At 64.5% G+C, this 109532-nt stretch carries 120 protein-coding genes and 1 tRNA gene (2 of these 121 cut by a window edge); 58 read left to right on the top strand and 63 right to left on the bottom strand.

Annotation, left to right across the window (positions count from 1 at the left end; translation table 11 throughout):
- The 4 genes in view from E4S61_RS13795 to E4S61_RS13780 are tightly spaced (each overlapping or abutting the next) and all read left to right on the top strand, a layout consistent with a single transcriptional unit that may run on beyond the window.
- Positions 1-415: the 3' portion of a 30S ribosomal protein S15 gene (locus E4S61_RS13795; protein WP_135304508.1), read on the top strand. 56 nt of this gene lie to the left of the window's left edge; the window shows 415 of its 471 coding nt (coding positions 57-471); the start codon falls outside the window, past its left edge; the stop codon is at positions 413-415.
- Positions 415-1533 carry a hypothetical protein gene (locus E4S61_RS13790; protein ID WP_135304507.1) on the top strand — a complete coding sequence of 373 codons (1119 nt, stop codon included), beginning with the start codon at positions 415-417 and terminating at the stop codon, positions 1531-1533. The genes E4S61_RS13795 and E4S61_RS13790 overlap by 1 nt, the downstream gene beginning before the upstream one ends.
- Entirely contained in the window at positions 1530-1775 is a 246-nt protein-coding gene (locus E4S61_RS13785) for a KEOPS complex subunit Pcc1 (protein WP_135304506.1), read from the top strand. The genes E4S61_RS13790 and E4S61_RS13785 overlap by 4 nt, the downstream gene beginning before the upstream one ends.
- Entirely contained in the window at positions 1768-2412 is a 645-nt protein-coding gene (locus E4S61_RS13780; protein ID WP_135304505.1) for a 30S ribosomal protein S3ae, read from the top strand. Before E4S61_RS13785 ends, E4S61_RS13780 begins: the two co-directional genes overlap by 8 nt.
- 29 nt (positions 2413-2441) lie before the next feature.
- Here E4S61_RS13780 and E4S61_RS13775 read toward each other — a convergent pair whose 3' ends face one another.
- The 3 genes from E4S61_RS13775 to E4S61_RS13765 form a co-directional block, all read right to left on the bottom strand.
- Entirely contained in the window at positions 2442-2876 is a 435-nt protein-coding gene (locus E4S61_RS13775; RefSeq protein ID WP_135304504.1) for a plastocyanin/azurin family copper-binding protein, read from the bottom strand.
- Positions 2877-2927: 51 nt separating this feature from the next.
- The gene (locus tag E4S61_RS13770) at positions 2928-4079 is read right to left on the bottom strand and encodes a 5-(carboxyamino)imidazole ribonucleotide synthase (RefSeq protein WP_135304503.1); all 1152 of its coding nucleotides are present in this window, start codon (positions 4077-4079) and stop codon (positions 2928-2930) included.
- Between the two features lie 87 nt (positions 4080-4166).
- Entirely contained in the window at positions 4167-6104 is a 1938-nt protein-coding gene (locus tag E4S61_RS13765) for a flippase activity-associated protein Agl23 (protein WP_135304502.1), read from the bottom strand.
- A gap of 90 nt (positions 6105-6194) precedes the next feature.
- Between E4S61_RS13765 and ribH the strand changes: the two genes are divergently transcribed.
- From ribH to E4S61_RS26540, 3 genes are read left to right on the top strand one after another with little or no spacing between them, the layout of a single operon-like run.
- On the top strand, positions 6195-6599 hold the full coding sequence (ribH, locus tag E4S61_RS13760) for a 6,7-dimethyl-8-ribityllumazine synthase (protein ID WP_135304501.1): 405 nt from the start codon (positions 6195-6197) through the stop codon (positions 6597-6599).
- Positions 6596-7756, top strand: coding sequence for a pyridoxal phosphate-dependent aminotransferase (locus E4S61_RS13755; RefSeq protein WP_135304500.1), 1161 nt, complete (start codon positions 6596-6598; stop codon positions 7754-7756). The genes ribH and E4S61_RS13755 overlap by 4 nt, the downstream gene beginning before the upstream one ends.
- A gap of 27 nt (positions 7757-7783) precedes the next feature.
- A complete protein-coding gene (locus tag E4S61_RS26540) occupies positions 7784-7906 on the top strand; it encodes a hypothetical protein (RefSeq protein WP_280663809.1) in 123 nt (40 codons plus the stop codon).
- Here E4S61_RS26540 and E4S61_RS25470 read toward each other — a convergent pair.
- The 4 genes from E4S61_RS25470 to E4S61_RS13740 all read right to left on the bottom strand — a co-directional run bounded on the left by E4S61_RS25470 (position 7891) and on the right by E4S61_RS13740 (position 10517).
- Positions 7891-8040, bottom strand: coding sequence for a hypothetical protein (locus tag E4S61_RS25470; RefSeq protein WP_167768500.1), 150 nt, complete (start codon positions 8038-8040; stop codon positions 7891-7893). The two genes, E4S61_RS26540 and E4S61_RS25470, sit on opposite strands and share 16 nt — an antisense overlap.
- Positions 8041-8589: 549 nt before the next feature.
- Positions 8590-9264: a hypothetical protein gene (locus tag E4S61_RS13750; protein ID WP_135304499.1), complete on the bottom strand. Its 675-nt coding sequence runs from the start codon at positions 9262-9264 to the stop codon at positions 8590-8592.
- Positions 9265-9597: 333 nt separating this feature from the next.
- Positions 9598-10023 carry an adenylyltransferase/cytidyltransferase family protein gene (locus E4S61_RS13745; protein WP_135304498.1) on the bottom strand — a complete coding sequence of 142 codons (426 nt, stop codon included), beginning with the start codon at positions 10021-10023 and terminating at the stop codon, positions 9598-9600.
- Positions 10020-10517 (bottom strand): Mov34/MPN/PAD-1 family protein, encoded by a 498-nt coding sequence (locus E4S61_RS13740; protein ID WP_135304497.1) that lies wholly within the window; start codon positions 10515-10517, stop codon positions 10020-10022. Before E4S61_RS13740 ends, E4S61_RS13745 begins: the two co-directional genes overlap by 4 nt.
- 251 nt (positions 10518-10768) lie before the next feature.
- Between E4S61_RS13740 and E4S61_RS13735 the strand changes: the two genes are divergently transcribed.
- Positions 10769-12682, top strand: coding sequence for a DHH family phosphoesterase (locus tag E4S61_RS13735; protein WP_135304496.1), 1914 nt, complete (start codon positions 10769-10771; stop codon positions 12680-12682).
- Positions 12683-12726: 44 nt separating this feature from the next.
- Here E4S61_RS13735 and E4S61_RS13730 read toward each other — a convergent pair whose 3' ends face one another.
- Together E4S61_RS13730 and E4S61_RS13725 are read right to left on the bottom strand one after the other, a co-directional pair.
- Positions 12727-14379 carry a phospholipase D-like domain-containing protein gene (locus E4S61_RS13730; protein WP_135304495.1) on the bottom strand — a complete coding sequence of 551 codons (1653 nt, stop codon included), beginning with the start codon at positions 14377-14379 and terminating at the stop codon, positions 12727-12729.
- A 47-nt stretch (positions 14380-14426) separates the two neighbouring features.
- Positions 14427-15902: a HEAT repeat domain-containing protein gene (locus E4S61_RS13725; protein WP_135304494.1), complete on the bottom strand. Its 1476-nt coding sequence runs from the start codon at positions 15900-15902 to the stop codon at positions 14427-14429.
- Positions 15903-16034: 132 nt separating this feature from the next.
- On the opposite strand from E4S61_RS13725, the gene E4S61_RS13720 reads away from it, so the two are divergent.
- The 14 genes from E4S61_RS13720 to E4S61_RS13655 all read left to right on the top strand — a co-directional run bounded on the left by E4S61_RS13720 (position 16035) and on the right by E4S61_RS13655 (position 29840).
- A complete protein-coding gene (locus tag E4S61_RS13720; RefSeq protein ID WP_135304493.1) occupies positions 16035-17681 on the top strand; it encodes a uracil-xanthine permease family protein in 1647 nt (548 codons plus the stop codon).
- Positions 17682-17687: 6 nt separating this feature from the next.
- On the top strand, positions 17688-18080 hold the full coding sequence (locus tag E4S61_RS13715; protein ID WP_135304492.1) for a hypothetical protein: 393 nt from the start codon (positions 17688-17690) through the stop codon (positions 18078-18080).
- A 49-nt stretch (positions 18081-18129) separates the two neighbouring features.
- A complete protein-coding gene (gene purE / locus E4S61_RS13710; RefSeq protein WP_135304491.1) occupies positions 18130-18777 on the top strand; it encodes a 5-(carboxyamino)imidazole ribonucleotide mutase in 648 nt (215 codons plus the stop codon).
- A gap of 365 nt (positions 18778-19142) precedes the next feature.
- Positions 19143-19556, top strand: coding sequence for an NADH-quinone oxidoreductase subunit A (locus tag E4S61_RS13705; RefSeq protein WP_135304490.1), 414 nt, complete (start codon positions 19143-19145; stop codon positions 19554-19556).
- Positions 19549-20241 carry an NADH-quinone oxidoreductase subunit B gene (locus E4S61_RS13700; protein WP_135304489.1) on the top strand — a complete coding sequence of 231 codons (693 nt, stop codon included), beginning with the start codon at positions 19549-19551 and terminating at the stop codon, positions 20239-20241. The genes E4S61_RS13705 and E4S61_RS13700 overlap by 8 nt, the downstream gene beginning before the upstream one ends.
- Positions 20238-21920, top strand: coding sequence for an NADH-quinone oxidoreductase subunit D (locus E4S61_RS13695; RefSeq protein WP_135304488.1), 1683 nt, complete (start codon positions 20238-20240; stop codon positions 21918-21920). The genes E4S61_RS13700 and E4S61_RS13695 overlap by 4 nt, the downstream gene beginning before the upstream one ends.
- Positions 21920-22966: a complex I subunit 1/NuoH family protein gene (locus tag E4S61_RS13690; protein ID WP_135304487.1), complete on the top strand. Its 1047-nt coding sequence runs from the start codon at positions 21920-21922 to the stop codon at positions 22964-22966. The genes E4S61_RS13695 and E4S61_RS13690 overlap by 1 nt, the downstream gene beginning before the upstream one ends.
- A 43-nt stretch (positions 22967-23009) precedes the next feature.
- Positions 23010-23471, top strand: coding sequence for a NuoI/complex I 23 kDa subunit family protein (locus tag E4S61_RS13685; RefSeq protein WP_135304486.1), 462 nt, complete (start codon positions 23010-23012; stop codon positions 23469-23471).
- 161 nt (positions 23472-23632) lie between these two features.
- Positions 23633-23902: an NADH-quinone oxidoreductase subunit J gene (locus E4S61_RS13680; RefSeq protein ID WP_135304485.1), complete on the top strand. Its 270-nt coding sequence runs from the start codon at positions 23633-23635 to the stop codon at positions 23900-23902.
- A complete protein-coding gene (locus E4S61_RS13675; RefSeq protein ID WP_135304484.1) occupies positions 23899-24357 on the top strand; it encodes an NADH-quinone oxidoreductase subunit J family protein in 459 nt (152 codons plus the stop codon). Before E4S61_RS13680 ends, E4S61_RS13675 begins: the two co-directional genes overlap by 4 nt.
- Complete coding sequence (gene nuoK, locus E4S61_RS13670) at positions 24354-24656, top strand: NADH-quinone oxidoreductase subunit NuoK (protein WP_135304483.1); 303 nt, start codon at positions 24354-24356, stop codon at positions 24654-24656. Before E4S61_RS13675 ends, nuoK begins: the two co-directional genes overlap by 4 nt.
- Before the next feature lie 3 nt (positions 24657-24659).
- Positions 24660-26753, top strand: a complete 2094-nt coding sequence (nuoL, locus tag E4S61_RS13665; protein WP_135304482.1) for an NADH-quinone oxidoreductase subunit L — start codon at positions 24660-24662, stop codon at positions 26751-26753.
- Positions 26754-28283 carry a complex I subunit 4 family protein gene (locus tag E4S61_RS13660; RefSeq protein WP_135304481.1) on the top strand — a complete coding sequence of 510 codons (1530 nt, stop codon included), beginning with the start codon at positions 26754-26756 and terminating at the stop codon, positions 28281-28283.
- A complete protein-coding gene (locus E4S61_RS13655) occupies positions 28284-29840 on the top strand; it encodes an NADH-quinone oxidoreductase subunit N (RefSeq protein ID WP_135304480.1) in 1557 nt (518 codons plus the stop codon).
- Here the strand turns inward: E4S61_RS13655 and E4S61_RS13650 are convergent.
- On the bottom strand, positions 29832-30782 hold the full coding sequence (locus tag E4S61_RS13650) for an MBL fold metallo-hydrolase (protein WP_135304479.1): 951 nt from the start codon (positions 30780-30782) through the stop codon (positions 29832-29834). The two genes, E4S61_RS13655 and E4S61_RS13650, sit on opposite strands and share 9 nt — an antisense overlap.
- Before the next feature lie 89 nt (positions 30783-30871).
- Here E4S61_RS13650 and E4S61_RS13645 point away from each other — a divergent pair, with 89 nt between their 5' ends.
- From E4S61_RS13645 to E4S61_RS13635, 3 genes are all read left to right on the top strand, one after another.
- Entirely contained in the window at positions 30872-31141 is a 270-nt protein-coding gene (locus E4S61_RS13645) for a DUF7553 family protein (RefSeq protein WP_135304478.1), read from the top strand.
- Positions 31142-31189: 48 nt separating this feature from the next.
- A tRNA-Val gene (locus tag E4S61_RS13640) sits at positions 31190-31264 on the top strand.
- Positions 31265-31607: 343 nt separating this feature from the next.
- On the top strand, positions 31608-32141 hold the full coding sequence (locus E4S61_RS13635) for a DsrE family protein (protein WP_209309487.1): 534 nt from the start codon (positions 31608-31610) through the stop codon (positions 32139-32141).
- Positions 32142-32186: 45 nt separating this feature from the next.
- Here E4S61_RS13635 and E4S61_RS13630 read toward each other — a convergent pair whose 3' ends face one another.
- Together E4S61_RS13630 and E4S61_RS13625 are read right to left on the bottom strand one after the other, a co-directional pair.
- On the bottom strand, positions 32187-32558 hold the full coding sequence (locus E4S61_RS13630; RefSeq protein WP_135304477.1) for a hypothetical protein: 372 nt from the start codon (positions 32556-32558) through the stop codon (positions 32187-32189).
- Positions 32559-32645: 87 nt separating this feature from the next.
- On the bottom strand, positions 32646-33692 hold the full coding sequence (locus E4S61_RS13625; protein WP_209309486.1) for a phytoene/squalene synthase family protein: 1047 nt from the start codon (positions 33690-33692) through the stop codon (positions 32646-32648).
- Positions 33693-33857: 165 nt separating this feature from the next.
- Here E4S61_RS13625 and E4S61_RS13620 point away from each other — a divergent pair, with 165 nt between their 5' ends.
- Positions 33858-34094, top strand: a complete 237-nt coding sequence (locus E4S61_RS13620) for a hypothetical protein (protein ID WP_135304475.1) — start codon at positions 33858-33860, stop codon at positions 34092-34094.
- Positions 34095-34199: 105 nt separating this feature from the next.
- Positions 34200-35531, top strand: a complete 1332-nt coding sequence (locus E4S61_RS13615; protein ID WP_135304474.1) for a glycoside hydrolase family 68 protein — start codon at positions 34200-34202, stop codon at positions 35529-35531.
- A gap of 35 nt (positions 35532-35566) precedes the next feature.
- Here the strand turns inward: E4S61_RS13615 and E4S61_RS13610 are convergent, their stop codons facing one another.
- From E4S61_RS13610 to E4S61_RS13605, 3 genes are all read right to left on the bottom strand, one after another.
- A complete protein-coding gene (locus tag E4S61_RS13610; RefSeq protein ID WP_135304473.1) occupies positions 35567-37699 on the bottom strand; it encodes a glycoside hydrolase family 32 protein in 2133 nt (710 codons plus the stop codon).
- A 126-nt stretch (positions 37700-37825) separates the two neighbouring features.
- The gene (locus E4S61_RS26535) at positions 37826-37960 is read right to left on the bottom strand and encodes a hypothetical protein (RefSeq protein ID WP_268899418.1); all 135 of its coding nucleotides are present in this window, start codon (positions 37958-37960) and stop codon (positions 37826-37828) included.
- Positions 37961-37983: 23 nt separating this feature from the next.
- The gene (locus E4S61_RS13605) at positions 37984-39882 is read right to left on the bottom strand and encodes a restriction endonuclease (RefSeq protein WP_167768499.1); all 1899 of its coding nucleotides are present in this window, start codon (positions 39880-39882) and stop codon (positions 37984-37986) included.
- 206 nt (positions 39883-40088) lie between these two features.
- Between E4S61_RS13605 and E4S61_RS25465 the strand changes: the two genes are divergently transcribed.
- Positions 40089-40265 carry a hypothetical protein gene (locus E4S61_RS25465; protein ID WP_167768498.1) on the top strand — a complete coding sequence of 59 codons (177 nt, stop codon included), beginning with the start codon at positions 40089-40091 and terminating at the stop codon, positions 40263-40265.
- On the opposite strand, the gene E4S61_RS13600 is transcribed toward E4S61_RS25465, so the two are convergent.
- The gene (locus tag E4S61_RS13600; RefSeq protein WP_135304471.1) at positions 40262-41329 is read right to left on the bottom strand and encodes an acetate and sugar kinases/Hsc70/actin family protein; all 1068 of its coding nucleotides are present in this window, start codon (positions 41327-41329) and stop codon (positions 40262-40264) included. The genes E4S61_RS25465 and E4S61_RS13600 overlap by 4 nt on opposite strands.
- A 78-nt stretch (positions 41330-41407) precedes the next feature.
- Complete coding sequence (locus E4S61_RS13595; protein WP_135304470.1) at positions 41408-41908, bottom strand: FlaD/FlaE family flagellar protein; 501 nt, start codon at positions 41906-41908, stop codon at positions 41408-41410.
- Between the two features lie 172 nt (positions 41909-42080).
- On the opposite strand from E4S61_RS13595, the gene E4S61_RS13590 reads away from it, so the two are divergent.
- Positions 42081-42974: a ParA family protein gene (locus E4S61_RS13590; RefSeq protein ID WP_135304469.1), complete on the top strand. Its 894-nt coding sequence runs from the start codon at positions 42081-42083 to the stop codon at positions 42972-42974.
- Positions 42971-43987, top strand: a complete 1017-nt coding sequence (locus E4S61_RS13585) for a chemotaxis protein CheW (RefSeq protein WP_135304468.1) — start codon at positions 42971-42973, stop codon at positions 43985-43987. Before E4S61_RS13590 ends, E4S61_RS13585 begins: the two co-directional genes overlap by 4 nt.
- 18 nt (positions 43988-44005) lie before the next feature.
- On the opposite strand, the gene E4S61_RS26160 is transcribed toward E4S61_RS13585, so the two are convergent.
- From E4S61_RS26160 to msrA, 9 genes are all read right to left on the bottom strand, one after another.
- A complete protein-coding gene (locus E4S61_RS26160; protein WP_245180728.1) occupies positions 44006-44197 on the bottom strand; it encodes a hypothetical protein in 192 nt (63 codons plus the stop codon).
- Between the two features lie 15 nt (positions 44198-44212).
- The gene (locus tag E4S61_RS13580) at positions 44213-44740 is read right to left on the bottom strand and encodes a ZIP family metal transporter (RefSeq protein WP_245180726.1); all 528 of its coding nucleotides are present in this window, start codon (positions 44738-44740) and stop codon (positions 44213-44215) included.
- A gap of 6 nt (positions 44741-44746) precedes the next feature.
- On the bottom strand, positions 44747-45982 hold the full coding sequence (locus E4S61_RS13575; protein ID WP_135304467.1) for an NAD(P)/FAD-dependent oxidoreductase: 1236 nt from the start codon (positions 45980-45982) through the stop codon (positions 44747-44749).
- Between the two features lie 62 nt (positions 45983-46044).
- Positions 46045-47019 (bottom strand): phosphomevalonate decarboxylase MvaD, encoded by a 975-nt coding sequence (mvaD, locus tag E4S61_RS13570; RefSeq protein WP_135304466.1) that lies wholly within the window; start codon positions 47017-47019, stop codon positions 46045-46047.
- Between the two features lie 59 nt (positions 47020-47078).
- Entirely contained in the window at positions 47079-47258 is a 180-nt protein-coding gene (locus tag E4S61_RS13565; protein WP_135304465.1) for an HVO_2922 family protein, read from the bottom strand.
- Positions 47259-47327: 69 nt separating this feature from the next.
- A complete protein-coding gene (locus E4S61_RS13560) occupies positions 47328-47957 on the bottom strand; it encodes a VOC family protein (protein WP_135304464.1) in 630 nt (209 codons plus the stop codon).
- A gap of 41 nt (positions 47958-47998) precedes the next feature.
- Complete coding sequence (locus E4S61_RS13555; protein ID WP_135304463.1) at positions 47999-48853, bottom strand: M14 family metallopeptidase; 855 nt, start codon at positions 48851-48853, stop codon at positions 47999-48001.
- A gap of 47 nt (positions 48854-48900) precedes the next feature.
- Positions 48901-49437 carry a cob(I)yrinic acid a,c-diamide adenosyltransferase gene (locus E4S61_RS13550; protein ID WP_135304462.1) on the bottom strand — a complete coding sequence of 179 codons (537 nt, stop codon included), beginning with the start codon at positions 49435-49437 and terminating at the stop codon, positions 48901-48903.
- A 56-nt stretch (positions 49438-49493) separates the two neighbouring features.
- A complete protein-coding gene (gene msrA / locus E4S61_RS13545; RefSeq protein ID WP_135304461.1) occupies positions 49494-50153 on the bottom strand; it encodes a peptide-methionine (S)-S-oxide reductase MsrA in 660 nt (219 codons plus the stop codon).
- 92 nt (positions 50154-50245) lie between these two features.
- On the opposite strand from msrA, the gene E4S61_RS25460 reads away from it, so the two are divergent.
- The 3 genes from E4S61_RS25460 (at position 50246) to E4S61_RS13535 (ending at position 51184) form a co-directional block, all read left to right on the top strand.
- Positions 50246-50416 carry a DUF7838 family putative zinc beta-ribbon protein gene (locus E4S61_RS25460; protein ID WP_167768497.1) on the top strand — a complete coding sequence of 57 codons (171 nt, stop codon included), beginning with the start codon at positions 50246-50248 and terminating at the stop codon, positions 50414-50416.
- 136 nt (positions 50417-50552) lie between these two features.
- A complete protein-coding gene (locus E4S61_RS13540) occupies positions 50553-50777 on the top strand; it encodes a DUF7511 domain-containing protein (RefSeq protein WP_245180724.1) in 225 nt (74 codons plus the stop codon).
- Positions 50778-50815: 38 nt separating this feature from the next.
- On the top strand, positions 50816-51184 hold the full coding sequence (locus E4S61_RS13535; protein WP_135304460.1) for a response regulator: 369 nt from the start codon (positions 50816-50818) through the stop codon (positions 51182-51184).
- On the opposite strand, the gene E4S61_RS13530 is transcribed toward E4S61_RS13535, so the two are convergent.
- The 6 genes from E4S61_RS13530 to E4S61_RS13505 form a co-directional block, all read right to left on the bottom strand.
- On the bottom strand, positions 51181-54639 hold the full coding sequence (locus E4S61_RS13530; RefSeq protein WP_135304459.1) for a PAS domain S-box protein: 3459 nt from the start codon (positions 54637-54639) through the stop codon (positions 51181-51183). The two genes, E4S61_RS13535 and E4S61_RS13530, sit on opposite strands and share 4 nt — an antisense overlap.
- Positions 54640-54730: 91 nt before the next feature.
- On the bottom strand, positions 54731-56146 hold the full coding sequence (gene gcvPB / locus E4S61_RS13525; RefSeq protein ID WP_135304458.1) for an aminomethyl-transferring glycine dehydrogenase subunit GcvPB: 1416 nt from the start codon (positions 56144-56146) through the stop codon (positions 54731-54733).
- Positions 56143-57486, bottom strand: a complete 1344-nt coding sequence (gene gcvPA / locus E4S61_RS13520; RefSeq protein ID WP_135304457.1) for an aminomethyl-transferring glycine dehydrogenase subunit GcvPA — start codon at positions 57484-57486, stop codon at positions 56143-56145. The genes gcvPB and gcvPA overlap by 4 nt, the downstream gene beginning before the upstream one ends.
- A 124-nt stretch (positions 57487-57610) precedes the next feature.
- On the bottom strand, positions 57611-57994 hold the full coding sequence (gene gcvH / locus E4S61_RS13515) for a glycine cleavage system protein GcvH (protein ID WP_135304456.1): 384 nt from the start codon (positions 57992-57994) through the stop codon (positions 57611-57613).
- Positions 57991-59082, bottom strand: a complete 1092-nt coding sequence (gcvT, locus tag E4S61_RS13510; protein ID WP_135304455.1) for a glycine cleavage system aminomethyltransferase GcvT — start codon at positions 59080-59082, stop codon at positions 57991-57993. Before gcvT ends, gcvH begins: the two co-directional genes overlap by 4 nt.
- A gap of 492 nt (positions 59083-59574) precedes the next feature.
- Positions 59575-60000, bottom strand: a complete 426-nt coding sequence (locus E4S61_RS13505) for a hypothetical protein (protein WP_135304454.1) — start codon at positions 59998-60000, stop codon at positions 59575-59577.
- 360 nt (positions 60001-60360) lie between these two features.
- On the opposite strand from E4S61_RS13505, the gene E4S61_RS13500 reads away from it, so the two are divergent.
- Entirely contained in the window at positions 60361-60825 is a 465-nt protein-coding gene (locus E4S61_RS13500) for an NYN domain-containing protein (protein WP_135304453.1), read from the top strand.
- A gap of 52 nt (positions 60826-60877) precedes the next feature.
- Complete coding sequence (locus tag E4S61_RS13495; protein WP_135304452.1) at positions 60878-61723, top strand: TatD family hydrolase; 846 nt, start codon at positions 60878-60880, stop codon at positions 61721-61723.
- A gap of 39 nt (positions 61724-61762) precedes the next feature.
- Here the strand turns inward: E4S61_RS13495 and pstB are convergent, their stop codons facing one another.
- The 4 genes from pstB to E4S61_RS13475 all read right to left on the bottom strand — a co-directional run bounded on the left by pstB (position 61763) and on the right by E4S61_RS13475 (position 66421).
- Complete coding sequence (gene pstB / locus E4S61_RS13490; protein ID WP_135304451.1) at positions 61763-62644, bottom strand: phosphate ABC transporter ATP-binding protein PstB; 882 nt, start codon at positions 62642-62644, stop codon at positions 61763-61765.
- Positions 62644-64290 (bottom strand): phosphate ABC transporter permease PstA, encoded by a 1647-nt coding sequence (pstA, locus tag E4S61_RS13485; RefSeq protein ID WP_135304450.1) that lies wholly within the window; start codon positions 64288-64290, stop codon positions 62644-62646. The genes pstB and pstA overlap by 1 nt, the downstream gene beginning before the upstream one ends.
- Complete coding sequence (gene pstC, locus E4S61_RS13480) at positions 64290-65294, bottom strand: phosphate ABC transporter permease subunit PstC (RefSeq protein ID WP_135304449.1); 1005 nt, start codon at positions 65292-65294, stop codon at positions 64290-64292. Before pstC ends, pstA begins: the two co-directional genes overlap by 1 nt.
- Positions 65295-65386: 92 nt before the next feature.
- Positions 65387-66421 (bottom strand): phosphate ABC transporter substrate-binding protein PstS family protein, encoded by a 1035-nt coding sequence (locus E4S61_RS13475; protein WP_209309485.1) that lies wholly within the window; start codon positions 66419-66421, stop codon positions 65387-65389.
- Between the two features lie 332 nt (positions 66422-66753).
- Here E4S61_RS13475 and E4S61_RS13470 point away from each other — a divergent pair, with 332 nt between their 5' ends.
- Positions 66754-67752 carry a phosphate signaling complex PhoU family protein gene (locus E4S61_RS13470; RefSeq protein ID WP_135304447.1) on the top strand — a complete coding sequence of 333 codons (999 nt, stop codon included), beginning with the start codon at positions 66754-66756 and terminating at the stop codon, positions 67750-67752.
- Here E4S61_RS13470 and E4S61_RS25860 read toward each other — a convergent pair.
- Both E4S61_RS25860 and E4S61_RS13460 read right to left on the bottom strand, forming a co-directional pair.
- Positions 67749-68090 (bottom strand): hypothetical protein, encoded by a 342-nt coding sequence (locus E4S61_RS25860; RefSeq protein WP_209309484.1) that lies wholly within the window; start codon positions 68088-68090, stop codon positions 67749-67751. The genes E4S61_RS13470 and E4S61_RS25860 overlap by 4 nt on opposite strands.
- Before the next feature lie 477 nt (positions 68091-68567).
- Positions 68568-68939 (bottom strand): 30S ribosomal protein S8e, encoded by a 372-nt coding sequence (locus E4S61_RS13460; RefSeq protein WP_135304446.1) that lies wholly within the window; start codon positions 68937-68939, stop codon positions 68568-68570.
- Positions 68940-69067: 128 nt separating this feature from the next.
- Between E4S61_RS13460 and E4S61_RS13455 the strand changes: the two genes are divergently transcribed.
- Together E4S61_RS13455 and E4S61_RS13450 are read left to right on the top strand one after the other, a co-directional pair.
- Positions 69068-70645 (top strand): succinic semialdehyde dehydrogenase, encoded by a 1578-nt coding sequence (locus tag E4S61_RS13455; RefSeq protein ID WP_135304445.1) that lies wholly within the window; start codon positions 69068-69070, stop codon positions 70643-70645.
- Complete coding sequence (locus tag E4S61_RS13450) at positions 70642-71016, top strand: SDR family oxidoreductase (protein ID WP_135304444.1); 375 nt, start codon at positions 70642-70644, stop codon at positions 71014-71016. The genes E4S61_RS13455 and E4S61_RS13450 overlap by 4 nt, the downstream gene beginning before the upstream one ends.
- Positions 71017-71043: 27 nt before the next feature.
- On the opposite strand, the gene thrC is transcribed toward E4S61_RS13450, so the two are convergent.
- The 7 genes from thrC to E4S61_RS13415 form a co-directional block, all read right to left on the bottom strand.
- Complete coding sequence (gene thrC, locus E4S61_RS13445) at positions 71044-72234, bottom strand: threonine synthase (protein ID WP_135304443.1); 1191 nt, start codon at positions 72232-72234, stop codon at positions 71044-71046.
- A gap of 33 nt (positions 72235-72267) precedes the next feature.
- Entirely contained in the window at positions 72268-72828 is a 561-nt protein-coding gene (locus tag E4S61_RS13440; protein WP_135304442.1) for a transcription elongation protein SprT, read from the bottom strand.
- The gene (locus E4S61_RS13435) at positions 72828-73595 is read right to left on the bottom strand and encodes a Nif3-like dinuclear metal center hexameric protein (protein ID WP_135304441.1); all 768 of its coding nucleotides are present in this window, start codon (positions 73593-73595) and stop codon (positions 72828-72830) included. Before E4S61_RS13435 ends, E4S61_RS13440 begins: the two co-directional genes overlap by 1 nt.
- A gap of 32 nt (positions 73596-73627) precedes the next feature.
- Positions 73628-74422 (bottom strand): hypothetical protein, encoded by a 795-nt coding sequence (locus tag E4S61_RS13430; protein ID WP_135304440.1) that lies wholly within the window; start codon positions 74420-74422, stop codon positions 73628-73630.
- Between the two features lie 77 nt (positions 74423-74499).
- A complete protein-coding gene (locus tag E4S61_RS13425; RefSeq protein WP_135304439.1) occupies positions 74500-75255 on the bottom strand; it encodes a LolA-like protein in 756 nt (251 codons plus the stop codon).
- Between the two features lie 87 nt (positions 75256-75342).
- Complete coding sequence (gene speB / locus E4S61_RS13420; RefSeq protein WP_135304438.1) at positions 75343-76140, bottom strand: agmatinase; 798 nt, start codon at positions 76138-76140, stop codon at positions 75343-75345.
- 2 nt (positions 76141-76142) lie between these two features.
- Positions 76143-76523 carry a translation initiation factor IF-5A gene (locus tag E4S61_RS13415; RefSeq protein ID WP_135304437.1) on the bottom strand — a complete coding sequence of 127 codons (381 nt, stop codon included), beginning with the start codon at positions 76521-76523 and terminating at the stop codon, positions 76143-76145.
- A 195-nt stretch (positions 76524-76718) separates the two neighbouring features.
- Here E4S61_RS13415 and E4S61_RS13410 point away from each other — a divergent pair, with 195 nt between their 5' ends.
- The 3 genes from E4S61_RS13410 to E4S61_RS13400 are packed head-to-tail and all read left to right on the top strand — an operon-like array spanning position 76719 to position 79394.
- The gene (locus E4S61_RS13410) at positions 76719-77495 is read left to right on the top strand and encodes a phytanoyl-CoA dioxygenase family protein (protein ID WP_135304436.1); all 777 of its coding nucleotides are present in this window, start codon (positions 76719-76721) and stop codon (positions 77493-77495) included.
- A gap of 1 nt (position 77496) precedes the next feature.
- Complete coding sequence (locus tag E4S61_RS13405) at positions 77497-78837, top strand: NRAMP family divalent metal transporter (RefSeq protein ID WP_209309483.1); 1341 nt, start codon at positions 77497-77499, stop codon at positions 78835-78837.
- Complete coding sequence (locus E4S61_RS13400) at positions 78837-79394, top strand: hypothetical protein (protein WP_135304435.1); 558 nt, start codon at positions 78837-78839, stop codon at positions 79392-79394. Before E4S61_RS13405 ends, E4S61_RS13400 begins: the two co-directional genes overlap by 1 nt.
- On the opposite strand, the gene E4S61_RS13395 is transcribed toward E4S61_RS13400, so the two are convergent.
- The 3 genes from E4S61_RS13395 to E4S61_RS13385 form a co-directional block, all read right to left on the bottom strand.
- On the bottom strand, positions 79391-81112 hold the full coding sequence (locus E4S61_RS13395) for an ABC1 kinase family protein (protein ID WP_135304434.1): 1722 nt from the start codon (positions 81110-81112) through the stop codon (positions 79391-79393). The genes E4S61_RS13400 and E4S61_RS13395 overlap by 4 nt on opposite strands.
- Positions 81113-81130: 18 nt before the next feature.
- Positions 81131-81487: an Hsp20/alpha crystallin family protein gene (locus tag E4S61_RS13390; protein ID WP_135304433.1), complete on the bottom strand. Its 357-nt coding sequence runs from the start codon at positions 81485-81487 to the stop codon at positions 81131-81133.
- 74 nt (positions 81488-81561) lie between these two features.
- Complete coding sequence (locus E4S61_RS13385) at positions 81562-82335, bottom strand: GIDE domain-containing protein (protein ID WP_135304432.1); 774 nt, start codon at positions 82333-82335, stop codon at positions 81562-81564.
- Between the two features lie 120 nt (positions 82336-82455).
- On the opposite strand from E4S61_RS13385, the gene E4S61_RS13380 reads away from it, so the two are divergent.
- Positions 82456-83385 carry a molybdopterin-binding protein gene (locus tag E4S61_RS13380; RefSeq protein ID WP_135304431.1) on the top strand — a complete coding sequence of 310 codons (930 nt, stop codon included), beginning with the start codon at positions 82456-82458 and terminating at the stop codon, positions 83383-83385.
- A 5-nt stretch (positions 83386-83390) separates the two neighbouring features.
- On the opposite strand, the gene E4S61_RS13375 is transcribed toward E4S61_RS13380, so the two are convergent.
- From E4S61_RS13375 to ahbB, 7 genes are all read right to left on the bottom strand, one after another.
- Entirely contained in the window at positions 83391-84020 is a 630-nt protein-coding gene (locus E4S61_RS13375) for an HAD family hydrolase (protein ID WP_135304430.1), read from the bottom strand.
- A gap of 96 nt (positions 84021-84116) precedes the next feature.
- Positions 84117-84512 carry an LWR-salt protein gene (gene lwrS / locus E4S61_RS13370; protein ID WP_167768496.1) on the bottom strand — a complete coding sequence of 132 codons (396 nt, stop codon included), beginning with the start codon at positions 84510-84512 and terminating at the stop codon, positions 84117-84119.
- A gap of 87 nt (positions 84513-84599) precedes the next feature.
- Positions 84600-84878, bottom strand: coding sequence for a 4a-hydroxytetrahydrobiopterin dehydratase (locus E4S61_RS13365; protein WP_135304429.1), 279 nt, complete (start codon positions 84876-84878; stop codon positions 84600-84602).
- A gap of 136 nt (positions 84879-85014) precedes the next feature.
- Positions 85015-85305, bottom strand: coding sequence for a hypothetical protein (locus E4S61_RS13360; protein ID WP_135304428.1), 291 nt, complete (start codon positions 85303-85305; stop codon positions 85015-85017).
- Positions 85306-85309: 4 nt separating this feature from the next.
- Positions 85310-86653 carry a glutamyl-tRNA reductase gene (hemA, locus tag E4S61_RS13355; RefSeq protein WP_135304427.1) on the bottom strand — a complete coding sequence of 448 codons (1344 nt, stop codon included), beginning with the start codon at positions 86651-86653 and terminating at the stop codon, positions 85310-85312.
- A complete protein-coding gene (locus E4S61_RS13350) occupies positions 86650-87300 on the bottom strand; it encodes a precorrin-2 dehydrogenase/sirohydrochlorin ferrochelatase family protein (protein WP_135304426.1) in 651 nt (216 codons plus the stop codon). The genes hemA and E4S61_RS13350 overlap by 4 nt, the downstream gene beginning before the upstream one ends.
- Positions 87301-87319: 19 nt before the next feature.
- Complete coding sequence (gene ahbB / locus E4S61_RS13345) at positions 87320-88375, bottom strand: siroheme decarboxylase subunit beta (RefSeq protein WP_135304425.1); 1056 nt, start codon at positions 88373-88375, stop codon at positions 87320-87322.
- 113 nt (positions 88376-88488) lie between these two features.
- Between ahbB and E4S61_RS13340 the strand changes: the two genes are divergently transcribed.
- Complete coding sequence (locus E4S61_RS13340) at positions 88489-88773, top strand: DUF7577 domain-containing protein (protein ID WP_135304424.1); 285 nt, start codon at positions 88489-88491, stop codon at positions 88771-88773.
- Positions 88774-88825: 52 nt separating this feature from the next.
- On the opposite strand, the gene E4S61_RS13335 is transcribed toward E4S61_RS13340, so the two are convergent.
- Entirely contained in the window at positions 88826-89236 is a 411-nt protein-coding gene (locus tag E4S61_RS13335) for a DUF5778 family protein (protein ID WP_135304423.1), read from the bottom strand.
- Positions 89237-89338: 102 nt separating this feature from the next.
- Positions 89339-89533 carry a cold-shock protein gene (locus E4S61_RS13330; protein WP_135304422.1) on the bottom strand — a complete coding sequence of 65 codons (195 nt, stop codon included), beginning with the start codon at positions 89531-89533 and terminating at the stop codon, positions 89339-89341.
- Positions 89534-89636: 103 nt separating this feature from the next.
- Here E4S61_RS13330 and uppS point away from each other — a divergent pair, with 103 nt between their 5' ends.
- The gene (gene uppS / locus E4S61_RS13325; protein ID WP_394346444.1) at positions 89637-90548 is read left to right on the top strand and encodes a polyprenyl diphosphate synthase; all 912 of its coding nucleotides are present in this window, start codon (positions 89637-89639) and stop codon (positions 90546-90548) included.
- Positions 90549-90604: 56 nt separating this feature from the next.
- The gene (locus E4S61_RS13320; protein WP_135304420.1) at positions 90605-90913 is read left to right on the top strand and encodes a DUF5789 family protein; all 309 of its coding nucleotides are present in this window, start codon (positions 90605-90607) and stop codon (positions 90911-90913) included.
- Positions 90914-90973: 60 nt separating this feature from the next.
- Here the strand turns inward: E4S61_RS13320 and E4S61_RS13315 are convergent, their stop codons facing one another.
- Complete coding sequence (locus E4S61_RS13315) at positions 90974-91873, bottom strand: acyl-CoA thioester hydrolase/BAAT C-terminal domain-containing protein (protein WP_135304419.1); 900 nt, start codon at positions 91871-91873, stop codon at positions 90974-90976.
- A 114-nt stretch (positions 91874-91987) separates the two neighbouring features.
- Between E4S61_RS13315 and E4S61_RS13310 the strand changes: the two genes are divergently transcribed.
- Positions 91988-92239, top strand: coding sequence for a hypothetical protein (locus tag E4S61_RS13310; RefSeq protein WP_135304418.1), 252 nt, complete (start codon positions 91988-91990; stop codon positions 92237-92239).
- A gap of 105 nt (positions 92240-92344) precedes the next feature.
- Here the strand turns inward: E4S61_RS13310 and E4S61_RS13305 are convergent, their stop codons facing one another.
- The gene (locus E4S61_RS13305; RefSeq protein WP_135304417.1) at positions 92345-92953 is read right to left on the bottom strand and encodes an undecaprenyl diphosphate synthase family protein; all 609 of its coding nucleotides are present in this window, start codon (positions 92951-92953) and stop codon (positions 92345-92347) included.
- Between the two features lie 135 nt (positions 92954-93088).
- On the opposite strand from E4S61_RS13305, the gene E4S61_RS13300 reads away from it, so the two are divergent.
- Positions 93089-94432, top strand: coding sequence for a DUF92 domain-containing protein (locus E4S61_RS13300; RefSeq protein ID WP_135304416.1), 1344 nt, complete (start codon positions 93089-93091; stop codon positions 94430-94432).
- A complete protein-coding gene (locus tag E4S61_RS13295) occupies positions 94429-94845 on the top strand; it encodes a GNAT family N-acetyltransferase (protein ID WP_135304415.1) in 417 nt (138 codons plus the stop codon). The genes E4S61_RS13300 and E4S61_RS13295 overlap by 4 nt, the downstream gene beginning before the upstream one ends.
- Here the strand turns inward: E4S61_RS13295 and dnaG are convergent.
- A complete protein-coding gene (gene dnaG, locus E4S61_RS13290) occupies positions 94842-96167 on the bottom strand; it encodes a DNA primase DnaG (RefSeq protein WP_135304414.1) in 1326 nt (441 codons plus the stop codon). The genes E4S61_RS13295 and dnaG overlap by 4 nt on opposite strands.
- A gap of 143 nt (positions 96168-96310) precedes the next feature.
- Complete coding sequence (locus E4S61_RS13285) at positions 96311-97027, bottom strand: sugar phosphate isomerase/epimerase family protein (protein ID WP_135304413.1); 717 nt, start codon at positions 97025-97027, stop codon at positions 96311-96313.
- A gap of 52 nt (positions 97028-97079) precedes the next feature.
- On the opposite strand from E4S61_RS13285, the gene E4S61_RS13280 reads away from it, so the two are divergent.
- The 8 genes from E4S61_RS13280 (at position 97080) to E4S61_RS25455 (ending at position 104771) form a co-directional block, all read left to right on the top strand.
- The gene (locus E4S61_RS13280) at positions 97080-97424 is read left to right on the top strand and encodes a tRNA-binding protein (protein WP_135304412.1); all 345 of its coding nucleotides are present in this window, start codon (positions 97080-97082) and stop codon (positions 97422-97424) included.
- A 75-nt stretch (positions 97425-97499) separates the two neighbouring features.
- Positions 97500-97709, top strand: a complete 210-nt coding sequence (locus E4S61_RS13275; protein WP_135304411.1) for a DUF3311 domain-containing protein — start codon at positions 97500-97502, stop codon at positions 97707-97709.
- Positions 97709-99232, top strand: a complete 1524-nt coding sequence (locus E4S61_RS13270; RefSeq protein ID WP_135304410.1) for a sodium:solute symporter family protein — start codon at positions 97709-97711, stop codon at positions 99230-99232. The genes E4S61_RS13275 and E4S61_RS13270 overlap by 1 nt, the downstream gene beginning before the upstream one ends.
- A gap of 100 nt (positions 99233-99332) precedes the next feature.
- A complete protein-coding gene (locus E4S61_RS13265; protein WP_135304409.1) occupies positions 99333-99815 on the top strand; it encodes a peroxiredoxin family protein in 483 nt (160 codons plus the stop codon).
- 106 nt (positions 99816-99921) lie between these two features.
- Positions 99922-100338, top strand: a complete 417-nt coding sequence (locus E4S61_RS13260; RefSeq protein ID WP_135304408.1) for a YgaP family membrane protein — start codon at positions 99922-99924, stop codon at positions 100336-100338.
- A gap of 117 nt (positions 100339-100455) precedes the next feature.
- Positions 100456-101364 (top strand): HFX_2341 family transcriptional regulator, encoded by a 909-nt coding sequence (locus tag E4S61_RS13255; RefSeq protein ID WP_135304407.1) that lies wholly within the window; start codon positions 100456-100458, stop codon positions 101362-101364.
- Between the two features lie 407 nt (positions 101365-101771).
- Complete coding sequence (locus tag E4S61_RS13250) at positions 101772-104504, top strand: valine--tRNA ligase (RefSeq protein WP_135304406.1); 2733 nt, start codon at positions 101772-101774, stop codon at positions 104502-104504.
- A 90-nt stretch (positions 104505-104594) separates the two neighbouring features.
- Positions 104595-104771: a hypothetical protein gene (locus tag E4S61_RS25455; protein ID WP_167768495.1), complete on the top strand. Its 177-nt coding sequence runs from the start codon at positions 104595-104597 to the stop codon at positions 104769-104771.
- A 58-nt stretch (positions 104772-104829) separates the two neighbouring features.
- On the opposite strand, the gene E4S61_RS13245 is transcribed toward E4S61_RS25455, so the two are convergent.
- Both E4S61_RS13245 and E4S61_RS13240 read right to left on the bottom strand, forming a co-directional pair.
- Positions 104830-105603 carry a DUF1405 domain-containing protein gene (locus E4S61_RS13245; protein ID WP_135304405.1) on the bottom strand — a complete coding sequence of 258 codons (774 nt, stop codon included), beginning with the start codon at positions 105601-105603 and terminating at the stop codon, positions 104830-104832.
- 47 nt (positions 105604-105650) lie between these two features.
- On the bottom strand, positions 105651-107132 hold the full coding sequence (locus E4S61_RS13240; protein ID WP_167768494.1) for an ATP-binding response regulator: 1482 nt from the start codon (positions 107130-107132) through the stop codon (positions 105651-105653).
- A gap of 172 nt (positions 107133-107304) precedes the next feature.
- Here E4S61_RS13240 and pdxS point away from each other — a divergent pair, with 172 nt between their 5' ends.
- Both pdxS and E4S61_RS13230 read left to right on the top strand, forming a co-directional pair.
- The gene (pdxS, locus tag E4S61_RS13235; protein WP_135304403.1) at positions 107305-108213 is read left to right on the top strand and encodes a pyridoxal 5'-phosphate synthase lyase subunit PdxS; all 909 of its coding nucleotides are present in this window, start codon (positions 107305-107307) and stop codon (positions 108211-108213) included.
- A gap of 119 nt (positions 108214-108332) precedes the next feature.
- Positions 108333-109532: the 5' portion of a mechanosensitive ion channel family protein gene (locus E4S61_RS13230; RefSeq protein ID WP_135304402.1), read on the top strand. The gene runs 48 nt beyond the window's last position; only the first 1200 of its 1248 coding nucleotides appear in the window; it begins with the start codon at positions 108333-108335; its stop codon lies beyond the right edge, outside the window.

Here is a 109532-nt window from a genome sequence, read left to right as displayed (position 1 = left end):
AGACGAACCCCCGGAGTGGAGCGACGTCGACGCCGACGCCGTCGAAGAGCGCGTCGTCGAACTCGCCGAGCAGGGCCACTCGCCCAGCGAGATTGGTCTGAAACTGCGCGACGAAGGTGTCCAGGGCACGCCCGTCCCGGACATCAAGCTCGCCACCGGCAACAAAGTCACCGAGATTCTGGAGGACAACGACGCCAAGTCCGACGTCCCGGAGGATCTCCGCAACCTGATGGAGCGTGCAGTTCGCCTGCGCGACCACATGGACGAGAACCCCGGCGACCACCAGAACAAGCGTGCGCTCCAGAACACGCAGTCGAAGATCCGTCGCCTCATCGATTACTACCGCGGTGACGAAGTCGACGAGGACTTCACCTACAGCTACGAGAAGGCCGTCGCGCTGTTGAACGACGAATAATGTCGGCCACCGGTCGGGAACAGCAGCCAGCCGCCGTCCCCAACGATGTCGCCGCGACGCTCTCCGAGGCCGCCTTCGTGCGCCTCGTCAGCGACGCGACCGGCGACGCACTCGCCGGGACCGGCGTACTGGCACGGGCACTCGACGCCGTCGGAACGCCGTTTCAGGCGAGCGTCGTCGCACCCTTCGCTGATCCCGACCGGACGACGGAAGCCGACGTGACCGTCGCCGTCGGCCGCTCGCCTTCGAGTGCCGACCACACGCTATCGGCCAATCCGGCCGCGACGGCCTTCGAGATTGCCCGCGAACTCGGGACCGCGACCGCCTCGCCGCTCGCACTCGCCGGCACCATCGCCAGCGGCGAGCTGGACGGGTCAGTCGCCGAAGCCGCCGAGCAAGCCGGGCTGGAGCGCCGCCCCGGTCTGTCGATTCCGACGGCGGACCTCGCCGACGGCCTGGCCCACTCGACGCTCTTCCGCGCGCCGTTCTCCGGCGACGAGGAGGGCACACGGGCGACGCTCGCGGAACTGGACCTCCCCGCCGAGCTGACCGACGACGACCACCGGCGCGTCGCGTCGCTGGTCGCGCTCGCGGTCACCGGCGCGGACGCCGCGCCGCCGCGGGCGGCCGATGCGGTCCAGCGCGGCCTCCGCCCGTACGTGGGCGGTCCCTTCGAGACGGTCGGCGGCTACGCCGACGTCTTAGACGCCGTCGCCCGGGAGCGCCCCGGCGTCGGTATCGCGCTCGCGCTCGGCCACGACGGCGTCCGCGAGGACGCACTCGCGGCGTGGCGAACGCACGCCCGCCGGGCACACACGGCCGTCACCGAGGCGACGACCGGTCGGTACGATGGCCTGTTCGTCGCGCGCGGCGACGCGATGCCCGTCGGCACTGTCGCCCGCCTCGTGGCTGACTTCCGCGCGCCCGAACCCGTGACACTCGTCGTCACAGACGGGGAAGCGGCCGCTCGCGCCACCGACGGTCGGGACCTGACCGCGGCGATGCGGGCCGCAGCCGACGCCGTCGACGGCGAAGCGGTCGAGCAAGGTGACTGCGTCCGCGCGCGGTTCGACGTGCCGACCGCGGACCTCATCGAAGCGTTCCGGGAGGCACTATGACCGGGAAACGAGCCGAGATTCGTACGACGCACGGCTCACCCGTCCGCGCCGCGCACGTCGCGGCCGCAGTGTCGCCGGACAACACCGACGAGATGACCACTCGCGTCGAAGACGACGCCGTGGTCACCACCGTCGAGCGCGATTCGACGGGCGGCTTGCAGTCGACGGTCGACGACTACGTCGTCAATCTTCGGGTCGCAGCACAGCTAGCAGACCAACCCACACAATCCAACCATGAGTGAACGAAGCGTCTCCAAGCGCAAGCAACAGAAGCGGTGGTACACCGTCCAGGCTCCCGAGCAGTTCGACCGGGAAGTCCTCGGTGAGACACCCGCAGACGAACCGGACAAGGTGCTCGGTCGCACCATCGAAACCACGCTGGGCGAACTCAAAAACGACGCCAGCGAGAACAACACGAAGCTGACCTTCAAGATCAACGAGGTCGCCTCCGACTCCGCGTACACGGAGTTCACCAAGCACGAGCTGACGCGGGACTACCTGCGCTCGCTCGTCCGCCGCGGCTCCTCGAAGGTCGAAGCCTTCGTCACCGTGCTGACGACGGACGACTACCGCGTCCAGATTCAGCCCGTCTCGGTCACGACGAAGAAGGCCGACGCCTCCCAGGAGAAGGCCATCCGCCGCACGATGATCGACCTCGTCGAGGAGACCGCAGCAGAGCGGACCTTCGAAGAGGTCATCGACAGCGTCGTCGAAGGCCGCCTCTCCTCGGCGATCTACGGCGAGGCCAAAGAGATCTACCCGCTGCGCCGCGTCGAGATCCAGAAAGCGACCCTCGAAGCGCGTCCCGAGGAAGTCGCCGCAGAAGAGGAAGCGACCGTCGACGTCGACGAGGAAGACGTCGAAGTCGAAGACGCGTAAGCGCGCACCTCGCGCTGCTCGAAACCTCGCTATTCTTCGGTCGCCGGGTCGTCAGTGACGACGATAGTCCCGACCATCCCCATGCTCTCGTGCGGGATACAAAGGTACGGATACTCGCCGCGCACCTCGAAGGTGTGTTCGTACTGCTGGCCCTCGAAGATGGTTCCGTCGGACCCGCTTCCCCACGCCTCGCGGGCGGCCTCCTCGCTGTCGAAGCCGCCCGAGGCGAAGTACTCGGCTCCATCGGGGAGGCTCGCCTCGTAGGCGGTGACGGAGTGGCCCTGCTTGTTCGTGTTGAGCCACGTCACGGTCGTCCCCGGCGTGACTTCGAGGCGCTCCGGTCGGAACACCTTCGCGCCCATGCCGATATCGTAGTCGGTGTTCGGCCTGCTACTGCCGATACATCCCGCGAGTCCGACGACCGACGCCGACCCGACCGCCCGGAGGAAGGCCCGTCGCTCCATACGTCGGCGTCAGGACCGGACGGACATAGACGACTCGGTTCGGAGCGGACCTCACTCGTCGAAGGTCAGTCCGTCTTGCAACTCTCGAACGTCGGTCAGTAGCTCCTCGACATCGCGCTCGCCGGTCAGCGTGACGTGACCCATCTTCCGGAGGTCGTACACTTCGTGTTTGCCGTACCAGTGGAGATGCGCGCGGTCGGTGGCAAACACCGCTTCGTCGCCGTACAGTGCTGCGGACTGGCGCTCGGCGACATCACCGAGGATGTTCGTCGAGACGGTGGGAAATCGCTGTTCGGTCGATCCCAGCGGGAGGCCCATCACGGCGCGGACGTGCTGTTCGAACTGCGAGGTGTGACAGCCCTCGATGGTCCAGTGACCGGAGTTGTGCGGTCGCGGGGCGATCTCGTTGAGCAAGATGTCGCCGTCACGGGTTTCGAACAGTTCGATACCGAAGACGCCGCGGCCGTCCATCACGTCCAGCACGTCGAGTGCCACTTCGCGGGCGCGCTCCTGGACGGTCTCGCTCGCGCGCGCGGGCGAGACGCTCTCACGCAGGATCTCTTCTTCGTGGATGGTCTCGGTCAGCGGAAAGGCGTCGCGTTCGTCGTCGCCGCGACAGCCCATGACGGCGAGTTCCCGCTCGAAGTCGATCATCTCCTCGACCATCGCCGGCCCGGCCACGGCGTCGATGGCCGCCTCGACGTCTTCGGGACCGGCGACGGGAACGTTCCCGCGGCCGTCGTAGCCGCCGGTTCGAGCCTTGAGCATCGCTGGGTATCCCAATTCCTCGCAGGCCTCGCGCAACTCCTCGACCGTCTCGACGGCGCGGAACTCGGGGACCGGGACGCCGGCCTCGGCGAGACGGCGCTTCTGGACGAGTTTGTCCTGTATCGTTCGGAGCGTCTCGGGCTTGGGGTGGACCGGCGTTCCCGTTTCTTCCGCGACCCGTTCGAGGACGTCCGGGTCGGCGAGTTCTATCTCGAAGGTGAGGACGTCCGCTCGTTCTGCGAGGTCACGGAAGGTCTCCTCGTCCTCGAACCCGCCGACCAGTTGGTCGCGGACGACCGGACTGGCCGGGCAGTCCGGCGTCGGGTCCGCGACGACGAGTTCGACGCCGAGCGGCGCTGCTGCTTCGCCCATCATACGGCCGAGTTGACCCCCACCGACCACGCCGAGGGTCGGGCCGGGAGACGTGCGTGTCATGTGGCGCGCTTTCGGAGGAGCGTGCTTAAGCGTTGATTTCTGTAACGAGGTGAGCAGGGCGAGCGGTGAGAGAACGAGAACCGCGCGCTAGCTCGCCGTCTCGTTGCGGACGTACTCCTCGTGGGTCCAGACCGTGAAGACGTTCTTGTAACCGCTGGTCCGCATCGAGTACGTTTCGTTTTCGTAGCCGGCCGCTTGCAGGCGGTCGCGGGGGGCCGTCGAATCGAACTCCTGCGTGATGACGATCGGCGGCTGGTTCTGCTGAAGTCGCGTCCCGAGCGCGGTCGCGCCGTTCTCGCAGGCCACCTGTGCGTCGCTCGACGCGAAGTACCACGGCATCGGGAGCATGTTGTACCACTTGATACACGTCGGTTGCGTGTTCCACCACGATTCGTTCCAGTCCTCGCGGTTCTGTTTGACGTAGGCGTTCCCACCATCGTAGTCATCGCCCGACTCGCCGTGATAGACGACGACATCGGGACCACTGTCGTGGGCCTGCGAGATGCGATGCATCTCGGTCAGTTCCTCGCGGAGCGGTTGCTCCGGTTGGGCGTACTGGACGAGCGGGTTCCCGTCGGTGGTCGAGTTCGTGTAGACCTGCGTCACGGCGGCGTTGGTGACGAACAGTATCACCAGGAAGAAGGCGATGGCGGTGATGCCGACGCCCTCTACATCGTCCGATGAAAGCGCGTTCAGCCCCCAGCGGAAAATCGCCGCGAGGCCGACCGCCGCGGGCAGCGCGAACGGGACGGCGGTGTGAACGGCGAGCCACGGCGCGCCGATGTCGGTCCCCAGTGGGTAGCCGAAGATGGAGACGAACCCCGCATAGAAGAGAAACGGGACGAGGTGACGCGGCGCGGTGTAACCCAGACGGTCGAGCACGTAGCCCACGCCAGCGAGGAGCGCCAGCGCCGCTGACCCGAAGCCGAGCGCCTGCAGGTACACCTTGAAGTGACTCACGTAGCCGTCCTGTGTCTTCTCGGAGGCGGGTTCGAGCCACTCGCCCCACTGGTCGGCGACCCGGTCGACGGTCACCTGCAACAGGTCGCCGAACAGCGCCGGGTTGGTTATCCCCTCCCAGAAGCCGACCGTCCCTTCGGTAATCGGAGCCGGCGGGTGTTCGATGCCGGGGACGCCCGCGCCGCGGGGCGCGTAGAAGAACAGCGAGACGAACCCGAACAGCAAGACGGCGAGAACGAGGTGACCGGCGTACGCGCCGACCACTCGGGCGGCGCTGTCGTGGCGCGTCCGGAACGAGCGAATCGCCCCGCGACCGGCGGCTATTCGGGCCTTCGCCCCGCCGACGACCCGAGCCCGAATCTCTCCGGAGGAGGGCGTCTCGGTGCTGAAGAGAATCGCGTCGCGGTAGCCGTTGGGCAGGAAGATGACCTTCGCCAAGAGCAGGCCGCTCGCGCCGAGCCACGTCACGACGTAGACGAGCGCGTTCTCCTTCGAGGCGAAGCCGAAGGCCACGAACACCGACGCGGCGTAGAGGTAGCGAGGGAGCCGCGTGTCGTAGAACCGGACGAACAGGCCGAAGGCGACGAACATGAACGCCGCGACGAGCACGTCGCTGCGCATGAACCGCGAGTAGTAGAGCAACAGGGGATTGATGGCGAGCAACAGCGCCATCGCGACGGTCTCGCTCCGGCGGAGGTGCCGGCGGAACAGGAGCGCCGAGAGCGGGAGGAGCCCGCCGACGACGGCAACGGGCAGGCGCATCGCGAAGTCGCTGGTCCCGATGAGCGCGAACATCCAGCGGTCGACGTGTTGGATGAACGGTCCGTGGATGATGTAACGGTAGGCGAAGGAGCCGCTCTCGCTGTAGTGCCACGCCCAGTAAGCGACCCGCCCCTCGTCGAAGTGAGCGACGCGCTGACCGAGGAAAGCGAGTCGCAAGACGAGTGCGAGCAGCGTGATCCCGGCGACGAGTTTCAGCGTCGCGTGGTCGTCGTCTCTCGTCCACGCGCCGACCTTTCGGCGAACATCTTGGAGGGGCGACAGCACACCGCTCGACGAAGCCATACCGGCAGAAAGCACAGCGGGGCTTAGAATCCTTCTGGTTTCCCGGCTTGGAACGGTAGGTCTTTAGGGGCAACAGCCGCCCACACAGGTATGGTGCAGCTCGGACTGATCGTCGCCCAGTACGACAAACACGGGGCGGTCATCGAGGCGATGAGACAGTCGGCCAACGCGGCCGCGGCCGACCACGACGCTGACATCGTCGAAACGGTCACCGTTCCGGGAGCCTACGATACGCCGCTCGCGGCCGACCGGCTGGCGCGTCGGGAGGACGTAGACGCCGTCGCGGTGCTCGGCGTCATCATCGAAGGCGACACCGACCACGATCAGGTCATCGCCGACGCCGCCGCACAGGGCCTGACCGACGTCTCCCTACAGCGAGACACCCCCGTTACGCTGGGTATCATCGGGCCGGGCATGAGCAAGGACGAAGCCGAGGCACGGACGGACAAGGGTGGCTCGGCCGTCACGAGCGCCATCGAACTCGCAAACCTATGACTATGGACTTCGCATCCCGCGTCGAACGTGTAGAGCCGAGCGCGACGCTCGCGATCAGCAACAAGGCCGCCGAACTCGAAGCCGAGGGCAAGGACGTCGTCGACCTCTCGGTCGGCGAACCGGACTTCGACACGCCCGAGAACATCAAGGACGCGGCGAAGGCCGCCCTCGATGCGGGCCACACCGGCTACACTCCCTCGAACGGTATTCCCGAACTCAAAGAAGCCCTCGTCGAGAAGCTCCACGACGATGGGCTCACTCAGTACGAAAAGGACAACCTCATCGTCACGCCCGGTGGCAAGCAGGCGCTGTACGAGATCTTTCAGACCATCATCGACGACGGAGACGAGGTTGCCTTACTCGACCCCGCATGGGTCTCCTACGAGGCGATGGCGAAACTCGCCGGCGGCACGCTGACCCGCGTCGATACGGCCGCCCACGACTTCCAACTCGAAGGCGCGCTCGACGACCTCGCCGACGCCGTCTCGGACGACACCCAACTCCTGGTCGTCAACTCGCCGGGCAACCCCCACGGAGCCGTCTACTCCGACGAGGCGCTCGAAGGCGTCCGCGATCTCGCCGTCGAACACGATATAACCGTCATCTCCGACGAAATTTACAAGGAGATTACCTACGACGGCGTCGAGGCGACGAGTCTGGGAACCCTCGACGGGATGGAAGACCGCACCGTGACGCTCAACGGCTTCTCGAAGGCCTACTCGATGACCGGCTGGCGACTGGGCTACTTCGCCGGCCCGGAAGAACTCGTCTCACAGGCCGGGAAGGTCCACTCGCACTCGGTCTCCTGTGCGGTCAACTTCGTCCAGCACGCGGGCGTCGAGGCCCTCACCAACACCGACGAAGCCGTCGAGGAGATGGTCGAGGCGTTCGCCGACCGGCGGGAGTTCCTCATCGAACTGTTCGAAGAGCACGGCGTCCACGTCCCCGAACCCCAGGGCGCGTTCTACATGATGCCCGAAGTCGCCCCTGACGGCGACGATACGGAGTGGTGTGACCAGGCTATCTCGGACGCGCAGGTCGCCACCGTCCCCGGCAGCGCGTTCGGGACGCCCGGCTATGCGCGTATCTCGTATGCCAACAGCAAGGAGCGACTCGAAGAAGCAGTCGAGCGTCTCGACGACGCCGGCTTGCTGTAACGCACAGCGATCACTGCCCCACCTCCGATGCTCGCCCTCCCTCCGATCGACACCGAGTTCGTCGCAGCGCTCGCCCTCGTCGCACTCATCACCAAGAGCTTCGAGTTCGCCGTCGAACGCTGGGGCCTCCAGCGCTACGTCCCGTCCTGATCGGACTCGCCGCCATCGCCTTCGCCGCCGTCCCACAGTTCTTCGAGGACGCCACGTGGTGGGGCCGGCCGTTCTTCGTCGCCATCGGTGTCGGCGCTATCGCGCTCTGGGCGTACCGGCGACTGGACGGTCAATATATGCCAGCAAAATCGAACTGACAGCTACCCCCGTTCTTCCAGAATCTTCCCACGATCCGACCAGAGGAAAGCAGTTCGTCATCGCGGGCTTCACGCGGCCCGGTACGCCGAACGTCACAGTCGAGCCCGTGCTTCACCAGCGCTGCCTCGATCCCTCCGACCTCGTGGTATCTGAGCAGAAAGACACGAAGGCTACAGTATATAAAATAGCATCTGAACTGAGAACAGTATTACCGCAATCAAAAGAGAAAGGATTATGATATATATCGGTACGCTGTACTGTTCTACTGGAGGGTCTTGAATAGACTGGATCAAGAATGAAACCCCAGTGACGGTAATTAATACACCCAAAGCTATGTCTGTTATCGTACTGTTGCTAGTGAAAATCGACTGTTCTATAGTCATCAGAGAACCAACCAAAATGAATAAGACGCCGATGACACCAGATGGATTCATTTGGCAGTTTATTGTCACTGTTGCTTTCGGTTTAACACCTTTCATTCAGTTCACAACAATCGGGTCGGATACAGGATATATTACACCAATTTACCCACAGATTACATCACTATCTGGATGTGTTTCTGGTATACACCGGTTAGTCGTATCTTCACGGCCTAGGCAACTGGGACTATCATACTGGGTTAGAATCGTCCCTATACCTGCAGAACAAGCTAGTCCTTTTGTTACAGGTTCTGGGTCAAGATAACACGCACCACATGCACCGGTAGCTAAAGCAAAGGCGCCGGCAATGTCCGCTAGACATGACAAGCTCGGTGCACAGTCAGTCGCAACCTGTTTATGACAGACACAATCGTCATCTCCGGGAAGATTACTAATTTCAATCGAATTTGTGCTATCGTCTCCTGAATGGACCGTTACTTCACCCTCATCAACGGGATACATATCAACACTAGACCAGTCGATAGATACATTCGCTTGGACCTCAATTTCTGGAGATTGGATCGAGTGGTATCCAATCACGGTCGGGATATCTTCGTCCAATTCGGTTTTCGCATCCTCTGACAGAGAGTCCAGTCCATTATACTGTATAAATACTTCTTCGTCGTCCTCTCTGATTGTATACGGAACAGAGACTACATAACGAGCCTCACCGTTATGTTCAATTATTTTATGAATGGAGGAGTCGTTGATTTGTCTTCTGGCTCCGAGTTCCTCCACCAACTCATACTCGATCTGTGCAAAATCCTCACGATTGACCATACTTACCAACGGTTGCATCCCATCCGACAGGGAAAGTTCAGTAACTTCCGTTGGAGAAGAGGCAGATACACGACCAGAGAGATTAGTGGCCCCGAAAACAGTCGCTCCGCTAGCACCCATTGTTTGAAGTACTTTTCTTCGGCTATGTCCGGCACCGTTCTCAGACAGCAACATATATATTTTTCCTCACCGCTGTTAAAGTTTACTACAAAATCCCAATATTGTGCTTTTGATATTGCAGGCAGGTGTTTTGATCCGCTTTTCGTCGCTTTCGGGAGAAATTACATTCGCCATTCGGTATTCCTGAAACAACCACCAGAGGTACCGACCCGCTCACCCCCGTTCTTCTAGAATCTTCCCGATGATCCGACCGGATGAGAGCAGTTCGTCCTCACGGGCCTCTCGCGGCCCGGCGCGCCGAACGTCACACTCCAACCCACGCTCGGAAAGCGCCGCCTCGATGCCCCCAACCTCGTGGTGCTGGTCGTACCCCAGCGCGATGACGTCGGGTCGGATGCGCTCGATGGGGACGAAGATGTCCTCCGGGTGCCCGAGGTGTGCCTCGTCGACGGGCTTGAGCGCACTGACCATCTGTCGACGCTGTTCGTCCGGCACGATCGGCGGTTCCTTGTGTGTGACGTTGACCGAGCGCGCGACGATGACGTGGAGTTCGTCGCCCATCGCCTTCGCGTCCTGTAGATAGTGGACGTGACCGGGATGGAGGATATCGAAGGTGCCCTGCGCGACGACGCGGGTCACGAGTCGAACTCCTCCTCGCGCAACTCGGCGTCGATGTCGGACTGGTCGAAATCGAAGAACGCCTCCTCGGGCGGTTCGACGTCGAGCACCGGCAATTCGACGGGTTCGCCCTCGTTGTCGAAGGCCTGCCAGTCGTCCGGGCCGTACGGGTAGCCGACGATAATGTGGACGTCGCCGCGGCCGAACGTCTGCAAGTCGGCGTCACTCGGTTTGAGAACGCCGTTGGGGTGAGAGTGAATCGACCCCGCCGCGCGCATGTCGTTCGGTACCATGCTCGTCTTGACCGTCGCGCTCACCGGGTTCGACTCCGTCCCGGGGATGACGAGGACGTCGGTGAGAACGGTGCCGTCCTCGTCGATACCGACTTTCTCCGCGTCGTCGCCCCTGAGCAGCCCCATGTACTCGTTCGGGTGGGATTCCTCGGACGCGGCGCGTGCGAAATCCAGCGCCGATCTGGCGATGCCGACGATGCCGCCCGAGCGAAACAGCCCCATGCGAGGAAGTGGGGCCGGCGGCGTTCTAAGGGTTCCGCTCTCTGGATGGCACCTAGTCGGGGAACTGAATAGCGGTTTTGCCGCGAACAGCTAGAGACTCCAATCGTGTCAGTTGACTAGCCAGCTATTAGGCGGGGCTTTCTGACTCTACAGCACTACAGCACTACAGCACTGACCCCGATACCAGCAACGCGTTTTCCTAGCCAGCGATTTCGAAGGGTACAAACCGGGGAGTGACGAAGAGACGCCAAATGTCTTCGCCAACTGGCACCGACGACGGTGCCGAGGCTCCCGACGGGGGAGCCACCGTCTACGATCTCGCTGCGGAGTGTACCGCAGAGGACGTCGAACAGGGGAAACGCTACCACGCCACGGTCAACGGCGTGGTCGACTACGGCGTCTTCGTCGACCTCTCGGAGGAAGTGTCCGGGCTGGTCCACGACTCGAACCTACTGGGCCGCTACGACGTGGGCGACGAGTTCGTCGTCGAACTCGGCGAGGTCCGTCCCGACGGCGACCTGAGCTTCGAGGAAGTCCAGCTGTCCGACTACGCGACCGAACACGTCCCTCACGGGACGACGGCCGCCGTCACCGATCTCGACGACGCGACGGGCGACACCGTCGTCGTCGAGGGCCAGGTCGTCCAGATAAAGCAGACCGGCGGTCCGACCGTATTTCAAGTCCGCGACGGCACCGGCATCGTCCCGTGTGCCGCCTTCGAAGAGGCCGGGGTCCGCGCTCATCCCGGCATCGAGATGGACGACATCGTTCGCGTCTCGGGCACCGCCGAGGACCGAAACGGCGGCGTCCAGGTCGAGGTGGACTCGCTGTCGGTTCTCGAAGGCGACGACGCCGCCGACGTACAGGCCGACCTCGACGACGCGCTCGCGAACGCCGCCGAACCAGCCGACATCGACCCGCTGGTCGAGTGGGACGCCTTCGAGAAGCTGTGGGACGACCTCCGCGAGGTCGCCACGGAACTGCGAAAGACCGTCCTCTCCGGCCGCCCGATTCGGATGCGCCATCACGCCGACGGCGACGGCCTCTGTGCCAGCGTCCCGCTACAGGTCGCCCTCGAACGATTCATCGCCGACCACTACGAGGACAGCGACGCGCCCCAGCATCTCCTCAAGCGCCTGCCGAGCAAGGCCCCCTACTACGAGATGGAGGACGTGACTCGGGACCTCAACTTCGCGCTGGAAGACCGCACTCGCCACGGGCAGAAGCTCCCGATGGTACTGATGCTTGACAACGGTTCGACGGAGGAAGACACGCCGGCCTACCGTAACCTCCGACACTACGACATTCCCGTCGTCGTCGTCGACCACCATCACCCCGACCCCGAAGCCGTCGAACCCCTCATCGAACAACACGTCAACCCCTACCTCCACGACGAGGACTACCGTATCACCACGGGGATGCTCTGTGTCGAACTCGCCCGGATGATCGACCCGGACCTCACCGAGGACCTCAAGCACGTCCCCGCCGTCGCCGGTCTCTCCGACCGCTCGGAGAGCGAAGCGATGGGCGACTACCTCGATCTCGCCGCCGAGAAGGGCTACGACGAGGACGACCTGCGCGACATCGGTGAGGCGCTCGACTACGCAACCCACTGGCTCCGCTACAGTTCCGGTGAGCGCCTCATCACCGACGCGCTCAACGTCAGCTGCGACGACCGCGAGCGGCACGCAGAACTGGTCGACTTCCTCGCCGACCGCGCCGAGCGCGACGTACAGGACCAACTCGACGCCGCAATGAGCCACGTCGAACACGAGCGACTCGACAACGGCGCACATCTCTACCGCATCGACGTCGAGAACCATGCTCACCGCTTTACCTACCCCGCGCCGGGGAAGACAACGGGGAAGATTCACGACGAGAAGGTCGCAGAGACCGGCGACCCGGTCATCACCATCGGCTATGGCCCGGACTTCGCCGTCCTCCGGAGTGACGGCGTCCGACTCGACATCCCGCGGATGGTCACCGAACTGACCGAAGAAGTGAACGGCGGCGGCGTCTCCGGCGGCGGCCACCTCGTCGTCGGCTCCATCAAATTCGTCTCGGGCATGCGCGAGGAGGTCATCGACGCTCTCGTCGAGAAAATGGCCGAGGCCGAGATCGACGAGGAACTCGGCAGTTCGACGGCGCTCCCAGAGGAAGTCTGAACCACCGGCGACCGGCAGTCTCGTCCGGCAGTCCGCGTTCTGCGTTACGATGCGAATCGAACCCGTCGAGCGGCGAGACCGGCGACGACGACGATTCCGAGGACGGCACAGCCGAGCGCCAGCGGAACCGTCGGCTTCCCGCCCGACCAGTCGGCGTCGAACACCCGACCGAAGTAGGTCGCTGCCTCCGACCCGTGGAGTACTAACACGACCTCACGGTTCGTCGTCGCGGCCTGTTCGTTCCAGTTCAGGCTCCCGACGATGACACGGTTGCGGTCGACGACCGCGCCCTTCGCGTGTATCTTCGTGAACCGACCGCTCGGCTCGGCGAGGCGAGCCGACAGCGGCGCGTCGGTTCGCTCGGCCCACGCCTCGAATCGGTCGACGGTCCGCTGGTTCGCCTCCCGTGAGTACCACGCGCTACTCAACAGCAGTCGCACTTCGATGCCGCGGCTGGCGGCGCGACGGAGCGCACGCAGAAGCGGTTCGTCCCAATCACCGACCGTCGGCTGGATCACCGCAATCGAGTCGTTCGCGGCGTCGAGTTCGGCGACCAGCGCTCGCTGTGCGTTATCCGGCGTGACGAGCAGCTCGGTTCGTTCGACGGCCACCGTCTTCGGTTCGAACGCCCTCGGATAGGTCGCGTCGGCACGCTCGCCTCGTTCGAAGGTTCGACCGCGCCGGTACTCGCGCCATCGGACGGCGTCGCGCCACCCGGCGTCGGCTTCGAACGTCGCTACCAGTCCGTCGACAACCCGGGGCTGGCTTGTCGCGACACCCCATCCACGGCTGCTGTTACCGCCGACGCCGGCTGGTTTCCAGTTCTCGGTGAGGACGACTGCTCGCTCATCCGCGACGACGTACTTCGCGTGATGGTAGTTATAGCGGGCGTACGGGCCGTCGATGACGCGGACCTCGACGCCGGCGTCGCTGAGACGGTCGAGCGTTCTGGCTTCGGTTCGAGTTCGACCGCCGATCGGCCCCCCCTCTAGCAGGACGCGAACCATTGTCCCTCGCCGCTGAGCGGCGACGAGTGCGTCGGCGACGCGCGCGGACGAGAGCGTGTAGCCGGCGAGGAGGACTCTGTCGTCGGCAGCGCGGATAGGTGCGAGCGGAGCGTTCGGTGCGTCCGGGAGCGTGAACGCGCGCACCTCGCTCGCGCGGCCGCTGACGACCGGACGCGCCGTCGCGCCGAGCGGTCGCCAGCGAATCGCCGATCCATTCACGACGCCCAGCTCGCCCTCCGAGGCGTCGCGGTAGCGAACTGTGGAAACGACGGTTCCGTTCCGCTGCAATTGGACAGTGTCACCCCCGTTGGCGAGTGAGGGGGCGGTTTCCAGCCCGTAGACGGGAGCATCGGTCAGATTGCGAACGGGGACGGGAGCGTCGGTAAGTACGACGTTCCCGCTCACAGTCCGGTTCGGCAGTTCGGCCGTAGTGTGGCCGTCCGTGAGCGAGAATCGGCCGAGCACCGTCGAATCGGGAACGGAGAGAACGACGAACTCGCCGCGGTCACCGGCGGCTATCGGGTCCGGATAGACGGCGTGAATCGTCGGCGTCGCGGCGATTTGAGCGGGCGGCGGCGTCCCGGGTTCGGTCTCGGCCACGGAGGTATCGAGTGCCGGGATAGCGATGGCGGTCGGGCCGGCGCTGACGAGGAGGACGACGAGTACGAGAGCGACGGTAGGCGACCGCATAGGGCGGGGTGGTCGCCCGTTGGTACAAAAAGGCTCGTCTCAGGGAGTCAGTAGCCGGTGGCCTTCTCGGCTTCGGCCTGCACGAGGTAGGCGCGGTCGTCAGCGTACTTGGCCGCTTCGTCGAAGGCCTCCTCGGTGCCGATCTGGCGGAGCGCCCACGCGGCCGAGGCGCGGACTTCGTCGCTCTCGTCGCTTTCGAGAACGTCCGAAAGTGGGTCGATAGCGCGGGTGTCACCGAGGAGTCCGAGCGAGCGGGCTGCAGAGGAACGAATCTCTGAGTTGTCGGCGTCGAGTCGGTTGGCGACGGGTTGGACGGACTCGGGACTGCCGATCGCGCCGAGTGAACGGAGCGTCACCTTCTGGAGAGCGGCGTCGCCGTCTCCGTCGATGAAGTCGTGGAGCGTCTCTATCGCGCGGTCGTCGCCGATTTTCCCGAGGACTTTGATCGGGCCTTTGTCGCGCTTCTGTGCGCGCTGGTGCATCACGTCGAAGGCGGGTTCGGCGTCGCTTCCGAGGTTGTAGAGGATGTCGATGATGTACTCCTCCATGAATTCCGAGCCGACCTTCTCCAGTGCGAAAACCACCATTTCGACGTTCCCTTCGGCGGCGTGAATCTTCGCGGCGTTCCACTCCGCTGGGAAGTCCTTGCGGTTCTCGTTGGTCAGCACGTCGTAGAACCCCTTGTAGTCGAGTTGCTCCTGGACGGTGAGGTCGTCCCACACCTCGGCGGCTTCGAGGTCGTCTTCGAGTGTTTCGGCGGCTTCGAGCAGCCCCTCGATGGTCTCGGCGTCGTCGTCGGCGTCAAGGTCCGCGCTCTCGACGGCGTCGGCGACAGTGCCGAGCGCGTCGGCCGCAGCATCGAGGTCATCACCGGCGTCGGCGTCGTGACCGACGTACTCCTCGCTCGCATCGAGGAACGTGACGACGGCCGCGTGGGCCTCTTCCTCGCCCGAGTCGGTCCACTCGCTCTCTTCGACCGTGGTCTGGGCGTTCTCGACGGTGCCGACGACGTCTTCGGCGTAGGGACCACGCTGGGCTTCGACGTCCTCGCGAATGGTCGAGATGCGGTCTTCGAGGTCTGCTCGCGGGTCTTCGGCGTCCTCGTCCTCGTCGCCGTCGTCGGGTTCAGGAAAGTCTACGGTTTCGAGATCGCTCTCGGTCTCGTCGAGCGAGCGGTCGATCTCGTCGAGGTCGGCCTCCGTCTCGGCGTTTTCGAGGTCACTTTCGGTCTCGTCGAGACGCGCGTTGAGGTCGTCGGCAGTGGCCCCGTCCTCTTCGGCTTCCGCCTCGTCTGCGTCCGCCGCTTCGGTTTCGTCGTCGGACTCGTCGTCTCCGGCCTGCTCTCCGTCTTCGGCCGTATCCGGCGCAGTAACGTTCGCTTCGTCCGACTCCGGGGCCGCGTCGGTCGCCGCTTCCTCGCTCTCTGCGTCGTTTTCCGCCTCGGTATCGACTGGCTCGTCCGCGGGCTCCTCGTCGGTGGACTCCCCGTTCGAGGCCGCCGTCTCGTCGTCCCCGTTGCTCATGTACGGACGTGTGTCGGTACGGGCTAAGAGCGTTTTCCTTTCCAAATGGGGACACGAGCCGTCGGATAGCCCGAGCGAGTCCAACTGGCAAGAGATTTGTGGCACCGTGGCTACGTCCTGTGTAGTTAGCCAATGAGATCTGACGACAGAGACGACTTTGAGGAGGTGGAGAAGAACGTTGCGCCGGAGGGACCGGACGTCGGGGACGAGCCGTCAGCCGCCGGGTTCGTTGAGTACGGCATCGAAGACAGACCGCCGCGAGGCGAGTCGATACTGCTTGGCGTTCAACACTACCTGACCATGATCGGTGCGTCCGTCGCGATTCCGCTGGGTCTCGCGGGCGCGATGGGAATGTTCGAGGCAGCGCCGGGGCAGGTCGGCCGTCTCATCGGGACGTTCTTCGTCGTCTCCGGCATTGCGACGCTGGCTCAGACGACCATCGGGAACCGCTACCCAATCGTGCAGGGCGGGACGTTCTCGATGCTCGCACCGGGACTGGCCATCGTCGGCGTGTTGGCCCAGCAGGGTGCCGACTGGCAGACGATGCTCGTCGAGTTACAGGGCGCGGTCATCGTCGCCGGCCTCGTCGAGATGCTCATCGGCTACACCGGCGTGATGGGGAAGCTCAAGCGGTACATGGGACCTGTCGTCATTGCGCCCGTCATCGCACTCATCGGCCTCGCGCTGTTCAACGTCCCGCAGATTGCGAACCCGAACTTCGCCGCGCCCGGAACGGGACAGAACTGGTGGCTCCTCGGTCTCACGATGCTCGCCATCGTCGTCTTCTCACAGTACCTCGATCGGCGTCACCGGGCGTTTAAGCTGTTCCCTGTGCTGCTCGGCATCGCCTTCGCGTGGGGCGTCGCCGCCGTGCTCTCGGTGACCGGTGTCTTCGCCGAGGGGTCGGTGAGTTACGTCGCGCTCGGGAGCGTGACGAGCGCCCCCTTGCTCCAGCCGATCTACCCTTTCCAGTGGGGGCTTCCGCAGTTCACGCCCGGGTTCATCGTCGGGATGTTCGCCGGGATGCTCGCCTCTGTCGTCGAGAGCTTCGGCGACTATCACTCGGTCGCCCGCATCGCCGGGAGGGGCGCACCGAGCGCGAAGCGCATCGACCACGGTATCGGCATGGAAGGTATCGGCAACGTCTTCGCCGGCATCATGGGTACCGGCAACGGCTGTACGTCCTACACGGAGAACGTCGGCGCAATTGCCATCACTGGCGTCGCTTCCCGATACGTCGTCCAGATCGGTGCCGCAGTGATGATTCTCGTCGGCTACTTCGGCCCGATGGGCGAGCTGTTCGCGACGATCCCCGCGCCGATCATCGGGGGACTCTATATGGTCATGTTCGGCCAGATAGCTGCCGTCGGTCTCTCACAGTTGAAATACGTCGATTTAGACGCCAACCGCAACGTCTTCATCGTCGGGTTCGCCCTCTTTGCCGGTCTCGCCGTCCCGGAGTACATGAGCCAGGTCGGACAGGGACTGGATGCCTCCGGGGCGACGGCGCTCCAGCAAGGTCTCGCCGGCGTCCCGGTACTCGGTGCGGTACTGGGAACCGATGTCGTGGCGACGACGCTGTTCGTCGTCGGCGGCACCGGGATGGTCGTCGGCGGCCTCGTCGCGTTCGTCCTCGACAACACCATCCCCGGGACCCGCGAGGAGCGCGGCCTCAGCGCGTGGGCGGAGCTCACAGAAGACGACGACGAGTTCGTCTCGGCGCTTGACCGGCTGCGCGGCCGCGGCGGCGACCGACCGTCCGTCTCCGGCGACGGCTGACCCGCGATGCCCGACGAAAGCGAGACGGTGTACGAGGGTGTCCTGCGAAGCGGCGGCCGAATAACCATCAGGGACGACCGGGTTCTGGTCGATCGGCCGGACGAGGAATCCGTCGCCGTCCCCCTCTCGGGCGTCGTCGACGTGACGCTGCAGGACGTGGATTGGTTCCTCGTGGTCATGAGTCTCGGTCTCGTCGGGTTCGGTCTCGCGTCGGTCGGGCGGAGTCTCCCGCTCGCGGCATTCTTCGTCGCCGCCGGCCTTCTCAGTACTGCGCTCACCTACCGAAAGCGCGGCGCGCTCAGAATCAGCGTCTCGGGTGAGACACAGCCACTCAAGCTATTTCCCGCCGATCCACAGGCGTGTTACGACGCGCTCGAATCGATGCTGGGCGACGACTGACGAAGTGAAATCGCCCACACTTACAGCACCGCCGGTCGGACCCTCTTACATGACCGCAGAGAACGTCCAGTCGCTTATCGACCAACTGCACGAGGAAGCGGAGATGGACCGACCCAACGACCAGACGCCAGACGTGAGTATCGTGATGGGGTCCGATTCGGACCTCCCGACGATGGCCGGCGGCAAGGGCAAGCGTCCCGGAGCCTATGCCGCCCTCGCAGACGAACTGGGCTTTGAGGAACAGACCGACTTCACCGACGCCCCGGACGCCCGCTTTACATTCGAGACGTTCGTCGTCTCCGCTCACCGGACGCCGGACCTGATGTACGCCTACGCCGAGACGGCAGAAGCCCGCGGTCTCGATGTCATCATCGCCGGGGCCGGTGGAAAGTCAGCGGACCTCCCAAACATGACTGCGAGCATCGCCTACCCGCTCCCGGTCGTCGGCGTCCCCGTCCAGGAGAAGTCCGTCGATTCGGTCATCGGAATGCCACAGGGTGCGCCCATCACCGCCGTCGACGCCGGCAAGTCGTTCAACGCCGCGCTCACCGCGGCGCAAATTCTCTCGCGGCAACACGAAGAGTTGCGCGGCCGTCTGGTCGAGTACCACGAGGGGCTACAGGAGGAGGTCGGCGACGCATCTCGGGACTTACACGAACTTGGGACGCCAGGATTCAAAGACGAATATTGGGAGTAGCGAGGTTCCGAACGGAGTGCGGAACCTCGAAGCGAAACGACGAACGTAGTGAGTCGTGAAGCAGTAACGAGGGATGCGCGACTGAAAGGAGCGCGGCCCTCGGAGAAGCGCAGCGGAGAGGGGGAGGCCACGCTAGCGGCCTCGATGAGTCGAACAGGCGACGCCCACGAGACAGCAGTCCACACGATAAAGCGATGCTCGGTTCGATCGACAGTGGCCGCTGAGCGCCTGCAGTTCGCGGGGGAGAACACCACATGCGTCGTGTTGGTCTCAGAAGGTCCGAACCCCTCGAATTCCGCCGCCGTGACGGTTATCAACCCTTATATGCGAGTACACCTAACCGTCGGACGATAGGAGATTCCGGAATGAGTAATCCATGGATCGCCATCGGGGCACTCGCGGTCGTGGCGCTCGCTATACCCATCGGGATGATGATGGTATCGAGCCTCCTCCGTCCGCGCGTTCCCGAACAAGGCAAAACAGCCACCTACGAGTCCGGCGAGGTGCCGACGGGCAGCAGCCAGCAGATCAAGTTCAATATTCAGTACTACATGGTCGCGCTGCTGTTCGTCGTCTTCGACATCGAGACCGTCCTCATCTTCCCGTGGACGGTCATCTACCGCGACGCCGTCAGCGCGGTCGGCATGTCGAAGGTTCTGCTGCCGATGGTCGCGTTCATCGGCGTGCTCGTCGTCGGTCTCGGTTGGGCGTGGCGAAACGGCGCAGTTCAGTGGGTGCGCAGTCCGCACGCCACCAAGGGGGCAGACACATATGAGTAGTGACCAGACACCACCGGCGGTTGAGGACGTATCGACACAGGAAGCCCGAATGGGAGAGGGCGTAGACGACCGATTCAACTCGACGCTACGCGAGGCGTTCGGGTCGACGCCGTTCATCCTGACCAAGTTCGACAAGTTCATGAACTGGGTCCGGGGCTCCTCGATGTTCATGCTGCAGTTCGGGATTGCCTGTTGCAGCATCGAGATGATCAGCACCTACGCTATCAAACACGACCTCGACCGCTTCCACGCGGGTGTCCCGCGCGCGTCGCCGCGACAGGCCGACGTCATCGTCGTCCCGGGGACCATCGTCTCGAAGTTCGCCCCGCGGATGAAGCGCGTCTACGACCAGATGCCCGAACCGAAGTTCGTCGTCTCGATGGGTTCGTGTACCATCTCGGGCGGCCCGTTCCAGGAAGGCTACAACGTCATCAAGGGCGCTGAGGAAGTTATCCCGGTCGACATCCACGTTCCTGGGTGCCCGCCCCGCCCCGAGGCGCTTATCTACGGCATCGCCAAACTCCAAGAACGTATCGCGAACGGCGAGTCCTCGCCCGTGACGGTCAAGCCCTACGAACTCGAACAGTTCGGTGACCTCGAACAGGACGAACTCGTTCAGAAACTCGCCGACGATATCGACGAGGACGACCTCGTGATGCGGTACAACTGGGACAACTCGCCATGAGTCTGGAGAAACCCACACCCGGCACGACGAGCGAAGTCGGCGTTACCGACGAGGGGCTCGACTACGACGCGCTGGCCGACTTACTCGGCGGCCACGTACTCGACCGCGAGACCCACGTCAACGCCGAAGGATTCGTCATCCGACCCGACGAGGTACAGGAGGTTCTCTCGAAGCTGAAGACCGAAGCCGGTTTCGACCACTGTGCCTGCGTCACGGCACAGGAGTACGACGACCGCTACGAGTCCATCTATCACCTCCGGAAGTTCGACGACCCCACGCAGGAACTGTCGATCGTCGTTCCCTCACCGAAGGACGATCCCCACAACGAGTCGGCCGCTCGTGTCTACTCGACGGCCGACTGGCACGAACGTGAGGCGTACGACCTCGTCGGTATCAACTACGACGACCACCCGGACCTGCGGCGCATCCTCTTGCCCGAGACGTGGCAGGGCCACCCGCTCTCGAAGGACTACAACCAGGACCAGCCACAGATCGTCACGCTGCGCGAGAACGCCAACCCACTGCAGGACGACCACCGTAGCGCGGACGACCCGGACACGATGTTCGTCAACATCGGTCCACACCACCCGGCGACCCACGGTGTCCTGCACGTGAAGACGGTACTCGACGGCGAGCAGATTGCTGACATCGAATCTGATATCGGCTACCTCCACCGCTGTGAGGAGCAGATGTGTCAGAACGGGACCTATCGGCACCAGATCATGCCCTACCCCGACCGGTGGGACTACGTCTCCGCCGGTATCCTTAACGAGTGGGCGTACGCGCGTGCGGCCGAGGACCTCGCCGACATCGAGGTGCCCGAGTACGCACAGGTCATCCGGACGATGTCCGCCGAGCTGTGCCGTATCGCGGCACACATGCTCGCGCTCGGGACGTTCGCGCTGGACGTCTTCGGCGACTTCACCGCCACCTTCCAGTACGCGTTCCGCGACCGCGAAGTCATTCAGAACATCCTCGAAGACCTCACCGGGCAGCGCCTGATGTTCAACTACATGCGCCTCGGCGGGGTCGCGTGGGACCTGCCGGAGCCGCGCGAGGAGTTCTTCGAGAAGACCCGAGACTTCCTCGACGGCCTGCCGCACAAGCTGGAGGAGTACCACGACCTCATCACGGGCAACGAAATCTTCCAGATGCGGTGTGTCGATACCGGCGTCCTCTCTCCCGAGGAGGTCAAGCAATATGGCGCAACTGGTCCCGTCGCACGCGGGTCGGGCGTCGACTACGACCTGCGCCGCGACGACCCCTACGGCTACTACGACGAACTCGACTGGAACGTCGTCACCGAGGAGGGCGGCGACAACTTCAGCCGTGTCCTCGTCCGCATGCGGGAAGTCGAGGAGTCGGCGCGCATCATCGAACAGTGTGTGGACCTCCTCGAACAGTGGCCCGAAGACGAACGCGAGATTCAGGCCAACGTTCCCCGGACGCTGCGTCCGGACCCGGACCGGGAGATCTACCGCGCCGTCGAAGGTGCGAAGGGCGAACTCGGCATCTACATCCGCTCGGACGGCACGGACAAGCCCGCTCGTTTCAAGATTCGCAGTCCGTGCTTCTCGAACCTCCAGACGCTACCGGAGATGTCCCAGGGCGAGTATATCCCGGACATGATCGCCTCACTCGGTAGCCTCGACATCGTGCTCGGGGAGGTCGACCGCTGATGCAGTCAGCCCCGCTTCCGGAGACGCTGGCGGAACTCGTCGGGCTCGACCCGAACAGCACGCCGGTAATGATACTGATGAGCCTCGTGGGAGCGGCCCTTATCGGGACGCTGATGATGACGAACACGGCGCTGGCCGGCCCGTGGGCGAAGCGAAAGATTACCGCCGCGTTCACCGACCGCATCGCCGTCAACCGTATCGGCCCGTTCGGTCTGGGAACCATCCCGGCTGACGCGGTTCGCCTGCTCTCGAAGGAACTCATCGTTCCCGACGGCGTCGACCGTCCTGCGTGGGACATCGCACCGCTCCTCATCGCCAGCTCCGCGTTGCTCGGCTTTGCTGTCATCCCGATGGGAAGCGGTATCCACCTCGCAGACCCCGAAGTCGGTCTGGCCTACGTGTTCGCGACGGCTTCTATCGCCTCGGTCGGGTTGATTATGGCCGGCTACGCGTCGAACAACAAGTACTCCTTCCTCGGCGGGCTGCGCGCCGTCGCACAGAACGTCGCCTACGAGATTCCGCTTATCCTCACCGGTGCCTCGGTGGTCCTCTTCGCCGGGTCGCTCCAGATGAGCGAAATCGTCGCGGCCCAGACCCAGCCGCTCATCGGGCCGCTGCCCTCGTGGTACGCGTTCGTTAACCCCTTCGCGTTCGTGCTGTTCATGATCGCGAACCTCGCGGAGGTCGGCCGGAACCCCTTCGACATTCCGGAAGCCCCGACCGAAATCGTCGCCGGGTATCAGACGGAGTACTCCTCGGTATACTTCGTGCTCATCTACCTCGGGGAGTTCATCCACATCTTCCTCGGCGGCGCGATCATCGCCACCATCTTCCTCGGCGGCCCGGCCGGGCCGGGACCGGCGAGTCTCGGATTTATCTGGTTCATGATCAAGATCTGGGGAGTCTTCCTGTTCACGCAGTGGGCGCGCTCGGCGATTCCCCGCGTGCGAATCGACCAACTCATCGAGATTGGCTGGAAGGGAATGTTGGTTCTCTCGCTCGCGAACCTGCTACTGACCGCGGTCATCGTCGGGGTGATCGTCTGATGGCGACCTGCGCACCGACGACTACATTCGGAGGTAACTGACTATGATCGGCATCCTGAAATCCATGGCAACGACGATGAAACACGCCCTCGACGGGGAGACGTTCACGGTGGAGTACCCGGAAGTCGCCCCCGAGGTAAGTCCCCGCTTCCGCGGCGTCCACAAGTGGAGCCAAGAGCGGTGTATCTGGTGTCGGCAGTGCGAGAACGTCTGTCCGAACAACACCATCCAGATTGTGATGGACGACCAGCGAAACGGCGAGGAGTATAACCTCCACATCGGCCAGTGTATCTACTGTCGCCTCTGTGAGGAGGTCTGCCCGACCGACGCCATCCTGCTGACCCAGAACTTCGAGTTCACCGCGGACACGAAAGACGAGTTCGCCTACGACAAGGAGCAGCTCAAGAACGTCCCGTGGTACAAGGACATCGATCCTCTCGAATCCCGCGAACCCGACCGGGGCGCGTGGATCGGTGAGGGCGAAGGCGAAATCGACTATCAGTAATCGACCCGTATCGGCGACTCGTTTTCGGTTCTCGCGGCATTTTCATAACCTACCTGTCAATAGCTTGCCGACAGGCCACCGTCTAGGGCGGTTCGACCCCTCCCGATTCCGAGACGAAAGAGGAATCTTCAAAGGGACGCCGCAAAGAGTCTCAAGATAAGATGGGACTGTACGAGTCAATCGCGTTCGCACTGTTCGCCATGGTGACGGTGGGCAGTGCGGCAGGCGTCGTGTTAGTTCGGGACGTCTGGCATTCGGCGCTGTTACTTGGTGTGTCACTGGTCAGCGTCGCCGTGTTCTACGTCCTGAACCAAGCGGCGTTCGTCGCAACGATGCAAATTCTGGTGTACGTCGGGGGCGTCCTCATCCTCATCACCTTCGCGGTGATGTTGACCCGCGAGGACGAGTCCGTCATCGAGGTGGCACGATGACGAACCGACCGGAACTCAACACCGAAGGGAACTTCGTCGCGGGACTGGCCGCAGTCGCACTGTTCGTCGTCCTCGGAGCCGTCTTCATCGGCGTCTCCTTCCCGGCACCGGCCGGGTTCGGCGAAGGTGCCGCCATCACGAAGAGTCTGGGCGCGGCGATGTTCGATATCGCGCCCGGCGTGCTGATGGGCGAGGGCGAGTCGGCCGTGCCAAGCGAAGGGTTCCTCATCGCCTTCGAGATAATCGACGTCGTCCTCGTCGCCGCGCTGGTCGGTTCGGTCATGCTGGCCCGCCGCGAGGAAGCCGGCGCGATCGTCGGTCTCGGCGTCGGTAGCGAGGCGGACGAAACCACCGTCGCCACGGACGGTGGTGAGCAGTCCGATGGACTGCGAGGTACGTCGGGCCAGCGATCCGACGGTGGCGAGGCGGTCGAGACGGGGGGTGACGACGCGTGATTCCCGCACAGGCGTACCTGTTGCTCTCTGCGGCCGTGTTCTGTATCGGCCTCTTCGGTATCCTCACTCGGCGGAACGCGCTGATCTTCCTGATGTCCGTCGAGCTGATGTTGAACGCGGCGAACATCAACTTCGTCGCGTTCTCGCTCCAGCACGGCAACCTCACTGGACAGGTATTTAGCCTGTTCACGATGGCGCTTGCCGCCGCCGAAGTGGCGGTCGGGATCGGTATCATCCTCGTGCTGTACCGCAACTTCACAGACGTAGACGTGACGAAGGCGACGACGATGAGGTGGTAACAGATGGCTGCATTCACATACGCTCCAGCGATCGTGCTGCTCCCGTTCGTATCGTTCCTCGTCGCGCTGTTTGCCGGCGACCGCATGCCGAAAGGCGGCGCGCTCGCGGGCATCGCCGCGACGGGTGGGTCCCTACTGCTCTCTATCTGGGTCGCGCTGACCGTCGCCGGCGGCAGCGTCCACAACGAGTTTATCTACACGTGGGTCGCCGGCGTGGAGTCGCTTCAGCTTCGCTTCGGACTCTTGCTCGACCCGCTCTCGGCGCTGATGTTGCTCATCGTCTGTCTCATCGCCTTCCTCGTCCACGTCTTCTCACTTGGCTACATGAACGACGAAGGCGAGACCGGCCTCCCGCGCTACTACGCCGGACTCGGCCTGTTCACCGCGAGCATGCTCGGGTTCGTCGTCGCCAACAACCTGCTGATGGCGTTCATGTTCTTCGAGCTCGTGGGCCTGTGTTCGTACCTGCTCATCGGCTTCTGGTTCCGCGAGGATGGCCCGCCGAGCGCCGCGAAGAAGGCGTTCCTCGTCACCCGCTTCGGTGACTACTTCTTCCTCATCGGCGTCGTCGGCATCTTTGCGACCTTCGGTACCGGCCTCTTCGCGCCCGTCACGCAGGGCGGTGAAGTGGTCGCCGAGAGCTTCCCGGTACTGGCCGAACACGCCATCGTCGACGGCGAGACGGAGGCCATCGGGATGCTCGACACGGTCGGTCTCGGTCCGCAAGCGTGGTTCACCGTGCTCGGGCTGCTCGTGCTCGGCGGCGTCATCGGGAAGTCCGCGCAGTTCCCGCTTCACACCTGGCTCCCCGACGCGATGGAGGGTCCGACGCCCGTTTCCGCGCTCATCCACGCGGCGACGATGGTCGCGGCCGGCGTCTACCTCGTCGCACGCATGTACGGGTTCTACGCGATCTCCCCGACAGCGCTGGCCGTCATCGCGCTCGTCGGTGGCTTCACGGCCCTGTTCGCGGCGACGATGGGCCTCGTCAAACAGGAGATCAAGCAGGTGCTCGCGTACTCCACCATCTCTCAGTACGGCTATATGATGCTCGCGCTGGGGTCCGGCGGCTACGTCGCCGCCGTCTTCCACCTGACCACCCACGCCGTCTTCAAGGCGCTGCTGTTCCTCGGTGCCGGCTCGGTCATCATCGCCATGCACCACAACGAGAACATGTGGGACATGGGTGGCCTGAAAGACAAGATGCCGGTGACCTACTACGCGTTCCTCTCCGGGTCGCTGGCGCTCGCCGGTATCGTTCCCTTCGCCGGGTTCTGGTCGAAGGACGAAGTGCTCTACGAGGCACTCATCCACGGATTCGGCAGCGAAGGCGGTCTCGGGACGGCGTATCTCCTCGCGTACGCGATGGGACTACTGGCCGTCTTCTTCACCGGCTTCTACACCTTCCGGATGGTGTTCCTCACCTTCCACGGGAACGCTCGGACGGACACCGCGCGCAACCCCCACGGCGTTCGCTGGAACGTCAAGGGGCCGCTCGCGGTGCTCGGCGTGCTGGCGGCGACGGTCGGGTTCATCAACATGAAACCGGTCGTCGAACTCACGGGTTCACACATCGACTTCCTGCACGCATGGCTCCTCGGCCCCGAAGAGGGCGGTTGGCCCGCGGCGCTCAACACCGGGCTTCACCACTACGAGACGCTCCTACACGACGTGGCCCACGTCAGTGCGGGCTATCCGCTGGGCGAGACGCCGACGCTGCTCGCCTCGGCGGCCGTTTCGCTCGGACTGGCGCTGGCTGGTGCCGGTGCCGCGACGGCGCTGTACCGCGGTCCCAGCCCGACCGAGCACACGGACAAACTGGGCGGTCTGAAGACGCTACTCATGCACAACTACTATCAAGACGAGTATCAGGTGTGGCTCGCGACGGGTGCCACCTACCCACTCTCGCGCGCGATGGATAAGTTCGATCAGGGCGTCGTCGACGGCGTCGTCAACGGCGTCTCCAGTGTGAGTCTGTTCGGCGGCAGTCGGATGCGTCGCATCCAGTCGGGTGTCGTCAACAACTACGCGATGTTGCTGACGCTCGGACTCGTGCTTCTGTTGGCCGTCTTCGGCTTCGCCGGGGGGTGGTTCTGAATGTGGATCGCTGCACTCCTCGCAGTAACACTCCTCGGTAGCGTCGGCGTTATGCTGACGCCAAACCGCCTGGCCGGGAAAGTCTCCGCGGCCGTCAGCGCCGTGCCCGCGCTGGCGAGTATCTACATGTACTACGTCTTCCTGACCCAGAACGGCGGGGCGGGCAACGCCCTGCTGTCGCCGGAAGGCGTCGCGTTCGGTCAGCAGATTCCGTGGATCGACCTCGCCGGCTACAGCATCTCCTACTACGTCGGGCTAGACGGCGTCAGCATGCCGCTGCTCACGCTGACGACCATCCTGACCACGCTGGCGATCGTCTCGGCGTGGACGCCCATCTCCGAGCGCCAGTCCCAGTTCTACGGCCTGATGCTCCTGATGGAGGTGAGCCTCATCGGCGTCTTCGCGGCGCTGGATTTCTTCCTCTGGTTCGTCTTCTGGGAGGGTGTGCTCATCCCGATGTACTTCCTCATCGGCGTCTGGGGCGGTCCTCGGCGGAAGTACGCCGCTATCAAGTTCTTCGTCTACACGAACGTGGCCTCGCTGGTCATGTTCGCGGGCCTGTTCGCGCTGGTGTTCAGCACGGACCTCACGTCGCTTTCGCTACCAGCGATGACCGAAGCGTTCCGGAACGCCTCCGGACTACCTGAAATCGCAGGCATCGGACTTGCGACGATTTCCTTCGTCCTGATGTTCGTCGGCTTCGCGGTGAAGGTGCCCGTCTTCCCGCTGCACACGTGGCTGCCCGACGCCCACGTCGAGGCCCCGACGCCGGTGTCGGTCATGCTGGCCGGCGTCCTCCTGAAGATGGGGACCTACGCGTTGCTCCGGTTCAACTTCACGATGCTCGCCGAGACGGCGCGGGCGCTCGCCATCCCGCTCGCCATCGTCGGCGTCGTCAGCGTCATCTACGGTGCGATGCTGGCACTGGCCCAACGCGACCTCAAACGCATCGTCGCGTACTCCTCCATCTCGTCGATGGGGTACGTCATCCTCGGCCTCGTCGCCTTCACGCCCCACGGCATGGGCGGGGCGACGTTCCAGATGGTCGCACACGGCCTCATCTCGGGACTGATGTTCATGACCGTCGGCGTCATCTACAACACGACGCACACGCGGATGGTTGGTGACATGTCCGGCCTCGCAGACCGGATGCCGTGGACGGTCGGCATCTTCGTCGCGGCGGCCTTCGGCTACATGGGCCTGCCGCTGATGGCCGGCTTCGCCGCCGAGTTCCTCATCTTCCAGGGCGCGTTCGACGCAGCGACGCTCGGTAGTGCCGCACCGCTACTGACCTCACTCGCCATGTTCGGTATCGTCATCGTCGCCGGCTACCTGCTGTGGGCGATGCAACGCACGCTCTTCGGTGGCTTCCACCTGGAAACGGACTACGAGGTCGGTCCTGCGGCGTTCCACGATGTCGCGCCGCTGGCCGTCCTCCTCCTGCTGGTCATCGCACTCGGTGTGGCCCCCGACCTCTCCTACGACATGATTCAACACGCGATCGCGCCGCTCACCGGAGGTGGTGCATAGATGGTGCAGCTACCCACGTGGGCGGCACTCGCCCCGGCACTCGCGCTCGGTGTGACGGCGCTCGCCTTGCTGTTAATCGACAGCATCGATCCCGATACGACCAACACGAGTCTGCTCGGCGGCGTCTCCGTCGTCGGGTCGCTGGCCTCGCTGGCCTTCGCCGTCTGGTTCATCTTCGGCGGCACCGGGATCCCCCAGTCAGAGGGCGGTCAGGGAGTCGCCACGCTGTTCAACGGCCAGCTGGTCGTCGACCAGATGGCGCTGTTCTTCATGATCATCGTGGCGAGCGTCACCGCGCTCGTGACGCTCGCGAGTACGGACTACATTAGAGAACACGCCTACCAGGCCGAGTTCTACGCGCTCGTGCTGCTATCGGCGTCGGGGATGTCCATCCTCAGCGCCGCGAACAGTCTGGCGACGGCGTTCGTCGCGTTCGAACTCGTCTCGCTGCCGTCGTACGCGCTCGTCGCGATTCTCAAGAACAACCGCGGAAGCGTCGAGGCGGGCCTGAAGTACTTCCTCATCGGCGCAGTGTCCTCGGCCGTCTTCGCCTACGGCATCTCGCTGGTGTACGCAGCGACGGGCGTCCTCCGGTTCGACGCCGTCGCCGCGGCCATCGACAGCGGTACCGTCCAGGCGGTCGTCGATGGTTCCATCCAGGCGCAGTCGGCCCAGGTGCCAGCGTCGATACTCGGCGTCGGTATCCTGCTGGTCATCGGCGGAATCGCCTTCAAGATGGCCGCCGTTCCGTTCCATTTCTGGGCACCGGAAGCATACGAGGGCGCGCCCGCACCTGTCTCGGCGTTCCTCTCGTCGGCGTCGAAAGCCGCCGGGTTCGTGCTGGCGTTTCGCGCCTTCGCCGTCGCGTTCCCCATCGGCGCGCTTACGTCGAGTGGTGACGTCATCAGCTGGTTCGTCGTCTTCCAGATCCTGGCGATCGTGACGATGTTCGTCGGGAACTTCGCCGCGGCCACCCAGGAGAAGGTCAAGCGGATGATGGCGTATTCCAGCGTCGGTCACGCGGGCTACGTCCTCATCGGGCTGGCCGCGCTGTCGGCCTCCGGCGACGGGATGGCCTTCAGCATGAGCGCCGGGATGGCCCATCTGCTGGTCTATGGCTTCATGAACACCGGCGCGTTCCTGTTCATCGCGCTGGCGGAGTACTGGGGTGTCGGTCGCCGCTTCGAGGACTACAACGGTCTCGGGCGACAGGCTCCGCTGGCCTGTGCCGCGATGACCATCTTCCTCTTCAGCCTCGCCGGCCTGCCAATCGGTGGTGGGTTCTTCTCGAAGTTCTACCTCTTCTCGGCGACGCTGAACGTCGGCGCGTGGACGCTCGCTGCCTCGCTGGTCATCAACAGCGCACTGTCGCTGTTCTACTACTCGCGAGTCGTCAAGGCGATGTGGGTCGAAGAGCCGACTGGTGACCGCTCTATCGACTCGTATCCGACCGGTCTCTACACTGCAATCGTCGCCGCGGCCGTCGTGACGGTGCTCCTGATCCCCGGCTTCGGCACCGTCTCGGACCTCGCGATGCGCGCAGCCGAACTACTGTAAGCCGTAGACGAAGACGCCGCCGCTCGCTCGTTTTTCCACGCGACCGTTCGCTTCGAGCACGTCCAAGTGACCGACAGCCTCGCTCATCCCCGAGAAATACTCCGTCGCCGGCAGGTCGCCGAACAACGCCGTCATCACGTCGGCCGGTGTCGTTGTGCCCTCACTCACGATATCGGCGACCTCCTCGGTCCGTTGGTCGTGTTCTTCTAAGATGACATCGATGCGTTCGGCCGGCGATTCGACCGGTTCGCGGTGGCCGGTGAGAAATCTGTCGTGGCCCTGTTCGCGGAGCCAGCGGAGCGAGTCGTTGAACGCCGGGAGGACGCGAGGTCGCTGACCGCCGCGGTCCGGCGGTGGCTGGAGAAACGGATTGGGCGTGATATCACCGAGAACGTTGTCGCCGACGATGGCCTCTCGGCGGCCGTCGGTGTCGTACGAGAAGATGCACTCACCGACGGCGTGACCAGTGACCTCGTCGACGGTGAGCGGTTCGTCGTCTACCGTCACCGTATCATCGCTTTCGACCGTTCTATCCGTAGCAACGCTTTGGGCGTAGGCGAGAAACGCCTCCGGAAGCTGTGTAACCGCCTCTGCGGTCTCTCTAGAGATACCACACCGCTCGAAGAAGTCCGCGAAGTACGACTGTTCGTACCGCAGCCGCGCGCCGAAATCCTCCATGATGTCGGCGGCGTCCGGGGTGGCGATGACGCGTGCGCCTTCGCTTCGAAACCGCGCTGCCAGGCCGAAGTGGTCCGGATGGGGATGCGTAACGAGCACCTGCGTGACATCCTCAGGTACGAGCTCTCTGGCTTCCAGAGCTTCGAGCAGTCGTGACCACGCCTCTTCGCTGTCTGGCCCCGGGTCGACGACGGTACGGCCCGCGACGTAGGCGTTGACCGCACCGACCTGGAACGGCGTCGGAATCGACACCCGTGTGAACATACCACGACGTATCGCCCGGCGACGCAAAACAGTTCGTACACACTCGACTGAGCGTAACTGGTTTATTCGTCCTCTGCGAAAGAACAGATATGAACAGGCACTTCGAAGACACCCGATACTACCTCAAGCGCGCCAGCCAGACTGCCAGGAAGGGTCTCAGGACGGAACTCGAACCCATCGAGATGCGGGTCCGGGAGCTGATGGGCACGGAGAAAGAGCCCGAACCGGGCCGGGTAGAGAGAGTCAAGAGCGACCTTACCGACCTCCAGATGAAAGCCGGTGAGAAGAGCGAACGGACGATCGGCAACGTTCGAGAGAAGGTCGGGGTCTACCGCCAGAAAGGCCAGACCGAAGCGTAGTCGGAACGCAATTCTTAATGTAGCCGGTCGAATAGCCACAGGTGTACCGGGTTGGTGATCTAGTCCGGTTATGATACCTCCTTCACACGGAGGAAGTCGGCGGTTCAACTCCGCCCCAACCCATTTCTGACGCCGGCTGTGACGAACAGCGTGAGGAATCAGCGGCGTCTATATCGGTCGTCGGAGTTGAGCCCCAGAAGACGAGCAAAGCGAGTCTTCAGTCGGTTCAACTCTGCCCCAACCCACTCTATTCTGTGACGAGCGAACGTGAGGAGGAATCGTGCGTTGGGCGGATTGAACCCTGTCACGAGCGAGCGTAGCGAGTGAAGTGACTCCGGTTCAACTCCGCCCCCAACCCACTCATTTCTACCTCCAAACGGCTCTACGATGGAGACTGTGATGTTTCACAGAAGAGGACCAGTTTAGCAACGTCGTAGTAAGGGATATCGGGACCAAAACTCTTCTCGTGGCAGACGAACACCCCAGACGAACGGTCCTCCGGTGGGCGGGTGGTCTCGCTGCAGTCGGCGTCGCCGGTTGTTCGGGCGATGGCGATACCGGCGATGGCGGGATGCCAGCCGACAACACCGACACAGAGACAGCAGAACCGACCGAAACCGAGACGGAAACCGAAACCACGACCCCAGAGCCAACGATGAGTACTGTCTTTCATTTCGCTTCAGACACCGACAAGCAGAAACACGCGCTCAACAACGTGGCGAACTTACTCGCCGACGACTCGACGGAGGTGGAAAACACCGTCCTCGTCGCCAACGGCGCGGGTATCAAACTACTGGCAGAGTCGACGGCGGAACAGCCCGACCGCGTGCGGTCGCTCATCGAAGACGGCGTCTCGTTTCGCGCGTGTCAGAACTCGATGGACGGGTTCAGCATCAGCGAGTCCGAGCTGATCGACGGCGTCGAGACGGTGCCCGCGGGCGTCGGCGAACTCACGAAACTGCAGGCCCGCGAGAACTACGCGTACATCGAGACGCCCTGAGAAGCGCACGCGATAGCCGCCGGAAGCCGAGCTACTTCTCTCGCATTAGAGTCCGAGTCTGTCCCGGAGACCGCCGCCGGATTCGGACTCGCTGTCTGGCTCCCACTCGGTCGGTAGCTCCGCGGCCAGTTGCGCGACCTCCTCGTCGTCGAAACGCGGGTCGTCGCTGGCGTCGTCGAGCCAGCCGGCCCATTCCTCGGCCGTCAGCAGTCCTCTCGAATCGGACTCCCACTGGTCGACCAGCGCTTCGCGGTCGGGGAAGGGGACGTCCATCCCGCTGTCGCCCCAGTACAACGGCGAGAGTTCGAAGGCGTGGTCCCCGTCGCACCAGACGAGGCGATAGGGGTAGTCGTTGTAGAGGAACACGTCCTCGGGCGAGACGGTGTCACCGTTGGGTAGTTCGAGCGTCTCTGTCATAGCTCCGCCTAAGCGCGTGTGACGTTTCAGGATTGCGCGGTCCGGCAGCAAAAATGGTCGGAACGGTCGAACCGGCCGGTCGCGGTCTCAGTACTCGTGGAGCGGGCGCTGTCGGATCTTCTGCCGGAGGTCGCCAAGTGCGGGTTCGCCGTCGCCGACGAACTGCTGGCAGACTGCGTGGACCTCCTCGCGGGAAATCTTGACGTTGCCCTCCTCGATGACGTCGGCGGGGCGCTGACGGAGTTCTCGGATGGTGCCGACGGCGAGCAAGAACGGAATGGCCCACGCCGAGAGTTTGTTGCCCCGGGTTTCGGGCATTGCCTTGAGCCACGTCTGTGCACCGTCTAAGTAGCCCTCGGCACGATCAGTGACCTGTTCGATGACCGGGACGAGCGAGTCGGTATGGGCCGGGTCGCCAACGTCGTCGTGGTCCAGTCCCTGCTCTTCTAAGAGTTCGAGCGGGAGATAGACGTTGTTCTCCTGCTCTAAGTCGGTCGCGGCGTCCTTGGCGACGTTGACCAACTGGAGGAGGAGGGCGAACGCGCGGGCGTTCTCCTCCATCTGTGTGACCTGTTCGTCGGATGCCTCGTGGGAGACGAGTCCAGTGACGAGCGTGCCGACGGTTCCGGCGGCGTACCAGCAGTACTCCTCTAGCTCGTCGAGCGTCTGGATGCGGAGGCCGCCCTCCTCGGCGTAGCGATCGACGAACATCGCCATTCCGTCGACGAGTTCACGAACCGGATTTCTGATGGTTTCGAGCGAGGAGCGTTCGAGCGAGCGGAAGACGCCGACCGCGCGGGAGGCGTTGTCGACGACTTCCCAGTCGGCGGTCATCGTCCCCGGTAGCCACTGTGCGGCGGCGTCGTCGAACGCTCGAATCGAGGCATCGGCGGCTGGATCGAGCGTTCTGCTGTAGAGTCGGAGGAGTTCGGCTTGCGCCGCCGGGGGGATGTGTCCGGCGTCCTCGATGGTATCGGCGACTCGGCAGAGGAGATATCCGACGCAGATGTCGCGTGCCATCGGCTCGTCGAGTTCCGAAATCGTGAGGCTAAACGTCCGCGACACTCGGTGGACGGCGTCGTAGCACCACGCAATATCTTCTTGTGACGACCGGCCAGTATGGTTCTGAGACATTCCCGTCATCCGGCGTAGGGCGTACTGCGATAAAAATGGGGTGGCTACGGCGGGACGAGAACGACGGTCTCGTCGCTGTCTCTCGCGGGCGGGAAACGCCACGCCTAAACCACTCAGCGCCGTACTGTTCGGTATGACCGCCCGCCGTGCGGTGGTGAGAGGCCGATGAATCGCAACGACACGATCGCGCTGGCGGGGACGATCGCCGCCATTGTCATCGTGCCCGGTCTCGCCAACGGCTTTCTCTCTCAACTGGGCTACCCGTGGGTCGGTAGCGCCGTCTGGGCGCTGGGCTACGGTCTCGGCGTCCTGTTTATCTGGTATCAATGGATTCGGCCGCTGAATATCCACGCACCCGAAGGCGTCGGCCGCGCCGACGGCGACGAGTCGGCCGAGGAGTGACCCCCGGCTGTCACCGACGGTAACTCCCGTCGGACGCAAATTTAGATACAACAGCCGTTGTAGTCGTCCGGAAAGTCTATCCCGGTCGTGGACGCAGACGAAGCTATGACCGACGACTCATTCAATGGCGGCTCACCGGGCTTTCGCGCTCGTTCAGGTTGGACGCGAGCGCAGGCGAGCGGCATCGAACGCACGGACGAGACGGTCGCACCGATATTCTATCCGCCCGAGAACGATCAGATACCGGACGTCCATATCTGGGATACGTGGTTTCTCCGCAACCGTGACGGGACGCTCGCGGAGGTCGACGGCTATCGCGTCTGCTTCTCGCTGACCGCGCCTGCCGACCTCCTGCCGGGTAAGCGCCACGACGTAGCGACCATCCGCTGTTTCTACTCGTCGGATGGCCGGAACTGGCACGACGCCGGGCCGGTCTTCGAGGAGGCGCTGGGCCAGCGCCAGTGGGCGGGGTCGGCGCTGTACGACGACGACGAGTCGGTCTACGTCTTCTATACGGCCGCGGGCGAGGACGACGCCGAAGAACTCACCTACGCCCAGCGCATCGTGGGCGCGAGCGGCGGCACTATCGACACTGACGACGGATTCACGCTCAGCGGGCCGTGGACTCATCACGAGCTGCTGTCCCCGGACGGCGAGCGCTACGAGCGCGAGGACCAGTCCCGCGGGATGATATACACCTTCCGCGACCCGTGGTTCTTCGAGGACCCCGAGACGGGCGAGACGTGGCTCCTCTTCGAGGCGAACTCCCCCGTGCCGGAGGGCAGCGACGTCTGTGACGGCGACGCCGCCCAACAGGAGTTCAACGGCAGCGTCGGCGTCGCTCGCTCGCCGACCGGCGACCCCCTGAAGTGGGAGCTCGAAGAGCCGCTACTGGACGCCGTCGGCACCAACCAGGAACTCGAACGGCCCCACGTCGTCTACAAAGACGGCCGCTACTACCTCTTTATCTCCAGCCATCTCCACACGTTCGCACCGGGACTGGAGGGGTTCGACGCGCTGTACGGCTTCGTCGCCGAGACATTCCGCGGCGAGTACGTGCCGCTGAACGGGTCCGGCCTCGTCGCCACGAACCCCGAAAACGCGCCGTTCCAGTCGTACTCGTGGATGGCGTTCGCCCACGGCGACGAGGTGCTCGTCCAGAGTTTCTTCAACTACTTCGACTTCGCCGGGCCGGTCTTAGACGACATCGCGCACCTCTCGGAGGCCGAACAGATGCGACGCTTCGGCGGGACGCTCGCGCCGACGCTCCGCCTCGACGTGGACGGGACCCGCACCCGAATCGTCGGGAAGCTCGGTCACTGGGAGATTCCGATGGCCGGCGAGTCGCTGCCGCCAACGGACGAAGAACTGATTCGGCGAGCGCGCGAGGCGGCCGACGCCGACGCGAGCGAGCGCTACCACGGCGGTAGCGAGTAAGACTCGGACGGCAGGGCTAAACCGGGACGACAGCGCTAGTCCGACGGCTCGGCCGACCACGCGCCGTCCATCTCCCAGACGTCGAGCGACGCGACCGTCGCCCGACCGCCCTCGGCCGATAGCGAGATACCCGTCGCGTCCTCGCTGGTCGGATAGACGCGAGTGGTCAGACAGTGGCGCTCGTTGGCGAACACTTCGACGACGGAGCCGTCGACGAACACGCGAAGCGAGAGCGGCGAGTCGTACGGCGTCACGCCCATCCGCTGGGTGGCGTTGGTCGCCTGCGGGTCGTGACTCGCGCGCGCCCGGTCGACCGATATCTCGCTGGTGTGACTGTATCGGATAGGCGTGTACTCGTCTCGGCCGGGCGTCTCCAACACGGAGAGTTCGACGCGCTCGGCGTCTTCGAGGCGAATCGTCGCGCGGAGTTCGAAGGTCTCGCTCTCGACGTCGAGCGTCTGGCGGTCGCTTCCGTCCAGACGGAGTTCGTCGTGGTGGGTATTGGCCCCGCGGAGGTCTTTGAGTTCCGGGGCAGGTCGCTGGCAGAGACCGCCGTCGTCGGCGAGTGCGAGTTCGCGGGGCAGTGACATCGCGCCCGACCACCCGGCGTCCCACTGTGCGCTCACGTCCCGCGCCTCGGGAATCCAGCCCCACGTGAGGATGCGGCCGTCGTCGGTCCACATCGACTGGGGGGCGTAGAAGTCGCCGTGGTCGAGTTTGTCGCGGTGCTCGGCGTCGAACTTGCCGTCCTCGTAGGTGCCCAGAAAGTAGACCACGTCCTCGTAGTTCGAGACGTGCAGCAGTTGCCGCTCGCCGAAGTCGAGCAGTTCGGGGCACTCCCAGACCGTGCCGGCGGTGTCGCGGTCGCCGGTCAGGATGGGGCCGCGGTACTCCCAGTCCCGCAGGTCCTCGGAGACGTACAGCAACGCCGCGCCGCCGCCGCCCTCCATACCGGCCCCGATCAACTGGTGCCAGACGCCGTCTTCGCGCCAGACGCAGTGGTCGCGGAACTCCCCGTCCCAGTGTTCGGTCTGGAGGACCTCGGGTTGGGTCGGCATCTCCTCGATGACCGGATTGTCGGAGTCCTTGCGCCACGCAGTCAGACCCTCGTCGACCGCGGTGGCGATACACGGTAACTGCTTTTTGTCGCGACCGCCGGTGTAGAGTATCGTCGCCGTCCCGTCGTCGTCGATCGCACAGCCGGACCAGCAGCCGTCGCGGTCCGGGCCGTCGGGCGAGGGCGCGAGGGCGACGGGTTCGTCCTCCCAGTGTACCAGGTCGTCGCTGACCGCGTGACCCCAGTGGATGGTGTTGTGGAACGGTCCGGTCGGGTTGTACTGATAGAACAGGTGATATCGGCCATTCCAGTGAATGAGGCCGTTCGGGTCGTTGAGCCAGTTGGCTGGCGGGGTGACATGATACGTCGGTCGATGCGGGTCGTCGGCTAATTGCTCGCGCATCTCCGAGAACGCCTCGACGGACTTCGGCCGTCCCGAGAGCGGGACCGTCTCACTGCTGGCCAGCGCCGCGAGCGCGTTCGAGACGAGCGTCTCGCGGTTCCCGCGACAGATGTCGTGCGTAGGCTGGCGAAAGGAGACGGCCGACCCGATGCCGAGAACGTGGCCGTCGCCGGGTTGCCACGAGACGGTCGACATCTGTTTGACCACGTCCGTGGTTCCTCGGGCCGTACTGGCTAATAGGTCGCCCTCCATCGGCGCGACCGTCTCGTAGCGGGCGTACGGTGCTGTCACACCGGGGCCGCGGGTGTGGACTCTGAGCGTGTCGAACCCCTCCGCGATGGGGTGGTCTGCGACCAGCGCCTTCCACAGCGGCCCGATCGGCTCGGAGACCTCCTCCCAGCCGACGGCGTCGGGACCGACGGCGTCGAAGCCGAGTGGTTCGACGGCCGCCATTGCACCGAGGGTCAGCAAGAGCGACCCGCCGCCCCGCACGAACGATGCGAGCGCGTCCCCACCGTCGGCGAGCCGCTCCGGCTCGATTGCTCCGTCGCGGTGCCACCAGAGAACGTCGTACGCGGTCGGCTCGACCGTCGAGAGCGAGACGCGGTCGACATCCGCGAACGCGCCCGCACACCACTCGTACGCCGCGGTCTGCTCGTCGGAACACGAGTCGACGAAGAGACAGCCGACGCGCAGCGACTCTACCATTGGCGAAACTCACCCTCTCAAATATAAAAGCATTCGGCAATCGTTCGTGCTCGTTCGTGCACACATCTGCTCGGCCGCCGAAAGCTGGCGTCGCCACTGCGGAAGGAAGGTGGCGAAAAGAGGGACTCAGGCGAGACGCGCGCTTCTGGCCGCGGACTTCCAGTCGATGACCGTGTCGTGACAGACGGGGCAGACGAACTCTGTCAGTTTCGTCGTCTCGTCGTTGTACGTCATTCGAGTGTCGCAGTTCGGACAGTTCATGATTGATAGTGATACTTACGCGGCTATAAACCTTGCTTCCGTTTGCCCGCTATCGGTCGGGTTTCGTCCGGCAGTCTGACGTTCTGTGCGTCGATGATAGCGGCGAGACTCGCCCCATCGAACAGGCGCACGTCGGCGTCCGACGAGAGCGGCGTGACGTTCGCAGGGAAGCCCAGCGCAGTCGCGAACAGTACCGCGTCCACTTCTGTCTCCTCGGCGAGCGACTGGCATCGCTCGACGTGGTCACTCGCCACGCCGTCGGTCGTCGAACGGTGGACCACGACGCCTAACGCATCGCCGTCACGCGTCGCTCGCAGGTCGAACGGCGATTCGGACCCGGTAGCGCCCGTCTCCCACGCCGTCTCTTCGAGAACGTTGGCGACCACGTCGACGAATTGGTCCCCGTCCAGTGTCCGGAGACGGTCAACTGTCGAGACTGACGCTTCGTCCGGTTCGGAGCGCAGCGGTTCGGTGGCGTCCGACGGTGGGCGGATGGCGTCCTCGATCGCCGTTGGGCCGTCGTCGGATGGCTCGCCGAGCGTTCCCGAGGCCGCGTAGTCGGGGTCGGCCGATGTCTCGATGCGGTCCGGGACGGTCTCGTCGCCGTTCACCAGTGCCTCGGTCCGTTCGAGTCGCTGTTCGAGTGCGTTCTGCTCTGCCTCCAGATGAGCCACCGCGTCGGGATAGCAGTCGCGGGCCGTCACGAGCGCCGCCTCGAACGCGTCGGCGGCGGCCGCAAACTCTTCGAGGGCGACCTCGGCCTGTCCAGCGTCGCTATACCAGTCGCCGGCGCGCATCGCATCGACAGCGACGGTTCGCTGGGTCGCCGTGAGGTTCTCGGCGACAGTGCCGAGACGGTCCCGAATCGTCGCCGTATCGCCCGCGAATCGCCTGTTCTCAGCCCCCCAGTCGATCTCCAATGCCGTCCGGTAGTGGGTCATCGCCTCGTTCCAGTGCGCTATCGCGTCCTCGGGGTCGTCTGCCGCGACGGCGGCCTTGTCAGCCGTGACGGCCTTCCGGAGCGGCGACTTCTCGAGGTGGTCGACGATACGGTCTAGGCGGTCCCGCTCCTCGCGTATCCCGTTCACGTCGTCGATTGCGGTGTGGTCGAGCGCGAGCGCCGCGTCGTACTCCTCTCGGGCGCGCTCGTAGGCGTCGTAGGCCGCCTCGTACTCGCCCTCACGCCAGCGCGTCTCGCCGTCGTCTGTCGCCACGCGAGCGCGACCGACGTGTATCTCCGCGAGCGTTCGCACGCAGCGGGCTTCGAGGGGGTCGACCCGCTCTTGCAGCGCTGTTCCGCTGTACTCCGCGGCGAAGCGGAACGCGACACCTCGCGCCGTCTCGGTACGGTCTCGTGCCTGCTCGACGGCCGAAGCCGCCTCGTCGTACCGGCCCGCTTCCCGATGTTCGGTCGCCGTCACGAGCAGTTCCGTTGCTCTGTCGAACTCCGACTCGACGCGTCGCCAAGCCTGTGAAGCCGCATCGAGGTACTCGGCGACCGCTTCGAGCCCGTCAGTCGCCGTCTGAATCTCTACCGTCGAGTGCCCCTCTCGAACGACCGTGAGAGAGCCGCCGCGGAGTCCCGTTTCCCACTCCACTTCGTCGATGTCCACGAGCGACACCGCTACCTCTCGGTCCCCCGATTCGTCGCCAACCAGCACGAGAACGCGCCGGTCGGTAACCACCGCGATCGTCCGATAGCCCCGACCGGGCCGAACGGTCTCCGTGGCTTCGGCCGTTTCGACGATCACCCCGCGCTTGCGGTTCGTGAGAACGAACGCCGGCGTCTCCTCGGCTTCGAGAACCGCTGCCGCCGCCCGGTCGTGGAGGTAGCCCCCCGAGAACACGCCTCCCGAGCCGGTCTGCGTGAGCAGCGAGGGGAGATCGCCCTCGTAATTATTTATTTTGATAATCTCGCCCATCATCGCAGTTTACAGCGTCGAAAGACTTGATACCTACGTATAGATTCTGATATTCTAGTGTAGGATTTATGGAAATACGGAAGCAACGGTTCCGATATCGTTCGAGGTCCGCTCTGTGTCTCTATTTCCCTCGTGTGTTCGATCCTCTCGAACGGCAGACATCCGTCTGACGGACATTTAGGTAGGACGGGAAATTATTCTGTCACATGCCACGCGTAGGGTTGTACGGGGCGAGCCCCGAGGAACGGTCGTCTCCTGGCATCGACATTCGGATAGATACCGAGGTATTCGCCGTTCTCTCGAACGGACGGGCGCTGGAGCGGTTCGGGCCGCGCCCGACCATCGAACAGTGGCTCGACTGCTGGGGCGGGAACGCCCGTTAGCTGTTCTCGACGAGCCGGGCCGCGATGCGCTGTGCGCCGACTGTAGGCGCGACATCGGGCTGCTCGGCGGCGGTTGCCTCGATCTCGCGGTTCAGTTCCTCGCTGAGGCGCGCCTCGAACTCCTCGACGATACCGGGGATGCAGGCCATCCCGCCGGTGAGCACGATTGGACGGTCCAGTGCCAACTGGTAGACCTTCATGTAGTCGTTTGCCAGTTCCGGCAGGAAGGTGTTGGCGAGCTCGTCCACCGCGTCGTCGAGATACTCGTCGACTGCGTCCATCACTGAGCGCTCGATGGTGAACTCGTGGGTGCCGCCGCCGGGCTGCTGGATGATATCAGTGAAAGGTTCGAACTCCACGAAGTCGGCGTGTTCTTCCTTGTACTCGCGGGCGGTCTGTGTGTCGATGTTGACCCGTCCCTGGGTCTCCTCCTCGACGTAGTTCGCGATCATCCGGTCGACTTCGTTGCCGGTGACCGCGCCGGTCGTGAAGGGCGCTAACTGCTCGCCGCGCCGATAGGCGGAAGCTTCCAAGTTCGTCGAGCCCATGTTGACCGAGATGAATATCTCGTCGATGGCCTCTAACTCCTCGCCGAAGGCGGGGATGGAGCCACACAGCGACTCAGGGTAGCTTTCGACGAGGTCAAGGCCGATAGAGGACTCCTCGATGACCGCCCGGAGGTTGTCCAGCCCGGCGGGGTTGTCGATAGTCGGAATGGCGTAGACGACGCCGCTGTCGGCCGGGATGTCGTTCTCCTCGATGAGCGCCTCGAAGAACTTCTTGGTCATCTCCGCGCGGTCCTCGTCTTCGGGCAGTCCGGACCGAAGCATGTACTGGACGCGATCGGGGTACTCGCGGGCTGCCTCCTCGCCGTAGAGCACCTTCTCCTCGCCGGTCAGGGCGTCCTCGTAGGTCGCCATGCAGGTCAGTGTCTTGATGATTCGGTTCTCGGTTCCGTGGTCGTCGGGTAGGGCGATGACCGTTCTGGTGCTGCCGAGTTTCACACCCACCGGCACCGACCGGCCGCTGCCGGATGCCGCGTCGGCTGCGTCGTCGTCACTCATGTTTCCCGTCTTATCCCCGCCTCGATATATAACCTCTCGTCAAGAATCAGCGTTGATAGTGACCACCCGCTGGCGGTTCTACGTCATCGCAGCCAGTTTCGCAACGTACACCAGACTCAGCATGTGATCGTCCACGCTGAGGTCGTTGCTGTCGTTGGTCGCCGACTCGTCGATCCCCAACAGGTAATCCGAGAGGTCCGACTCGACATCCTCGGTAATCCAGTCGATAGATTCGTAGTAGGCGAGTGCCTCGTCAGCCCCCTGATAGCCCGAGTGCATCAACAGGAACTCCAACCACTCGAAGACGACGAACTCGGCGGCGTACGTCTCGGGCAGCGTTCCGAGATAGGGCTTTTCCTGGCTGTCGCCGGCGAGAAACGGAAGTAGTTCGCGGTAGAGCCCCGACCGGAGTGAGCTGCCAGCCACGACGTCCTCGTCGCCATCTTCCAGCCCCACGTCCAGATTCGCCGGGTCGGGCATCTCCCCGTCGCCGAGGCCGTTCCCGTTCTCCCGATCGCCGCGTTGGCGGGCGATTTTCCGCAGTTCGTCCAGATCGTAGTCGCGCGGGTTGATGGTCATTACCACTTGTGTTTCAACTACATAAAGTTAAATCTTGCACCCGTCCGACGGCTGTCAGACGGCGTTCACCGGGCTCTCGCCGCCGATTCGGCTGCCGCCGCTCAGTTCCGCCGTTGATAATCGGGGGCGTATTTTTATACGCTCCCATCACAGACGTTCGCTCACTTCGACGATGAACCGGCACTCCACGTCCGATCCAGCCCGTATCTGCGTGACGAACGCGAAGGGCGGGACCGGCAAGACAACGGTAGCGATCAACGTAGCCGGTGCCCTAAGCGACCGCGGGCGGGATGTCCTCTTCGTGGACTTAGACCCACAGGGTAACGCCACGGAGGGACTGGGCCTCGCCGACGCCTACGACGCCCAGCCGCCGACGCTGTTCGACGTGCTAACGGGTGATCCCAACGGGCTCGCCGACCTCGTGGTCGAACACGAGGAGATGGACGTCGTCCCCGCCAGCATCGACATGCTACAGGCCGAACACGAACTGACCATCGCAGACCTCATCGCACGGGTCCGCACGGGGAGTCACGACATTGACCCGGCGGCGCTCTCGGCCTTTGCGCTGAACGTCACGCCGAAGATGGTTACCGGTGACCACGCGCTCGATACGCTTGACCGGGCGCTCTCGACGGTCTCGGGGTACGATTACGTCGTTATCGACTCCCCGCCGTTCTACGGCAAGCTAACCGATGCCGGCGTGTTTGCCGCGGGGAACATCCTCATCCCAGCGCTCGCAGAAGCCACCTCCGAGCGCGCCATCGAACTCCTGATGGACCAGATGGCGGCCTTAGAGCGACAGACCGGCGTCTCGGTTCGAACGCTCGGCGTCGTGGCCAACCGCATCGAGACGACTTCGGAAGACGAGACGATGTTGGAGTGGTTCGACGCGGCGTTCCCCGACAGCCCAGTCTGGCGGGTTCGCAAGCGCGTTGCCCTCCAGCGGGCGTACACACAGGGGAACTCGATATTCGGGAGCGACGAGGAATGTGACATGGCGGATGTCTTCGAGGACATCGCCGCAAATCTGGACAGGCAGTTCGGCTACACGGAGATACCAGCATGAGTGACGACGACCGTATGGACAGAGCAGAGCGCATCCGTAACATGCGCCAGGGGAACAGAACGGACGACGAGGGGACGGCGGCCGACGACGGAGCGTCGCCGGACCAAGCCGAAGAGACTGATGCGGAGACAGAGACGGACGGAGATGCAGACACAGCCGTAGAGACGGAGATATCCGCCGATACTGACGGTGACGACTCGTCGGCCGAAGCCGATGAGCCAACCGCTGCGGCGGCCGAACCGACGGCCGACGAGACGGCATCGACGGCCGACGGGACCACGTCAGCAGAGCCCGCGAGCGACGGGTCCGACACGGTCGATTCCCAGTCGGACGCGACGGCGGCCGCCGAGCGGGCCGCGGCGGCCGCCGCACAGGTCGCCGATGACGGACCTGCGACCAGTGGTGCGGGCGGAGTGCGATCCGGTGATATCGCCGCGACAGCCTCGCCGATGCAGGGACCGACCGGCGTCGAACTCCCGGACCAGCAGCTCTTAGACGAGGCGATGGCGACGGGAACCGGCGAACGCGTGGACGGGTCGGCCCGGGCGGCAATGGAAGAAGAAGGGGGGCAGAAAGAGGAGCTGGTGCGCGTTCTCGAATTCGCGCTCGGCGAGGAGTACTACTGTCTCGACATCGAGTACGTCGAGGAGATCGTCAAGCGCGAAGCGGTCACGCGCGTCCCGAACACACCCGACTACGTGGAAGGCGTCGTCGACCTCCGTGGACAGATCACGACCATCCTCGACCCCAAGCGGATGATGGACATCGACGCCGACGGCGAGAAGAACCTGATCGTCGTCTTCGACCCCGGGATGTTCGAGGAGCAGGGCGCGGTCGGATGGGTCGTCGACGCCGTCCGGCAGGTCGTCCCCGTCGCCGAGTCAGAGGTCAACGACCCGCCGGTGGACGGCGAGTACGTCAACGGCGTCATCGACCGCGAAGATCACGACCAGTTCGTCATCTGGGTCGAGCCAGACGACGCGCTCGAAGAAGCGACCAGTACGGACGACTGACGCCGTCGAATCCGCGCCTCAGATCGACAGCAACAGCGCGGTGTACCCGACGACGCCCACGACGAACGCCCAGAACCGGCTCTGGCGCTCGGCGGGCAGTTCTTCTTTGATGACGTTGAGGACAATGCCGCCCGCCAGCAGCGCGAAGAGGACCGCCAACAGGAGTTCGCTCACCTCGACGACGTAGCCGAGACCGAGACCGACGAACACGGCGACCGCGAGGGCCTACCGCCCGTATCGGCGGTACGCGCTCCCGTGGTACTCGCGGAGACCGTAGTCGTTCACGAAGAAGTGCAACGCCATGGCGACGAAGAAGATCGCGAGGGACGCGACACCGCTCTCCTCTCGATGGAGGAGCAGATAGCCGATGAGGACGTTGTAGAGCGTGAACGTCCCAATGTGGACCCAGAACACGCCGTGAGACTCTGAACCTCCCTCGTTCTCGCCTCGCGCTTTAGCCTTTCGGACGTACTGCTCGATGCCGTAAAACGCCGTGAAGCCGAGGAGTGCGATGAGATAGACGTGATGTTCCAACCGCACGAGGGCACTCGCGGTCTGGTCGATGTCCGTCCCGGCGCTCTGGATCTCCGGTAAGATGTGGACGAAGACGTAGGCGACGGCACTGCCGCCCGAGAGGGACAACCAGCGACTCCGCGGCATTACGTCCAGGAAGGTGAGCCGACCGGCGAACAGGTGGACCAGCGCGAGACCGAGGGCGAACGCCGCCGGAAGGAACGTACTGAGTTCGGGCACGGATAGTTACGCGTCGTCTCGCCGATCGTCCGATTCAGCCACGTCCACTACGTCGTCGGGGAGTTCGGCGGCGAGGTCGTCGGTCACGTCGTCGCCGATATCGATACCCAGTTCCTCGCGGACGAGGTCCGAGGCGTTCTTCCTCGCCCCGACGCTGCCGAGATAGCCCGCACCAACCGTGGTCTTCAGCGCCAGTGCGGTGCGACCGGTGAGTATCGTCGGCCCGACCTTCGCCACGGCGTCGTTGCCGACCGAGACTAACCACCCCGGCACTTCGAACCGATACTGCGTGAGACGCGGTTCGAACGCCCCGTCATCGTGATCAAGTCGGTGTTCGACCAGCGCTTCGACGTTCTCGGCGGCGACGTTAGCCTCACGGATGGCCGCGGAAGCGCTCGCGGGAACGGCCTCGCCGTTGCTGTCCACCACGCGGGCGGCGTCGCCGACAGCGAACGTGGATTCGCCCAGCCGGAGGTCGGCCCTGACGACCGGCCGCTCGTCGTCGAGCGCGCCGGGTCCCTGAATGCCGCCGGTCCAGACGAACTGGTCGTAGGGCAGTTTCTCGTCTGAGTCAAGCATCATCGCGCCGTCTGTGGCAGCCGCGACGCCGGTGCCGGTGCGGACGGTCACACCGGCGTCGACGAGCGACTCGTGAACCGCCTCCTGAAACGACTCGGGGAACGACGGGGCGACAGCGTCTAGCTGTTCGAGGAGGAGCACCTCGGCGTCGATACCCTCCTCGTCGGCCAACGCCGCCAGTTCGCCGGCGACCTGCACGCCCGAGAGGCCCGCGCCGCCGACGACGACCCGGTCGTCGTCGCCGAGAGCGAGGAAATTAGTCCGAATCTCGCGAGCGTGGTCGAGGCGCTTCAGCGGCGTCCCGTGTTCGCGCACGCCCGGGAGGTCGTAGAAGGCCGTCTCCGCGCCGAGACACACCGCGCCCACGTCGTAGCTAAGCGTCTCCTCGTCGCCGTCCGTGGGTGCCAGCGTTGCCTCGCCGTCGTCGGCGTCGAGGTCGGTCACCGACGCCTGGCGAACCGCGCAGTCGAGCACCTCGTCCAACTCGACCGTGATGTCGTCAGCCAGCGACGGTCGCCGGACGACGCGATGGAGTTCGTGCTGGACGAGGTGGTCGTGTTGCTCGTCGACGACGACGAGGTCCGCCTCGTCGGGCAACGATCGTTCGAGTTTCCGAGCGAGTGTGAGGCCGGCGTACCCGGCACCGAGAACGGCGACACGCATGGCCCGAAGTTCGGTCCGGAGCGGGATAGTCCTGTTCCAGCCCAAGCGTCAAAATTGGGAACTTAGAACAGCGCCTCGTCTTCGTCGAGGACGCGGGCGGGTCCGCCGACGCCCCAGACGCGGGTGTCGACGCCGCAGTCGGCGACCGTCTCCTCGACCCGGTCGACGTATTGCTCGGTGGTATTGATGTAGACGCTCGCGCCGGTGTCGACGGAGAAGTACACTGGCACGTCTTCCTCGTTGCGCAGTTCGCGCACGGCGTTGAATATCTCGATGGTTCGGGGTTGCCAGTACACCCATCCAGCGGGACCGGTCATCGTCGTCGCCGCCAGCGAGAGGGAGTCGTGCTCTGCCAGTTCGAACGCCCGGTCGAAGTCGGCGTCGTAGAGGGCGTCACGCATGTCCGAAATCTGGCCGTGGATGTGGGCCATCCGACCTTCGAACATGTGGCTGTCGGCCGCCTCTTTGTGGGCTGCTTCAGTCTCCTTGTAGGAAGGGACCATCCCCGCGACGATTCGCAGGTCGTCTTCGAGGTCGGTCTCGATGCGTTCGCTCCGGCAATCCTTGTCGTTCATCCCCGTCCGCAGGTGCGAGAACGCCCCCGTGACGGCGCGGGCTGCGGAGGAAGAGCCACGGCGGGCGACCGTCGAAATCTCCGGGCGGGTCATCTCCAGACCGGCGGCCTCGACCAGCGCCATCGCGGCGGCGGCAAAACCGGAGGAAGAGGAGCCAAAGCCGATGTTGGTCGGGAAGTCGTTCGCGGACTCGAAGCGGACCGCGTGGTCGATTCCCGCCAGCTCGCGGACGTGCTCGACGACGGCGTCGATGCGTTCGGCTCCCCGGCCCGTGACCGTCTCCCCGTCGATGACGTAGCTGTCACCGTCGAGGTCGGGGTCGAACTCGGCTGTCGTCTTCGAGTGACTCGGCGCGGTACAGACGGAGATGCTGTCGTGGTACGGGAGTCGGAGTTCCTCGTCTCGCATCCCGTGGTACTTGACCAACCCCTGAATCGGGTGGGCCTTCGCGGTTGCTTTCATACCTCACCCTTCCGGGCCGGTCACTTTGCTATTGCGAACCCACGCGACCGCGCGTCACCTCACACCTCCTCGATTTCGGCGTCCGACGCGTTGGACTTCACGCTCCGGATGCCCTGCTTAGCCTTCGCCTTGCTCGTGTACCCCTCGCCGCTGTCCGCGACGATGTTCCCGTTCGAGTGGCGCAGTCGCCACCGCCAGTCGCCGGCCGAGTCCGTGTAGAGTTCGAACGTCGCTGTCATCGCCGTGTGAGAGGTGACCGTCGTACAATAATCTGTGGGACAGGCTGACGGTGGCCTGCTGACTGGTCCCTATCGGAGGCCGCCAGCGCCGCCGTCGGCGTCGGGGAGGTCGTACGCTTCGGCCGGCAGGCCGAGTTCTTCGAGCGCCGCCTCTACGTGCTCGTCCTTCGCGTAGTCCGCTCCGTCTTCCTCGCGGAGACGCTGGGCGATGGCCATCACCTCACCCCGACGGTCGTCGGGGATGTCGTATCTGTCGGCCGCTAGTTCGACCAGTAGCCCGTTGTGGTCCCGGGTGTACACCGAGTGGAAGATCCCCCGGTCGAACTCGCTGAACTGCCGTCCAGCCTCAGTCAGTGCCTCGCGCATCTCGCGGAACTTCTCGGGGTCGACGCTGACAGAGATGTGGTGGACGCCGCCGACCGTCGGTTGGACCGGCCGCGGGTCCGAGGTCCGGTCGCCGACGAAGAAGGTCAGGATGCGACCGTCCCCGGCGTCGAAGAAGAGATGCGTCGAGTCCGGGTCGTCGAGGTTCGGCTGTCGCATCACCAGCGGCATCCCCAGTAAATCTCGGTAGTACGCGATCGTGTCCTCGGCGTTGCTACCCACGATAGTGAGGTGGTCTGTCCCAGTCGTGTGAATCGGGCTATCCGGAAGGTCGCTGCTCGTCGGCAACTCCGCTGCGTCCGGCTGTTGTGACATACCCTCCTTAGAGAACCGACGGATAAATGCCCACGCCCGGCTTACTCAAGCCCCCAGTGCTCGCGGGCTTCTGAGAGCGTCTCACCGGCGATATGTCCCTTGTAGCCGAAGATGTCTTGATAGCCGCACTCGGACATGAGGATCGGGACGAACGCCTCCTCGGCGACCAGTTCCTCGCCGTCGACGGTGGCCCAGACGGTGCCAGTCGGCACTTGCTCGAAGTTCTTCACTTTCAGCTCGTACACGTCGCTACAGGTGGCATGGGGCGAGGCGCTCGCGGGCTTCTCGACGGCGCTGTCCTCCTGGTAGAACGTCGGCGCGGCGTCGTTGACGACGCCCGGAAGCGCGTCGTGGAGACGGAGGAACGCCTCGATGAACAGGACGCCGGACTCGGTCGCGGCCTCGGTTCGCTGTTGGCCGGTCTCGACAGTGACGACATCGCCGAACCGGTTCAGTGCGCCGTCGACAGCGTCGGTCGTATCGACCACCGTCGGCGTGGGCAGTCTCGCCGCCGTCTCCACCGCTCGCGGGAACTCGCGGGAGACCAGCGCGATTGGGTCCACTTGCGAGTGGGTCGCATGCAGGGAGAGCGTCGGCGTCTCGCCGACGACATCGAGCAGTTCTGCTGCGAGTCGTCGTTCCCGGTCGTCACTGTCTCGGTCGCCCGGAAACACCCGGTTCATGTCCACGTCGAGATACCGCTGGTCGGCGTCGACTGCCTCCGGGTGTGCGATGACGAACTGGACCGGTCGCTGGAACTCGTGGCCCGCGTCGAGGACTCGTTCGACGGCGTGCACGCCGCTCGGTTCGTCGCCGTGGACGCCGGCGACGACGGTCACGGCCGGGTCGTCGTCCGGACCACGCGTCCTGACGTCCGGAGAACGTGTATCAGACATCGACATGCAGATGGTCGGCGTCGATCGTGAAAAGTCGTTCGTGGGACTCAGTATTCGGGGTTCTCCTCGCGGACGCCCTCGCGCTTGTTGACCAGTCGCGCGAGCGTGAACAGCGCGTCCGAGAGACGATTGAGGTAGACGATGGCCGTCTCGTTGACGCCCGCTTCCTCGGCGGAAAACGAGACGGCGCGGCGCTCGGCCCGCCGACAGACCGCCCGCGCGTGGTGCAGTTTCGCGCCGGGTTCGGACCCGGACGGCAGGATAAAGGACTGAAGCGGGTCGAGTTCCTCGTTGGCCTCGTCGACGATGTCCTCGATCTCGTCTACGTGGTCCTCGGTAATCCGTGGGTCGTCTTCGTCGGGCTGCGGGTTAGCGAAGTCAGCCTGCACGATGTGGAGGTGGTTCTGTATCTCCCGGAGGTGTTTGTCGATGTCGTCGTGCCCGGTAGGGCGGACGACACCGACCAGCGCGTTCACCTCGTCGACGGTACCGTAGGCCTCGATGCGCCGGGAGTCTTTCGACACTCGCTCCATGTTCCGGAGGTCGGTCTGTCCCTGGTCGCCCCGGCCAGTGTAGATGGGCATACCCGAGATGGGCATGCCACGGCCTTATAGCCGGGGGCGGCCGGTTCGAGGCCGCCTCAGAGCCGTCGCCGGACTTCCGAGAGGGCCGCCGGCGAGAGGTCCACGTCCGCGAGGACGGCGCGTCGCCGCTCCTCGTCGCCGTGGCCCGCGACGAAGCCGTTGAGACGAGCGGCCACCGTCGATTCGACGAACGCCGGACCGTACAGCGATTCGAGTTCGTCGCTCACGACGGGCGTCGAGCGGAGTTCGTACTTCTGGTGGTAGGCTTCGGCAGGATAGAAGCCGTCGAGTGACTCGATTTCGGTCTGGACGGCCTTTCCGGTTCGGTCTTCGAGAGCTGCCTGCGAGGCGGTTGCGGCCTCGCGCTGTTCGCCGTTGTGAGCCAATACGATGCCGCGGTACTGTCGCTTGTGCGGGGCGGAGAACGGACTGTGATTCTCCCAGAACACGTCCAGTAGGTCCTCGTAGGAGCGCTTTTCGGGGTCGTATGCGACCTGAACGACCTCGGTGTGGTCGCCGAGCGAGTAGTAGCTGGGGTCCGTGTCGTCGCCGCCGGCGTAGCCGACGCGCGTGCGAACGACGCCCGGCATCGCGCCGAACCGGGCGTCGGGCCCCCAGAAACAGCCCATGCCGAACGTCGCCGTCGCCGTTTCGCTCGGCGAGATGGCCTCGGCGTCGAGTGAGAGCGCCGATGGCCGCGTCGGGTCAGATGCCATACGTTCGCTCGGTGCCCCGTCGGTTTGCCTGTTGGGGTCTCCCCGCCCGCGAAACCGGGAGCTTCAATTGGCCGCGCTCGAAACCAGCGTCCATGAGCCTCGAACTGGAACACTACTGCCCGGAGTGTGAGGAGTACCGTGACTTCTGGAAGGTCGCAAGCACGACGATGCACCTCGGAACGAAGGTCAAGTGGCACTGTCCGGAGTGTGACTACGGATTCGTCCGTATCGACGGCGAAGTCGACACCGGTCAGGCCGCATAGACGACTCATACGGACTGCCGTCGCTATTTTCCGGGCGACCGGACGCGGTTGCACGATCGTTCCGGTTCGGACTACCGCAGTCCGTATCAATAGCCCTACAGAGAGTTCTTAGCAGCCGTTTTAGGAGTGGTTATCGATGCCACGCGTAGAGGCAATGAGCACCGAACCGGACTGGGTGGCGGACGACACCCGCACTTCTCCAGAGCGCGCCGACGTGGAACTGTCCATGACCGTGGTGCAGTACACCGACGGACCGGACCGCTGTACCGTCTATCCGCCGGGCCTGTCCGGCGTCGCTCGGATGTCGACGTGGCTCAGCGCCGACCGGTCGGCGTTCGTCGACCTGGATGGGATGCAGTGACAGAGGTATTTTACGCCAGTAGCGACGAAGGCTAGTCGATGACCGTGGAGGTACTAGTGGTGGACGAAGACCGGGACGTACTCGAGATCGTGGGGACCTTCCTTGCGCGCGAAGACGACCTCGAAGTGACGATGGAAGCCGACCCAGAGACGGCACTGGAGATGGCACTGTCGGGCGAGTACGCCGCCGTCGTCAGTGACTACAAGATGCCGAAACTCGACGGTATCGAGCTCTGTACGGCGATTCGAGAACACGACGGGACGCTCCCCTTCCTGCTGTTCAGCGCTCGCGAACCCGAAGACGTGCAGCCCGAGGCCGAGGAAGCCGGTGTCACCGGCTTCGTCCAGAAAGGGACGGGGACCGAACAGTACGATGTCCTCGCCGACCGGGTCCGAGAGTCGGTCTAGTCGTCCGCTCGGGGGAGTGTAAGCGTCACGACCGTCCCAGTTTCGTCCGTTCCGTCGAACGTCACCGTCCCGCCGTAGGACTCCGTCATCCAGACGACGAGCCAGAGCCCCAGCCCGCTGCTGTGGCTGAGTTGCGTGATCGGTTCCTCACCGGTCAACACGTCGAGTTCGTGGGCCGGAATCCCCGGCCCGTCGTCCGCGACCGTGACTGTCACTCGTTGTTCGGTCGTCGCGATGTCTATCGAGAGGGCGGGGTCCGAACCCGCGTGCTCGACGCTGTTGTTCAACAACTCCTCGACGACTCGGGTGAAGCGGCCGTCGGCCGTCCGGGCGTCCGTCTCCGGAACGTCCATCTCGACGGTCACACCGTGGTTGCGCTCGTAGGTGTCCACGAGCGACGTGACGGCATCGACGACGGGGACGGGCTTGTTCCCGGCGTCGTCCCGCCGGATAGAACGCTCTATCTCGCGGGCGCGGTCACTGAGCGCGGCGACGTCGGCGGCCTTCTGCTGGAGACGGTCGAGCAAGGAAAGGTGGTCCTCGTCGGTGAGGCGGGTAGCCAGTTCGTCGGCGAACCCCATCACCACCGTCAGGTCGTTACGGAGGTTGTGCCGGAGGACGCGGTTGAGTACCTCCAGTCGGCGCTCGCGCTCTTTCTGGTCGGTGATGTCAGTGTAAATGCAAAAGCCCCAGACGCGCCTGTCGTCGCGGCGGTACGGGATACCCCGAAAGAGGAAGTCGCGGAAGCCGTCGGCGGTGCGGCGGCGAATCTCGGCCGTTCGAACCGCCTCGTCGCCGTCGAAGTCGGTGAGCCGTGACGCTTCATCGCTCGCTGTCTCGGTCGGTGGCTGGACGAGTTCGTCGAGACTCTCGTCGAGGACCGCTGTGTGGTCCAGCCCGAATACCTCGGTGAATGCGGGGTTCACGGAGCGGACGAGGGGCTGGTCGTCGCTGACCTCCGTCTCGGCGACGGCGTCGGGGAGGTTGTTGAACAGGTACGAGAAGCGGTCCCGTTCGTCTCGCAGGTCCTCGCGGGCCTCGACGAGTTCGGTTCGGTCGCGGACGACGCCGACGGTGCCACGGAACTGGTCGTGGTCGATGAGCGACACCTCGACCTCTGCGGGACGCTCCGCGCCGTCGGCTGTCACCAGCGAGGTTTCCAGTTGTCTGCTCGTCTCTCCACTGTCCGCCTGCATCTCGCGGATGTGGCGGTCGAAGGTCGCTACGTCTTGCTGGTCGAGGAAGTCGCTCGGGTGTTCCCCGAGCATCGCCTCGCGTTCGAAACCCAGCCACTCGGCCAGCGGTTCGGTAGCGAGCTGGAACGTGCCGTCCTCGTCTAGGACGTACACCATGTCACGGACGTTCTCGACAACGGCTTCGTATCGTCGGAGATCATCTTCGCGTTCGACGCGGGAGAGCGCCGCCGCCGCGTTCGAGGCGAGAATCTCGGCGACCGATACGTCCGCCTCGTCGAAGGCCGCTTCCTCGGTCGTGGCGACGCTCAACACGCCGTGGTCACCGATGGGAACGTACATCGCGGCGTTCGCGTTTCGGTCGTCGTAGTTATCCACGTGGTCGAAATCATCGACACGGACGATTTCGCCGCGCTGGAAGGCCCCGCCCGGAAACGCTTCGTCGGCGTCGTATATCGGGCGGTCGGGCATCCCGTCCGTCGAAGCGACCGGATACAGCGTCTCCGCCTCGTCATCGTACAGCCTGACGAGATTGAGGTCGAATCCGAGTTCGGACTCCGCGGCTTCGACGACGGTCTCCGCGACCTCGGTTTCGGTGTGGGCGTGCATCAGTGACCGCGTCGTTTCGAGCAGGCCGGAGAGCTTTCGGTCGCGTTCCTTCTGGTCGGTGATGTCGTGGAAGTACACCGAGAGACCGTCGGTCGAGGGGTAGGCATTGACCCGGAACCACTTCTCGGCCGGCGGGTAATACTCCTCGAAGACGACCGGTTCCTGTGAGCGCATCGCCTCGCGATACGACTCGAAGAAGGCGGAGTCGGTCGCGTCGGGGAACATCTTCCAGAAGTTCTCGCCCATCACCGCTTCAGCGTCTCGGCCCAGCACCGCCTCCGCCTGTGCGTTCCAGTAGGTCAGATTCCAGTCGTCGTCCACCGCGAAGAACGCCGCGCCGATGCGTCCGAGAATCTGCTCGATGCGCCGGTTGGCCTCCCGCAATTCGAGCTCTCGCTCCTTTCGCTCGGTGATGTCGCGGATAACCCCCGCGGTCCCTTCGAAGCGGCCGTCGTCGTCCCAGAGAACGGTCATGTGGTCTTCGGCGGGGAAATTCTCGCTCTCGGCTCGCTGAATCGAGAGGTCGAACGTCTCTTCCTCGTCGCGGTCCTCGAAGATCATCTCTCGAACGATGCCTTCGGCCTTCTCGACCACTGCGGGTGATTTGATGGTCCCGGTATGCGAACCGAGTAGCGTCTCGGCCTCGTAGCCCGTGAGGGCGGTCATCGCCTCGTTGACGAAGAGGAAGTTCCCCTCGGAATCGAGGGCGTAGACCCCGTCGTCGACAGCCTCGATTATGTCCTCGTACCGCTCTAGTTCCGTCTCGCGGCGACGGCGTTCGAGCTCGTCGCTGACCCATTGGATGAGCAGTTCGACGAACGCCCGCTCGGCGTCGGTAAAGGGTTCCGCTCGCGGCTCCTCGTCGGCAAAACATACCGTCCCGTAGGTCTCGCCGTTGACCGATACCCGCCCCCCGAGGTAACAGGCGATACCGCCGACCTGATAGGCGGGGTGGTCGCCCCAGCCCACCGCCGCGTCGTGGATGGGAAAAAGCGTGTTACTCTTGGCGGTGTGTTCACAGTACGTCGCCGAGAGGGGAGTCGACGCGCCCGTCCTGATGAACGCGTGGTCACCGACGAGGTGTTCTATCTCGTAGGTATCGCCCTCGATACGACCGAGATATCCCAGCGAGAGGTCGAGTCGCTCGGCCCCGAGTCGCAAGACCCCCTCGATGGTCTCGGTCTCCGTTCGGTCCTCGTCCGCGGCGAGTCGGGTTAGTTCCCGGAGCGATTCGGTGGTCGATTCGACGGCGTGTTCCGGGGCCGTCGTCGCCGTGATGCTCTCGTCGGCCGCTGCGAGCGTTCGGACTCGGTTCGCCGGGTCAGTCTCACTTCGGGGGACGTACTCGGCGACGCCGCGGCGGGTCGCTTCGGCCGCTACTTGACCGTCCGGTTCCTCGGTACAGAGCAACACCGGGAGACCCGGACGGACACCGCCAATGGTGTCCAACACTCCGAGGCCGTCGAGACCGTCTTCTGGAGCGTGCTCGCAGACGAGGTAGTCGGGATCGATAGTCGACAGCGTTTCCAGGGCCGCTTCGCGCGACGTGACCGCTGTCACTGAGAGTCCCATCTCGCTCTCCAGTGAGAGCGACTGCACGCCGTCCGCCACCCGCTCCGGGCGGACGTGGAGGACGACCGGTTGTTCAGACATGTTCGAAGATATGCGTTCTCTGCGGTGGGATTACATATAACTCACGCGCAGATTATCACGGGACGAAACGGGCGTCTCCTCCGAGCGCAGGCTATTCCCCGAGCGCCTGCCACGAGAGGCGCGGTTCACGCGCCGCCACGACCTGATCGATTCGCTTCGCCGTCGGGCGCTGTGGGGCCGCCGCGAGCGTCGCGTCGTCTTCCTCGGCGACGGCGTCGAACGCCGCCGCGAGCTGGTCGAGTGAGCGCTTGCTCTCGGCTTCGGTCGGTTCGGTCATCAGCGCCTCGTCGACGATCTCGGGCCACTTCGTCGTCGGCGGGTGGACACCGTAATCGAGCATCCGCTTCGCCGCGTCGGCGGCGTCCTGCGGCGCGGCGCTGGCGACGAACTCGTGGTGGAAGGGATCGAAGGGTACGTCGTACGCTATCTGCTCGGCGAGGTAGTTGGCGTTCAAGACGGCCTTCGCGCTCGCGTCGGCAAGACCCTCGTCGCCGAGGCGGGCGATGTACGCGAACGCCTTGACGAGGACCGGCCAGTTGCCATAGTACCCGTGGACCTTCCCGATGGAGTGTTCCGGTGTGTAGTGTTCGTAGCCGCCGGACACCTCCTTGACGTGTGGGTCCGGCAGGAATTCGGTCAACTCCTCGGTGACGCCGACCGGGCCAGCGCCCGGGCCACCGCCGCCATGGGGTGTGGCGAACGTCTTGTGGACGTTGTAGTGCATCACGTCGAAGCCCATGTCGCCGGGACGTGCACGGCCCAACAGCGCGTTCAAGTTCGCGCCGTCGTAGTACAACAGCCCGCCCGCGTCGTGGACGATGTCCGCGATCTCTTCGATGTCGCGCTCGAAGAGGCCCAACGTGTTCGGGTTCGTGAGCATCAGCGCCGCCGTCTCTTCGCCGACGGCGGCCGAGAGCGCGTCGATATCGACTCGGCCGTCGTCGTCGCTCGGGAGTTCGACGACATCGTACCCTGCCATCGCCGCAGTGGCGAAGTTCGTCCCGTGCGCCGAGTCGGGGATGACGACCTCCGAGCGCTCGTCGTCGTTGTGCCGGTGATAGGCCTTCGCGATCTGGATGCCGGTGAACTCCCCGGCCGCACCCGCCGGCGGTTGGAGCGTGACGGCGTCCATCCCACCGATGCGTCCCAGATAGTCCTGGAGCCGGTGACACAGCGCCAGCGTCCCCTGTATCGTGCTCTCCGGGCGGTCCGGGTGGATGGCGGCATCGTCGCGGGCCGCGATAGTCTCCGTGAACGAGGGGTTGTACTTCATCGTACAGGACCCAAGCGGGAACGGCCCGTTTTCGACGCCGTAGTTCATCTGCGAGAGCCGCGTGTAGTGGCGGGCGAGTTCGGGTTCGGCGGGGTCCGGCAGGGAGAGGGAATCGCGGGTCAGTTCGTCGGGCAACGGCGAGTCCTCGATTTCGACCTCGCGGTCGGCCTTCTCCGAGAGTAGCGGTTCGTAGCGCTCGTCGTCGTCCGTCCAGCGCGCTTGGTCGAATATCATCCGGCCACCTCCGCGACCGCCTCGATAAACGCTTCCTCGCTTTCGGCGGTCACCTCCGTCGCACACACCTGAATCAGGTGTTCGCCGACGGCGTGGACGGCGAAGCCCCGGGCCGCGAGGTCCTCGACGACCGCCCGCGCCGGTTGGTCGGTGTGGGCGACAAACTCCCGGAAGTGGTGGCCGCCGTGGACCGGTGCCTGTACCCCGACAACTTCGTCTAAGCGGGCCGCGAGGTCGCGGGGGCGGGTCACACACTCCTCGGCGAGGTCAACCAGTCCCTGCGGGCCGAGCCATGCGGCATGTATCGCCGTTCGCAGTGCGACCCACGCCTGATTCGTGCAGATGTTCGAAGTCGCCCGCTCCTTGCGGATATGCTGTTCGCGGGTCTGGAGCGTCAGCGTGTAGGCGCGTCGGCCATCGGCGTCTTCGCTCGCGCCGACGAGGCGACCGGGGATCTGCCGGAGGTACTCTTCGCGCGTGACGAACATGCCGAGGCCGAAGCCGAAGGCGGTGCCGGTGCCCAGCGACGCGGCGTCGCCGACTACCACGTCCGCACCCACGTCGACGGGCCGTTCCAGCAGCGCGAGCGCAACCGGGTCCGACCCCAGACAGAACAGCGCGTCGTTGTCCTCGGCAATCTCGCCCACCTCGCGGAGGCGCTCCGCGATAACGCCCCGGACCGTCGGCGTCTCGGCATACACCATCGCCACGTCCTCGTCGGCCGCTTCGGCGAGTGCGTCGACGCGGACCTGCCCGTCGTCCATCGGATACGATTCGACGGAGAGACCCGGTCCATCGGCGTAGTTCTCCAGCACCGCGCATTTGCCGTCGCGCAACTGCTCGGGAACCAGAATCCGGTCGCCCGAGACCGACCGAACTCGCTGGGAGAGCGTCGCCGCCTCGCCCAGCGCCGTCGCGTCGTCGTACATCGAGCAGTTGGCGATGTCGAGTCCCGTCAGCTCGACCAGCATCGACTGGAACTCGAACAGCGCCTGCAAGAAGCCCTGTGCGACCTCCGGTTGGTACTGAGTGTAGGAGGTCAGGAACTCCGACCGACTCGATAAGTCGTCGACCACGGCCGGCACGTAGTGCGTGTAGTGGCCGCGACCCAGAAACTCCGTCAAGTCGTCGTTTCGCTTCAGCAGGCGGGCAGCTTCTCGACGCGTCTCGCGCTCGCTACGCGACTCGATGCCGAAATTGCTGTCGAAGGCAACTGATTCGGGCACGTCGAACAGCGACTCGATGTCGTCTGCGCCGACCGCCGACAGCATCGCCGCGGTCTCCGACGGCGTCTGCGGTGCGTACGGACTGCCGGTCGTAGATTCGTCACTCTCACTCATTGTAGATAACGCCCATCCGCACGGTGGACATGATAGTATACCCTTCCTACGGGCGGTACATTAGCGTATTCCTTGACCGAACCCGCGCGAGGGAATCACACGCGGCCGGAGCGAAAACGGCAGCCTATGCGATCTGCTCGCCGTACGCCTCGGGCGAGAGCAAGTCGTCGAGTTCGTCCTCGTCCGCCAGCTCGACTTCGAGCATCCACCCGTCGCCGAAGGGGTCTTCGTTGACCAGTTCCGGTTCGTCGAACAGTTGCTCATTGACCGCCGTCACCGTGCCCGAAACGGGCGCGTAGATGTCCGAGACGGCCTTGATCGACTCCACGACGCCGAACTCCTCGTCCGCGGTCACTTCGTCGCCCTCCTCGGGGAGTTCGACGAAGACCACGTCGCCGAGCTCGTCCTGTGCGAAGTCGGTGATGCCGACGCGCGCGGTGCCGTCGTCGGGCCGTACCCATTCGTGTGACTCCAGATACCGCCGGTCCTCGGGAACGTCGAAGCTCATCTGTCGAGGAATGGGGGCGTCCTGGTACGTGCCTTCTTCGGTTCGCCGCGGACGACCACCCGCACCGAACGGTCGGGGTCGCTGTACTCGGCTGGGAGGTAGGCAAGCGCGATTGGTTCGCCAAGCGTTGGACTCATCGTGCCGCTGGTGACGTGTCCGAGCGGTTCGCCGTCAGGCGACTCCACTTCGTACCCGTGGCGCGGAATCCCGCGGTCGATCAGTTCGATGCCGACGAGCTTCTCGGCGACGCCCTCGGCTTCGACTTGCTCTAAGGCGTCGCGGCCGACGAACTCCGTATCGAGTTTGACCGTCCAGCCGATGCCCGCCTCGTAGGGGTTACGCGGTTCCTCCTCGGGGTCGAAATCCTGTCCGGAGAGGAGAAAGCCCATCTCCAGTCGAAGGGTATCACGCGCCCCCAGTCCACAGGGCTGGCACTCGATCTCGCCCCACACCGCCGTCGCTTCCTCGGACGGACAGAGTATCTCGAACCCGCGCTCGCCCGTGTACCCCGTGCGCGCGACGAGTGACGACACGCCGGCGACCGCCCCGCCGTCGATATCGAAGCGGTCCATCTCGCCGAGGTTCACGTTCGTCTGTTCGGCCAGCAGTTCCGGTGCGTCCGGTCCCTGTACGGCTATCATCGCGTACTCCGTTGTGCGGTTCGTCACCCTCGCGTCGAGACCCCACTCCTCGCAGTGGTCTTCCCACCGCTCGGTCATCTCCTCGTCGTGGCCTGCATTGGGGATGAAGAGGTAGTTGTCGGGTTCGGTCTCGGGGAGCCGGTAGACGACAGTGTCGTCAAGCACGATGCCGTCCTCGTCGGTGATCGCGCCGTACTGCGCTTCGCCGTAGTCCAGCGCGGTCACGTCGTTGGTCGTCAACCGCTGGGTGAGTGCCGCGGCGTCCGACCCGGAAACCGTTACCTGTCCCATGTGCGAGACGTCGAACTTCCCAGCAGACGACCGGACAGAGGCGTGTTCCTCGCGAATCGACGTGAATTCGACCGGCATCTCCCAGCCGCCGAAGTCCGTAAAGCGAGCGTCGGCCGCTTCGTGAGCCTCCGATAGCGGAGGCGACCGTAGTGTCATGGGCGTGAAATCGGCCCCAGTCACCTTACTACTTGGCCTCTGACGGCGTTCGGCGGCAACCACAGAACAACTGATAAACTGTATAACGCGATAGCAAATCCGATGCGCGACGATACTGGCCGGCTTTCTCCGGCGGATCTCTCGTGTGCGCGTCTTTCTATGCGCTCGGGCGGCTCTGCTGGTCGTAATCGAGATATCGAAGTCACGCTCTTTCCTGTCGAAGTTGTAGCTCGATAGCGAGAGCGGGTGGAAGCCAGTCGGTGGCGTAGCGTTGAGTCGGACTTCTCAACCTCCCTGTTCGGTCCGAGTATGGCCGGAGCCGTCACGGTGAACGTGAAGTACCTAGGTCGAACGGGGAGTCAGTAGGCTGAACAACGGACACTACTCGACCGCACGAAAAACACCGTAAAATGAATGTTTCTTAATTGATGCAGAGCGTGCGTATATCAGGTGCGCCTAATCAGCGGCTAGGGGTTTACTCGGCATAAGCCGCTACCCCTCTAACTCAATCCGCGTTTCGAACAAGTGATTCCCATCCGGTTCCACGACGGTGACGCGTGCCTTTCGGTCCTGTAGGAGCGGTTCGTCAAGGTCAATCCGCAAGGAGTAGTCGTATTTCGGACACGTGGTAGTTGTCGGTGTTCCCGGCTCACCGAACGTTATCAACTCAACGCTCGCGCTTGGGATGAGCGTCAGTTCCTCGAACGTGTACTGTTGTCCGTTCTCAAACAGCACCCCATAACCAGTCAGTTCAACTGGCGATTCGCCAACATTCTGAAGAGAAATCGTCTCTTCCCAGCGGTCAGCGTCGCCCTGAATCGAACCCGAGACCTCGTAGTTGATAACCAGTGTTTCTTCTGAGGGTTTGACTACCCGGTCTGTCTCATACGGGAGGCAACCGGATTGTTCGATGGTCACTGCTTCTGCTGAACTTCCCGAGCGGAATGGGAGCGTCTCGGAACAACCAGCGAACCCAGTGAGGGTAGTCCCAGAGAGGGCGAGGAGGGCGCGGCGCTTCACGCATTCAGTCACTCTATTGGTGAGCAAATATCTTGTGCTGAATCGAAAGAGCGCTTGACTCACGCTCTGTATGACCGCGTTCAGTTGGCGAGAGATAGTCGCAAAAAAAGTCTGCTATGCCGAGCAATCTAAGCGGGTATTTCTGACGTGCTTGCCTTCTGGATACTAGATTCGATATAGCGATTATCAGTTCATCACTCGAAAATCGAGGGCGGCAGGAAACGCCACAAATAAGCCCAACGGCCGGAGAGACGGCACATGAACCTATTTCGTCGGCTCCGAGACGGGGCGAGCGACGACGCGGAACGTGTGGGGTTGTACGTGGACGGGCCGAACGTGTTACGGTCAGAGTTCGACGTGGACTTAGAGGACGTGCGGACCATCGCCGAGTCGTACGGACCGCTCGCGGCAGCACGGCTCTATCTCGACGAGAACGCGTCGCCGGGCCTCATCCAGGCGGGCGAGGCCCGCGGCTTCGAAGTGATCACGACCAGCGGCGACGTGGACGTCCGTCTCGCCGTGGACGCGACGGAGGCGGTCGCATCCGGTCGTATCGACGTTCTCGTCGTGGCCTCGCGGGATACGGATTTCAAACCGGCACTGGAAGTCGCCGCCCGGAACGGCGTTCGCACCGTCGCGCTCGCCCCGGGGGAACACGGCCGCTCGGACGCCCTGCAGAACGCCGCACAGGACGCCCTCTCGCTGGACGCCGACGTGGAGTGAAGGCTGACTATCGGAGGAGAACGGTTTTGCCGGGGGCGCACTGAGGCCCGATATGGATATCGAGGAGACGCCAGTGCTCGACAATCACATGCATCTTGACCCGGTCAACGGCCGGAACGTCGAGGCTGTCGAGGAGTTCGCCGAACATGGCGGGACGCATCTGCTCGTCCTCAACAAGCCATCGTGGCACCTGACCGAGGCGGCCGCGGACGAAGCGACGTTCCGCGAGGTGTTCGACCTGACCGTCGGGGCTGTCGAGGACGCGACAGAGATACTTCCGGGCCGGGCGTGGCCCGTACTGGGCGTCCATCCGGCACTCGTCTCGCGTCTCGTCGAAGACGGCCACACGCCCGAGGAGGCACGCGACATCATGCAGACCGGACTCGACGTGGCCGCCGAGTATGTCACCGACGGCCCGGCCCTGGCCATCAAGTCTGGTCGCCCCCACTACGACGTCGACGAGGCAGTGTGGGAGGCCTCGAACGCGGTGATGTGCCACGGGTTCGAACTCGCGGCTGACGGCGACTTCGCTATCCAACTGCACACCGAGGGCGGCGAGGACTTCACGGAGGTCGCCCGCTGGGCCGAAGAACGGGGACTGGACCGAACACAGGTCGTCAAACATTACTCCGGCGGCCGGCTGGTGGGACCGACGAAATCTGTCTTGGCCGATACGGACGAGCTGGAGATCGCCATCGAGGAGGACGAGCCGTTCCTGATGGAGACGGACTACATCGACGACCCGGACCGTCCCGGCGCGGTGCTGGGGCCGAAGACGGTGCCGCGGCGCGTCCGCTGGTTGTTGGAGAATGGCCACGACGACGCAGTGCGAACCGCCCACGTCGCGACACCGAAGGACGTGTACGGCATCGACACCGAGGCGACGCTGACCGAGTAAGAGCGACGAAAAGACAGCGACGAGAAGCGATGGTGACCGTTATCCGAACTTGCCGGTGATGTAGTCTTCGACGCGTTGGCTATCGGGATTCTCGAAGATCTTGTCGGTGTTGTCGAACTCGACGAGTTCCCCGCCGGTGAGGAAGACGGCCGTCTTATCCGAGATACGGGCCGCCTGTTGCATGTTGTGTGTGACGATGACGACGGTGTACTCCTCTGAAAGTTCCTCGATGAGGTCCTCGATCTGTGAGGTGGCGATGGGGTCCAGTGCCGAGGCCGGTTCGTCCATCAGGACGACTTCGGGGTCGACGGCGATAGCTCGGGCGATACAGAGACGCTGTTGTTGCCCACCGGAGAGGTCGAGCGCGGACTCGTCGAGGCGGTCCTTGACCTCGTCCCACAGCGCGGCCTTCCGCAGGGACTTCTCGACGACTTCGTCCATGTTGTCGGTCTTGTCCTGCGTGCGCAGGCCGTACGCGACGTTGTCGTAGATACTCTTCGGGAAGGGGTTGGGATGCTGGAACACCATTCCGATTCGCCGCCGGAGCGCGACGGGGTCGACGTCCGGGTCGTAGACATTCTTACCTTTGAAGGTAAGTTCTCCCTCGACCCGAGCGATGTCGATGAGGTCGTTCATGCGGTTGATACATCGCAGGAACGTGGACTTCCCACAGCCCGACGGACCAATCATCGCCGTCACCTGGTTCTCCGGGATAGCGAGGTCGACATCCTGTAATGCCTGCGTCTCGCCGTAGTAGACGTCGAGGCCGCGGGATTCGATGATAGTCTTGCCCGAGGTGACCGAGCCGCGCTCGGCGTTCTCGTCGAGTCCGCCCCGTCCAGGGTCAGACGAGACGAGTGATTCCGTGGTCGGGTCGTCGTGCTCTGCGTCGGATTCGGTCGCCATGTCCTCTGTTGTCATTAGTGAGCCTCCTGTTGGTATTTGTTGCGCACGAGAATCGCCACGCTGTTCATCGTCAGCATGACGATGAGCAACGTCACGACGCCGGCCGCGAGAACGCCGTAGCGGAAGTCGTCGCCGGGTAGGAACGCCCACGCGTATATTTGGAGCGGCATCGCGGTGAACTGACTGAACAAGCCCGACGGCGGAGAGAACCTCGTGGACGCGACGCCGATCATGATGAGCGGCGCGGCCTCGCCGATGGCTCGGCCGAGCGCCAGAATCGTCCCAGTCAGGATACCCGGAATCGACCGAGGAAGGACGACGTTCCGAACGGTCTGCCAGCGCGTCGCCCCCATTCCATAAGACGCTTGCCGGAGCGAATCCGGCACGGACCGGATCGCCTCCTGTGCGGAGATGATGACAATCGGCAAGATGAGCAAAGAGAGGGTCAGCGCGGCGGTGAGTATCGTCCCGACGCCGAATCCGCCGTAGGAGACCGGGCCGAGTTGCGCGTCGAGGTTGACGAAGATACCCAGCCCCAACAGGCCGTAGACGACCGACGGGACGCCGGCGAGGTTCGAGATGTTGACTTTGACGATTCGGGTGGCGCTTCCGAGCAACCCGTTCGCCGGCGCGTACTCTTCGAGGTAGATCGCCGTTCCGACGCCGAAGACGAACGTGAACACGCTGACCAGCACGATGAGGAACACCGACCCGATGATAGCCGGATACAGGCCGGCTTCGGCGGCGTTCGTGAGACTCGGTCCGCTGGTGACGTACTGCCAGTCGAGCCACGGGGACGGTTCGGCCGCGCCGACGACATCGACGACGAGTTCGCCCAAGAGGAATCCGAGGACGATGATAGCCGGGAGCACGAACGCGGCCCACCGTTCACGCTGTCGAGCAGTGTTGGCGACGGCGAATCCGGCTGGTAAGCCGAACATGACGAGAGCCATGAACCACACTGACCGCGCTACCGCGGGTATCGTATCGATTATCGGGACGCCGACGATGGCAAGTACCGGGAGGCTGACCCCGACGCCGATGCTCTGTCGCGTACTGAGTTCGAGGCGTTCGTGGGCGAGATAAGCCGCCACGCCGGCCGCCGGCAGAATGAGCGAGAGGAAGTACACGCCGGGCGCACCCAGCATCGCCCCGAGTGAACTGAGGACGCCGAGCCCGGCCGTCCCGACGATCGGTCCGAGGACGACGGCGGCGAGTATTCCAAGACCGACCCACGTCGCCTCACGGTTGTACTGCCCGTAGACGAACATGCCGAGTGCCGGGCCGACGACGGTCAGGAAGTACGCGAACCAGATCGGCGGACTGGCGACGACAGAGAGGATGATGACCGTCGCGGCCGTGAGCATCACGCCGCCCAGCGTCGCGCTGAACAGTTCGAGCGCGCCGATAGCGACCTCCGGTCGCGTGCGTGCGTAGACGATGAACGCGAGCAACGGAACCAGCAGCGTCGCGGTGTAAGAGAGATACCACGTCGTTCCCGCGGTCTCCAACCCGAGCGCGTCCCAGAATACGTACGCGAGCAACACGCCGAGCGCGAGGATGCCGGCGACCGACGCGCCGAAAGAGAGGTACCTGAACGCGATGCCTTTCAGTCGGCTCACTTCGCCGAACTCCGTCTCCGTCGGTGTCTGTGTCGACATTATTCGTACTCCTCCCGGTAACGGCTCGCCACGAGGTCGCTCACGACGTTCATCACCAGCGTGATGGTGAACAGCGTCAGGCCGATGGCGAACAGGGCCTGATACGCGGTCGACCCGCCGGAGATGTCGCCGGTGGCGAGGTCGATCATCGCCACGGTCATCGTCGCTGAACTCTCGCTATACAGCGCGAGAAGGTCTCCCGGCGCGACGTAGGGAATCCCGAACGCGCTCTGGACGGCGGGGATATCCGGTGGCTGGGACCCCGCAGCCAGCACCACTGCCATCGTCTCGCCGATAGCCCGCGAGATAGCGAGGATGAACGACGACGCGATGCCCGAGATGGCGGCGGGAACGACGATGCGAAGCGAGACGTTGAACTTCGTCGCTCCCAGCCCGTAGCCGGCCTGCCGGAGTGAGTCCGGTACGGAGCTCATCGCGTCCTCGCTGATAGAGGACACCATCGGGATAATCATGATACCCACCACGATAGAGGCCGAGAGCCCGTTGAACAGGCCGAGGGTCGGGAACTGCGTCCCGAGAGTCCCGTTTAGCCAGCTGATGAAGACGTTCAACGCGGGCGTGATGTAGACGATGGCGAAGTAGCCGTAGACGACGGTGGGGACGCCGGCGAGCACTTCGAGCATCGGCTTGAGGACTGACCGTGTCCGCTTCGAAGCGTACTCGCTCAGGTAGATAGCCGTTAGGAGACCGATAGGTAACGCGATGACCGCGGCACCGACGGTGATGAGGAACGTCCCGAGGACCAGTGGGAGGACGCCGAAGACGCCTTCGCTCGCACTGAACACGGTCCCGGTCAGGAACTCCGATATGGGGACTCTCGAGAAGAACTCCGCGGCGTCGATGACGAGTACTGCGATGATGCTGACGGTGGTCAGGACGGACAACAGGGCACAGCCGGCCAGCGCGTATTTGTAGGTCGACTCCCGGACCGTTCTGAATCCCCGGTCCCCCGTCAGGTCCGGAGTCTGTCCCTCGTTGCTCATCGTGTTCGTTGAGTCATTTACGGTATCTCGGGAAAAAGTACCCGGATTGTGTCTATAGCGCTATTGAGTCTCAGTACGATACTATGAGTCGCTTACTGGGCGTCCTCGATGACGGCGTTGAGTTCGTCCAGCTGCTTCTGCATGGTCTCTTCCGTGTTCGGAACGTAGCCCACTTCCCCTGAGACGAGGTCGGTGTTGGCACTCTGTTTGACGAAGTAGCGAGCGAACTCGGCGATGTGGTCCTCCGCGAGCGCGCCCTTCTTCGGATAGGTGAATAGCGGCCGCGAGAGCGGTTTGTACTTGCCGGATTTGGCGGTTTCGAGCGATGGCTTGACACAGCCGTCGCCGTTGTCGATACCCAGCGCCTTGACGGCGTCTTTGTTGCCCTGATAGTACGCGAAGCCGAAGTAGCCGATAGCGGACTTGTCTTGCTGGACGCCCTGCAGGATGAGGTTGTCCTTTTCGGTGGCCTCGTAGTCGCTGGTGTGACTGGTCTCTTCGCCGAGGATGGTCTCTTTGAAGTAGTCGAAGGTCCCCGACGTATCGGCCGCCCCGAAGCGGTTGATGGGCTCGTCGGGCCACTCGCTGTTGATGTCGGACCACGTGCTGGCACCGTCGGCCTTCCAGATCTGCTTAAGTTGGGCCGGTGTCACGCAGTCGACCCAGTCGTTTTCCTTGTTAACGATAACCGTCACCGCGTCCGTGGCGACCTGTATCTCGTGGTACTCGATACCGTTTTCCTCACAGAGTTGTTTCTCCTCTTTCGATATCGGGCGCGATGCGTTGTTGAAATCGGAGTTGCCAACACAGAAGTGGTTGCTGAACCCGCCACCGGACCCCGTCGGACTCACGCTGATATCGACACCCGAGTGTTGCTTCTGGAATCGGTTGGCGATAGCCACAGAGAGGGGGTAGACCGTACTGCTCCCGGTGATCTTTATCTCTCCGGAGAGGTCCCCCGAGCTGCTGGTCCCGCTACTGCCGTTGCTGTTGCCACCGCTCCCGCCGCCGTTACTGTTACTGCTAGACGGACCTTCCGTACAACCAGCCAGTGCAAGTGCGCCGACCGTTCCTGTGCCGGCCAAGAAACTCCGACGCGAGACGCCGCGGTTCGGTGAATCTGACATCATCGAAGGGAAATGGAGATATAAATAAATACTCTACTATGAGGTGTATATCCTGCTCCATAAACTATATAGACAAAAGTTGAGAGACAGTCTCATGGGTCCAGATATGAGTTAGTTAAATATTCGCTCTCCCTGGAAAGAGACCCCATATTGGCCGTTTAGAGGACATTATTTGCCGAATCCGCTCTCGCTCTCGACATGGCTACCCGGCGTCGCCCACTATTGAACCGTACACGCCACATTTCGGCTTACGAGGGACACTAAACTCTATTCGTAGGGAAATATATAGATAGAGGTGGATTTATAACGAGGAAGGTGCGATATGGACTTACATGGAGACCCGCAAGGTCCAGGTGACAGGCGGTTCGACGTACACAGTCTCGCTCCCGAAGGACTGGGCGACCGAGAACGACGTCAGTGCAGGCAGCGTCGTGGAGTTTCATGCTGAGGAGGACCTGCTACTGCTCGCACCGAAGCGCGAGGACGACCGCGTCGAGGGGGCCCTCGACGTCAGCGGACTGGACAACAAACACGAGCTCACCCGTGCCGTGATGACGATGTACGTGAGCGGCTTCGACGTCATCAGGCTCGAAGCGCCCCGCATCACGGCCGAACAGCGCCGCATCATCCGGGACGCGACGCAGGGACTCGTCGGCCTGGAAGTCATCGAGGAGACCTCCGACCGCGTCGTCTTGCAGGACCTGCTCGACTCCTCGGAGCTGTCGGTTCACAACGCCATCACGCGGATGAGACTGGTCGCGCTCACCATGCTTTCCGACGCCGTCGAGGCGCTCATCGAGGACGACGACGACCTCGCTCAAGATATCATTCAGCGCGACGACGATGTCGACCGCCTCTGGTACATGGTCTCTCGGGTGTTCCGCACTGTCCTCCGGAACCCCACCGCCGCGAACGAAATCGGATTCCCCCGCGAGACCGTCTTCGACTACCAGTCGAGCGCCCGGCAGTTAGAGCGCATCGCGGACCACGCGACGAAGATCGCCGGTCTCTCCCGCGAGATCGGCGAGATCACCGGTGAGACGGCCGACCTCCTCAGAGAACTCGAATCGGAAGCGACGGCCATCCCCGAAACGGCGATGGACGCGCTTCTGACCGACGATTCAGAGGAGGCGGTCGAACTCGCAAACGAGGCACGCAGTGGCATCCCGCAGGTCGACGAGACGGCCCGCGACGTAGACAGCAAGGTCCGCGAACTGGATCCACAGAGCGCACAGATCCTCGGCCGCGTCGTGGACTCCCTGTCGCGGACGGCCGACTACGGCGGTAACATCGCCGAGAGCGCCCTCCAGCGGGCCGCTCCTCGACCTTAGTCGTAGTATCGACGCAGGGCGTCTCTCGTGCCCGTCTTCGTCTTCAGATATCGCCGGTCGCCATCCAATTCCTCGTAGTCCAGGACGTCGATGCCGGCCGCAGAGAGGGCAGGCCGGAGCATCTCACTGTAGCAGTCCGCTTGCGTTTCGAGCATTGGCCCGAGCGCGTCGTGGACGTCGTGCCACTGCTCGACGGGCGTCCGGCCGTCAGCCGTCTCCTCGAGGGTGGCTCGACAGCCGCGGACGTCACCGACCACATAGATGTCGTCCCACCGGTCGCTGTCGATACGTCTGTGCGCGGCGTCGATACTCGGATCGAGTGCCGGAACAGATACCATTGAAGAGTGGCCACGCAGGGCCGTTACCGTCGAATTTCGCGGTCTCGACTCAGGGCCTTTATAATAGCAGTATATAGCCGTCTGTACCACTCTGCTCGAACGTCGACCCGCCCGCCGCTCTCCTGCGTATTTATTATGGTCGATTGTGTATATTGCGGCGGCGTGCGGTCGGTTTGTCAGGACCTCCCCGTCAGTCGCCACCTGCACGTCACTTCGACGGCGGCTCGCACCAGCCGCTGTCACCCCCACGGGCTGTTCTCCGGCCGTTTCAAAAAGGATGGTAGCGTGCGAACAGCCCTATAGTAACACTTGAAACGAGTTACACACCGACCGCACCGCCGTCGTACGGTCGGGTGTGCAGTGAGTTTCAATGGCTACGATAGACGTGGCTATGTGGTACCACGCACCCTTCGAAATTTGCTAGGTAGGTCCACGAAAACGCCGCTATGAGGACGGTGGATGGCTACCGAGAACTAGTTACTCGACGAGGACGGCGTTGACCTGTCCGTCCTGACCGGGACGAGAGGTGACGCGGGCCGTCCCTTCGGACGTCTCGATGACCGCGCCCTTCGTGATGATATTTCGGCGAGCGTAGTTCGGGTTCGAGGGGTTCTCCTCGACCGTCTCGATGGTCGCTTCGTGGGTCTCCGCGCCGTCAGCGACGCTTGCGACGTTGGTGGTGACCGCACGGACCTTCTGGGTGTTGCCCCGCGAGTCGACGACCTTCAGCTTCTGGTCGCCGACCTGCGTCTCGGTAGACTCCCGGCCGAGTTGCTGCTTTTTCTTCTTGTGGTTCGGGCGTCGTCGACCGCCTGTCCGCTTGCGAGGGGAGCGTCCCTGGTCTTTCATATCCGTTTCATGACCCAGCGGCTACTTGAACCGTTCGATGCCCGACGAATAGTGGGAACGGGGTCGGCGCAACGCGAACGACCACCGCGGCGAAACTGCATTGTGTCTACTGGTCGTGTGGAGAAACGATGAACTCGTCAACGGTTTCGGCAACACTGCCCGAACAGACGGTGGACCGCCTGGCCGAGAGTGTCACTACCGTCGAGGAGCGAGAAGCACTAGCTGTCCGGAGTCCGTTCACCGACGCCGTTCTCGGGACGGTCCCGGCGTGCCGACCGGCCGACGTGACCGCGGCCGTCGAACGGGCGCGGGCGGCCCAATCGGAGTGGACCGACCGGCCACTCGAAGAGCGGGCGTCGGTACTACAGGCCGTCGCGGACGAGATACTCTCGAATCGCGAGGAGTTACTCGATATCGTCCAACTGGAGGCGGGGAAGTCCCGCCTCGACGCCCACGTCGAAGCGCTGGACGTGGTGTTGACTGCCGACTACTACGCCCGAGAGGGACCGGACTACCTCCGCTCGACCCAGAAGAGTAGCGGGTTCCCTCTGGTGACGAAAACCGTCGAGCATCGCGACCCCGTTGGCGTCGTCGGCCTCATCGAGCCGTGGAACTACCCCCTGACGCTAGCCATCTCGGATATGCTACCGGCCTTGCTAGCCGGCAACGCCGCGGTACTCAAACCCGCCGAGGCGACGCCGTTCACCGCGCTTCGAGCGGTCGAGTTGCTCGTCGAGGCTGGCGTCCCCGAGGACCTCGTGCAGGTCGTCACCGGCGACGGAGAGACCGTGGGCGAACCACTCGTCGCCTCGGTGGACTACCTCACGTTCACCGGAAGCACGGAGACGGGTCGAACCGTCGCGTCGCTGGCCGGCGAGCACCTGATAGACGCCTCGATGGAACTGGGCGGGAAGAACTCGGCTATCGTTCTCCCCGATGCAGACCTCTCGACGACGGTTCGCGGGCTGGTCCACGGGAGCTTCGCTAACGCCGGACAGTTGTGTATCTCCTTCGAACGAATATTTGTCCACGAAGACGTCTACGACGACTTCCTCGCCCGTTTCGTCGCGGCGACGGAAGCGTTAGAACTGGGCGCGGCGCTCGATTTCGGTCCCGACGTGGGGTCGCTCATCGCCGACCACCAGCTAGAGACAGTCGAATCCCACGTCGCCGACGCCCGCGAGCGCGGTGCGACCGTCGAGACGGGCGGACAGCGCCGCGAGGACGTCGGGCCGCTGTTCTACGAACCGACCGTCCTCACCGACCTGCCCGAGGACGCGACCGCTGCCTGCGAGGAGACGTTCGGTCCCGTCGTCTCGGTGACCCCCGTCGCCGACGCCGACGAGGCCGTCGCGCGCGCGAACGACACCGACTACGGCCTCCACGGCAGCGTCTGGACGACGGATACCGAACAGGGCGAAGCCGTCGCCCGGCGCATCGACGCCGGGTCCGTCTCGGTCAACGACGCCTACCTCGGGATGTGGGCCTCGACGGACGCGCCGATGGGCGGCGTCGGCGACTCGGGTATCGGCCGGCGACACGGCCGCGAGGGGATTCAGAAGTACACCGAATCCCAGACGGTAGCGACGCAGCGACTGCATCCACTGGTACCGGCGAACCTCCTTCCCAATCGACTGGCCGCTCGCGGGGCGAGTCTGAGCGTGCGCGCGCTCCGGCGACTTCGCGGGCTCTCGTCGTTCCGATGACGCGGTTTCTCACCGGCTTTCCGGGCTTCCTCGGCGCGGCGCTCGTCTCCCGATTGCTCGCACGGAGCGATGAGCCCGTCACCTGTCTCGTCCAACCGGCGTATCGCGAACTGGCTGAGCGACGCGCCGACGAACTGACCGCCGAGGCGGGCGTGGCGCGCGACCGCATCACACTCGCTGAGGGAGACATTACCGACCCGAACCTCGGACTGGCCGACTACGACGCGATTCACCGAGAGACGGCGGTCGTCTACCACCTCGCGGCTCTCTACGACCTCGGGGCCGAGCGCGGACCCGCCGAGCGAGTCAACGTCGACGGGACCGAACACGCCCGCGACCTCCCGCAACTCGGTGTCGACGCGATGGCGTAGTGATGGCGTAGTGATAGCGTAGCGGCGTCACCCCATCCGCTCGGTGATGGCGTCGTCCAGCGCTCCCAGTCCCACTCTCGTCGCGTCGACGATCGGCGCGTCAACGTCGCGTTCGGTGAACCCCGTCCCGGTCGTAATCAGCACCACGTCCTCGAAACCTTCGAAGGCACCATTCTCGGCGAGACGACGTGCACCGGCGAGCGCTGTGGCAGACGCGCTCTCGACGAACAGACCCGCCTCGGCCGAGAGCGCCTGTCGCGCGTCGAGGATAGCGTCGTCGTCCACGGCGAGAACGCCGCCGCCGGTCGCTCGCGCCGCCGCCAGCACCCGGTCGCCGCTGGGCGGGTCGGCGTTGGCGATAGAGTACGCCACCGTCTCGCCGCCGTCGACGGGCGTCACCGTCCGGTCGTCCCGCTCCCACGCCTCGGCGATGGGCGCGCAGGCCGCCGTCTGTACGAAGTAGAGGTGCGGGATCTCGGTCACGAGGCCGGCGTCGCGAAGCTCTCGGAACGCCTTCCAGACAGCGCTCCCGTGGCCGCCGCTGGAGACTGGCAGGACGATGGCATCCGGCAGCTGCGGCGCGAACGCCTCCGCGATTTCCAGCGCCGTCGTCTTCTGGCCGGCGACCCGCAGCGGCGTGTCCGAATTGACGAATGCGACCCGCTGTTCGCGTCCAATATGGAGCGACTCGTCGTAGAGTCGGCCGTAGTCCCCCTCGACGCGGAGAATCGTCGGGTCGTAGCGCGCGATGAGCGCCAACCGCTCGGCGGGGACGTCGGCCGGGACGAGCACCAGACAGTCCAGTCCCGCGCTGGCGGCGTGGGCGGCCATCGACCGCGCCATGTTGCCGTGCGAGACGGTGCCGACCGTCTCGTAGCCCGCGTCGACGGCGGCTGCGACCCCGACTGAACTCCCCCGGTCCTTGAACGTCCCCGTCGGGTTCGACCCCTCGTATTTCACGTGGACTCGCGCGCCGATACCGTCGTCCAGTCGCGGCGCGCGAACGAGCGGCGTCCCGCCCGCACCGGCGGCCAATCCGGTCGGCACCACGTCGGGCAACAGGTCGCGGTAGCGCCACAGCGACCGCTCCCCGCTCTCGGGCCACGCGAACCCGGTGGGCTCGGTCGCCACCCAGTACGGTTCGCCGCAGTCACAACGCGTGCCGGCCGAGAGGGTCGTCGTGTTCCCGCAAGCGTAGCAAATCAGCGGAACGTCCATGCCGAGAGCTATGGGCGGGGGGTGGTAAGGTGTTCACTCTAGCGTCAGTTCAGCGCCACAGCAGTCCGACCGATACCGCTCGCGTTCGCGGACCAGTTTACAGTCGCGGTAACGGCGAGCGACCAGTTCGCCGCAGGCGTCACAGGCGAGGACGTACTTCGCGTCGGCGAAGGCGGGGCAGTGAACCTCGGTCTCCAGTTCGGCCGCTCGCTCGCGGAACGTCGGGCCGTGGTCGGTCGTCCCGTCGCGCTGGTACTGCTCGACGTGGACGAGTTCGTGCCGAAGCGTCGCCGCCCACTCCGCGCGGTCGAACGCTTCGAAGGCTTCGCGGGTCAGCGACAGCGTACAGGGCAGCGGTCGGCCGTCGGCTCGCTCGATTTGCTCCCAATCGTAGGGCGTCCCGACGGCGGCGTCGGGCAGTTTCGGCCGCTTGACCGCGGCGGCCCGGCGCTTGGCTCGGTTGGACACCTCCCAGTCGACGAGGTCGAAGCGGACCGAGACGGCCCACTCACGACGCACGTCCCGACAGTAAGCCCGCGACCACGCGACGATATCCGCGTCGGCCGAGACATCCTCGTAGGCGACGGTGTCCATCAGAGTCCCGTCGGGCAGTCGATGAACGTCGTCTCCACCCCCCACTCCTCCAGCAGGGACCCGACCGACTGGATGCCGAACGTCTCGGTGGCGTAGTGGCCCGCCAGCACGACGTTGATACCCGCCTCACGGGCCTCGTGGTAGACCTGCTGTTTCCCCTCGCCGGTGACCAAAACGTCGGCGTCGGACTCGTCGGCCTCCCCGACCCAGTCGGCGCCGCTCCCGGTGACGATGGCCACGTCATCGACGCTCTCGGGTCCGAAATCGAGCGTCCGGACCGCTCGCCCGCCGGTGTCGAGCGACGATTCGAGCGTCCCGGTGAGGTCCGAGAGCGGCGTCGACTCGGGAAGCGTGCCACGCTGGCCGATGTGTTCGCTCCCGATGGCACCGAACGGTTCGCGGTCGTCGAGGCCGAGGCGGTCGGCCACCCCGGCGGCGTTGCCGAGCGTCTGGTGGCCGTCGAGCGGGAGGTGCGCGACGTAGAGGGCGAGGCCGTCCTCGATGAGCGGTGCGACCCGGTCGTAGGTCGTCCCCGTAACGCGTTCGACGCTCCCCCAGACGATACCGTGGTGAGTCAAAAGGAGGTCCGCACCGGCGTCGCTGGCGCGGTCGATTGTCTCTGCGGCCGCGTCGACGGCGAGGGCGACGCGGTCGACGTTGCGGTCGGCCGGGCCGACCTGGAGCCCGTTGGGACTCGCGTCAACGTCGGCGTAGGCGTCGACGGCGAGTTCCGCGTCGAGTCTGGTGGCGAGTTCGCCTGCGTGCATGCCCCGTCGTTTCACCGCCGGTGTGGTATGTCTTACTCCGCGGAGACGAACTGCCCGTCTGCCTCGCCAATGAGGCCGCGTTCGACCGCGGCGTCGATTATCGCGTCGAACTCCCCGGGTTCGATGTCGTAGGCGTTGACCGCCACCTCGCGTATCTCCGCTTTCTCGACCGGGAGCTGACGGTTCTGGACGAGGCGCATCACCTTGTTGTACTCCAGTCGCGTCAGCGACGCGCCATCGTTGTCGCCCTCGTCGGACCCCGCACGCTCGGCGTCGTCGCCTGTCTGCGCGTTGGCTCCGGACGGTGAATCGCCGGTCGCGGGTGGCGTCTCCGCGGCGGTCGGTTCAGCCGAATCGGCCGCCTCGCCCTCAGCGGCCCGCGACTCGGCGATCGGATGGCGGCGCTCTGAGTCTGTCGAGTCCGTCGCCTCGCTCCCCGGCCCCAACAGCGAGCCGTCCTCGGCCGTCTCGACGCCCGTCGCTCCCGTCGCATCTTCGAGGAGGACATCACCGCGTTCGGTATCGCCGACTTCGGTGGCCTCATCCGTCGCCATTGGGTCGGCGTCGGCCGCCGACTGTGTGTCTCGGTCGCCGCTCGCGTCGTGTGTGTCGCGTGCGTCGGTCGTACTGGCCGCGCCGGGCTGTCCCTCCGTCGCGGCGACGACTTCCTCCAGTATCGTCCCGAGTTTCCGACGGCAGGTCTGACAGAGGACGACCGTCTGCTGTTCGGCGTCGGGCGACCGGAGCCGTTTCGGCACAACTGGATACTCGGCGAGGGAGGCGTCTAGGACACCGCCACAGAAGTAACACGAAGAGAGTCGATCCATACGCCCGCTTGTGCGCTCATCGCTAATAAAAGGGGGCACGGTCGGTGAAAGCAGCGCGGCCGGGTATCAACGCTCGGTCAGTCACCGGCACAGCCGAGTTCCATCGCGTCCGCTCGAACGTCGTGGGGGACCGTCACCGCGACCTGGTCGCCGTAGTCGCGGAACTGCGTGGTCAGCGTCGCCGTGGCCGTCTCACCGTCGCCGCTTACGCGCACCGTTATCCGGCTCCGAACCGGGAGGTTCGTCGTCTCGTTTAGCCAGACATCGACGGTCACGTGGTCGACGTTCGAGGAACCGAACAACGGTCGGTTCCCCGCGCCGTCGTCCGATTCTTCGAGCGCCGATGGCGAAGGGTGGCCCGAGAGATGGACCGTCCGCCGGCCGTCGACAGTCTCGGTCCCGTTGTCGTAGAGGTCACCCGTCGAGAGCACGGAGAGTTGTCGGCCCAGCGGCGTGAACTCAGACCAGTTGCGCTCGGCCGATAGCTCTTCTTTGCCCCAGAACGGACCGCCTGGTCGACACTGCTTGAATGCGGTCCGATTATCGACGTAGCTTCCGGCGACGCTGCCGTCTATGGTTATATTGGCAGCCTGCTGGCGAGTCGTCACATTGACCCGACCGGATCCGGAGCCGTCGATTCGCTCGCCGCCAGCGGTCGTCGAGACGCCGATCGCGACATCATAGCGGTACGACTCGACTGTGTCAGCGCGTTCGCGGGCGGCGTCGAGCCGTTCGACGGCCCGTTCTTCTCGGACTGGTTCGTCGCCGAAGACCGAACAGCCGGCGAGGACGAGCGACAGAGCGAGCACTACGTGGAGGGCGGGGCGGCGCATCGAACAGATGTATCGCCGCCGACAGAAAGAATCTTTCGTCAGTCTCGACGATGGAGAGGTGGCTCCGTGGGGTAGAACAGTGAAGCGCTACGCGTCCGCGTGAGCGAACACGTACGCGCGGAGGAGTTTCGCCGCCAGCGTGGCGGCCTGTCCATCGTCGCGGTCGTTCACTTCTACGACGTCGAAGCCCACCGTCTGCGGGGCGACTGCTCGGACTACGTCGCGCATCTCGCGAGGCGAGAGACCGAAAGGCTCGGGCGTGCCAGTGCCGGGCGCGAACCCGGGGTCGGCGGCGTCGATATCCACGGAGAGATAGGCCGTCCCGTCGAAGTCTGGCGTCCAGTCGGCGACGTCTTCAGGCGGGACGACGGTCACGTCGTCGGCGTCGGCCCGGTTCCACTCGGCTTCGCTCCCGGTGCGAGCACCGAGGACGACTACCCGATCGGCCACCGAGAGTGCGTGGTGGGTCACCGTCGCGTGAGAGAGGGTATCGCCGGCGTAGGATTCGCGCAGGTCGAGGTGGGCGTCGAGACAGACGAAGATGTCCGGGGAGAGCGCGCGGATGGCGGCAACGGTGACGGTGTGTTCGCCGCCGACCAGTAGCGGGACGGCCCCATCTCTATCGAACTCGCTGATGGCGCTCGTGAGGAAATCGAGGTACTCGGCGGTGTCGGCCGTCGGGCCGACATCGCCGTGGTCGTACACCGACAGGTCGGTGAAGTGCTGACCGGTGTGGCGGTCGTAGTCGTCGAACTGCTCGCCGAACGTGCGGACGCGGCGCGGGCCGAAGCGGGCACCGGGACGGAACGAAGTCGAGGCGTCCAGTGGTGCCCCCACGAGGGCGTAGTTCGCGTTCTCGCGGTCGGCGGCCGCACCGGGAAACATCGTTACGACCGCGTGATCTTGCGCTGCTCCTCGTATTCGAGGTACTCGATCTCGTCGTCGGGCTGGAGGTCGACTTCCTCGGGCATGAGCATCGTAAACGTGTCGTAGGTCTCTAAGTCCATGACCTGTGCGTCGCTACCGTCGACAGAGACGACCTGTCCCTGCTTTCGGCCGATGATGGGGACCCAGACCTTCGCGTCGACCGGCTGGGACAGCGAGCGCTTCTTGCTGTCGAAGACGCCGCGAGCGTCGATTCGCGCCTTGGCGCTGCCGTGTTTGCCGGGCTTTGCCGTACTGTAAGAGTCGATCTTACACGGTGTGTCGTCGATCATCACGTAGCTACCCTCGTCTAATTCACGAACTTCTGTCTGCTCTCTTGCCATACCGCCGCGTTACCCCTGTTGTAGTATAAACGGTTTGGAATTGTGCAGTGAGAAATCGCGACACTGTGACCGAGCGAGAACCGGCGGTCGCGCGGACCGGGCGGTCACCGGTCGATCACGTCTCGACAAACCGACCGGTGAGTCCCCGAAATCACAGTTGGAAGGGTTTATCACCCATGAATAGTAGCAAGTGGTATGCCACTCACCGAGGGAGAGTTCGAACAGTACCAGCGCGACGGCTACGTCGTCGTCGAGGACTGCCTCGACGGCGAGACCGTCGAGCGCGTGACGACGCGTATCGACGAGTACGTCCGGAACGAGCGCGAAGAGAGCGAGTTCCAGCGGATGCTCGAACCCGAGGCCGACCCGGCCGTCGGCGGCTTCGAGGACGCCGACCCGGTTCGGAAGTTCGAGGGACTGGGGATGGTTCGGGCGGACGATATCTTCGCCGATCTCGTCGAGGACGACGCGATCGTCGAGATCGTGCGGGAGCTGCAGGGGCCGAACCTCAAACTCCTGCGCAGCGCCGCGATGCTGAAGCCGCCCTGCGTCGGCAGCGAGAAGAAGTGCCACCAGGACGCCGCGTACTACCCCATCCACCCGATGGACCACGTCACCGTCTGGATAGCACTCGATCAGTCCACGACCGAGAACGGCTGTATGCAGGTCGTCCCGGGCGCGCACGCGGACGGGTTGCTAGACCACGAGGCCATCGAGTACGAGACGGATATCACGCTCGACGAGGACGACTACGGCCCTGAGGACACCGTCGCCCTGCCGATGGAGCCCGGCGACGTACTGTTCCAGCACTGCCTGCTGCCCCACTACACCGCGCCCAACGAGACCGACGACTGGCGGCGGGCGTTCATCGCCTCGTACATGCGCAGTCGCTCCCGCTTTACCGACGAGAACCCACCGGCGTGGGTCGACAGCGAGCATATCGTCGGCGAGTCGTTCCCGGGGTGCGTCTGAGATGGCGACGAAGGATACGCGGGGCGTCCGTGAGCGCCTCTCGGGGATGGGACCGACGTGGCTCGCCGGGGCCATCGCCACCGGGCCGGCGACCATCGGCGCGCTCGTCACCGCCGGCGCGAGTTTCGACTACACGCTGCTGTGGGTCGTCGTCCTCTCGGCGGTGATGGGCGCGACCGCGCAGTATCTGGCGATGCGTCTCGGACTGCTGACCGAGGCCGGCATCGTCTCCGCCGTCGAAGCGAACCTCGGTGATGCGTGGGCGTGGCTGCTGGTCGCCGACACCGTCGTCGCGGCGGGGGTCGCCCAGCTTGTCATCATGAAGACGCTCGCTGGCGTCTCCGCTGAGGTCGTGGGACTCAGTCCCGTCGTCTGGGCGATATTCTGGGGCGTCGTGCTGGCCGTCGGCCTCGCCGGCGGCGGCTACAGATACGCCGAACTCGGCGCGAAGGTGCTGGTCTCGCTCGTGGTTGTCCTGTTCGTCGCGTCGCTGTTCGTCGTCCCCATCGACTACGGCGCGGCGGCGGCGGGCCTCGTTCCGGCCATTCCGGCCGGCGTCGAAGGGGCACTGCTCGCGGCCGGCATTCTCGGCGGTGCCGTCCACATCGCGCTCGTGACGATGCAGTCCTACACGATGCGAGCCCGTGGGTGGACCATCGACGACGCAGATCTCGCTGTCTTCGACGTGGGCGCGTCGATGCTGATCGCGTTCGGTATCGCCAGTCTCGCTATCTTCCTCGTCGCCGCGTCGGTACTCAGCGACCCCGGTCTCGGCGCAGTGGGCGCTGCGACCGCGCTCGGCCCGCTCGTCGGCTCGAACGCGAAGTGGCTGTTCCTGCTGGGCCTGTGGGGCGCGGCCGTGACGACGCTCGGCGGCAACACCGTCGTTCCGCCGTACGTCATCGCCGACAAGATGGGCTGGGCGCAGGACACCGCCGACTCGCGGTACCAGGCCGCGGTCGCCGCCTTCGCGCTCCTCAGCGTCCTCGGCGTGTTCATCCCCGGCGCAGTGTTCGGCCTGCTGATTCAGGCGCTGGCCGTCGGGTTCGTCGGGACGCCGTTCGTACTGGCGCTCGTGCTCTACCTCCTCAACGACCCGACCGCAGTCCCGAAGACGAACTCGCTACTCGAAAACGTCGGCGGCCTGCTGGTGGTCGGTATCAGTACGGTAGTCGCCGGGCAGTGGGTCCAGCGGGTGGCGTCGGGCGGCGCGACCGACCCGGTTTCGCTCGCCATCCTCGCGTTCGCCGCGATACTCGCCGCCGCGATGGTCGGGCTCGCGGCCCTGTTCGTCCGGAACTGGCTGCGAAACGGGAACGAACGCGCGATGCCGGCCGACTGATGCCTGACAGTCCCGGTCCCGTCCCACTCGCCGGGCGAACGCTCGTCGTCGGCCCCTCGAACGTCGGCAAGACGCGCCTCACGGCACAGGCACTGGAAGCGTGGACCGCGACCAACGGTCCCGAAGCCTGCGTCGTCCTTGATTTCGCGCCCGAGGTCGAACGCGACGGGACGATACTTGGCGGCCATCTCACGCAGTTCACGAACGTTCCGAAAGGAGCGTGGCACGGCGTCGTGGACGCCCACGCCCCGCGGGCCGACAGTGAGAGCGACGACGAGGCGGTCGCGCTCGCTCGCGAGAACGCGAGGGTGGCGACTAGCAGACTCGACGCAGCGCCGCCGGACCCAATGGCCGTCTTCGTCAACGACGCCACCATCCCCGCACAGGCCGACCCCGAATGGATAGCTCGGTTGGTAGATTACTGCGACCGAGCCGAGGTCGCCGTACTCAACGCCTTCGAGGACGACGAATTCGACCCCGAGAGTCCCGTCTCGCGGAACGAACGAGCGGCCCTGAACCGGCTTCGGGCGTGGGCCGATCGCGTTATCGAGCCTTAGGCGTCCTCGTCGTCGAAGGAGGTCGGAAGCCCACCGGCACCGCCAGTGCCCCCCGTTCCCGACTGTTGCTGTCGTTCGCGCATGCTCTGTCTGGTGAACTGCGGTTTCGCTCGAACGTTTTTCTTCGCCCGGAACGACCACCAGAGGACGCCAGTCAATCCGACGACGATGACGCCGGTGACGGCCGCCACGGGGGGCGTCGCCTCGGCATAGAGAAAGGCCGTCGAAAACACCGTGCTAGCGAGCATCATCCCCAGAATCAGCCGCTTGGTCATTGTCGCCAGCAGGCGGTCGGAGTCCTCGATGTCCGCCCGAATCTGCAGGTCCTCGCGTTCGACTCTGTCGAGGACGGATTCGAGTTTCGGCGGGATGCGAACGGCCGACTGGGCGGCGTCCTGTACCTCCGTTGCTCGGTCTTCGACGTAGTTTCTGACCCCGGCGGCGATGTACCCCTCTTCGCGGAGGTACTCGGTCGCCACCGAGATGAAGTCGAACTCCGGGTCTAAAGTCACACAGACCCCTTCGACAACCGTCGCTACACGCAAGACGAGCGCCAGATTCGCGGGGAGCCGCAGTGGGAACTCGTAGATGGTGTCTTCGACCTGCTGGACGATCTGCTGGACGCGGTACTGCTCGATGTCCTCGCCGCGGGCGTCGGCGATGGCCAGTTCCATTACGTCGCCCATCACCTGCCGGTCCGCTTCCGGGCTGAGTGTGCCCATCTCGATGAGCGCGTCGAGGATTGCTTGGATGTTCTGGTCGGCGACGGCGGCGTAGAAGTCGACAATCTTCTCCTGGACGAACGGGTCCACTCGGCCGGACATCCCGAAGTCGTAGAAGACGAGCGTCCCGTCCTCCTGGACGGCGAGGTTGCCGGGGTGTGGGTCGGCGTGGAAGACACCGTCGTCGATTATCATCTGGAGATAGGACCGCTGAAGCGTCTCGGCCAGTTCCGTCCGGTCGATGCCCCGGGCATCTAAATCTTCGATGTCGTTAATCTTCGTCCCCGGGACGTACTCCATCGTCAGGACGCGCTGGGTAGAATGCGTATCTATCACCCGCGGGATGCGGACGGCGTCGTCGCCGGCGAAGTTCTCTCGAATCTCGCCGAGCATGCGAGCCTCGCGCTCGTAGTCCATCTCCTCGCGGATGGTCTTGGCGAACTCGTCGGCCAGCGTCTCTAAGGAGAACGATCGGGACTCGTCGATGAAGTACATCAGGAGCGGAAGCGACCAGCGGATGACCCGAAGGTCGGCTTCCACGAGGTCCTCGATGCCGGGCCGGCGAATCTTCACTGCGACGGGTTCGCCGTCGACTTCGGCACGGTAGACCTGCCCCAGTGACGCGCCGCTTATAGCGTCGGTGTCGAACTCCTCGAACCGGTCCTCGACCCTGCCCAGGTCGCCTTCGAGGACCGGTTTCGCCTTCTCCCAGTCGGCTGGCGGGACGCGGTCTTGCAGTTTCGAGAACTCGTCGATGTACTCCGGCGGAAGGATGTCGGGGCGCGTCGAGAGCAACTGCCCGAGTTTGATGAACGTCGGGCCGAGCGTCAACAGCGAGTCCAACAGCGCTGTCGCCCGCTCTCGCCGCTGTTCGGCCGTAACCTGCCGAGACCGGCCAAAGAGGAGGAACCGGTTTCTGTCGCGGGCGTAAGCGAGCAACAGCGGCAGGAAGTGACGAACGACGACGAAGAACCGCCGGTACGCGCGGAGATTCACCGACTGGGCACCCCGAGATCAGGCCTCGTCGATGGGAATCGTCGTACTCGGCGCGGCGCTGGCCTTCGGGAGGCGGAGTTCGAGGACGCCGCGTTCGACGGTCCCCTCGCCGCCCTGTCCGGTGGCGTCCGGCGGAAGCGGTAGTTCGACGTCGAGGAACACGGAGCGGTCCTCACGGACGAACCGGAACTCCGAGGGAACGTCCTTCGTGCGCTGCCCTTCGATGACGAGGCGGCCGCCCTCGACGCTGACGTCGAGCGACTCCGCGGTCACGCCCGGCAAGTCCAACACGAGCAGGTACGCTTCCTCGGATTCGAGTACGTCCGCGAACACGGCGTCGGGGAGGTCCCGCAACGCCTCACGCAGCGCTGACATGGGCCGACGTAGGAGCGGCGAAGCGTTAAACCCGGCGGTGTCGGCAGCAGAGGAGGGGTGTCGTTCGACGCCCGCTACCAGACGAACGGTCCGAGAAAGACCACCCCGAGCAATCCGACAACGAGAGCCACTCCAACCCGCCAGAACCCGCCGCGGGCGATTCGCCACGCTGTCCCGCGTTCTGAGGTGTCCGAGATGACGAACACCGGCGTTCCGTCACCGTCACTCACGACGGCATCGACGACGTTGCTCCCCCATTCGACCGCGGGACCGCGCCGGGCCTGCCCGTAGACGTACACCGCCTCGCCGACGTCCAGTCGCCGCTCGGTGAATCGCTGTTTGTTGCCGACGTTGATCTCCGTGACGAGGAGATTCACCGTCCGGTCCTGTGGGTCGACAGCGTCCGTCGCGGCGACGTACTCGGCCAGCCGGTCCGGCAGTTCCGTCCCCGGCGGCACCGTTACGGTGTGGTCTTCGAGACGGACATCCGCCCCCGACGGGTCGACCCGGACGCGACCGGTGCCGTCGTCCACGACGAAATCGACGCCGCCCATCCCCTCGTCCAGCGTGTGCCACGATTCGCTCTTGCCAGACGAACGCAACTCCTCGACCTCGTAGGTGTAGGCCAGACACGGCGACCCGGTGAACGGGGCCGTCACCGTTCCGTCGTCGCCCCCGACCGCCGTCCCCTCGATCTCGACGGGACCGGTGTGGCCGTGGAGTGAGCGCACTTCGACCGGGTCGTTGCGGAGGACGTGATACACCGTCGTGAGTTCGCGGCCGCCAGTGTAGAGGAGGTAGGCGGCGACGGCGGCGAAACCCAGCGCGACCAGCTGCGGGAGGACCATACGCCGTTCCTGTCTGGGAGACGCAAAAAGCGTTGTCGGTGAGATGGCCACGCGAATCCGAGGAGAGTCGAGTACTGCCGGACTCCGGAATCTTTTGCTCGTTCGGTTCTACGATCCAATATGACCGGCCCGGCACCGACGGACAGGAACGAATGTACTCTGGAGACTGCGCGTCGGCAGCTCGGAAGTTACGCAGTCCCCGTAGACCGCACCGACCGCGTCCCGCTCTCCGTCGCCGTCGGTCGAGTGCTCGCGGACGACGCGACGGCCGACGAAGCCGTTCCGGACGCAAATATCGCCGTCGGTGACGCGGTCTTCGAACGTGGGTGGCAACTCAGACCCGCCGACCTCGGTCTATTGAAGGCCGCGGGCCGCAACGAACTACACGTCCGCCAGCGCCCGCAGGTGGGCGTCGTCCCGACCGGCGACGAACTCGTCCAGCGTGAGGCCGCCGAAGGCGAACGCGTCGAAACGTCGGGATTCACCCTCGCGCAGTACGCCGACCGCTGGGGCGCGAAGGTCACGTATCGCGACGTAGTCGCAGACGACGCGCCCGCTCTGCGGATGGCCGTCCAGCGGGATCTGACCTGCGAGGTCATCGTCCTCACCGGGACCGAACCCGGCGACACACTCCGAGAGGTGATCGCTGACCTCGGCGACCTGATCGCCGACCGGGTCGCCATCTCACCCGGCCACGAGACGGGGCTGGCCGTCGTCGAGGATCGGCCCGTCCTCCTCCTGCCGGAGTCGACGGTCGCCGCCCGCGTCGGAGCCGTCCAGTTGCTCCGCCCGCTCGTGAAGGCCTTCGGCGGCGCGCCCTTCTCGTCGCACCCGACGGCCGATGCGACGCTCACCGAAGTCATCGAGACGACGGCGGCGCGCCGAGTGTTCGTTCCCGTCTCGCACGAACAGGGGACCGCGACGCCGCTCTCGGGAATCGACCTCGGGTCGGCGACACGGGCCGACGGCTGGGTGACGGTCCCCGAGGAGACCGAACGGGTGGCCGCCGGCGAGACCGTCGCCGTCGAGAACTGGGACTTCCTCCCGTAGCGCCCTTAGAGGTCGAGTAGCGACGTGACGCGGTGGTCGCCGCGCACGCAGCGGTCCCGGTCGGTGTCGACCTCCCGGGCGACGTGGATGCCGTCGAGGCCGGCGTTGCGCGCCGCACCGATGTCGCCGGGGTTGTCGCCCGCCATCGCGCCGACGTGGCCGTTGTGCCCGACGCCCATCTCGTCCATCGCGCGGTGGAGCGGCTCCGGGTCTGGTTTCCAGCCGATGTCGTCGTCACAGCAGACGACGGTGTCGAACCAGTCGGTGATGTCCAGGGCGTCGAGGACGGGACCGGTCAGGTACTCCTGGCAGTGGGTGACCAGTCCAACGGGTTCCGTTCGGTCGGCGAGGAACTGCTCGGCATCGTCGTAGAGGTACGCCGCTTCGGCTCGTTCGTGGGGGTCTTCCTCCTCGTGGAAGGCGTCCCAGAACTGTTCGGCACCGATGCCGCGTTCAGCGAGGAGGTTCTCGCGGGCGTCGCCCTGCCCGTACCAGAGGCGGGTCGCCTCCTCGTCACTGAACCCGTGACCGAGTCGCTCGCCCACACGAGCTATGACTGCTGGCGGATACCCGGGGTCGACGTCGATGAGCGTCCCGTCGAGGTCGAACAGCCAGAAGTCATAGTTGTGTGCCATAGGATTACATGTATTGGGGAGATTCCGATAAAGTCTTGTTGGCCCTAAAACCTGTTTAACAAGCGTATAACAATGAGTGGTTCGTGGTAGCTCGACTCACTCGACGCGGATAGAGCTCCCGAGGTACTTCGAGAGCACCTCGGTGACGTTGTCGGCGTTGAACGCGCCGAGGTCGGCCGCGATAGCCGCCTTGAGGTCGTCGAGGTACGCCTCGGTCGTCTGGAGTTCACTGAACGAGACTGATTCGACGGAGACCCCCAGCAGATCTTCTGCCAAGCGCCGGACGTGTTCCTCGTCGGCAACGTTCCCCCGCCAACAGTTGTCACGGAAGAACAGCCACCCGTCTTCGCCCGGCGGATCGGCCGCCCGGTACAGCGTCGTTTCGAAGCGGTTCGGCTCGGTAGTCACTCCCTGCGCCGGATCGAGGCGGAAGGTGACGCGGAAGACGTACCGGGCTGGCGCGGCCATCGGGTCGGTTCCGCGCTCCGTCATCGGCTCATATGGTTTGTTGTAGCGATTGACCGACACACGCCGACACCGGGGTCGGTGCTATCTGGAAATAATCTCCAACAATCCGTATCACTCGTAGACGCCGTTCAGCCGTTCGGCCATGTCGATGTCGTTGTCGGTGATGCCGCCCGCGTCGTGGGTCGTCAGGCGCACCTCGACTTCGCCCCACCGGATCGTCATCTCCGGGTGGTGGAACGCGTCTTCGGCGACGCCCGCGGCCGCGCCCAGAAAGCCCGAGGCGTCGAGGTACTCGTCGAACTCGAAGGTACGGACGATCTCGTCGTCCTCTCGCTCCCAGTCGTCGGGGATACGATCGGCTATCTCCTCGTCGGATAGCAGGTCTGCCATACTCGACCGGTCGCCTGCCAGGCCCAAATCAGTTGGGTCGGTCTGGGTCGACTGTCTCATACGGATTGTTGTAGTCTCGTACGGTATCCTCGGGCCCGGTGCGACGATTACCGGTAAACAGCTACAACAATCCGTATCAGTCGTCGAGTCCCAGTCGATTGCGAAGTCGCCGCTGGACGAGGACGACGGCGACGACGGTGACGGTGATGCTTCCGACTAACCACGCCGGGAGATCGGCGTTCCGAAGGCTGACCCACACTGCCGCCAGACCCAACGCCAGGAGGAGGAGACAGCCATAGGTGAACGCCTGCATTAGTCGGCGCTCGTCTTTGCGCTGCTGTTCGGTGTAGTTCGTCACCTCGGAGAGCCCGCCGACGGCCGCCGCGACGAAGCCGATACCGACGAGGAATGGGACGAGCGAGACCATCCGCTCAGTCGTCGGCTAACTGGTCGAGAACCGACGCCGGGATCTCCTCACGCATACCCTCAGGGATGTCCTCGACGGCCATGTCTTCGACGAAGGCCGGTGGGCCACTGGAATCGGGGCCGAAGTTCGGGTCGAACAGCTCCAGTGCAGTCTGAATGGTCGACCAGTCGTCGTCTTCGGCGGCGTCACGCAGGCTTCGGGTCGGGGCCGCGAGCAGTTGCGAGACGATGGCGTCGGCCATCGACTCCATCACCTCGCGCTGGGCCTCGTCGAACTCCTCGCTGGCCATCGCCCGGTTGAGTTCGGCGGCCTTGACCTGCTCTGCGCTCTCGTACATCGCGGAGATGACGCGGTCGGCCCGCTTTCGCTTGTACTGGGCCAGCAGGCGGTCGAACTCCTCGTCGACGATGGCTTCGACTTCCGCAGCTGCCAGCTCTCGCTGGGCGCGCGTCTCCTCGGTGACCGACTCCAGCGCGTCGAGGTCGTAGACGGTGACGCCGGGGACACGGTCGGCGTCCGAGGAGACGTCGCGGGGTTGAGCGATGTCGACGACGTACGTCTCGCCTGACTCGGCGAAGGTGTCGGCGTCGAAGACGTGTTCGGTGCTCCCCGTCGCCGAGACGACGATGCGAGCCGATTCGACGGCGGCCTCCACCGCGTCCAGCGCGACGGCGCTGGCGTCCACGTCGATTGTCTCGGCGACGTGTTCGGCGTGAGGCACCGTTCGGTTGGCGACGAGGACCCGGTCGACGCGCTCAGCGAGCGCTCTCGCGGCGAGCTGTCCCATCTCGCCGGCACCGACGACGAGCGCGGTCTCGCCGGCGAGCGCACACTCTCTGTCCACCAGTCGGACGGCCGCGGAGGCCAGCGAGACGACCCCCTCGTTGATGGTCGTCTCGTTGCGGGCGCGTTCGCCGACGCGCATGGCCTTCGTCACGCCGTCTTCAAGCAGCGTCCCGATGCCGCCGACGCCTCGGGCGTCCTCGTAGGCGTCGCGTAACTGGCCGAGAATCTGGTCCTCGCCGAGGACGATGGATTCCAGTCCCGCGCCGACCCGCAGGAGGTGGCGCAGGCTCGCCTCGTGATCCATCTCGACGACGACGTCGTCCGAGACGTCCGCCACGACGGGGGAGAGCGCCGCCAGTCCGGTCTCGTGGTCCGGCGCGACGACGTACGACTCGGTTCGGTTACACGTCTGGAGGACGAACGCCTCCTCGATGAATCGCCGGGAGAGCAGCGACTCGACGGCGTGGCGTTGGCTGTCCGCGGCGGCGGCTTCTAACTGGTCGACCGTCGCGTCCTCGTGGGTGACGCGAATGCCGACGATGACACCCGTCTGCTCTCTCACGACGAATCACCCGAAATATCCCCGATCACGTCTGTGGCTACCTGTCGTGCCTTGGACCTGCCACTATCTAAAGCCTTCCAAACAGCATCCTCCCTGACGACGGCGCGGACGGCCTCGCGGCGTTCCGCCGGGGGGACGCCCGCCGATTTCAGTTCTTCCCGAAGGTCGCCGGTCAGTTCGGCCATCTCGCCAGCGTTCGAAAACTCCGTCTCGAAGCGCTCGCGGAGGTGCTTCGACAGCGCGGGCGAGCGGCCACCGGTGGCGACGGCCAGCGTCACCGGGTCGTCCCGAACTGTCGCCGGGACGACGACGTTTCCGACGGACTGTTCGCCGTGGTCGTCGGCGCGATTGACGAGCGCATCCCGTTCTCGGGCGGCCGTTTCCGCGGCGTCGTTCAGGTCGGCGTCGTCCGTCGCGGCGACGACGAGCGCGGGGTCGGTTCGGTCGAGCCACTCACGAATCGCGTCGGCGTCGGGGGCCGCGCGCACTCGCTCGGCTCCGCCGAACTCGCGGTCGGCGAAGTCCGGACTGACGACGACGACGACTTCGGCTTCGACAGCGAACCGGCGGGCCTTCCGCGCGCCGACGGGGCCGCCGCCGAAGACCAGTACCGTCTCGCCTTCGAAGTCGTGGAGTAGCGGTATCATCGATATTCGTAGTCGTTACTCAGGCTGACTCGACGTTGGCCGCCGCGCGGTCGTCCAGTCTGATGCCGGTCTTCTTGAGGATACGCGTCGAGAACAGCGTGTCCCAGTCGTCCTCTGTGACGTCCCAGTACTCGGCCATCCGGTCGCGGACCTGCTGGATGCGCTCTTGACTCTCGGCCTCGCTCCGTCCGTGCGTCATCGCGAAGAAGTTGTACGGCCAGACGCCGTCGTGTCGCGGCCGCTCGTAACAGTGGGTGACGAAGTCGAACTGGGCGATCGCGGGACCGACCTCGTCGACCACATCGTCGGGCACGTCCCAGACGGTCATCCCGTTCTCCGAGTACCCCAGCGCGTAGTGGTTCGGGATGACGCCGACCCGGCGCACCTTCCCCTCTAAATCGAACCGCTTGATGGTCTCGACGACCCACTCCGTCTCCGCGCCGATAGCCGCGGCCACGTCGGCGTACGGCGTCTCGGTGACCGGGAGTCCGCCCTGTATCTCCAAGACGAGGTCCAGTTCGTCGGGCGTCAGCGACTGCCGGTCGGTCGGGGCCACGTCCGCTCCGGCGTCGAAGCAGTCCACCGCCTGCGTCTGTGGCCCTTCGACGGGGAACTTCGCGCCGACGTGAAACTCCTGCTGTTTAGGCAGGTTGAACGTCGGTTCGCCCGTCTCCGCCTCGATCTCGGCCAGCACGTCCTCGACGCGGCCCTCGTCCACGACGGAGAGGACGAACCACATGTTGAGATACGGGTGTTCGCGTTCGTAGTTGTGGGCGACTTCCGGGTGGGCGTTGACCAACTCGACGTGGTCGTCGTACGCGTCCTCGGGCGCGTGCGTCGCCACGAGCGTCGCCGTCCCGCCGATTTCCTCGGCGTCGATGAGTGCGCCAAAGCGCGTGAGAATTCCCTCGTCGTCAAGTCGACGGATACGGTCGAGGAGTTCGTCGGCGCTCACGTCGACACCGTGGTCCGCCAGCGCGGCCGCCGCGGGTTCGAACGGCCGTTCGACGACCGGAAATCCGCCCTGAAACGCGTTCAGGATGGCCCGGTCGACTGTCCCCAAGTCTTCGCTCATACCCACGCTCAGACCCCTGCGAATAAAAGCGGCGCGGGAGTCATACCATTCTGGCCGGCCGGTTTCCGGCGGCCACCCCAGAGCGTTTTAGCCACTGCGTGCATAGGTAACGTGTGACGATATCCACCGCCGAACTCGCTGTGCGGTTGCTGGTCTTCCTGTTCGTACTGGTGGGTGTCCCGCTCTCGTTCGTCGTCATGTTCCGTCTCATGGACTACGCCGCGAACGACACGCTCGTCGCGCAGTTCAGCGGCCGACGCAACACGCGCGATACCGGCCAGCTAAACGCCTACTTCGATCGGACGGGTGTCGAAGCGACGACGTGTGGATTTTGTGGGTCGGCGAACGGCCCGAACTACGCGTACTGTCACAACTGCCAGGAGCGGCTATCGGATTGAAAGACAGCGTCACCGCCCGCTATCCCGACTCAGTCACCGTAACCGCGCTGACTCAGTCCCCGCGGACGCCAGTCACGGCGAAGCCCTGCTCCTCGATGTCGTCGAGGATAGCCTCGTGGTCGGCGCTGGCCTCGTAGTAGAAGACGAGGTCGAACGACCCCTCCCGAAGCAGCTGCTGGCACTCCCAGACGAACTCTTCGCCGTCGAGCGTGAGCCCCTGATGCTGATTCGAGGCGAACTCCGGGTCGTCGCTGCCCGAGTAGACGAACGTGTCCTCGGGGTCCATGCCGTACCCCTCAGCGATGGCGTCGCCGGCGTCGATGGTGGCCTGCATCATCTCGATCTCGTCGCTGCCGTCGTACTCCGTGTGGACGACAGCCCCGTTGAGTTGAATCTCGCCAGGTTCCAGTAGTTGCTTGGTCCGTCGGTAGAGGTCGTCGTCGAGTGCGTCGGCGTCGCTCATACGAGAACCTCGCCGGCGAGTCCCTAATGCACTTCGGAATCGGCCCGCCGTAGCAGTCGCTCTCGCTGCCACGACAGCCTCATCAGAAGCGAGCGCGCTCGCTTATAGCCGTTTCAGGTTCGTCGCCCGCGGACCTTTATCCGCCTGTTCGATGTCGAATTCGACTTCTTGTCCCTCTTCGAGGTCGGGGCCGCCGACGTCCTCCATGTGGAAGAACACGTCCTCATCCGTGTCGTCTGTCTCGATAAAGCCGTAACCGCCCGTGTCGTTGAAGAAGTCTACCGTGCCGGTCGCCATTGCAAGTGCGAGTAGCCGTCCGAGCTACTAAAACCATGCGGCAAGCTCACACGGACGGCCGAAGCCACAAACGCCTTATCGGTTCGTTGATATGCTACTGGTGATGCGAAATCGGGTCCGTCGTCTCGGCTACGCCGCGTACGAACGCTTGCTCCACCGAGAGTTCTCGGGCGCACCCAGCCACGTCGCCGTGATTCAGGACGGCAACCGACGGTACGCCCGCAAGCAAGGCGTCGAGACGAGTCAGGGACACAGCGAGGGCGCGGAGACGACCGAGGAACTGCTGAACTGGTGTGACGAACTCGGCATCCGCGAAGTGACGCTTTACACCTTCTCGACGGAGAACTTCGACCGACCTGAAGACCAGCGTGAGTACATCTTCGACCTCGTCGAGGAGAAACTCCGAACCTTTGCCGACGCCGACCGCGTCCACGACGCCGAAGTCTGTATCCGCGCCATCGGCGAGACGGAGATGCTCCCCGAGCGGGTTCGTGACGCCATCTCCTACGCCGAAGAGCGCACGGGCCAGTACGACCGCCTCAATCTCAACATCGCGCTAGCCTACGGCGGCCGCGCGGAACTACTTGGCGCGGCCCGCAGCGTCGCTCGATCGGTCGAATCCGGCGAATTGGCCCCAGAAGATGTCGACGTAGACACGATCGAGGACTGCCTCTACGAGGGGCCGACTCGCGACGTGGACCTCATCATCCGCACCGGCGGCGACGAACGGACCTCGAACTTCCTGCCGTGGCACGCCAACGGCAACGAAGCCGCGACGTTCTTCTGTACGCCCTACTGGCCGGAGTTCCGCAAAATCGACTTCCTGCGGGCCATCCGGACCTACCAGAACCGTGAGGACTCCTGGCGTACTACCCGTGCTCGGCGCGCCCTCACGCTCGTCCGCGCACTCGAAGACGCCGAAGTTTCCCAGGCCAAACAGATTCTCGGTCGGTTCCGCGACGCCCTTCCGAGCGGCGAGCGCGAAGCCGTCGAAGAGTACGACCCGGCGGACTGACCCTTGCCTATGCAGGCCCAGGGCGTATGAGGAGTGGGAGTAAATAAGAAACCGTCATGGCTATCGAAGAGTCCGAAGCCCAAGAACTGTTCGAGGAGGAACTGGACTTTCCGACCGATACAGAAACCGTCGTCGAGACGGTCGGTGACCGTGAAATCGAGACTCAGGGTGGGGACAACGATACCATTGGGGAAGTCGTCAAGCGCAGCGACACGGACGAGTTCGAGTCCGCCAACGAACTCCACACCACGATGATGAACTTCCTCGACGCCGACCACGTCGGCCGCGAGAATTATTCCGACCGCTCTGACGAATCGACAGCAAACGACGCGCAAGGCGACGAGCAAGACGACGAGTCGCTCTAAGAACGTTCCTTCTGCTTTCCCGACCCCCAGCGGACTCCTACTTTTCTCGCTGAATTGCGGCTAGAGGCTGTCGAGATACTCAAGCGTCGCGTGCCACGCGCGAGCTGCGGCACGCGCGTTCGCCTCGTGTGTCCCGCCGTAGCGATGGGTCCCCGCCGGTGCAGTCTCGCCTCCGAACCGATACGGAACCCGGATAGCGTGGCCTGCTTTCGGGAAGGAACGATGTTCGAATCGCCATGGATGGTCACGCTCGGCGAGGCGGTCAGCAGCGCGCTCTGCCAGCACTGCCGACGGCCAGACGGTGTCGTTGCCGCCGGAGACGAGCAATACCGGGCCAGAGATCTTATCGACGGAAATCGTCGCCCGCTCTTTCTCCTCGACCGTCGAGCGCTCGATTGCGAGTGTAGAGGCGTTCGGTTCCTCGACTCCGAGCGGATCGTCGATGCCGTCGTCTTCGTGAACGTATTTGTCGATCGGGAGATGTGGGAGGGGGTCGCCGCCGAGCGTCCACGTGGGTTGCCCCTCGCCGACGTCGTCCATCCACGATGGGGCGGGCCAGACGTAGCAACTCGGGACGTACGCGACGACGACGCCGACCGTCTCGAACTGTGATCCCACCAGCAGCGCCGCCTCGCCGCCTCTGGAAAAACCGACGACGCCGACCTGCTCGCCCGCGACGCTGGGACGCTGGAGCAGCCAGTCGGCGGCGTCGCCGAACTCCTTCAGCGGAACTCCCAGCGGAACGTCCCGAACGCCAGGCGCATCGAAGTACTCGACGCAGAGTACCGTGTATCCGTGTTCGGCGAGCAACGCGGCGTACGTCTGTTCGTAGCCGCGCGCTCCGCCGCCGCCGTGGACGACGAGCACGCCCGGATGCGGACCGTCGCCGAGACCCGGAAAGAGCCGCGCACTTACCGCGTCCGTCCGTATCGTCGTTCCAGCGACGAATCGCTCGTCCATGTTCGAACCTCGAATGGACAGTATTTAATTCCCGGCCGGTGGTCGTATAAAACGACTGGAGAACGAGGTCTGTGAAACGCAATTGTAATGTGCCGAACTTCGGAAATATGGCCGATGGTCTCCGAGAATACGACTCTCTTCCGGTCGATTCGCCGCTGGTTGCTCGTCGTCGCCTTCTCGCTCGGTATCGGTATCGTCGTCCTCGCCGATACCGGATACATGCTCTCCGGCTACCAAGACGGCCCAATATTCGCCGCCGCTGGAATCGCCGGTGGGATAGTCGCTCTCGTCGCCGGGTTACGACTGCTGGGGAGCGTCTGGCGCGTCGTCTTCGACGGGAGCAAATCGCAGCGCGATTCGGTCTAGCGACCGAACTTCCGGTGGACTCACGACGTTCGTCCACCGACGTTTGGACGGTTCGCTTCACTCACCGTCCAAACCGCTGTCGAGCAAAGCTCGACAGACTTCGGCCTATCGGCCGAATCGCCGCTGGCGCTCTTGATAGTCCCGCAGCGCCCGTAGATAGTCTCGCTGGCGGAAGTTCCGCCAGTTCACGTCAGTGAAGTACAGTTCGGAGTAGACCGACTGCCAGATCATGAAATCCGAGAGGCGCTCGGCTCCGGTCTTGATGACGAGGTCCGGCACTGTCGGGAAGACGAGATGCTCCTCGACTGCGGCCTCGTCGATGTCTTCGGGCGAGAGGTCATCGCTGTCGACGTCCTCGGCGAGTTTCCGGACGGCGGTGGCGAACTCCGACTGGCCGCCGAGGCCGATGGAAATCTGTATCGGCGCGTCGACGGCCGCCGCGTCGTCGGGACCGCGGACGGCGACGGCCTCGGGCGCGCGGAGGTCCGCGAGTTCCCGGCGCAGCGTCGGGACGACTTCCTCGTCTAAGACGCTCACGTAGACGACGATGGTCTCGGCTTCGTACTGGACTGCCCACTCGAAAAAGTGCTCTAAGGTGGCGTACGCGCCGTCAGTCAAGAGGTCCCGTTCGGTGATGACGAGCGCGACGGTCTCCGGCAAAGTGGCGTCGCTCCGGCGGAGGCGGGCAGCGAGATAGCGGTCGTAGAGACCCACGAGAGGGAGTATATCGGCCGTTCGCCTAAAAGACACGGTACGCGGGCCAGCGACACCGATTCTCCGAACGGAGCACCCGACGGCGACCCGGTAAGTTCGGAAAGGGTAAGTGGCTCTCGCGGATACCGGTGGGACGTGCCTTCGACAGTCCGGCGTGCCGGCGCGTTCGCTGCGGTCGGGACACTCGCGTTCGCCGTCCCGGTCGCTACCGGCTTGGATTCGCCCGCGCTCGCGACTGTCGCTGCGACCGGCCCGTTCGCGCTGGTCGCGCTGCTCGCCATGACCGTGGTCAATCACGGGACCGTGCTGTTCGAACTGTTCGCCCGCCCCGGCGACTACGAGGACGGGAAGCTCTACGGACTGGCGGCGTTCGCGCTGGCCGCGGCCGGGCTGGCCCTGCTGGCGATACAGTTCGGACTACCAGTGCGGGTGTTCGTCGGAACGGTCGTGCTCGTCTCCTACGGCAACCTCGGCCAGCGTCTCGCCCACCGCGTCCACAGCGACGAGGTGGTCGCCGCCGCCGGGTTCGTCGTCATCGGGTTCGCCGCTGGCGTCGTCGCGCAGTTGGTGGCCACGCAGATACAGGGAACCACCTTCGGGCTGGCTGAAGCACTGTTCCTCGCCGGAACCGGGGCGCTCGTCGCGGCGCTGCTCCGGTCGGTGCTGTTCGAGCGCGACGACCCGCTGGTGATGCTCTCGGTCGGCTTACTGCTGTGGCTCTTCTTCGAACTCGACCCGACGGTCGGGCCACAGCGAGTCTTCATCGCACTCGGCGTCTCGGCCGTTCTCGGCTACGCCGCCTACGCGCTCGATACCGCCTCGCTCCCGGGAATGCTCACCGGCGTCCTCCTCTCGCTTCTGACCATCGTACTGGGCGGGTACGGCTGGTTCGCCATGCTCATCACGTTCTTCGGGTTAGGCGGCCTCTCGTCGAAGTTCCGCTACGAGGAGAAACTGGATCGGGGCATCGCCGAGGAGAACGAAGGCGCGCGCGGGAGCGGGAACGTCCTCGCCAACTCCATCGTCGCGCTGGTGGCCGTCATCGCGTGGGTCGCCAGTCCGAGTCACATCGCCGTCGAACCGGGACTGTTCCTCTATGCCTTCGCCGGGGCGGTGGCCGCGGCGATGACCGACACCTTCTCTAGCGAGTTCGGCGGTCTCTACGACAACCCGCGACTCATTACCAGTTTCAAGCGGGTGGAACCCGGTACCGACGGCGGCGTCACGTGGCAGGGGGTCGTCGCCGGACTGGTCGGCGCAGCCATCATCGCCGGCATCGCCGCCGCGACCCTCGAAACAGTCGGGCCGATCGGGGCAGTCGCCGTCGTCGGCTGCGGGCTCGTCGGGATGACCGTTGATAGCCTGCTGGGCGCGACCGTCGAGGGAACCGTCGTCGGGAATCAAGGCGTCAACATGCTGGCGACGTTGGCGGCGGCAATCACCGGCGTCGGCGTCGCACTTGCCGTCGGCCTCGTATGATTCGCGAGGCGCGCCCAGGGGATAGCGACCGACTCAGCGCCATTCAGACGGCTGCCCTCGACGAGCCGTGGCCGGGACTGTTGGATGTCGCTATCGCCGGGCCGCCGATCGTGGTAGTCGTCGACGAGAACGGCCCGATCGCGTACGCGCTGGTCGTCCCCGATTCGCCGGTCGCGTACGTCGCCGAGTTCGCCGTCGCACCTGGACGACAAGGTCGGGGCTATGGCTCTCAGTTGATGTGCGCGCTGCTTGACCGCCTGCGAAACGACGGATTCGAGACCGTTCGGCTCACCGCCCGCGAAGACGACGAACGGGCGCGGTCCTTCTACGACACGTTCGATTTCGAGGTGGTCGAGCGAATCGACGACCACTACGAGGACGGCGACGGCGTCTTGCTGTCGCGCGATCTCTAGGAGACGGTTCTGACCTGCACGCTCGTCGGCTGTTTGACGTACTCGCCGTCGCCGGTAGCGACGACCGTGCCGACGCCGCGCTGGGCGGCGACATCCAGAATCTTCTGTGAACAGTCGGCGTCGACGACGATCGTCCGGGGCGTCTCGGCGCAGTCGCCGACCAGCGAGAGCACGTCGTCGGCGTCCCCTTCTGCTAGGACCCGCAGGTCGTCGTCCAGCAGCCGAACGGTCCCGCTATCGGCGCGGATGACGGCGTCGACGTGGTCCGAGAGCGTCAGGTGCTCGCGTTCCGCCTCGTCGTCCGTCGTCTCCTCGGCCGCGGTATCGCCGTCGCCGGTCGGTCCGGTAGACGACGCCACCTCCGTAGAATCCGTCTCGCTCGCCGCCGTTCCGCCGTCGACGCCGGCGACGGCTGCGGGTTCACTGCCGTCCTCGTCCGTGACCGGTCCACGGTCGGAGTCGACGGCCGTCGCGTCGTCGTGCGCCTCGTTCTCCTCGATCGCGGCCGCGGGGGAGTCGGCGTCGGCGACGACGTCGTAGGGGACCTTATCGCGGAGCGATTTCATCGCCTCGCTGCGGGAGAGTTCCTCGACGGAGCGGCCACGCGGGGCAATTGCGACGTAGTCCACGTCGCCGACCTGTGCCAATTCCTTGAGGATGAGGTCGCCGCCGCGATCGCCGTCGAGGAAGGCGGTCACGGTGCGGCCAGCCGTCAGGTCTGCGACGGCTTCGGGAACGTCGGTACCCTCGACGGCGATGGCATTCTTGACGCCGTACTTCAGCAGTTGGAGCACGTCGGCTCGCCCCTCGACGACGACGATGGCGTCGGAGTCCGCCACCCGCGGGCCGGCAGGAAGACCCTCGTACTCCGTGATGTCCTCGACGCGGGCGCGTTGGCGCACCGTCTCGACGATATCCTCGGTCTGGACGGAGTCCGCCTCGAAGGAGGCCAGTAGCTCCGTCGCCCGGTCGACCACTTCGCGGCGTTTGGCGCTCCTGACGTCCTCGATGTCCGAGACCTCTATCTGTGCCCTGCAGGGACCGACCTGCTCGATGGTTTCGAGCGCCGCGGCGAGGATGGCGGTTTCGACCCGGTCGAGCCCGCTGGCGACGGTTATCTGACCGAACGACTGCCCGCTTTCGGACCGGATCTCGACGTCGATCCGCCCGACCTTCTTCGACTCCTGTAGGTCCCGCAAGTCCATTTCCTCGCCCAGTAACCCCTCGGTCTGCCCGAACACCGCGCCGACGACGTCGCTTCGCTCGACGACACCGGCAGCGGTGATGTCCGCGTGAATGAGATATTTAGCTGTATCGTGCATAGCTCCGGTTCCTGTCCGTCGCGTGGGCGAGCGACGGACTACTGTCACTATGCTGGGGTACGCGATGACGCTCTAAATAAGCTTGGCGTCGCCGCCGCGTCCGTGACTAGCTACCACCCGACAGCGCCCGCGTCGCCGTCGCTTCACGCTTCGGCCAGTAACCGATCCATCGCCTCGATGCCCTTCTCCATCGAAGTGAGCGGGTCGTCCGGGTCGTCGTACTCGAAGACGAGCCAGTCCGTTCCGGCCTCGCGGGCGGCGGCCACGACGGCCGAAAGGTCCACGATTCCCTCACCGAGATTCGTGGGGTCGCCGTCGGTCGTGACGTCTTTCAAGTGAACCACGGGAACGCGACCGTCGAGTTTCCGGATGAGGGAAACTGGGTCTCGCCCGGCGGCCTGTGCCCACCCGGCGTCCAGTTCGAAGTCCACCGTCGTCTGGTCGATGAGACGGTCGAACGCCGTCTCGTTGCCGACCGGGACGAATTCGTGGACGTGGTTGTGATACAGGAGCGGCCGGTCGAGGTCGCAGGCGAGGCGGTCGAGCAGCGCCGCCGTCTCGTCGACGGCCGTCGCGTCGGCGAAGTGGTCGTCGTCGAGGTACGGGACGACGGCGTAGGGGGCTTCTATCGTCGCCAGTTGGTCGTCTACGCTGGACGGGTCCGATCGGAGTTCGTCGGCGTCCACGTGGACGCCGCTCGGTAGTAACCCGGCGGCATCGAGCAGTTGCGTTCGTTCGGACGAGTCGCCGAGCCCGGCGAACTCGACGCCGTCGTAGCCGGCGACCGCGATGCGATGGAGGAGTGTGGAGAGGGGCGCGTCGACGTTCCGGAGCGTCCACAGTTGGATTGCCGTGCGCATATATTTCTCTGTGAGCGCGGGTAATAAATAACCGTGCCGAAAATATTGACCCATGACGTTCACCGAAGCCGAGATAGACCCGACGCGGTTTCTCGAAGATGTCGAGATGCGTATCGGCGAAGTCGTCGATGTCGAACCGTTCCCCGAAGCGCGCAAGGACGTGTACAAACTCGACGTGAACTTCGGCGACGAGACGTTACAGTCGGCCGCCGGTCTCACGGACATCTACGACCCCGAGGACCTACTGGGGGCACAGGTCGTCGCCGTCGTGAACCTCGGAACGGTTACCATCGCCGGGTTCGAGAGCGAGTGTCTGGTCACGGGTGTCGACGGGGAGGACGGCGTCGTCCACCTGACGACCGAGCGGGACGTCGACCCCGGGACGCGCGTGTACTGAAAAGGATTTTTCTTCAGAGAGGCAGTATGAAGCGACGAAACCTATTAGTGTCGGCGGCGGATACGGAACCCAATCATGGCATTCGCGCGAACTGCCGGGTGGGCCGTCGTCGCGTTCGTACTGATGGCCCTGGCCGTACCGTGGTTCCTCTGGAGAGACGCGAGCGTCGCGTTCGGGCTCCCCGTGTGGCTCTGGTGGCACGTCGGCTGGATGGTACTGGCGAGTATCGTTTTCGCCGTCTTCGCCCACACTGACTGGGGACTCGGCATCGAGGAGGTGCGCTGATGGCCGATACCGCACTCCAGTTGGGCATCGTCGGCGCGTACATGGTCGTCGCGCTGGCCGTCGGCGTCGTCGCCTATCGCCTGACTGAGCGAAACGCCGAGGACTACTATCTCGCCAGTCGGACGCTGGGCACCGTCGTCCTGCTCTTTACGACCTTTGCGACCCTGCTGTCGGCGTTCACGTTCTTCGGCGGACCGAACCTCGCCTTTAGCGCCGGTCCCGAGTGGATTCTGGTGATGGGGCTGATGGACGGCATCATCTTCGCCGTCCTCTGGTACGTGCTGGGATACAAGCAGTGGCTCGTCGGCAAGCGCCACGGCTACGTCACGCTCGGTGAGATGCTCGGTGACCGGTTCGGTTCGACGCGCCTGCGCGTCCTCGTCGCGGGCGTGAGCCTCGTGTGGCTGTTCCCGTACGTGATGCTCCAGCAGAAAGGGGCCGGACAGGCCATCGTCGGCCTGACGAACGGACAGGTCCCGTTCTGGGTCGGCGCGGGCGGCATCACGCTGTTCATGATTCTGTACGTCGCCGTCTCGGGGATGCGCGGCGTCGCGTGGACCGACACGATTCAGGGCCTGTTCATGCTGTCGCTGGTGTGGGCCGCCGTCGCGTGGATTCTCAGTTCGGTCGGTGGCGCGGGCGCGGCCACCAGCGCGCTCGCCGAGAGCAACCCGGAGTTCCTCGCGCTCGGTGGCGGGCTCTACACCCAGCAGTACGTCGTCTCGACGGCGGTCAGCATCGCCTTCGGCGTGACGATGTTCCCGCAAATAAACCAGCGCTTCTTCGCCGCCGGGTCGAAGACGGTGCTCAAGCGGACGTTCGCGCTGTGGCCGATTCTCGTCCTCCTGCTGTTCGTCCCGGCGTTCATGCTGGGGTCGTGGGCCGCGGGGCTCGGCGTGACGGTGCCCGAAGGCGGCAACGTCGTCCCCGCGCTGCTGGGCGAGTACACGCCGGCGTGGTTCGCCGCGCTGGTCATCGCGGGCGCGATGGCGGCGATGATGTCCTCCAGCGACTCGATGTTGCTGTCGGGGTCGTCCTATCTCACTCGCGACGTCTACCGCCCGCTAAAACGCGCGTTCGGGGCCGGTGACGCGGACGACCGTCAAGAGACCTTCGTCGCCCGCGCAGGCGTCGTCGCCTTCGCCACGCTCTCCTTTATCGCCAGCCTCTACTCGCCCGGCACGCTCGTCCAGATCGGCGACACCGCCTTCAGTGGGTTCGCCCAACTGACGCTGCCTGTCGCGCTCGCGCTCTACTGGCACGGGACGACCCGCAACGGGATGTACGCCGGCATCGTCGGGAGTCAGGTGTTCTACGTCCTGCACGTCTTCCCCGTCGTCGAGACGCTCGCTGACCTCGCGGGGCTGACCGTCTCGCTCCCGACAGCCTATCTGGGGTGGACGCCGGGGATCGTCGGCATCCTGCTCGGACTGGTGTTGACCGTCGCGGTCTCGCTGGCGACCAGCGCCGCTCCCGAAGAGAACCGAGCGGCCTACCAAGTGGACGGCGTCGACGCCGACTGAGCCGGCTATCTCGGTTTGCCGTCGAGGGACTGATACGGCTGTGGCGACCCGGCACACAATCGGACGGTCGTTATCACGCGCCGCGGCAAATGGCTCTCGTATGAGTTTAGACCAGTCAGAGGCGCCCGATTTCACGCTCGAAAGTACCGCCGGTGACACAGTCTCGCTGTCCGAGTACCTCGACGACGGACCGGCTGTTGTCCTCGTCAACCGCGGCCACTGGTGCAGTTTCTGCGCGGAGCAACTCCAGACGTTCAGCGAGGTATCCTACGACCTGTGGTTCAACGATAACGTCGATATCCTCCCCGTTGTGACCGACCCGCTCCCGAAGGTGACCGAGATGCGGGACCGCTACGACCTCGATATCCAGTTGCTCGCCGACCCCGAGGGCGAGGTCGCCGAGCAGTACAGCGGGACCGAGGAGACGAGTCACGGCCTGACCGGCATCGCCGGGACGTACGTCATCGACGAGGACGGAACCGTCCAGTACGAACAGGTCGCGGACCACCCCGCCGACCGCACGTACGGGAACTTCGTCCGGTACTACATTCGAAACGAGTACGAAGACCCGTTCAGCGGCTGATCACGGGCTCTATCCGGCCAGCTGCTGGCTGCCACCGACACCACTCGTTTCCGGCAGGCCGTCCGGATAGGTGAACCTACAAGGGCGTGCAGTCCGACGGTTCGGTATGGACGTCAACGAGAACGTTGGTGGCCGCGACCGACTCGCCCGCGCAGCACTCGCCGTCGTGTTGACCGTCGCGGCGGTTCGCTCGCTTCGGAACGGAAAGCGCCTGCGCGGTCTGCTCGCCGGTGTCGGTGCGCTCGTGTTCGGCTTCAACGCGACCAGCGGCTACTGCGGCGTGAACGACGTGCTGGACCGTGACACGACCAGCGGCGAGAGCGAGGAGGACGAGGAGACGATCGTCTCGATCAGCGAGAGCGACGACGAAGACGTGAGCAGTGACGACGAATCGAGTGCCGGCTCGAAGAAGGCCGAGCGGGGCTGGACGCTGACCTGTGCCGCCTGTGGTAACGACATCGTCACCGGCGAAGCACGCGGTCCGAACGAGAGCGGCGACATCGTTCACGAGACCTGTAACTGACGACGGCGACTCGCTCGCCGATTCGTTCCCCGCGTTTCTGCAATCGAGGCGATTCCAGCAGTGTTGCTCGCGTACCGAGTCTGTCCGTTTTTATAGCCGCCGGGAGGTGTAATACGTATGCAGACCCACATCGTCCCGGTCGGCTTCGACTACGACCGGCTCATCGCGCCGCTGGTGCGCGAGCAACTCGACGTGGACCGCGTCATCCTCCTAGAGGGGGCGGTCGGTTCCGAGGCCAACGTCGAGTACTCGCGCCACCTCGCCGAGAAGTTGGAGAAAGATTACCGGAACCTGCTCGGAGCGGAGACCGAGCGCTTCGTCGTCGACGATGTCTACGCCTACGACGAGGCGTTCGAGCAGGCGTTCGAACTCATCAACGACGAACTCGACGCCGGCAACGAAGTGTGGGTCAACGTCTCCGCGATGCCTCGCACCGTCTCCTTCGCCTTCGCCACCGCTGCCCATTCGATCATGGTCGAACGGGAGGGCGAACGCGACCGCATCCACACCTACTACACGGTCCCCGAGAAGTATCTGGAGACGGAACTGGCCGAAGAACTGCGTAAACAGGTTACTCTCTTAGAGAGCCTCAAGGACGGCGAGGACGTAGCTGCCGACGTCGACGAACGGCTCGAAACCGCCCTCGACCTCTTAGACGAGTTCGACGAGCGCGGAACGACCATCGGCGCGAAAGAGATCGACGGCTCGCACATCGTCGAACTCCCCGTCGCCTCTTTCTCGAACGTCAAGCCCTTCGAAGAGGTCATCCTCTTTCTCCTCGGCGAACACGGCGAGTTCGAATCGGTCTCCGAGCTCGCACAGGAACTGGCCCGCGAACTCGGCGAGGAGTACACCGATTCGTTCCGCTCGAAGGTCATCTACAACGTCGACCGCCTCGGCCCCGGCGGGAAAGGGTACATCGAACAGGAAGAACACGGCAAATCGTATCGAACGCGCCTCTCACGCATCGGCCAGCTGTGGGTCCGCTCGCATTCGGCCGACGAACGCGAACACGACCTGCTTTGAAAACCGGGTTGATGGGATGAGGAGACAGCCGACACGGGTATCAGAGCCAGAAAGCCCGGCCGGATGGTCCACGGGGTGGGACTGAAAGGGGCCGCTCGCTGGGCATTCGAAACGAAGGAAGGACCGCAGGGAGCGAAGCGACCGAGGACCACAACGAGTCGCAGTAGCCCAGCGAGCGGGGGCTTTCTGGCTGTTCTGAAATCTTACCGTTCCGGTAACTCAATCGCTAGAGACGACACCAGAAAACCGAAGTCGTTAATCCCCCGCTTCGCCCACGTACACGTAATGGCGCGTCGAGCAGCTTCCCGCTCCGTTCTGGTACCCGTAGTAGGGGTCTCCACGCCCCACTAACCTCACCTCTCGACGCCCGCACCGTTTTCGACCGACTGCAAGTTCGCAGATTCGACATGAGTGACACACAGGACCCACCGACCGAGGAATCGCCAACAGACCAACAAGAGCGTCTCGACGGGGAGTACGACCCCGGCGAGATCGAGCCAAAGTGGCAAGACCACTGGGTGACTGAGGACACCTACGCCTACGACGGGGACGCCGACACCCGATTCACCATCGACACACCGCCGCCGACGGTGTCGGGGAACCTCCACATGGGCCACCTCTATCAGTTCACGCTACAGGACTTCGTCGCCCGCTACCACCGGATGGCCGACGACACCGTCTACTTCCCCTTTGGCTACGACGACAACGGCATCGCCTCCGAGCGCCTGACCGAACGCGAACTGGACATTCGCCATCAGGACTTCGAGCGACGGGTATTCCAAGAGAAGTGCCGCGACGTGTGTGCCACGTACGAAGACGAGTTCACACAGGACGTCCAGTCGCTGGCAATCTCGATTGACTGGGACAACACCTACAAGACCATCGAACCGCGCGTCCAGCGCATCTCCCAGCTCTCCTTCCTCGACCTCTACGAGCAGGGCCGGGAGTACCGCCAGCGCGCGCCGACCATCTGGTGTCCGGACTGCGAGACGGCTATCTCGCAGGTCGAGCAGGAAGACGAGGACAAGCACACGAAGTTCAACGACATCGCCTTCGAGTTAGTCGAGGACGGCAACGGGGACGCCCCCGGCGAGGGCGACGCCGAGGAGACGTTCACCATCTCGACGACGCGCCCGGAACTGCTCCCCGCGTGTGTCTCGGTGTTCGTCCACCCCGACGACGACGAGAACCAGCACCTCGTCGGCGGCACGGCGAAGGTGCCGCTGTTCGAGCAGGAAGTCCCCATCATCGCGGACGAACGGGTCGATATGGAGACCGGCAGCGGCCTCGTCATGTGCTGTACGTTCGGCGACCAGAACGACATCGAGTGGTACCAGGCACACGACCTCGACCTGCGGCTGGCCATCGACGAGTCGGCGACGATGACCGAACTCGCCGGGCAGTACGAAGACATGAGCACCACGCAGGCCCGCGCGGCCATCATCGAGGACTTAGACGTAGAGGGATTCCTGCTGGAGTCGCGCGACCACGAACACACCGTGCAGGTCCACGAGCGCTGCGGCGTCGAAGTCGAGTACCTCGTCACCGAACAGTGGTACATCAAACTGCTCGACAAGAAAGACGAGTACCTGCAGGCGGGCCGGGACATGGAGTGGTTCCCCGAGAAGATGTACAGCCGCTATCAGCACTGGATCGAGGGCCTGGAGTGGGACTGGTGTATCTCCCGCCAGCGCGATTCGGGCATCCCGATTCCGGTCTGGTACTGCGACGAGTGTGGCGAACCCACCTTCGCCGAGCGCGAGCAACTGCCCGTCGACCCCCTCTCAGACGACCCGCCCGTCGGCGAGTGCGAACACTGCGGTCACGACACGTTCACGCCCGAGGAGGACGTCTTCGACACGTGGGCGACCTCCTCGCTCACGCCACTGATCAACGCCGAGTGGGACTGGCACGCCGACGAGTCGGCAGAGACAGCCGACTCGGTGGACGAACCGGCCGGCTCCTTCGAGATGGAGATGGACGAACTGTACCCCTTCGACCTCCGACCGCAGGGTCACGACATCATCTCCTTCTGGCTGTTCCACACCGTCGTCAAGTGCTACGAGCACACCGGCGAGGTCCCCTTCGAGAACGTGATGGTCAACGGGATGGTCTTAGACGAGAACCGCGAGGCGATGTCCAAGTCCAAGGGCAACGTCATCCCGCCGAGCGAAGTGCTAGAGAACTTCCCCGTCGACGCCGCCCGCTACTGGGCCGCCGGGACCTCCATCGGCGACGACTTCCCGTACAAGGAGGGCGATTTGGAGGCCGGTGAGCGCTTACTCCAGAAGCTCTGGAACGCCTCGCGGCTGGTCGACCAGTTGACGCCCGCAGCGGCGTCCGTCGAGGACGTCCCCGAGGACGAACTGGCAGCCGTCGACCGCTGGATGCTCGCGGAGCTCGACGCGACCATCGACTCCGTCACGGCGAAGTTCGAGGACTACGCCTTCTCGAAGGCCCGCAACGAACTGCGTTCGTTCTTCTGGAACACGTTCTGTGACGACTACCTCGAAATCGCCAAGCAGCGACTGAGCGACGGTGGCGACGACTCTACGGAGTACACGCTGCTGACTGCCCACCGAACCTTCCTCCAGCTGTTCGCGCCGTTCCTCCCCCACATCACGGAGGAACTGTGGGAGCGAATGTACCGCGCCGACGAGTCGATCCACACGACCGACTGGCCCGTCGCGGGCGGCTACGAGGCGGACCTCGAAGCGGGCGAGACGGCGATGGAAGTCGTCTCGGCACTCCGACGATACAAGACCGAGAACGGGCTGCCGCTGAACGCCGACGTAGAACACGTCGAGGTGTACGGCCACGTCGAGGGCTTCGCCGACGCCGTCGCCGAGGCGATGCACGTCGAGACCCTAGAGACGTTCGAGGACGCTCCCGATATCACCACCGAGATTAGCGATATCGACCTCGACTACTCCATCGTCGGCCCGGAGTTCGGCAACGACGTGGGCGCAATCGAGGGCGCAATCGCACAGGGCGACTACGAAATCGAGGGCGACACGCTCGTCGTGTCGGGCGGCGAGTTCGAACTCGACGCCGAGATGTTCGAAATCGAGGAGTCCCGCACCTACTCCGGCGAGGGCGAGATGACCGAGACGGAGAACGCCGTCGTCGTGGTGCGGTAGTCAGTCGGGAGAACGCAGCGCGTTCGGCGATACCCCGCCGCCGTCGCCGGGACCAGTAGCATCAATGTGGGGGGCTCGGTATCCCCACGCATGCAATCGGAGGCAGAGATACGCGACCGTATCGAGGCGCTGCAAGACGAGTACGACAGCCACGACCCGCCGACCTCTGGACTGGAAGACGAGGCGGAAGTCGCGATACTGCGCGCCATCGAGGAACTGGAGTGGGTCCTCGAAGAGCGCGACGAAGACGACTCCTTCACAATCTGACGGCGGAGAGTGAAATCGGGACCGACGGAGCCGAGTCGACCGACGAGACCGGCGCGACTTACGCGGTCGCCCGCTGCAGCTTCAGTTTCTCGATGCGAGTGGCGAGCGCCAGAAACGTCGCCAGAATCGTCAGGACAACCGCCCATCCGGCCGCGAGGTCGTGGGCGGGGAGCGTATGGTCTAACCCGCCAGCGACGACTTCCGCTCGGAGAATCGTGTGGTGAGGGCCGCCGAGCACCGACACGAAGTAATCCACGACGTCGTTGAAGCCGTACCAGCCGACGGCGACTGCGACCGCGGGCACGGAAAAGCTCGCGTAGCGGTGGATGAGAAACGCCTCCAGCGCCATCGCGAGGTGGCTCAGGACGAGGAACCAGTAGAGCCACGCCGCGATGCCGCCTGGACCGTTGATGACCAACTGGACGAACGGTGTCCAGAGACCGAGTTTGATACAGCCGAAGAAGGCCAGCGTGTGTATCCACTCGGCGTTCCAGCCGCGTTTCCACGCGACCAGCGAGAGACCGATGAACATCGTCGCGGCGGGCGAGTCGGGGATGACCGGATACGCCAGTAACGGGGCTGCACCGAGTTGCCCTTCGACCAGCGGCGGCGCGAGGTTCAGCGGGCGACCCGCGTAGTACCAGAAGCCAAAGAGCGTCCCGACGAGGTTGACGAGGGCCACAGGCCACGCCAGTCGGAGGCCGACGTTTTCGAGCCACGTCGGGAGCGGAGCCACGTAGCGCGGGAGACCCTCGCTGTCGGGGAGTGGTCCGCCGAAGAACCGCGCGACGACTGCTTCGATGCGCCCGCCGACGCCCTGCTCCGTTGCCATACCGGGCGGTAGGGAGGCGGCGGCAAAACGCTAGCGGTCGGTCGAGGTCAGAACTGAATCTCGAAGCGCGCGCCACCGGCTTCACTCTCGTCAACGATCACCGACCAGTCGTGTCGGTCGGCGATGGTCTCGACGATGGCGAGGCCGAGTCCGGTCCCGTCGGAAGCGGTCGTGTAGCCGGTGGCGAACACCGTCTCTCGCTCCGCGGGCGGGATTCCGGGACCGTCGTCGGCCACGTAGATGCCCGCTCCGTCCGGGAGCGACCCGACGGTGACCGCCACCTCCGGTCCGGCGTGGTCGATCGCGTTGTCGACGAGGTTGTCCAACAGCCGAGTCAGTTCCGTCGGGTCCGCTTCGACGGTCGGGAGGTCGCCCACTGAGAGCGTCGCCTCGCCGACGGCGTGACTGGTCCAGACGTCCCTGATAGCGTCGGTGAGGGCGACCGATTCGGGATCCGGTTCGAGATCGCCGTGGCGCGCGAAACTCCCGAGTTCCTCGGCCAGCCCCGCGATGCGGTCGTGGCTGCGTTCGATGGCGTCCAGTCGCTCGTTCTCACCGATGGTCTCGCGGAGCAACTCGGCATTGGCGTCAGCCACCTGCAGCGGCGACCGGAGGTCGTGTGCGACCTCCGCGAGGAACTGTTCGAGCCGTTCCGTGTGCCGCTCTAGGGACTGTTCGTAGTGCTTTCGGTCGCTGATGTCGAAGGTGAGGCCGATGAGACCGACGATATCGCCGTTCTCGTCGCGCCACGGGACCTTCGAGGTGAGTGCCCACTCGTTGAACCGCTGCTTGGTGGTGACGACATCCTGTTCGTAGTTGTCGAGGAGGTGGTCGAAACTGTACGTTTCACCGACCTCCTCGATGGTCTGTTCTTCTTTGTGGATGATCGGGTCGCCGTCCTCGATGACCTGCATGTCGTCGGCGTGCGTCTCGTCGGCGTGGGCCGCCGGATACAGTTCGTGGTCGGTCTTTCCGACGGCGGTTTTCGGGTCCTCGATGTGAGCGTGGCTCACTCGGAGGTGACGACCTTCGCTGTCTTTGACGTACATGTGATGGGGTATCTGTTCGAAGATCGTATCGAGCAGCGTGCTCTTGGAGGCGAGTTCGCGCTCCGTCCGAGCGTGGTCCACAGCGTTCTCGATGCGATTCGTCAGCATCTCGAAGGTCTCGGTGTCGCCGCTCTTCTGGACGTAATCCGTGACGCCAGCCGAGATAGCCATGCTCGCTACCTCTTCGCTGCCCTTCCCGGTAAAGAGGATGAAGGGGAGGTCGGGATGGTCCGCTCGAACGGTTCGGAGGAGTTCGAGGCCGTCTATCGGCTCCATGTCGTAGTCCGAGACGACGCAGTCGACGTCGGTGGTCGCCAGCCGGTCAGTGACCTGTGTGGGGTCGTTGAGAGTGTCGATTTCGAGGTCGGTCGATTGCCGTGCCAACATCGCCGACGACACGTCCAGAAAGTCGGCGTTGTCGTCGACGTGTAGAACCTGCACCCGCTCCTCGCGTTCCACCGGAGACCACTCCGTGCCCATTGTACATCGTATGCGCATTGTTATATAAAAGTATAGAGGCACACCCCACGCAGTCGTTGCGCGAGCGGGAGCGACCTGATCGAAGCCGGGCCATCAGTCGTCGCTCTCTGTCCCGTCTCCCACTTCCAGCCAAGGACAACCGTTAGGTAAATCCAGTTCCAAGCCGCTGACAATGCCCGAAGCTACCGATTTAGAGGAGTTGCGCCGCGGGACCGACCTCGTCAAGCGCGGCTTCGCAAAGATGCAGAAAGGCGGCGTCATCATGGACGTCGTCACACGCGAACAAGCCCGTATCGCCGAGGACGTGGGTGCGGTGGCAGTGATGTCTCTGGAAGCGGTGCCCGCCGATATCCGCAAACGAGGGGGTGTCGCCCGGATGGCCGACCCCGCCGAAGTCGAACAGATAATCGACGAAGTGTCGGTTCCAGTGATGGGCAAGTCCCGCATCGGCCACACGAAAGAAGCCCAGATTCTCGAAGCGACGGGCGTGGACATGATCGACGAGAGCGAGGTGCTCACGCCGGCGGACGACCGCTACCACATCGACAAGCGAGAGTTCACTTCCCCGTTCGTCTGCGGCGCACGCAACCTCGGCGAGGCCCTGCGCCGCATCGACGAAGGAGCGGCGATGATTCGGACGAAGGGCGAAGCGGGAACCGGTGACGTGAATCAGGCCGTCCATCACCAACGTAACATCAAGGGTTCGATCCGCCAACTCGAAGGCGCAAGCTACGAAGAGCGAGAAAAGTGGGCCCGCGAGAACGAAGCCCCGGCCGAACTCGTCCACGAGACCGCCGAGATGGGCCGTCTGCCCGTCGTCAACTTCGCCGCTGGCGGTATCGCGACACCGGCCGACGCCGCACTCATGATGCACCACGGTTGTGACGGCATCTTCGTCGGGTCGGGCATCTTCGGCGCGGAAGACCCCGAAGCGATGGGCGAGGCCGTCGTCGAAGCTGTCAACAACTGGGACGACCCCGATGCACTCGCCGAGATCAGCAAGAACATCGGCTCGGGGATGCGCGGCGACGCCAACGCCGACCTCCCTGAGGAAGAGAAACTACAGGGCCGCGGCGTCTAGGACGGACTCTCGCTTTCTCTCGGTCTCGTCCATGTCGTTTTACTCTCTCGGATTAGGAGGAAACGCTCTCCTTGGTCCAGAGACGAAGACACAAGTCGCTACGACTTCGATGAGGGGGTGTGCAGGGGACCGCAGTGCCGACACCGGAGAGCGAGATCACCGGAGAGCAGATACTCGGTCTCGTCGAGGAACTCCAGCAGTTCCTCGAACGTCTCGTGGCTGCCGAGGGACGCCTCACCGCGACCATCCTCCTGCTTCTCGTCCTCTTTCTCAGCGTCGTCGTCATGCCGGCGCTGTCCGAGCGGTTCCGTGACTCGTTGAGCAAGTGGATGCGCTCTGGGCGGATGGGACGCGGACTAGAGTGGCTCGCATCCCTCACGCCGACATCGTTTCGAGGAATACTACTCCGGTCGGCCCAATTGACGGTTCTGGTTCTCGTCGTCGTCTCGTTTCTCGTCGTCTGGGACCTGATAGACGTCGTCGACGCCGCGGCACCGATAATCGAGCAGGGCAGTCCAAAGCTGTTCGCCACGGCACAGACCGTGCTGCTCGTGATGTTGGCGTTCGTCCTCTCGGACCAGCTGAAGCGGACGATCGACCGCCTCACGCTGGCGCTCGACGACTTCACCGAACATCAGGAGGAGATCCTGCTCCGGGTCGGACAGGTGACGATATTCATCGCAATCGGCATCACCATCCTCGCGGTCTGGGGACTCAACATCAGCGGCCTGCTCGTCGGGGCGGGCTTTCTCGGTATCGTCGTCGGTTTCGCCGCCCGGACGACGCTCGGGTCGCTCATCGCGGGGTTCGTCCTCATGTTCTCCCGGCCGTTCACCATCGGCGACTGGGTCGTCATCGGCGAACAGGAGGGGATCGTCACGGAGATCACCATCTTCAACACGCGACTGGAGAACTTCGACGGGGAGTTCGTCGTCATTCCGAACGACCGGGTCGGCGACCAGGCGGTCACCAATCGGAGTCAGAAGGGGCTGCTCAGACTGACGATGGACCTCGGCGTGGATTACGACACCGACGTAGAGCGAGCGACGGAACTGGCCCAAGAGACGATGGCAAGCGTCGAAGAAGTCGTCGACTCCCCGCCGCCGCAGGTCGTTCCGAAGTCCTTCGGCGATTCGGCTATCATCCTCGAACTACGGTTCTGGATAGACCATCCGACGCCGCCGCGGAAGTGGCAGGCCATCTCCGCCATCGTCCAGGAGGTGAAAGCCGCCTTCGACGAGGAGGGGATCACGATCCCGTTCCCACAGCGGACGTTCCAGCCCCGCGAGGGCGGCGGGGACGGCGAGAAGGACGGTCCA

Origin of the sequence: Haloarcula amylovorans, from assembly GCF_004681185.1 — an archaeon.
GTDB lineage: Archaea > Halobacteriota > Halobacteria > Halobacteriales > Haloarculaceae > Haloarcula > Haloarcula amylovorans.
Note: the sequence above shows the minus strand (reverse complement) of the source record. Positions and strands in the feature narration are given on the sequence as shown.

Coding starts and splice junctions, on each gene's coding strand:
- E4S61_RS13735 (WP_135304496.1), top strand. CDS start 10,769: ATGTCTTCGCCAACTGGCACCGACGACGGTGCCGAGGCTCCCGACGGG.
- E4S61_RS25460 (WP_167768497.1), top strand. CDS start 50,246: ATGAGCCTCGAACTGGAACACTACTGCCCGGAGTGTGAGGAGTACCGT.
- E4S61_RS13285 (WP_135304413.1), bottom strand. CDS start 97,027: ATGCGCACGGCAATCCAACTGTGGACGCTCCGGAACGTCGACGCGCCC.
- E4S61_RS13280 (WP_135304412.1), top strand. CDS start 97,080: ATGACGTTCACCGAAGCCGAGATAGACCCGACGCGGTTTCTCGAAGAT.
- pstA (WP_135304450.1), bottom strand. CDS start 64,290: ATGTCGACACAGACACCGACGGAGACGGAGTTCGGCGAAGTGAGCCGA.
- purE (WP_135304491.1), top strand. CDS start 18,130: ATGACCGCAGAGAACGTCCAGTCGCTTATCGACCAACTGCACGAGGAA.
- pstC (WP_135304449.1), bottom strand. CDS start 65,294: ATGAGCAACGAGGGACAGACTCCGGACCTGACGGGGGACCGGGGATTC.
- E4S61_RS13770 (WP_135304503.1), bottom strand. CDS start 4,079: ATGACACGCACGTCTCCCGGCCCGACCCTCGGCGTGGTCGGTGGGGGT.
- E4S61_RS13315 (WP_135304419.1), bottom strand. CDS start 91,873: ATGGACGAGCGATTCGTCGCTGGAACGACGATACGGACGGACGCGGTA.
- E4S61_RS13330 (WP_135304422.1), bottom strand. CDS start 89,533: ATGGCGACCGGCACGGTAGACTTCTTCAACGACACGGGCGGTTACGGC.
- E4S61_RS13690 (WP_135304487.1), top strand. CDS start 21,920: ATGCAGTCAGCCCCGCTTCCGGAGACGCTGGCGGAACTCGTCGGGCTC.
- E4S61_RS13425 (WP_135304439.1), bottom strand. CDS start 75,255: ATGCGCCGCCCCGCCCTCCACGTAGTGCTCGCTCTGTCGCTCGTCCTC.
- E4S61_RS13625 (WP_209309486.1), bottom strand. CDS start 33,692: ATGTCTCAGAACCATACTGGCCGGTCGTCACAAGAAGATATTGCGTGG.
- E4S61_RS13255 (WP_135304407.1), top strand. CDS start 100,456: ATGCAGACCCACATCGTCCCGGTCGGCTTCGACTACGACCGGCTCATC.
- uppS (WP_394346444.1), top strand. CDS start 89,637: ATGCGAAATCGGGTCCGTCGTCTCGGCTACGCCGCGTACGAACGCTTG.
- E4S61_RS13750 (WP_135304499.1), bottom strand. CDS start 9,264: ATGGTCAATCGTGAGGATTTTGCACAGATCGAGTATGAGTTGGTGGAG.
- mvaD (WP_135304466.1), bottom strand. CDS start 47,019: ATGAAAGCAACCGCGAAGGCCCACCCGATTCAGGGGTTGGTCAAGTAC.
- E4S61_RS13405 (WP_209309483.1), top strand. CDS start 77,497: ATGGCGACGAAGGATACGCGGGGCGTCCGTGAGCGCCTCTCGGGGATG.
- pdxS (WP_135304403.1), top strand. CDS start 107,305: ATGCCCGAAGCTACCGATTTAGAGGAGTTGCGCCGCGGGACCGACCTC.
- E4S61_RS13245 (WP_135304405.1), bottom strand. CDS start 105,603: ATGGCAACGGAGCAGGGCGTCGGCGGGCGCATCGAAGCAGTCGTCGCG.
- E4S61_RS13470 (WP_135304447.1), top strand. CDS start 66,754: ATGGAGACCCGCAAGGTCCAGGTGACAGGCGGTTCGACGTACACAGTC.
- E4S61_RS13655 (WP_135304480.1), top strand. CDS start 28,284: ATGGTGCAGCTACCCACGTGGGCGGCACTCGCCCCGGCACTCGCGCTC.
- E4S61_RS13660 (WP_135304481.1), top strand. CDS start 26,754: ATGTGGATCGCTGCACTCCTCGCAGTAACACTCCTCGGTAGCGTCGGC.
- E4S61_RS13275 (WP_135304411.1), top strand. CDS start 97,500: ATGGCATTCGCGCGAACTGCCGGGTGGGCCGTCGTCGCGTTCGTACTG.
- E4S61_RS13615 (WP_135304474.1), top strand. CDS start 34,200: ATGACCGACGACTCATTCAATGGCGGCTCACCGGGCTTTCGCGCTCGT.
- E4S61_RS13500 (WP_135304453.1), top strand. CDS start 60,361: ATGAACCTATTTCGTCGGCTCCGAGACGGGGCGAGCGACGACGCGGAA.
- E4S61_RS13375 (WP_135304430.1), bottom strand. CDS start 84,020: ATGGCACACAACTATGACTTCTGGCTGTTCGACCTCGACGGGACGCTC.
- E4S61_RS25465 (WP_167768498.1), top strand. CDS start 40,089: ATGCCACGCGTAGGGTTGTACGGGGCGAGCCCCGAGGAACGGTCGTCT.
- E4S61_RS13495 (WP_135304452.1), top strand. CDS start 60,878: ATGGATATCGAGGAGACGCCAGTGCTCGACAATCACATGCATCTTGAC.
- nuoL (WP_135304482.1), top strand. CDS start 24,660: ATGGCTGCATTCACATACGCTCCAGCGATCGTGCTGCTCCCGTTCGTA.
- msrA (WP_135304461.1), bottom strand. CDS start 50,153: ATGGCATCTGACCCGACGCGGCCATCGGCGCTCTCACTCGACGCCGAG.
- E4S61_RS13295 (WP_135304415.1), top strand. CDS start 94,429: ATGATTCGCGAGGCGCGCCCAGGGGATAGCGACCGACTCAGCGCCATT.
- pstB (WP_135304451.1), bottom strand. CDS start 62,644: ATGACAACAGAGGACATGGCGACCGAATCCGACGCAGAGCACGACGAC.
- E4S61_RS13390 (WP_135304433.1), bottom strand. CDS start 81,487: ATGTCAGCGCTGCGTGAGGCGTTGCGGGACCTCCCCGACGCCGTGTTC.
- E4S61_RS13740 (WP_135304497.1), bottom strand. CDS start 10,517: ATGGGGCTGTTTCGCTCGGGCGGCATCGTCGGCATCGCCAGATCGGCG.
- E4S61_RS13605 (WP_167768499.1), bottom strand. CDS start 39,882: ATGGGCGAGATTATCAAAATAAATAATTACGAGGGCGATCTCCCCTCG.
- E4S61_RS13730 (WP_135304495.1), bottom strand. CDS start 14,379: ATGCGGTCGCCTACCGTCGCTCTCGTACTCGTCGTCCTCCTCGTCAGC.
- E4S61_RS13715 (WP_135304492.1), top strand. CDS start 17,688: ATGCCCGACGAAAGCGAGACGGTGTACGAGGGTGTCCTGCGAAGCGGC.
- E4S61_RS13310 (WP_135304418.1), top strand. CDS start 91,988: ATGGTCTCCGAGAATACGACTCTCTTCCGGTCGATTCGCCGCTGGTTG.
- E4S61_RS13430 (WP_135304440.1), bottom strand. CDS start 74,422: ATGGATCGACTCTCTTCGTGTTACTTCTGTGGCGGTGTCCTAGACGCC.
- E4S61_RS13705 (WP_135304490.1), top strand. CDS start 19,143: ATGAGTAATCCATGGATCGCCATCGGGGCACTCGCGGTCGTGGCGCTC.
- E4S61_RS13265 (WP_135304409.1), top strand. CDS start 99,333: ATGAGTTTAGACCAGTCAGAGGCGCCCGATTTCACGCTCGAAAGTACC.
- E4S61_RS13540 (WP_245180724.1), top strand. CDS start 50,553: ATGCCACGCGTAGAGGCAATGAGCACCGAACCGGACTGGGTGGCGGAC.
- E4S61_RS13695 (WP_135304488.1), top strand. CDS start 20,238: ATGAGTCTGGAGAAACCCACACCCGGCACGACGAGCGAAGTCGGCGTT.
- E4S61_RS13350 (WP_135304426.1), bottom strand. CDS start 87,300: ATGATACCGCTACTCCACGACTTCGAAGGCGAGACGGTACTGGTCTTC.
- E4S61_RS13675 (WP_135304484.1), top strand. CDS start 23,899: ATGACGAACCGACCGGAACTCAACACCGAAGGGAACTTCGTCGCGGGA.
- E4S61_RS13320 (WP_135304420.1), top strand. CDS start 90,605: ATGGCTATCGAAGAGTCCGAAGCCCAAGAACTGTTCGAGGAGGAACTG.
- E4S61_RS13590 (WP_135304469.1), top strand. CDS start 42,081: ATGAACCGGCACTCCACGTCCGATCCAGCCCGTATCTGCGTGACGAAC.
- E4S61_RS13585 (WP_135304468.1), top strand. CDS start 42,971: ATGAGTGACGACGACCGTATGGACAGAGCAGAGCGCATCCGTAACATG.
- E4S61_RS13455 (WP_135304445.1), top strand. CDS start 69,068: ATGAACTCGTCAACGGTTTCGGCAACACTGCCCGAACAGACGGTGGAC.
- E4S61_RS13755 (WP_135304500.1), top strand. CDS start 6,596: ATGACTATGGACTTCGCATCCCGCGTCGAACGTGTAGAGCCGAGCGCG.
- E4S61_RS25455 (WP_167768495.1), top strand. CDS start 104,595: ATGCAATCGGAGGCAGAGATACGCGACCGTATCGAGGCGCTGCAAGAC.
- E4S61_RS13780 (WP_135304505.1), top strand. CDS start 1,768: ATGAGTGAACGAAGCGTCTCCAAGCGCAAGCAACAGAAGCGGTGGTAC.
- E4S61_RS13410 (WP_135304436.1), top strand. CDS start 76,719: ATGCCACTCACCGAGGGAGAGTTCGAACAGTACCAGCGCGACGGCTAC.
- E4S61_RS13450 (WP_135304444.1), top strand. CDS start 70,642: ATGACGCGGTTTCTCACCGGCTTTCCGGGCTTCCTCGGCGCGGCGCTC.
- E4S61_RS13765 (WP_135304502.1), bottom strand. CDS start 6,104: ATGGCTTCGTCGAGCGGTGTGCTGTCGCCCCTCCAAGATGTTCGCCGA.
- E4S61_RS13365 (WP_135304429.1), bottom strand. CDS start 84,878: ATGGCAGACCTGCTATCCGACGAGGAGATAGCCGATCGTATCCCCGAC.
- dnaG (WP_135304414.1), bottom strand. CDS start 96,167: ATGCACGATACAGCTAAATATCTCATTCACGCGGACATCACCGCTGCC.
- E4S61_RS13610 (WP_135304473.1), bottom strand. CDS start 37,699: ATGGTAGAGTCGCTGCGCGTCGGCTGTCTCTTCGTCGACTCGTGTTCC.
- E4S61_RS13475 (WP_209309485.1), bottom strand. CDS start 66,421: ATGTCAGATTCACCGAACCGCGGCGTCTCGCGTCGGAGTTTCTTGGCC.
- E4S61_RS13700 (WP_135304489.1), top strand. CDS start 19,549: ATGAGTAGTGACCAGACACCACCGGCGGTTGAGGACGTATCGACACAG.
- E4S61_RS13645 (WP_135304478.1), top strand. CDS start 30,872: ATGAACAGGCACTTCGAAGACACCCGATACTACCTCAAGCGCGCCAGC.
- E4S61_RS13530 (WP_135304459.1), bottom strand. CDS start 54,639: ATGTCTGAACAACCGGTCGTCCTCCACGTCCGCCCGGAGCGGGTGGCG.
- E4S61_RS13250 (WP_135304406.1), top strand. CDS start 101,772: ATGAGTGACACACAGGACCCACCGACCGAGGAATCGCCAACAGACCAA.
- speB (WP_135304438.1), bottom strand. CDS start 76,140: ATGTTTCCCGGTGCGGCCGCCGACCGCGAGAACGCGAACTACGCCCTC.
- E4S61_RS13600 (WP_135304471.1), bottom strand. CDS start 41,329: ATGAGTGACGACGACGCAGCCGACGCGGCATCCGGCAGCGGCCGGTCG.
- E4S61_RS13270 (WP_135304410.1), top strand. CDS start 97,709: ATGGCCGATACCGCACTCCAGTTGGGCATCGTCGGCGCGTACATGGTC.
- E4S61_RS13565 (WP_135304465.1), bottom strand. CDS start 47,258: ATGACAGCGACGTTCGAACTCTACACGGACTCGGCCGGCGACTGGCGG.
- E4S61_RS13460 (WP_135304446.1), bottom strand. CDS start 68,939: ATGAAAGACCAGGGACGCTCCCCTCGCAAGCGGACAGGCGGTCGACGA.
- E4S61_RS13575 (WP_135304467.1), bottom strand. CDS start 45,982: ATGCGTGTCGCCGTTCTCGGTGCCGGGTACGCCGGCCTCACACTCGCT.
- E4S61_RS13620 (WP_135304475.1), top strand. CDS start 33,858: ATGAATCGCAACGACACGATCGCGCTGGCGGGGACGATCGCCGCCATT.
- E4S61_RS13555 (WP_135304463.1), bottom strand. CDS start 48,853: ATGTCTGATACACGTTCTCCGGACGTCAGGACGCGTGGTCCGGACGAC.
- lwrS (WP_167768496.1), bottom strand. CDS start 84,512: ATGACGGAGCGCGGAACCGACCCGATGGCCGCGCCAGCCCGGTACGTC.
- ribH (WP_135304501.1), top strand. CDS start 6,195: ATGGTGCAGCTCGGACTGATCGTCGCCCAGTACGACAAACACGGGGCG.
- E4S61_RS13775 (WP_135304504.1), bottom strand. CDS start 2,876: ATGGAGCGACGGGCCTTCCTCCGGGCGGTCGGGTCGGCGTCGGTCGTC.
- E4S61_RS13335 (WP_135304423.1), bottom strand. CDS start 89,236: ATGAGCGACGCCGACGCACTCGACGACGACCTCTACCGACGGACCAAG.
- thrC (WP_135304443.1), bottom strand. CDS start 72,234: ATGGACGTTCCGCTGATTTGCTACGCTTGCGGGAACACGACGACCCTC.
- E4S61_RS13240 (WP_167768494.1), bottom strand. CDS start 107,132: ATGGGCACGGAGTGGTCTCCGGTGGAACGCGAGGAGCGGGTGCAGGTT.
- E4S61_RS13560 (WP_135304464.1), bottom strand. CDS start 47,957: ATGTCACAACAGCCGGACGCAGCGGAGTTGCCGACGAGCAGCGACCTT.
- gcvT (WP_135304455.1), bottom strand. CDS start 59,082: ATGACACTACGGTCGCCTCCGCTATCGGAGGCTCACGAAGCGGCCGAC.
- E4S61_RS13360 (WP_135304428.1), bottom strand. CDS start 85,305: ATGGTCTCGCTCGTCCCATTCCTCGTCGGTATCGGCTTCGTCGCGGCG.
- E4S61_RS13725 (WP_135304494.1), bottom strand. CDS start 15,902: ATGAGCAACGGGGACGACGAGACGGCGGCCTCGAACGGGGAGTCCACC.
- E4S61_RS13535 (WP_135304460.1), top strand. CDS start 50,816: ATGACCGTGGAGGTACTAGTGGTGGACGAAGACCGGGACGTACTCGAG.
- E4S61_RS13685 (WP_135304486.1), top strand. CDS start 23,010: ATGATCGGCATCCTGAAATCCATGGCAACGACGATGAAACACGCCCTC.
- E4S61_RS13435 (WP_135304441.1), bottom strand. CDS start 73,595: ATGCACGCAGGCGAACTCGCCACCAGACTCGACGCGGAACTCGCCGTC.
- gcvH (WP_135304456.1), bottom strand. CDS start 57,994: ATGAGCTTCGACGTTCCCGAGGACCGGCGGTATCTGGAGTCACACGAA.
- E4S61_RS13385 (WP_135304432.1), bottom strand. CDS start 82,335: ATGGTCCTCCCGCAGCTGGTCGCGCTGGGTTTCGCCGCCGTCGCCGCC.
- gcvPA (WP_135304457.1), bottom strand. CDS start 57,486: ATGAGTGAGAGTGACGAATCTACGACCGGCAGTCCGTACGCACCGCAG.
- E4S61_RS13790 (WP_135304507.1), top strand. CDS start 415: ATGTCGGCCACCGGTCGGGAACAGCAGCCAGCCGCCGTCCCCAACGAT.
- E4S61_RS13680 (WP_135304485.1), top strand. CDS start 23,633: ATGGGACTGTACGAGTCAATCGCGTTCGCACTGTTCGCCATGGTGACG.
- E4S61_RS13595 (WP_135304470.1), bottom strand. CDS start 41,908: ATGACCATCAACCCGCGCGACTACGATCTGGACGAACTGCGGAAAATC.
- E4S61_RS13785 (WP_135304506.1), top strand. CDS start 1,530: ATGACCGGGAAACGAGCCGAGATTCGTACGACGCACGGCTCACCCGTC.
- E4S61_RS13550 (WP_135304462.1), bottom strand. CDS start 49,437: ATGCCCATCTACACTGGCCGGGGCGACCAGGGACAGACCGACCTCCGG.
- E4S61_RS13720 (WP_135304493.1), top strand. CDS start 16,035: ATGAGATCTGACGACAGAGACGACTTTGAGGAGGTGGAGAAGAACGTT.
- E4S61_RS13380 (WP_135304431.1), top strand. CDS start 82,456: ATGACCGGCCCGGCACCGACGGACAGGAACGAATGTACTCTGGAGACT.
- E4S61_RS13415 (WP_135304437.1), bottom strand. CDS start 76,523: ATGGCAAGAGAGCAGACAGAAGTTCGTGAATTAGACGAGGGTAGCTAC.
- E4S61_RS13260 (WP_135304408.1), top strand. CDS start 99,922: ATGGACGTCAACGAGAACGTTGGTGGCCGCGACCGACTCGCCCGCGCA.
- E4S61_RS25860 (WP_209309484.1), bottom strand. CDS start 68,090: ATGGTATCTGTTCCGGCACTCGATCCGAGTATCGACGCCGCGCACAGA.
- E4S61_RS26535 (WP_268899418.1), bottom strand. CDS start 37,960: ATGAACTGTCCGAACTGCGACACTCGAATGACGTACAACGACGAGACG.
- E4S61_RS13630 (WP_135304477.1), bottom strand. CDS start 32,558: ATGACAGAGACGCTCGAACTACCCAACGGTGACACCGTCTCGCCCGAG.
- ahbB (WP_135304425.1), bottom strand. CDS start 88,375: ATGAGCGAAGACTTGGGGACAGTCGACCGGGCCATCCTGAACGCGTTT.
- gcvPB (WP_135304458.1), bottom strand. CDS start 56,146: ATGATATTCGACCAAGCGCGCTGGACGGACGACGACGAGCGCTACGAA.
- E4S61_RS13400 (WP_135304435.1), top strand. CDS start 78,837: ATGCCTGACAGTCCCGGTCCCGTCCCACTCGCCGGGCGAACGCTCGTC.
- E4S61_RS13440 (WP_135304442.1), bottom strand. CDS start 72,828: ATGGACACCGTCGCCTACGAGGATGTCTCGGCCGACGCGGATATCGTC.
- E4S61_RS13650 (WP_135304479.1), bottom strand. CDS start 30,782: ATGTTCACACGGGTGTCGATTCCGACGCCGTTCCAGGTCGGTGCGGTC.
- E4S61_RS26540 (WP_280663809.1), top strand. CDS start 7,784: ATGCTCGCCCTCCCTCCGATCGACACCGAGTTCGTCGCAGCGCTCGCC.